Source organism: Caulobacter sp. GW821-FHT10A10 (assembly GCF_059415745.1).
The window spans coordinates 54,916-170,258 of the sequence record NZ_JBWKNV010000009.1; the positions used below are offsets into that span (position 1 = coordinate 54,916).

Annotated in this window: 85 protein-coding genes and 1 pseudogene (1 of these 86 running past the window's edge); 51 read left to right on the forward strand and 35 right to left on the reverse strand. The window is 68.5% G+C overall.

The features are described from left to right. Positions 1-126 precede the first annotated feature (126 nt). Positions 127-1,158, forward strand: a complete 1,032-nt coding sequence (locus AC07NS_RS22245) for a glycine zipper 2TM domain-containing protein (protein WP_158285912.1) — start codon at positions 127-129, stop codon at positions 1,156-1,158. Between the two features lie 287 nt (positions 1,159-1,445). Here the strand turns inward: AC07NS_RS22245 and AC07NS_RS22250 are convergent, their stop codons facing one another. Beyond that, positions 1,446-1,742: a hypothetical protein gene (locus tag AC07NS_RS22250; protein WP_110117689.1), complete on the reverse strand. Its 297-nt coding sequence runs from the start codon at positions 1,740-1,742 to the stop codon at positions 1,446-1,448. A 239-nt stretch (positions 1,743-1,981) separates the two neighbouring features. On the opposite strand from AC07NS_RS22250, the gene AC07NS_RS22255 reads away from it, so the two are divergent. Beyond that, positions 1,982-3,013 carry a sensor histidine kinase gene (locus AC07NS_RS22255; RefSeq protein WP_494606789.1) on the forward strand — a complete coding sequence of 344 codons (1,032 nt, stop codon included), beginning with the start codon at positions 1,982-1,984 and terminating at the stop codon, positions 3,011-3,013. A 22-nt stretch (positions 3,014-3,035) separates the two neighbouring features. Here the strand turns inward: AC07NS_RS22255 and AC07NS_RS22260 are convergent, their stop codons facing one another. Continuing rightward, positions 3,036-3,419 carry a response regulator gene (locus tag AC07NS_RS22260; protein ID WP_110117687.1) on the reverse strand — a complete coding sequence of 128 codons (384 nt, stop codon included), beginning with the start codon at positions 3,417-3,419 and terminating at the stop codon, positions 3,036-3,038. A gap of 627 nt (positions 3,420-4,046) precedes the next feature. On the opposite strand from AC07NS_RS22260, the pseudogene AC07NS_RS22265 reads away from it, so the two are divergent. From AC07NS_RS22265 to AC07NS_RS22290, 6 genes and pseudogenes are all read left to right on the forward strand, one after another. Then, positions 4,047-4,472: pseudogene (locus AC07NS_RS22265) on the forward strand (methyl-accepting chemotaxis protein); the annotation flags it as partial. Between the two features lie 96 nt (positions 4,473-4,568). Next, the gene (locus tag AC07NS_RS22270; RefSeq protein WP_494607033.1) at positions 4,569-5,687 is read left to right on the forward strand and encodes a methyl-accepting chemotaxis protein; all 1,119 of its coding nucleotides are present in this window, start codon (positions 4,569-4,571) and stop codon (positions 5,685-5,687) included. 1 nt (position 5,688) lies between these two features. Beyond that, complete coding sequence (locus tag AC07NS_RS22275; protein WP_494606791.1) at positions 5,689-7,137, forward strand: chemotaxis protein CheW; 1,449 nt, start codon at positions 5,689-5,691, stop codon at positions 7,135-7,137. Then, positions 7,134-8,222, forward strand: coding sequence for a protein-glutamate methylesterase/protein-glutamine glutaminase (locus AC07NS_RS22280; RefSeq protein ID WP_494606793.1), 1,089 nt, complete (start codon positions 7,134-7,136; stop codon positions 8,220-8,222). The genes AC07NS_RS22275 and AC07NS_RS22280 overlap by 4 nt, the downstream gene beginning before the upstream one ends. Continuing rightward, positions 8,219-9,076 carry a CheR family methyltransferase gene (locus tag AC07NS_RS22285; RefSeq protein ID WP_494606795.1) on the forward strand — a complete coding sequence of 286 codons (858 nt, stop codon included), beginning with the start codon at positions 8,219-8,221 and terminating at the stop codon, positions 9,074-9,076. Before AC07NS_RS22280 ends, AC07NS_RS22285 begins: the two co-directional genes overlap by 4 nt. Then, the gene (locus AC07NS_RS22290; RefSeq protein WP_494606797.1) at positions 9,073-10,986 is read left to right on the forward strand and encodes a chemotaxis protein CheA; all 1,914 of its coding nucleotides are present in this window, start codon (positions 9,073-9,075) and stop codon (positions 10,984-10,986) included. The genes AC07NS_RS22285 and AC07NS_RS22290 overlap by 4 nt, the downstream gene beginning before the upstream one ends. A 77-nt stretch (positions 10,987-11,063) precedes the next feature. On the opposite strand, the gene AC07NS_RS22295 is transcribed toward AC07NS_RS22290, so the two are convergent. Next, entirely contained in the window at positions 11,064-11,291 is a 228-nt protein-coding gene (locus AC07NS_RS22295; protein WP_494606799.1) for a hypothetical protein, read from the reverse strand. Here AC07NS_RS22295 and AC07NS_RS22300 point away from each other — a divergent pair. Genes AC07NS_RS22300 through AC07NS_RS22310 form a run of 3 tightly spaced genes read left to right on the forward strand, consistent with a single transcriptional unit; the run spans position 11,290 to position 15,114 of the window. Beyond that, on the forward strand, positions 11,290-11,673 hold the full coding sequence (locus tag AC07NS_RS22300; protein WP_110118890.1) for a response regulator transcription factor: 384 nt from the start codon (positions 11,290-11,292) through the stop codon (positions 11,671-11,673). The genes AC07NS_RS22295 and AC07NS_RS22300 overlap by 2 nt on opposite strands. Next, positions 11,670-12,305, forward strand: a complete 636-nt coding sequence (locus AC07NS_RS22305) for a chemotaxis protein CheX (protein ID WP_494606801.1) — start codon at positions 11,670-11,672, stop codon at positions 12,303-12,305. The genes AC07NS_RS22300 and AC07NS_RS22305 overlap by 4 nt, the downstream gene beginning before the upstream one ends. 43 nt (positions 12,306-12,348) lie before the next feature. Further along, positions 12,349-15,114, forward strand: coding sequence for a PAS domain-containing protein (locus tag AC07NS_RS22310; RefSeq protein WP_494606803.1), 2,766 nt, complete (start codon positions 12,349-12,351; stop codon positions 15,112-15,114). A 181-nt stretch (positions 15,115-15,295) separates the two neighbouring features. Here the strand turns inward: AC07NS_RS22310 and AC07NS_RS22315 are convergent, their stop codons facing one another. After that, positions 15,296-15,592 (reverse strand): hypothetical protein, encoded by a 297-nt coding sequence (locus tag AC07NS_RS22315; protein WP_494606805.1) that lies wholly within the window; start codon positions 15,590-15,592, stop codon positions 15,296-15,298. A 149-nt stretch (positions 15,593-15,741) separates the two neighbouring features. Here AC07NS_RS22315 and AC07NS_RS22320 point away from each other — a divergent pair, with 149 nt between their 5' ends. Further along, positions 15,742-16,074, forward strand: coding sequence for a VOC family protein (locus AC07NS_RS22320; RefSeq protein WP_494606806.1), 333 nt, complete (start codon positions 15,742-15,744; stop codon positions 16,072-16,074). A 350-nt stretch (positions 16,075-16,424) separates the two neighbouring features. Further along, positions 16,425-17,564, forward strand: a complete 1,140-nt coding sequence (locus AC07NS_RS22325) for an LLM class flavin-dependent oxidoreductase (RefSeq protein ID WP_494606808.1) — start codon at positions 16,425-16,427, stop codon at positions 17,562-17,564. A gap of 70 nt (positions 17,565-17,634) precedes the next feature. Here AC07NS_RS22325 and AC07NS_RS22330 read toward each other — a convergent pair whose 3' ends face one another. Then, positions 17,635-18,618: an amidohydrolase family protein gene (locus AC07NS_RS22330; protein ID WP_494606810.1), complete on the reverse strand. Its 984-nt coding sequence runs from the start codon at positions 18,616-18,618 to the stop codon at positions 17,635-17,637. Positions 18,619-18,752: 134 nt separating this feature from the next. Beyond that, the gene (locus tag AC07NS_RS22335) at positions 18,753-19,715 is read right to left on the reverse strand and encodes a LysR family transcriptional regulator (RefSeq protein ID WP_494606812.1); all 963 of its coding nucleotides are present in this window, start codon (positions 19,713-19,715) and stop codon (positions 18,753-18,755) included. A gap of 282 nt (positions 19,716-19,997) precedes the next feature. On the opposite strand from AC07NS_RS22335, the gene AC07NS_RS22340 reads away from it, so the two are divergent. The 3 genes from AC07NS_RS22340 to AC07NS_RS22350 all read left to right on the forward strand — a co-directional run bounded on the left by AC07NS_RS22340 (position 19,998) and on the right by AC07NS_RS22350 (position 24,280). Then, positions 19,998-22,328: a TonB-dependent receptor gene (locus tag AC07NS_RS22340; protein ID WP_494606814.1), complete on the forward strand. Its 2,331-nt coding sequence runs from the start codon at positions 19,998-20,000 to the stop codon at positions 22,326-22,328. A gap of 96 nt (positions 22,329-22,424) precedes the next feature. Beyond that, positions 22,425-23,636: an MFS transporter gene (locus AC07NS_RS22345; RefSeq protein ID WP_494606816.1), complete on the forward strand. Its 1,212-nt coding sequence runs from the start codon at positions 22,425-22,427 to the stop codon at positions 23,634-23,636. Positions 23,637-23,776: 140 nt separating this feature from the next. After that, on the forward strand, positions 23,777-24,280 hold the full coding sequence (locus tag AC07NS_RS22350) for a flavin reductase family protein (RefSeq protein ID WP_494606818.1): 504 nt from the start codon (positions 23,777-23,779) through the stop codon (positions 24,278-24,280). Positions 24,281-24,299: 19 nt separating this feature from the next. On the opposite strand, the gene AC07NS_RS22355 is transcribed toward AC07NS_RS22350, so the two are convergent. After that, positions 24,300-25,484, reverse strand: a complete 1,185-nt coding sequence (locus AC07NS_RS22355; protein ID WP_494606819.1) for an FAD-dependent oxidoreductase — start codon at positions 25,482-25,484, stop codon at positions 24,300-24,302. Positions 25,485-25,597: 113 nt separating this feature from the next. Here AC07NS_RS22355 and AC07NS_RS22360 point away from each other — a divergent pair, with 113 nt between their 5' ends. The 9 genes from AC07NS_RS22360 to AC07NS_RS22400 all read left to right on the forward strand — a co-directional run bounded on the left by AC07NS_RS22360 (position 25,598) and on the right by AC07NS_RS22400 (position 34,903). Continuing rightward, positions 25,598-26,203: a TetR/AcrR family transcriptional regulator gene (locus AC07NS_RS22360; RefSeq protein WP_494606821.1), complete on the forward strand. Its 606-nt coding sequence runs from the start codon at positions 25,598-25,600 to the stop codon at positions 26,201-26,203. 125 nt (positions 26,204-26,328) lie between these two features. After that, complete coding sequence (locus AC07NS_RS22365; protein WP_494606823.1) at positions 26,329-28,581, forward strand: TonB-dependent receptor; 2,253 nt, start codon at positions 26,329-26,331, stop codon at positions 28,579-28,581. A 2-nt stretch (positions 28,582-28,583) separates the two neighbouring features. Then, a complete protein-coding gene (locus AC07NS_RS22370; protein WP_494606824.1) occupies positions 28,584-29,033 on the forward strand; it encodes a hypothetical protein in 450 nt (149 codons plus the stop codon). A 130-nt stretch (positions 29,034-29,163) separates the two neighbouring features. Next, entirely contained in the window at positions 29,164-30,279 is a 1,116-nt protein-coding gene (locus AC07NS_RS22375; RefSeq protein ID WP_494606826.1) for an FAD-dependent oxidoreductase, read from the forward strand. 36 nt (positions 30,280-30,315) lie between these two features. Continuing rightward, positions 30,316-31,230 (forward strand): VOC family protein, encoded by a 915-nt coding sequence (locus AC07NS_RS22380; RefSeq protein ID WP_494606828.1) that lies wholly within the window; start codon positions 30,316-30,318, stop codon positions 31,228-31,230. A 9-nt stretch (positions 31,231-31,239) separates the two neighbouring features. Then, complete coding sequence (locus AC07NS_RS22385) at positions 31,240-32,391, forward strand: alpha/beta hydrolase family protein (protein WP_494606830.1); 1,152 nt, start codon at positions 31,240-31,242, stop codon at positions 32,389-32,391. Further along, complete coding sequence (locus AC07NS_RS22390) at positions 32,388-32,936, forward strand: cupin domain-containing protein (RefSeq protein WP_494606833.1); 549 nt, start codon at positions 32,388-32,390, stop codon at positions 32,934-32,936. The genes AC07NS_RS22385 and AC07NS_RS22390 overlap by 4 nt, the downstream gene beginning before the upstream one ends. Then, complete coding sequence (locus AC07NS_RS22395; protein WP_494606836.1) at positions 32,933-33,907, forward strand: fumarylacetoacetate hydrolase family protein; 975 nt, start codon at positions 32,933-32,935, stop codon at positions 33,905-33,907. The genes AC07NS_RS22390 and AC07NS_RS22395 overlap by 4 nt, the downstream gene beginning before the upstream one ends. Before the next feature lie 84 nt (positions 33,908-33,991). Further along, on the forward strand, positions 33,992-34,903 hold the full coding sequence (locus tag AC07NS_RS22400) for a LysR family transcriptional regulator (protein WP_494606837.1): 912 nt from the start codon (positions 33,992-33,994) through the stop codon (positions 34,901-34,903). Positions 34,904-35,114: 211 nt separating this feature from the next. Here AC07NS_RS22400 and AC07NS_RS22405 read toward each other — a convergent pair whose 3' ends face one another. Next, complete coding sequence (locus AC07NS_RS22405; protein ID WP_494606839.1) at positions 35,115-37,904, reverse strand: TonB-dependent receptor; 2,790 nt, start codon at positions 37,902-37,904, stop codon at positions 35,115-35,117. Between the two features lie 336 nt (positions 37,905-38,240). On the opposite strand from AC07NS_RS22405, the gene AC07NS_RS22410 reads away from it, so the two are divergent. Both AC07NS_RS22410 and AC07NS_RS22415 read left to right on the forward strand, forming a co-directional pair. Further along, complete coding sequence (locus AC07NS_RS22410; protein ID WP_494606841.1) at positions 38,241-39,557, forward strand: MFS transporter; 1,317 nt, start codon at positions 38,241-38,243, stop codon at positions 39,555-39,557. Between the two features lie 3 nt (positions 39,558-39,560). Beyond that, on the forward strand, positions 39,561-41,411 hold the full coding sequence (locus AC07NS_RS22415; protein WP_494606842.1) for a DUF8034 domain-containing protein: 1,851 nt from the start codon (positions 39,561-39,563) through the stop codon (positions 41,409-41,411). A 21-nt stretch (positions 41,412-41,432) separates the two neighbouring features. Here the strand turns inward: AC07NS_RS22415 and AC07NS_RS22420 are convergent, their stop codons facing one another. From AC07NS_RS22420 to kdgD, 3 genes are all read right to left on the reverse strand, one after another. Continuing rightward, entirely contained in the window at positions 41,433-43,022 is a 1,590-nt protein-coding gene (locus AC07NS_RS22420) for a carboxylesterase/lipase family protein (RefSeq protein WP_494606844.1), read from the reverse strand. Between the two features lie 58 nt (positions 43,023-43,080). Further along, positions 43,081-43,989, reverse strand: coding sequence for a LysR substrate-binding domain-containing protein (locus tag AC07NS_RS22425; protein ID WP_494606846.1), 909 nt, complete (start codon positions 43,987-43,989; stop codon positions 43,081-43,083). 123 nt (positions 43,990-44,112) lie between these two features. Continuing rightward, positions 44,113-45,030 carry a 5-dehydro-4-deoxyglucarate dehydratase gene (kdgD, locus tag AC07NS_RS22430; RefSeq protein WP_494606847.1) on the reverse strand — a complete coding sequence of 306 codons (918 nt, stop codon included), beginning with the start codon at positions 45,028-45,030 and terminating at the stop codon, positions 44,113-44,115. 276 nt (positions 45,031-45,306) lie between these two features. Here kdgD and AC07NS_RS22435 point away from each other — a divergent pair, with 276 nt between their 5' ends. The 8 genes from AC07NS_RS22435 to AC07NS_RS22470 all read left to right on the forward strand — a co-directional run bounded on the left by AC07NS_RS22435 (position 45,307) and on the right by AC07NS_RS22470 (position 56,605). Then, complete coding sequence (locus tag AC07NS_RS22435) at positions 45,307-45,852, forward strand: RNA polymerase sigma factor (protein WP_494606849.1); 546 nt, start codon at positions 45,307-45,309, stop codon at positions 45,850-45,852. Between the two features lie 64 nt (positions 45,853-45,916). Next, the gene (locus tag AC07NS_RS22440) at positions 45,917-46,906 is read left to right on the forward strand and encodes a FecR family protein (protein WP_494606851.1); all 990 of its coding nucleotides are present in this window, start codon (positions 45,917-45,919) and stop codon (positions 46,904-46,906) included. Between the two features lie 137 nt (positions 46,907-47,043). Continuing rightward, positions 47,044-50,034, forward strand: coding sequence for a TonB-dependent receptor (locus tag AC07NS_RS22445; RefSeq protein ID WP_494606853.1), 2,991 nt, complete (start codon positions 47,044-47,046; stop codon positions 50,032-50,034). 110 nt (positions 50,035-50,144) lie between these two features. Then, a complete protein-coding gene (locus tag AC07NS_RS22450) occupies positions 50,145-50,912 on the forward strand; it encodes a Slam-dependent surface lipoprotein (protein WP_494606854.1) in 768 nt (255 codons plus the stop codon). Between the two features lie 66 nt (positions 50,913-50,978). Continuing rightward, positions 50,979-52,469 (forward strand): surface lipoprotein assembly modifier, encoded by a 1,491-nt coding sequence (locus tag AC07NS_RS22455; RefSeq protein WP_494606856.1) that lies wholly within the window; start codon positions 50,979-50,981, stop codon positions 52,467-52,469. Further along, positions 52,469-53,251, forward strand: coding sequence for an energy transducer TonB (locus tag AC07NS_RS22460; RefSeq protein ID WP_494606858.1), 783 nt, complete (start codon positions 52,469-52,471; stop codon positions 53,249-53,251). Before AC07NS_RS22455 ends, AC07NS_RS22460 begins: the two co-directional genes overlap by 1 nt. Positions 53,252-53,468: 217 nt before the next feature. Then, entirely contained in the window at positions 53,469-55,781 is a 2,313-nt protein-coding gene (locus AC07NS_RS22465) for a TonB-dependent receptor (protein WP_494606859.1), read from the forward strand. Between the two features lie 71 nt (positions 55,782-55,852). Then, positions 55,853-56,605 (forward strand): tetratricopeptide repeat protein, encoded by a 753-nt coding sequence (locus AC07NS_RS22470; protein ID WP_494606860.1) that lies wholly within the window; start codon positions 55,853-55,855, stop codon positions 56,603-56,605. On the opposite strand, the gene AC07NS_RS22475 is transcribed toward AC07NS_RS22470, so the two are convergent. Beyond that, on the reverse strand, positions 56,602-57,003 hold the full coding sequence (locus tag AC07NS_RS22475; protein WP_494606861.1) for a hypothetical protein: 402 nt from the start codon (positions 57,001-57,003) through the stop codon (positions 56,602-56,604). The two genes, AC07NS_RS22470 and AC07NS_RS22475, sit on opposite strands and share 4 nt — an antisense overlap. A gap of 177 nt (positions 57,004-57,180) precedes the next feature. On the opposite strand from AC07NS_RS22475, the gene AC07NS_RS22480 reads away from it, so the two are divergent. After that, entirely contained in the window at positions 57,181-57,858 is a 678-nt protein-coding gene (locus tag AC07NS_RS22480) for a response regulator transcription factor (RefSeq protein ID WP_494606862.1), read from the forward strand. Continuing rightward, entirely contained in the window at positions 57,851-59,236 is a 1,386-nt protein-coding gene (locus tag AC07NS_RS22485; RefSeq protein ID WP_494606863.1) for a sensor histidine kinase, read from the forward strand. The genes AC07NS_RS22480 and AC07NS_RS22485 overlap by 8 nt, the downstream gene beginning before the upstream one ends. Before the next feature lie 25 nt (positions 59,237-59,261). Here the strand turns inward: AC07NS_RS22485 and AC07NS_RS22490 are convergent, their stop codons facing one another. The 7 genes from AC07NS_RS22490 to AC07NS_RS22520 form a co-directional block, all read right to left on the reverse strand. Next, the gene (locus tag AC07NS_RS22490; protein WP_494606865.1) at positions 59,262-60,398 is read right to left on the reverse strand and encodes a hybrid sensor histidine kinase/response regulator; all 1,137 of its coding nucleotides are present in this window, start codon (positions 60,396-60,398) and stop codon (positions 59,262-59,264) included. After that, the gene (locus tag AC07NS_RS22495) at positions 60,395-60,973 is read right to left on the reverse strand and encodes a chemotaxis protein CheB (protein ID WP_494606867.1); all 579 of its coding nucleotides are present in this window, start codon (positions 60,971-60,973) and stop codon (positions 60,395-60,397) included. The genes AC07NS_RS22490 and AC07NS_RS22495 overlap by 4 nt, the downstream gene beginning before the upstream one ends. Further along, positions 60,970-61,794, reverse strand: coding sequence for a CheR family methyltransferase (locus AC07NS_RS22500; protein WP_494606868.1), 825 nt, complete (start codon positions 61,792-61,794; stop codon positions 60,970-60,972). Before AC07NS_RS22500 ends, AC07NS_RS22495 begins: the two co-directional genes overlap by 4 nt. 9 nt (positions 61,795-61,803) lie before the next feature. Next, positions 61,804-65,220 carry a response regulator gene (locus tag AC07NS_RS22505; protein ID WP_494606870.1) on the reverse strand — a complete coding sequence of 1,139 codons (3,417 nt, stop codon included), beginning with the start codon at positions 65,218-65,220 and terminating at the stop codon, positions 61,804-61,806. A gap of 509 nt (positions 65,221-65,729) precedes the next feature. Next, positions 65,730-66,599 carry a TauD/TfdA dioxygenase family protein gene (locus AC07NS_RS22510; protein WP_494606871.1) on the reverse strand — a complete coding sequence of 290 codons (870 nt, stop codon included), beginning with the start codon at positions 66,597-66,599 and terminating at the stop codon, positions 65,730-65,732. A gap of 229 nt (positions 66,600-66,828) precedes the next feature. Next, positions 66,829-68,184, reverse strand: coding sequence for a sigma-54-dependent transcriptional regulator (locus tag AC07NS_RS22515; RefSeq protein WP_494606873.1), 1,356 nt, complete (start codon positions 68,182-68,184; stop codon positions 66,829-66,831). Continuing rightward, positions 68,181-69,947, reverse strand: coding sequence for a sensor histidine kinase (locus AC07NS_RS22520; protein WP_494606875.1), 1,767 nt, complete (start codon positions 69,945-69,947; stop codon positions 68,181-68,183). Before AC07NS_RS22520 ends, AC07NS_RS22515 begins: the two co-directional genes overlap by 4 nt. Positions 69,948-70,229: 282 nt before the next feature. Here AC07NS_RS22520 and AC07NS_RS22525 point away from each other — a divergent pair, with 282 nt between their 5' ends. Next, positions 70,230-71,561, forward strand: coding sequence for a dicarboxylate/amino acid:cation symporter (locus tag AC07NS_RS22525; RefSeq protein WP_494606877.1), 1,332 nt, complete (start codon positions 70,230-70,232; stop codon positions 71,559-71,561). 90 nt (positions 71,562-71,651) lie between these two features. Next, positions 71,652-73,094: an OprO/OprP family phosphate-selective porin gene (locus AC07NS_RS22530; protein WP_494606878.1), complete on the forward strand. Its 1,443-nt coding sequence runs from the start codon at positions 71,652-71,654 to the stop codon at positions 73,092-73,094. Positions 73,095-73,147: 53 nt separating this feature from the next. Here AC07NS_RS22530 and iolG read toward each other — a convergent pair whose 3' ends face one another. Then, positions 73,148-74,134 (reverse strand): inositol 2-dehydrogenase, encoded by a 987-nt coding sequence (gene iolG, locus AC07NS_RS22535; RefSeq protein ID WP_494606880.1) that lies wholly within the window; start codon positions 74,132-74,134, stop codon positions 73,148-73,150. A gap of 253 nt (positions 74,135-74,387) precedes the next feature. Here iolG and AC07NS_RS22540 point away from each other — a divergent pair, with 253 nt between their 5' ends. The 6 genes from AC07NS_RS22540 (at position 74,388) to AC07NS_RS22565 (ending at position 82,553) form a co-directional block, all read left to right on the forward strand. Next, entirely contained in the window at positions 74,388-75,263 is an 876-nt protein-coding gene (locus AC07NS_RS22540; RefSeq protein ID WP_494606882.1) for a MurR/RpiR family transcriptional regulator, read from the forward strand. 119 nt (positions 75,264-75,382) lie between these two features. Beyond that, entirely contained in the window at positions 75,383-77,314 is a 1,932-nt protein-coding gene (locus AC07NS_RS22545; RefSeq protein ID WP_494606884.1) for a bifunctional 5-dehydro-2-deoxygluconokinase/5-dehydro-2-deoxyphosphogluconate aldolase, read from the forward strand. After that, positions 77,315-79,159 carry a 3D-(3,5/4)-trihydroxycyclohexane-1,2-dione acylhydrolase (decyclizing) gene (iolD, locus tag AC07NS_RS22550; RefSeq protein ID WP_494606886.1) on the forward strand — a complete coding sequence of 615 codons (1,845 nt, stop codon included), beginning with the start codon at positions 77,315-77,317 and terminating at the stop codon, positions 79,157-79,159. A gap of 4 nt (positions 79,160-79,163) precedes the next feature. Further along, positions 79,164-80,063, forward strand: a complete 900-nt coding sequence (iolE, locus tag AC07NS_RS22555) for a myo-inosose-2 dehydratase (RefSeq protein WP_494606888.1) — start codon at positions 79,164-79,166, stop codon at positions 80,061-80,063. Between the two features lie 151 nt (positions 80,064-80,214). After that, positions 80,215-81,024 (forward strand): 5-deoxy-glucuronate isomerase, encoded by an 810-nt coding sequence (gene iolB / locus AC07NS_RS22560; protein WP_494606890.1) that lies wholly within the window; start codon positions 80,215-80,217, stop codon positions 81,022-81,024. Between the two features lie 26 nt (positions 81,025-81,050). Further along, a complete protein-coding gene (locus tag AC07NS_RS22565; RefSeq protein WP_494607035.1) occupies positions 81,051-82,553 on the forward strand; it encodes a CoA-acylating methylmalonate-semialdehyde dehydrogenase in 1,503 nt (500 codons plus the stop codon). Positions 82,554-82,628: 75 nt separating this feature from the next. Here AC07NS_RS22565 and AC07NS_RS22570 read toward each other — a convergent pair whose 3' ends face one another. The 3 genes from AC07NS_RS22570 to AC07NS_RS22580 are packed head-to-tail and all read right to left on the reverse strand — an operon-like array spanning position 82,629 to position 87,842. Beyond that, positions 82,629-83,651 (reverse strand): glycoside hydrolase family protein, encoded by a 1,023-nt coding sequence (locus AC07NS_RS22570; RefSeq protein ID WP_494606893.1) that lies wholly within the window; start codon positions 83,649-83,651, stop codon positions 82,629-82,631. 4 nt (positions 83,652-83,655) lie between these two features. Further along, complete coding sequence (locus tag AC07NS_RS22575; RefSeq protein ID WP_494606895.1) at positions 83,656-84,594, reverse strand: family 43 glycosylhydrolase; 939 nt, start codon at positions 84,592-84,594, stop codon at positions 83,656-83,658. 38 nt (positions 84,595-84,632) lie between these two features. Further along, the gene (locus AC07NS_RS22580; protein ID WP_494606897.1) at positions 84,633-87,842 is read right to left on the reverse strand and encodes a glycoside hydrolase family 2 TIM barrel-domain containing protein; all 3,210 of its coding nucleotides are present in this window, start codon (positions 87,840-87,842) and stop codon (positions 84,633-84,635) included. A gap of 385 nt (positions 87,843-88,227) precedes the next feature. On the opposite strand from AC07NS_RS22580, the gene AC07NS_RS22585 reads away from it, so the two are divergent. The 3 genes from AC07NS_RS22585 (at position 88,228) to AC07NS_RS22595 (ending at position 96,534) form a co-directional block, all read left to right on the forward strand. Beyond that, a complete protein-coding gene (locus tag AC07NS_RS22585) occupies positions 88,228-91,260 on the forward strand; it encodes a TonB-dependent receptor (RefSeq protein WP_494607037.1) in 3,033 nt (1,010 codons plus the stop codon). Positions 91,261-91,375: 115 nt separating this feature from the next. Then, complete coding sequence (locus tag AC07NS_RS22590) at positions 91,376-93,946, forward strand: GH92 family glycosyl hydrolase (RefSeq protein WP_494606898.1); 2,571 nt, start codon at positions 91,376-91,378, stop codon at positions 93,944-93,946. 65 nt (positions 93,947-94,011) lie between these two features. Next, positions 94,012-96,534, forward strand: a complete 2,523-nt coding sequence (locus AC07NS_RS22595; protein ID WP_494606900.1) for a glycosyl hydrolase 115 family protein — start codon at positions 94,012-94,014, stop codon at positions 96,532-96,534. Positions 96,535-96,682: 148 nt separating this feature from the next. Here the strand turns inward: AC07NS_RS22595 and AC07NS_RS22600 are convergent, their stop codons facing one another. The 10 genes from AC07NS_RS22600 to AC07NS_RS22645 form a co-directional block, all read right to left on the reverse strand. Continuing rightward, positions 96,683-98,986, reverse strand: a complete 2,304-nt coding sequence (locus tag AC07NS_RS22600; protein WP_494606902.1) for a GH92 family glycosyl hydrolase — start codon at positions 98,984-98,986, stop codon at positions 96,683-96,685. 23 nt (positions 98,987-99,009) lie between these two features. Beyond that, the gene (locus AC07NS_RS22605) at positions 99,010-100,029 is read right to left on the reverse strand and encodes an ABC transporter permease (RefSeq protein ID WP_494606904.1); all 1,020 of its coding nucleotides are present in this window, start codon (positions 100,027-100,029) and stop codon (positions 99,010-99,012) included. Beyond that, positions 100,026-101,570 (reverse strand): sugar ABC transporter ATP-binding protein, encoded by a 1,545-nt coding sequence (locus tag AC07NS_RS22610; RefSeq protein ID WP_494606906.1) that lies wholly within the window; start codon positions 101,568-101,570, stop codon positions 100,026-100,028. Before AC07NS_RS22610 ends, AC07NS_RS22605 begins: the two co-directional genes overlap by 4 nt. Positions 101,571-101,576: 6 nt before the next feature. After that, entirely contained in the window at positions 101,577-102,557 is a 981-nt protein-coding gene (locus AC07NS_RS22615; RefSeq protein ID WP_494606907.1) for a sugar ABC transporter substrate-binding protein, read from the reverse strand. Between the two features lie 353 nt (positions 102,558-102,910). Then, on the reverse strand, positions 102,911-104,317 hold the full coding sequence (locus tag AC07NS_RS22620; RefSeq protein ID WP_494606908.1) for an AcvB/VirJ family lysyl-phosphatidylglycerol hydrolase: 1,407 nt from the start codon (positions 104,315-104,317) through the stop codon (positions 102,911-102,913). 70 nt (positions 104,318-104,387) lie between these two features. Then, positions 104,388-106,979 (reverse strand): bifunctional lysylphosphatidylglycerol flippase/synthetase MprF, encoded by a 2,592-nt coding sequence (gene mprF, locus AC07NS_RS22625; RefSeq protein WP_494606910.1) that lies wholly within the window; start codon positions 106,977-106,979, stop codon positions 104,388-104,390. Beyond that, on the reverse strand, positions 106,972-107,550 hold the full coding sequence (locus tag AC07NS_RS22630) for a DUF1003 domain-containing protein (RefSeq protein WP_494606912.1): 579 nt from the start codon (positions 107,548-107,550) through the stop codon (positions 106,972-106,974). The genes mprF and AC07NS_RS22630 overlap by 8 nt, the downstream gene beginning before the upstream one ends. Positions 107,551-107,643: 93 nt before the next feature. Continuing rightward, on the reverse strand, positions 107,644-109,005 hold the full coding sequence (locus AC07NS_RS22635) for a sensor histidine kinase (RefSeq protein ID WP_494606913.1): 1,362 nt from the start codon (positions 109,003-109,005) through the stop codon (positions 107,644-107,646). After that, on the reverse strand, positions 109,002-109,685 hold the full coding sequence (locus AC07NS_RS22640; RefSeq protein WP_487290890.1) for a response regulator transcription factor: 684 nt from the start codon (positions 109,683-109,685) through the stop codon (positions 109,002-109,004). Before AC07NS_RS22640 ends, AC07NS_RS22635 begins: the two co-directional genes overlap by 4 nt. A gap of 49 nt (positions 109,686-109,734) precedes the next feature. After that, positions 109,735-109,947: a hypothetical protein gene (locus tag AC07NS_RS22645; RefSeq protein ID WP_494606916.1), complete on the reverse strand. Its 213-nt coding sequence runs from the start codon at positions 109,945-109,947 to the stop codon at positions 109,735-109,737. A 217-nt stretch (positions 109,948-110,164) separates the two neighbouring features. Here AC07NS_RS22645 and AC07NS_RS22650 point away from each other — a divergent pair, with 217 nt between their 5' ends. Continuing rightward, positions 110,165-110,398 carry a hypothetical protein gene (locus AC07NS_RS22650; protein ID WP_494606917.1) on the forward strand — a complete coding sequence of 78 codons (234 nt, stop codon included), beginning with the start codon at positions 110,165-110,167 and terminating at the stop codon, positions 110,396-110,398. Positions 110,399-110,528: 130 nt separating this feature from the next. Then, the gene (locus AC07NS_RS22655; protein WP_494606919.1) at positions 110,529-111,284 is read left to right on the forward strand and encodes a thioesterase domain-containing protein; all 756 of its coding nucleotides are present in this window, start codon (positions 110,529-110,531) and stop codon (positions 111,282-111,284) included. A gap of 82 nt (positions 111,285-111,366) precedes the next feature. Here AC07NS_RS22655 and AC07NS_RS22660 read toward each other — a convergent pair whose 3' ends face one another. Together AC07NS_RS22660 and AC07NS_RS22665 are read right to left on the reverse strand one after the other, a co-directional pair. After that, entirely contained in the window at positions 111,367-112,482 is a 1,116-nt protein-coding gene (locus AC07NS_RS22660) for a tyrosine-protein phosphatase (protein ID WP_494606921.1), read from the reverse strand. A gap of 4 nt (positions 112,483-112,486) precedes the next feature. Further along, the gene (locus tag AC07NS_RS22665; protein ID WP_494606923.1) at positions 112,487-114,790 is read right to left on the reverse strand and encodes a TonB-dependent receptor; all 2,304 of its coding nucleotides are present in this window, start codon (positions 114,788-114,790) and stop codon (positions 112,487-112,489) included. A gap of 246 nt (positions 114,791-115,036) precedes the next feature. On the opposite strand from AC07NS_RS22665, the gene AC07NS_RS22670 reads away from it, so the two are divergent. Then, a protein-coding gene (locus AC07NS_RS22670; protein WP_494606925.1) for a TetR family transcriptional regulator crosses the window boundary here: on the forward strand, positions 115,037-115,343 show its 5' end (the start). The gene runs 848 nt beyond the window's last position; the window shows 307 of its 1,155 coding nt (coding positions 1-307); the start codon lies at positions 115,037-115,039; its stop codon lies off the right edge, out of view.

Here is a 115,343-nt window from a genome sequence, read left to right on the forward strand (position 1 = left end):
CGTTCGACGAATATATATTCGCGCCAATTATTATCATATATTCTCTGTTGTCATTGAATATATGGATTGAAGCGCCATATGTCGACTGCCGGGAAGAGTATGTCTCCTCCCAAGGAATCCCACAAAATGCGCATCCAAGTCCTGGTCGCCGGCGTCTGCGCCGCGGCCTTCATTCCAGCCGTGGCGCTTGCGCAACAGACCTGCGAGCAGCGACAGAACAACCGCGTGGCCGGAACCATCGTCGGCGCCGGTGTCGGCGCGGTCGCGGGCGGAGCCGTGGCGGGCCGCGACGATCGCGGCAAGGGGGCCGTGATCGGCGGCGTCGCCGGCGCGCTGATCGGCAATCAAGTCGCCAAGGGGCAGGCGGCCAAGGGGCGGGAGGACTGCGCCCGCGCCTACGGCTTCTACGACAACCAGGGTTCCTGGCACGCCAACGCCGTCTCGCGCGGCGAGGCCTCCGGCTACTTCGACCGCAACGGCGAGTGGGTGGACGGCGCTCCGCGCGGCCACTACGGCGCCGACGGCCGCTGGATGCAGACGAGCACGGACGCAGGCGCGTCCGGCTACTATGCGAACGGTCTCTGGGTGCCGGCGTCCGCCGCCGGCTACTACGCCCAGGACGGCCGTTGGATGGAGGTGACGTCGGGTCACTACGACAGCTCCGGGCGCTGGATCGCGGGCGCCGCCACCGGCCGCTACGACGCCGATGGACGCTGGATGCCTGGCCAGGCAGCCGGGCGCCGCGCCGCCGACGGAACGTGGATCTCCGATCCGCAGCCGGGTTACTATGACAATGGACGCTGGGTGCGCGGCGAGACGGTCGGCTACTACGATGCTCGTGGAAGCTGGGTTTCGACGGACGCGCGCCGCTCGCGCGCCGATTACGTCAATGGGCAGTATCCGGATGGTCGCGGCATGCTCAGCATCGACGATCGTCAGGCGCAACTGGCCGAGCGGATCAACCGCGGCGCCAGCAGCGGCAGGCTGAGCCGGGCCGAAGCCGGCCAGGCGACCCGAACCCTGGCCGCGATCGAACGCCAGGAGCGATCCCTGCGTAATCGCCAGGGAAATCTCGGCCCCAAGGGGCGGGCGATCATCACCGCTCGTCTCGATCGACTGAGCGACAGCGTCAGCGGGGACATTCGCAACGATCGCTGAGATCGCCGCGCGCGATTGCAGTGACTTTCAGTACGCCGGGCGACCCGTTCGACGGTCGCCCGGACCCGCATCGCTTCGCCGGCTGCCTCGCGACTATGCGGTCGGGGAACATTCAGCCGGCGTATCGGAGACGATCCATGCCTTATCTCTTCGTTTTCGCCTCGGCCTGCGCCGCCCTGGCGCTTGCGCTTCCCTTCGTCTTTCGGGTTCTGCCGACGCCAGGCCTGGCAAGGTCGCTTCGTGTCCGCCCGCTCCGCGCCGACAGTCGAAAGGGCAAGTGAGCGACGTCACCCCGGTTTCATCCGAAGGTCCATGCCGAGCGTCGGCCCGATGCCGTCGGGGTGTTCGCCGAAAGGGTTTTGCGGACGGCGGCGATGGGCGACCGCTTCGAGCCGCGCGCGCAGATCGTCGTCGATAACGGCGGCCTGCTCCAAGCCGTCTTCGTCGTTCTGACCGTCTCGGGACAAGGTGAGAACCTCGTGCAAGGCGGCCAGGAAGGCCTCGTCCTCAGGCGTTCCTTCGAACGGCGGGTTGTCGAGGTGGCGAAGAACGACTTCCAGGGCGTCTTCGAAGGTCGGGAACATGGCGAGCCCTTTCAAAACCCCTGTCGCGGAGCGCCGCAAAGGCGCTTCATGAAAACGTGCCGGCTCGGCTATGGTTCGCGGCGCCGCTGCGGAGTTTCATTTGCTGCTTCGTGCGCTTTGGCGGGTAAATCCGGAGCTAGAACCTTGGCGTTTGCGCCGCGTTGAGAGTCCGGCGCACGCGCCGATCTTTCGCCTGGAAAGGCTTGCGTTCCGCGAGTCTTCGGGTTGCGGGTTCCAACATGCTCGACGAGGCGCGCCCCGTTCCGTTGACTATCGACGTCCTGGCCCATGCGCTGGTGGGCGCGTCGGATGCGCCCATACTGCTGCTCGATGGCGACTTCAGGATCGTTGCGGCGAGTCAGTCCTTCGCCGAGGCCTTCGACATCGACGCTGAACGCGCGGTGGGCCTGTCGGCGTTCGCCCTCGGCGCGGGTGAATGGAACGCCCCGCAGTTGCGTGATCTCCTTGACGCGGCGCTGCGCGGCGGTGTCACGGTCGAGGCTGGCGAGATGGACCTGGTCCGAGCCGGCCAGGAGGCCAGACGGCTGGTCATTCGAGTGCGGGGGCTCGACTACGGCGATCCTTCCAGCCCGTTACTGCTTCTGACCGTCTTCGATGTGACGGTTGCGCGCCTCGCGGATCGCGCCAAGGACGACTTGGTGCGCGAGAAGGGCATGCTGTTCGACGAGCTGCAGCACAGGATCGCCAATAGCCTGCAGATCATCGCCAGTATCCTGATGCAGTCGGCTCGCAAGGCGCCGTCCACCGAGATCCGCGCCCATGTCATCGACGCCCACAGCAGAGTGATGTCGGTCGCCGCCCTGCAGCGTCAACTCGTGGAGTCGGGCGCCGGGCAAGTCGAGCTCAAAGCCTATTTCGGGGCCCTGTGCGACGGCGTCACCGCTTCGATGGTTTCCAACCCGGATCAGTTGAAGCTTTCCGTCGTCAGCGCCGAACAGTGGGTGGCCGCGGAGGTCGCCGTGAGCATGGGGTTGATCGTCACCGAGTTGATCATCAACGCTCTGAAGCACGCGTTTCCAGGGCGCGAAGGCGGGCATATCTGGGTGGAATACAGCACTTCAAAAGACGACTGGACGCTGTCGGTCGCCGACGATGGCGTGGGGATGCCGACGGCAAGCGGTCCCACCAGGGTCGGCCTCGGCTCGAGCATAGTCCAGGCTCTGGCCAGGCAGTTGCAGGCAAAGGTGGGACTGAATGCTTCGGGGGGCGGAACCCGCGTCGCCATAGTTCACTCGGCTGCGCCAAGCTGAAGGGGCAACTGGGCGGCGGCCGTCAATCGCCCCGCTTTGCGGCCTCATCGACGGCCCTGATCAACTGGTCGATGCTGTAGGGCTTGGCCATGAAGCGCCCGTCGTCGGGAAGCGGCGTGGTCAGACCGCGGCCCGACGTGATGACCAACTGGATGGCGGGCCAGCGCTCGTGGACGCATTCGGCCAGATCCAGGCCGTCCAGCGGGCCCGGCATGTTGACATCAGTGAACAGCACGGTCACCGCCGCGCCGGCGTCGAGGATTTCGAGCGCGGTTTTGGCGTCGTCCGCTTCGATGACCTCGAAGCCGGCGTCCTCAAGGCCCTGTCGGGCGACCATGCGAAGCACGGGTTCGTCATCAACCAGCAAAACGACAATGGGATTGGAAACGAGGGGGGATCCGGCCATGGATCACCAACCGGCGGCGATGTGCGCGGTTCCTGAGGCTCCGGCCAATAAGAAATTGATATTATTGCTGAAACTTACCCGGTGGTGTCGGGGTTACGCGCGCGACGCGGCAGCCATCTCTCCTTTGTGGCTGAAGGCTATGGACCTCTGGCGTGGAACAAACCGCGCCGTTTCGAGTTTGCTGCATGCTCAAGCTTGCTTGGCCTGATCGACCAAGCTTGCCTTGGTTCCGCATTGGGCGTCTTGGTTGTGCTGTGCTCGGGGCCGCCGGTCTGTACCGGCGCGGTTCGACGGTGTTGTGTAACGGCGGCCTTGGTCGCCCGGGAGTGGGGCGGCATGGCGCTGGTGAAGAAATCGACCTTGGCTTCGCGCGCGAAGTCGCGAGCGCCGTCCGAGAACGCCGCCGAGCCGTCAAATCCCGCCGCTGCGCGTCCACCGCTCCGAAAGGCGGCGTCTCGTCGTCAGAACGCCAGCGAGCGCATCGGGGCGGCGAGCCTGGAGCTGGGGGGCGGGCTCGCCGAGGCGTCCGGCGCGGTGGAGGAACTGCGGCGAGCCTTGACTCAGATCGCCAGCGGCGCTGAGGAGGCCGCCGGAGCGGCCCATGAGTCCCTCGCGGCGGTCACCGCCATGAGCGCCAGCTTCGGCCAGGCTCGCGAGCGGGCCGAGACGTCGCGGCAGCGCACCGAAGCGCTCCAGATCCTTCTGACGGAATCCGGCGCGGCCATCGACGCCTCGGTCAAGGCCGTCGGCTTCAACGCCCAGCGGCAGTTGGCCAGCGTGGCCGTGATCGAGGCCCTGGAGCGTCATGCGGCGCGGATCGGCGAGATCACCAAAAGCGTCGCCGATATCGCCGATCAGACCAATCTGCTGGCGCTGAACGCAGCGATCGAGGCCGCCCGCGCGGGAGATGATGGTCGCGGCTTCGCGGTCGTGGCCGACGAGGTCAGGGCCCTGGCCGAAACCTCCGAGAAGCGCTCGCTGGACGTACAGGGGCTGGCCGAGCGTATCGGCGGTTCGGTGCGTGACGCGGCGAACCGGCTGCGCCGGGCCGCGACCACCGCCGAGGCCGAGGCGGCGGCCGGCGCCCAGGTCGGCGAAATCCTCGCCGCCGTGCGTCGCGAGATGACGACCCTGGGTGAAGACAGCCAGATGATCCTGATCGCCGCCGTCGAGGCCGCTGGCGCCGCCAACGAGGCGCGGCGCGGCGCCGAGAGCGTGTCGAGCGCGGCCGAGGAACAGGCCGCCGCCGCCGCCGAGGCCCAGCGCTCCGTGCAGCAGCAAGGGCAATCGCTGGAGCAGAGCCAGACGGCGTCAGAGGCCCTGGCCGAGATGATCGAGATGCTGGTCGGCGGTGAAGGCGCCTCGGCTGCGGCTGAAGAGGCTTCGGCCGCCGCCGAAGAGCTGTCGGCCACTGTGCAGGAACTGTCGGGCGCGGCCGGTGAGATTCTCGTGGCCATTGACCAGATCAGCCGCGGCGCTCAAATCCAGGCGGCCGCGACCCAGCAGGCCGGCTCGGCCATGGAGGAGATCGAAAAGGCCGCCCGTGCGTCCAGCGCCAATGCGATCGCCGGAGCCGAGCGCGTCGCGGCCATGCAAACCATGCTGACGGAGGGCCAGGCGGCCGTCGCGCGTCTGGCGAAGGGCGTCGCCACGTCCGTCGACGAGAACGGCGCCGTCCTGGAGACCGTCGAGGAGTTGGAGGAACTGGCCGGCTCGATCGGCAAGATCGTCGATGGACTGGGTCTGGTCGCGGTGCAGATCACGATGCTGGCGACGAGCGGCGCGGTCGAAGCGGCTCGAGCCGGCGATGCGGGCAGGGGCTTCGCGGTCGTGTCGGGCGACATACGCACGCTGGCGCGCGACGCCTCGCACAACGCCGACGCGGTCAAGGACTTGGTGTCCGCCATCGCCGCGCAGATCGCCAAGGTCCGGCGAGAAGTCGATCAGATCAACGCCTTGGCCACCGCCGAGCTCGACAAGAACCGAGCCATCGAGGCTCGGCTCGCGCAGATCGCCGTCGACACCGCCGGGCTCAAGACCGGCTCGGACGACATCGCGCGGGGCGCGCAGGACGTCCTGGCCGCCAGCGCCCAGGTGCTGTCGGGGATCAGCCAGATCGCTTCGGCGGCAGAGGAGGCCAGCAGCGCGGCGGCCCAGGCCGCCGCCGCCGCCCGACAGCAGTCGCAGAGCGCCGAGGAACTGGCCGCCGCGATCGAGGAGATCGCGCTTCTGGCAAGCGAACTGCAGCAGCAAGCCGCGGCGGGCTAGGGTGGCGTCGAACGAGACCCACCAGAGGCTGACGGTTCGCGCCGGCGGCGCGCGCGTGGCCATGGCCGCCGACGGTGTAGCCGAGGTGATCCGCACGCCTCGCATCACGCGCATGCCGCATGGCCCGCCCGGCCTGCTGGGCGTCACGCACCTGCGTGGTCTGGTGCTGCCGGTGGTGTCGCTGGGCGCTTTGCTGGGCGACGAAGTTCTCGAGGAGGCTCGCGCGGAGGCCTCGCGCGTCGTTGTGCTGCGCCGCGATCCGCCTATAGGCTTGGCGGTCGAGGCCATCGAGGCCCTGAAGTCTTCGGAGACGGACGGCGCCGAGGCGGGGCACGGCCGGCTCCTGCTCGACGATGGGGACGGTGCGCGCTGGTTCGATCTGGATGCGGCGCTGCAGGACAGGTTCTCGGCCTTCCGCGCCGTGCGTCGCGCGCCCGAGCGCGAGGTCGTCGCGCGATCGACAGCCGCGGCGGCGGAACTGGCGTTCCTCAACTTCGTCTTGGCTGGGCAAGACTATGCCTTGGCCCTAGACGCCGTCGCCGAGGTGATGGCTGTTCCCAATGGCGTCGTCGCCCTTCCACGAACCGAGGCTGTCCTGATCGGCGTCTTCGAACTGCGCGACGAGGTGCTGCCGGTCGTCTCCCTGCGAGCCCTTCTGGGATTGGCGGAGCGGGACGTGCAAGCCCACGACCGCATCGTGGTCGTGCGCATCGGCGACCGTCGCCTGGCGCTGCTGGTCGATCGGATCAGCGTCATCCTGCGGGCGTCTCGCGACGCCGTGGGGCCCGCGCCCAGCCTGTTCAATCGCGCCAGCGGCGAGGCTCGGATCGACTCCGTGCTGCGGCTTCCGGACGGTCGAGGCCTGGTGTCGATTCTGGCCCCCGAGCGCGTGCTTTCCGATGAGCGGGTGGCGCAACTGCTCGCCGAGACCAACGACCAGAAGGATACGGCCATGGCCAGCGCGACCTCTGCGACGGCGCGGGAGCGCTTCCTGGTCATTCGCCTGGGCGATGAAACCTACGGCCTGCCCATCGCCGCCGTCGATGAGGTGGTCCGCCTGCCCGAAACCCTGACCCGCCTGCCGAAGGCGCCGGCCTACGTCCAGGGGGTGATGAGCCTGCGTGGCAGGGTGATCCCCGTGATCGACCAGCGCAAGCGCTTCGCGGTTCGCGGCGAAGCGGCCGGCGAAACGCGCCGCGTCGTCGTGGTAACCGTGGATGGATTGCAGGCCGGGTTCGCGGTCGACGCCGTGTCCAGGATCCTGGAGGTGGAAGCCGGCGATCTGATGCCTGCGCCGGAACTATCGGGCGATGGCGACCGCTTGTTCGACCGCGCCGCGAAGGTGGAGCGCGAGGAGGACGTCATCCTGCTCATCGATGCGCGCGCTTTGCTGGAGCGCGCCGAGACCGACCTGCTGCGCGATCTGACGGCGAGGTCGCCCGCCTCGTGACCCGTCTGCTGATCGTCGACGATTCCGCCCTGATGCGCCGCGTACTGGGCGATGTTTTTCAAGATGCGCCGGGCTTCGAGGTCGCCTTCGCGCGCGACGGGGTCGAGGCTTTGGCGCAGGTTCACGCGTTCAAGCCCGACGTGATCACCCTGGACGTCCAGATGCCGCGCATGGACGGCCTCAGCTGCCTTGACCGGATCATGGTCGAGCGACCCTGTCCGGTGGTGATGGTCTCGTCGCTGACCGCCGAGGGGGCGGACGCCACCCTGGAGGCGCTGGAGCTCGGCGCTGTCGATTTCGTCGTCAAGCCGGACGGGGCGGTGTCGCTGGCCGTCGACGAGTTCGCGCCGATCCTGGTCGAAAAGGTGGTGATGGCTGCGGCGTCGCGCTTGCGCCGATCCCACCGCCTGGCCGAGCGCCTGAGGGCCCGCAATGGCGCCATCGTCTTGCCGCCGGCGCCGCGCGGCAAGGCTGTCGCGGCCTGGAAGCCTCTACCGGCCGGCATGCCGCCGGGGCTGGTCATCATCGGCTCTTCGACGGGCGGTCCGCCGGCCCTTGACGCCGTGCTCGGCGAAATGCCCGCGGACTTCCCCTGGCCGATCCTGGTGGCGCAGCACATGCCGGCGGCGTTCACGGCGTCCCTGGCCCACCGGCTGGACGGCCTTTGCGCCTTGCGGGTGATCGAGGTGGCGCGGCCGACGCCGCTTGCGCCCGGCTGCGTCTATATCGCGCGTGGGGACGCCGACATGACGATCAGCCGGCGCAGCGCCGGTCCGGTGGCGCTGTCGACGCCGTCCAGCGCCGAGCACCGCTGGCATCCTAGCGTCGACCGGCTGGTGAACAGCGCAGCCGCCGTCATGCCGCCCGAGCGACTGGTGGGCGTGCTGATGACCGGCATGGGCGACGATGGCGCGCGCGCCATGACGGCGCTGCGCGCCGCCGGTGGGCGCACGATCGCCCAGTCCGAGGACACCGCCGTCGTATGGGGCATGCCGGGCGAGCTGGTCAAAGCCGGCGGCGCGGACGTCGTGGCGCGCCTGGACGCCATCGCGGGCAAGGTCTGCGACATGGTCGGGGCGGGGTGAGCCAGACCCCGACGCCAGAGCAGGCGCATCTGAGCGCCGGCGACCTGAAAAGGGTCTGCGAGTTCCTGTACCGGCAGACTGGCATGCAGTTCGGCGAGAGCAAGCGCTACTACATCGAGCGGCGCCTGACCGACCGCATCGTCGCGACCCGCTGCCCGGACTTCGCGACCTATTTCGGTCAACTGCGGACAGACCCCGTCGAGCGCGAGACGCTGATCAACGCCTTCACCGTCAATGAGACTTATTTCTATCGCGAAGAGCACCAGCTGGCCTGTCTCAGCAGGTCTCTGCTGCCGGACTTGATTACCTCGCGCCGTCCGGGCGACAAGATCAGGATCTGGTCGGCGCCGTGCTCGACGGGCGAAGAGGCCTATTCGATCGCGATCTGGCTGCTCGAGAACTGGCGCATGGTGGACGCCTACAATGTCGAGATCGTCGGCTCGGATATCGATACGCGCGCCCTGCACGCCGCGCACGAGGGCCTGTACGGCGAACGCGCGCTGTCGAAGCTGCCGCCCGAGGTCGTCGAGGCCTATTTCGAGCCGAGCCGCCGGCATCGTCGCAAGCTGATCAACTACCTGCGGGAGTCGGTGAGCTTCAGCCCGGCCAATCTCGTGGACGGGCCCAGCTTGGCGGGGCAGGGGACGTTCGACATCATCTTCTGCCGCAACGTGCTGATCTATTTCGACGACGCCTCTCGGCTGACGGCCGCCAGGAACCTCTATGACCGGCTGAATCCGGGCGGCTACCTGTGCCTGGGCCACACCGAGTCCATGAGCCGCATCAGCGACCGGTTCCTGGTGCGCCGGTTCGAGGACGCGGTCGTCTTCCAGCGGCCCGGAGAGGCCGCATGACCGACGATCTCATGGTCCAGTTCCTGAGCGAAGGCCGCGAACTGTCCGCCGGCGCCGAACACGACCTCGGCAGGTTGGCGCGCCAGCCTGACGACGCCGGCGCGCTGGACGGCTGCTTTCGGGCGATCCACACGCTGAAGGGCTCGGCGGGCCTGTTCGACCTGCGGCCGATGAGCCTGATGCTGCATGCCGCCGAAGACCTGCTGGCCCTACTGCGGGCAGAGCGCACCGGCGTGGCCGAGGATTTCGAAGCCCTGTTCAGCGTCGTGGACACGATCGATCGCTGGCTGGATGCGCTGGATCATCACGGCGTCCTGCCCGCCAGCGCCGAAGAGACCAGCCAGACGGAAACTGCGCGTCTCCGGGCTCTGGTCGCTTCGGTGAGCGCTCCGGCGGACCTTGCGGTCCGGCCGGCGGCGACGAGTTGGCGCCCGCCCGAAGGCTTCGCCGACAAGGGGCTTACGGCTGTTCGCTACACTCCGCGCGCCGACAGCTATTTTGCGGGCGACGATCCCGTCGCCATCATCGCGGCGACGCCGGGCCTGGCGGACCTCAGGATATCACCGCGCGAGCCCTGGGCGGCGTCCGAGGACTACGATCCCTATGCCTGCAATCTGGTGCTGGAGGCGGTTTCGACACTGGGTCGGGCTGAGGTCGAGGGGGCGTTCCGTTTCGTGGCCGACCAGGTTGAGTTCGTCGACCTGATGACGAGGGAGGCGCGGGGAGCGCCCGAGCACGGCGCGCGCAAGACCCTGCGCATCGACGCCGAGCGCGTAGACCGCCTGGCGGCGCTGGCCGGCGATCTCGTCATCGCCAAGAACGGCCTGGCGGACTTGGCGGCCCAGGCTGAGGCCCTTCCCGGTGGGCAGGCTCTGGGCCAGGCCCTGCGCGCGAGGCAAGCCCAGTTGGACCGGCTGGTCGGCGACCTGCATGTGACGGTGGGCAAGGTTCGCCTGGTGGCGCTCGGCCCACTGTTCGCGCGGTTCCATCGTGTGGCGCGGGAAATCGCCCGCTCGCTGGACAAGGCTGTGTCGCTCGAGGTGGAAGGCGGCGACGTCGAGGTCGACAAGACCATCGTCGATGCTCTGTTCGAGCCCCTGCTGCATGTTCTGCGCAACGCGATAGATCACGGGATCGAGCCGGCCGAGGTTCGCGCGCGCGCCGGCAAGCCGGCCGTCGCTTCGATCAGGTTCACGGCCAGGGCGGTTGCGGACCAGGTGGTGATCGAAGTGCGGGACGACGGCGCGGGGGTCGATCCGGCCAGGATTCGCACCCTGGCGACGGATCGCGGCGTGCTCACGCAAGAGGCGGCCGATCGTCTGGACGACCAGGCGTCGATCGACCTGATCTTCACCCCGGGTTTCTCCTCGGCGAACGAGGTCAGCGCGGTGTCGGGCCGCGGCGTAGGCATGGACGTGGTGCGAGAAGCGGCCCAGAAACTGGGCGGTAAGGTCGAGGTCGATAGCCAGTTGGGCCAGGGCGCGACCGTCCGCTTCCTCCTGCCGGTCACCATGGTCCTGACGAAGGTGATGGTGGTGACCTGCGGTGAGGAACGCTACGGCCTGGCGCTGGACGCCGTGGTCGAGACCGTCCGAGTGGCGGCCGAACGCATCGTACCCGTGCGCGCGGGCAGGGCGTTTCAGCTGCGCGACGCCGTCGTTCCGCTGTTGTCTCTCGGAGATCTAGTGGGCGCCGCTTCCACCGAAACCCGCTCGAGCGAGCGGATCGTCGTGGCGCGAGCGCGAGGCGAGCTCGTCGGTCTGGCGGTGGACGCCATCGTCGACCGGATGGACGCCGCCGTGCGGCCCATGACAGGACTGCTCGCCGGGGCGCCGGGCGTCATGGGCGCCACGCTGCTCGCGGACGGCGCGGTGTTGATGGTCCTGGATCCGGCGGAGCTGCTGACATGACGATTGTGCGGGATGGACCGGTCATTCGCCTACAAGGGATATGTCGGGTAGAAGACGCAGAGCCGTTGACGGCTCTGCTACAAGGCGCTTCGGACTTCACCCTGGACCTCGCGGCGTGCGAAGGTCTGCATGGGTCGGTAATCCAGGCGATACTGGCCTTTCGTCCGAAGATCATTGGTGTTCCCGATGATCCCTTCCTGCGAGACGTACTGTTGCCCGCCCTGATCGGCGAGCAATCGTCCGAAGTTCCAAGGGCGTAGTTTTTTACGCCGCGCCGGTGCGCGGCGGTGCGAGGAGAAGTTCATGGGGACGACCGTTCTCATCGTCGATGACAGCAAGCTGGCGCGGATCGTCCTGGGCAAGACCATCGCGGCCTTGCAGCCCGACTGGACGCGGGTCGAGGCCGGCAATGCGGACGAAGCCATCGCCGCGCTCGACGCCCAGGCGATCGACGTGGCGGTCCTCGACTACAACATGCCCGGGCGGGACGGCCTGGCCTTGGCCGAGGAGCTGCGCGAACGCTTCCCGACCATGCCGATCGCCGTGGCCACCGCCAACGTCCAGGACGAGATCATCAGTCGCGCGCGCGCCGCCAACGCCACCTTCATCGCCAAGCCGGTGACGGAGGAGGGCATGCGCGGCTTCCTGTCGGGCGCCGCGCTGCGGCTGCGATCGGCGGCGCAATGACCGCCCAGTCCATCCTGCTCGACGACTTGGAGCGGGACGCCCTGACCGAACTGGTCAATATCGGAGTCAGCCGCGCCGCCGCCAATCTTCGCAAGATGGTCGGCGAGCAGGTCCTGCTGTCGGTGCCGTCGGTCGAGGTGGTCAGTCGCGAGGGCGCCACCACGCTGATCCGGGAACGCGAAAGCGGCGAGCTCGTCGCCGTCCGTCAGGACTTCGACGGCGTGTTTTCGGGACGAGCCCTGCTGATTTTCCCGCAATCCAACAGCATGGCGCTGGTCCACGCGGTGACCGGCGGCGCCCTGTCGGCCGCCGACGCCGCCGACATGGAAGACGAGGCCCTGGCCGAGACCGGCAACGTGGTTCTCAACAGCTGCCTGGCGACCATGGCCAACATGCTGCAGCGCCCCCTGACGATGTCGTTGCCGCAGGTCGTCCGCGGCGACGGCTCCAAGCTGTTCCACCTCTCACCGGAGGCCTCCGATGGGGGCGTGGTGCTGTTCCTGTACATCAACTTCGCCATCAACGACCGGGACATCCGCGGCTATATCGCGATGCTCATGGACCTGCCGTCGCTGCAGGCGCTGAAGGGCCTGATCGCCGATTTCATCGAGCGCGTGGTCGGCGAAGCGTGACCGTGGTTGAACCTGTTGCCAAGCTTGGCGTTGGGTTTGAACCATGACCGAGGCCGACGCCGCGACACGTCCCCAGGATGACGAGACGAGCCCCGCGCTGGAAGCGCTGCGGGCGCTCGCCGGTCCGTTGTTCGACGCCCTGGTGAAATCGGGCGTCGCGGTCACGGTGACCGATCCTCGACGGGACGATGATCCCATCGTCTACGTGAATGCGGCCTTTGAAAGCCTGACGGGCTATTCGGAGCGCCAAGCTGTCGGGCGCAACTGCCGCTTCCTGCAGGATCCCGACGTCGACCCTAGGACCGTCGCGCTCATCGCCGAGGGCGTGCGGCGCGACGGCGCCGTCACCGCCGATATCCTGAACCGGCGACGCGACGGGGCGCCGTTCTGGAACCGCCTCAACATCACCACCCTTCGAGACGCCGACGGTGCGCCCGCCTATCGTTTCGCGACACAGGCCGACGTCACGGGCGAATATGCAGACGAGGTGGTGGTCGAGCAGCTTCGCGTCAGTCGCCAGCGCCTGGCCGAAGCGCGCGAGCGGCTTCGGGTCGCGCAGGCGATCGCGGGCGCGGCCGGCGCATGGGAATGGGACATCGCCGCCGGCACGCTGGTCGCCGACGTACGCTTCGCCAATCTGTACGGCCTCGACCCGGTGGCGGCCGCCGAAGGTCTTCCGACCTCGTCCTTCTTCGCGCCGGTTCATGCCGACGATCGGTTGCGGCTGAAGATCGCCGTCGCCGGCGCCCTGCACGGCGCCGAGGTCTTCACGCGTGACTATCGCGTGGTGCGAAATGGAGCGGTCTATTGGGTGTCGGCCCGCGGACGCACCTATCTCGACGCCCACGACCGCCCCGTCCGCTTCTCCGGCGTCCTGGCCGACATCACCGACCAGAAGCGGGTCGAGGAACAGCTGCTGGTCGCCCAGACCGCGGGCGGCGTCGGATCATTCGAGTATCTCAGCGGCTACGGGACCGCCGACGTCTCCGAACAGTTCTGCCAGCTTCTGGGCCTGCGGCCGGCGATCAGCCTTCCTGTCCGCACCATCAACGCCCTCGTCCATCGCGATGACCCGCCGATCATCCAGGGGCGGGACGGACAACACGCCTTCGGCCCGGCCTTCCACGAGTTCCGCGTCCGCAGGGCCGACACGGGAGAAGAGCGGTGGCTCGCCTCGCGAGGCGAGTACCGGCCCCATGGAACTGGCGGCGTCAGCTTCATCGGCGTGATCTACGACATCACCTCTACCAAGCGTTCCGAAGAGCAGCTTCGCATGCTCACCGAGACCCTGGAGGTCCGCGTCGCCGCGCGCACTCAGGAGCGCGATCGGGTCTGGAACCTGTCGCGCGACCTTTTGCACGTGATCGGGCCCGATGGACTCTATCGCGCGGCCAACCCCGCCTGGAAGACCTTGCTGGGCTACGACGAAGCCGATCTTGTCGCCATGCCGGCCGGCAGCCTTGTGCACGCCGATGACCACGAGGCCGCCATGGAGCAGTTCGCGTCCCTGTCCCGGGGCGAGCCCATAGGCGATTTCGACTGCCGTATGCGGGCTAAGGACGGGACCTATCTGTGGGTCAACTGGACGGCCATGCCAGAAGGCGACGCCATCTACGGCATCGGGCGCGACGTCACCCAGCGCAAGGCGCTGGAGGACCAGCTGCGCCAAAGCCAGAAGATGGAGGCCGTGGGTCAACTGACCGGCGGCTTGGCGCACGACTTCAACAACATGCTCACGGGCATCCTCGGCGGCATCGACATGGTGCGGCGACGCATCGCCGAAGGGCGGATGGCCGACGTCGATCGTTTCCTGGATGCGGCGACGCAGTCCGGACAGCGCGCGGCGGCGCTCACGCACCGGCTGCTCGCCTTTTCCCGCCGCCAGACCCTCGACAACCGCGCGTTGGACGTGGGGACGCTGGCGGCTTCCATGGAAGACCTTCTGCGCCGAACGCTGGGCGAGCAGGTGTCGCTGCGCATCGACATCTCAGCTGACCTCTGGCCGGCTGTCGCCGACGAGAACCAGCTAGAGAGCGCGATCCTCAACCTCGGCATCAACGCCCGCGACGCCATGCCTGACGGCGGCGAACTGATTATCACCGCGCGCAACGTTCATCTCCTGGACCGAGAACTGGCCGACAGCGATCATGCCGAAGCCGGCGACTACGTCGCCATCAGCGTGACCGACACCGGCACGGGCATGCCGCCCGAAGTGCTCCAGAAGGTCTTCGATCCCTTCTACACGACCAAGCCGCTGGGGCAGGGCACGGGCCTGGGCCTGTCGATGATCTACGGCTTCGTTCAACAATCCCGAGGGCATGTGGTCATCGACAGCGTCGAAGGCCAGGGAACGACCATCCAGCTCTTCCTGCCGCGTCATCAGGGCTTCGTTGAAGCGGCCGTAGCGGTCGACGACGACACCGCGCCCATCGGCGCCGGCGAGACCGTGCTCGTCATCGAGGACGACGCCGCTGTGCGGCTGCTGGTGATGCAGGTGCTGGATGAACTAGGCTATCGCGGCATCGAGACCGCAGATGGCCGTCAGGCCGTGCCGATCCTCGAATCCTCGCGACATATCGATCTGCTCATCAGCGACGTGGGGCTACCGGGCCTCAACGGCCGACAGCTGGCCGAGATCGCCCGCGAGCGGCGTCCCGACCTTCCGATCCTGTTCATGACCGGCTACGCCAAGCAGGCCGCCGACCAGGCCGCCTTCCTCGAAGGCGGGATGGAGATCATCGGCAAGCCGTTCGCCATCGAGCAACTCGGGCGACGCATTGGCGAGATCCTGAAACGCCAGGGCGGCTAAGCGGCCGCTCCTTGTCTCTGGACCGTCGAAGCCCGGCGGCCTCGTTTACGCCCCTTGTCACTCCGCGGGAGCCTCTGGAGTACAATAGCGTATTCGTAGTTATCGGTTTCGTCCGACAGTGGGCGCCAAGCCTGAGCCAGAGCCGCCGAGGCCGCGATTTTCTCGCCGTCGCCTGGATGGGTCAGGTCTTGCGCGATCCGCTCAGGGGCGAGGAGCCCATCGGCGTCGTCACCGTGCCGCTGATGCTGTCGCCGTCGATGACGGCTTCGAACTTCAGGGTCATGGGGAAGGGGATCATCGGCGAAAGCGTCCAGGTCAGCTTGTCGCCGTCCACCGCGCCGTTCTTCAGGAGCGTATCGCCAAACTGGCTTTTCTGACTGCCGGTCAGGGTCTCGCCGTCGGCCTTGAGCGTCAGCACCGACTTCTGCACGCCCATCGGCGTGTCCACGGCGATATCCCACTGGCCAGAAATCGACATAACCAAGTCTCCGTTCGGTTTGGATCCTGGGTACGCCGCGGGCCTTGGCCTTCGGCAATGAATTCCGCCAATGGCCCCATAAGTCCAAGCTATTGGCCGACGGCCTTGGCCTCGATCACCTTGCCGGCCCATCCCAAGCAGGAGGGGTCATGACCGTTCAGAATATCGTTCCCGTGCTGCCGACAACGGACCTGGCCCAGGCCGTGGCGCTGTGGACAGCCCTGTTGGGAGGAGGACCGACCTTCGTCGATGGCGACCGCTGGGCGCAGTTCGACGTCGGCGGCAAGCGCCTGGCCCTGGCCGGGACGGATCGGATGTCCGACACCGTCGGCGTCATGATCAAGGTCGGCGACCTCGAAGCGGCCGTGGCGGCCGCGCGGGCCACCGGCCTGTCGCCGGGGCCGGTCGAGCAGGGGCCGCATGAGCGCCGATGCCTGGTGGCGGTGGAGGGCGCGGCGGTCGTGCTCTACGCCGCGCCGTGATCTTCGCTTATGGGGCCATTGGCGGAATTCATTGGGGCGGGCCGCGTCGAGCGCCCTAACTGGCGACGACGGCGTCGGGGCGCAGGCGAGAACAGCCTCCTCGGCTCGCCGCCCGCCGTCGCGAGCATCGCTCGCCGGATCGATCGATCCGGTTCACTCAGGGGCGCCGTTCGGGTGACGGCGCCCCCTTTTTCCGCACTCGCGGTCTCGCCGCCCGCCTTCGTCCTGGCGAGGCATTGGCCCGGTTTATGGGGCCATGATCCGAAGCAATTTCCGCGCGCCGCCCGCGACCGGTAAGCCCCGAAGGCAAGGGCCATAAGGCCCGGCGAGCGTCCTCGGGGAGGTTTTTGATGTATGTTTCGGTGTTCATGGGGCCGTTCGCGCGCGGTCCCGGCGAGGATATTCCGCTGATCGACCTGTGCCTGGAGCAGGCGGCGCAGGCCGACAAGGCCGGCTTCGCCATGGTCACCTTCGGCGAGCAGCACTTCAACAACTACGAGCCCTACTGCAATCCGTTCATGATGGGCGCGCGCCTGGCCCCTGAACTGAAGCGGGCCTATTTCGGCACGACCATCTGTCCGCTGCCGTTGCAAAACCCGCTGCGCCTGGCCGAGAACGCCAACATTCTCGACGTCCTGACACGCGGGAAGTTCATCCTGGGCCTGTCGGCCGGCCGCGTCGGCTTCACGCCCGACTTCGAGAACTTCGGCCTGGATCCCAAGGATCGCGACCAGATCTTCGCGACCAAGTACGACGCCCTCAAGCGGATCTGGGCGCACAGGTACGGCGACGAGCCGCTGGTCTTCGACACCCCCTGGTTCAAGGGGCAGCTCTTCGGCCGAATGATGCCGATGAGCTTCCGGGCGGGCCGCCCGCTGCACGCCATCGGCACCAACACCGACGCGACGATCCGGCTGATCGCCGCCAGCGGAACGCCGGTATTCCTGGGGCCATGCCAACTGAAGGACGCGGCGCGCAAGTTCGACATCTATCGTCAGGCCGCCGCCGAGGCCGGCCATGACGCGGCGACCATCGAGGACCTGATCAACCGCTCGATCGTGCTGCACCACGTGATCGTCGGGGAGACCGACGACGAGGCCTGGGACCGGGCCGAGATCATGATGGGCATGAACCCGCTGATGAACCGCCGCGACGATGGCCGCACCCTGCGCCAGATGAGCGAGGCCGACGAGACCGATCCCAACCTCAGCGAGGTCGAACGCAAGAACACCGACCACGTGAAGAGCTGGGTCATCGCCGGCTCGCCTGAGACGGTGGCGCGCCAGATCCTGGCCCATGGCGAGGCGGGCGTGCCGCACGTCCACACCCGCTTCACGGTCGGCGCCTACAACCCCGACCACATCCGCGCTTCGTTCGCGCTGTTCAACGAAGAGGTGATGCCGCGCCTGTCGCCCCGGCAGTTCGCGGCGCCGACGGGCGAGGGCGTGCGGGAGGAATATCGCGCAGCGGTCGCGGAGCATGCCGTCTGACGGCCGGCGCCGTGCAAAAGCAAAGGCCCCGCGGTTCCGCGGGGCCTTTTTCGTGTCGATCTCCAGGGTCTCAGAGCGGCTTGAGTTGCAGCAGTTTCTGGGCGTTCTCGTCGAGGATGGCGGTCTTCTCGGCGTCGGTCAGGTAGGGGTCGTTTTTGATATAGGCCACCGCCTCGGTCAGCGAGGCGAAGATCTCGTCCGAACCGAGCACCAGGCGATCGACGCCGTAGCTTTCCTTGACCAGCAGCATGGCGTGCGGAACGTCCTGCACCGAGGTGTCGTACCAGAACTTCTTGTAGGCGCTCATCGGGTCGGCGTGGTCGAGCGGCAGCTTCTTGACCCAGCCGAAGAAGCCCGCGCCGACCGCGTCGGTGGCGGTCATGTCCAGCCCCCGGCGCAGGTTCTTCTCCAGCCGCGACCACATGAACGGCAGGTAGCCGCCGCAGACGGCGAACACGAACCTGATGTTGGGATAGCGAGACTGAACGCCCGAATAGATCAGGCGGGTGGCGGCCGTGGAGGTCTGCAGCGGGCTGCCATAGGCGGTGTGCAGCCCATAGTCCTTCAGGCCGAAGTGGCAGCACGAGTGCTGACCCACCGGATGGACGTAGGCGACGGCCGAGCGCTTGTCGAGTTCCGCCCAGAACGGCTCGAAGTCGGGATCGTCGAGGGGGCGGCCCTGGTAGAAGCAGGGGAAGGCCAGGCCCGCGAACTCCAGCTCGTCCAGGCAGTAGATGGCTTCCTTGATGGCCTCGTCGACATAGGGCAGGGGCAGCCAACCGAACGAGCGGAAGCGGCCGTTGTGCTCGATCTCCAGCGCCTTGTAGCGGTCGTTGATGTAGCGGGCGGCCTTGGCTGCCTTTTCCGGATCGGGGACCTGGGTGTCCAGGCCCACCGCGCTCAGCACCTGGGCGTCGACCTCGTTCTCGTCCAGCGTGGCCAGGCGGCGCGAGACATCGGCGGCCTGGCCGAAGCCGCGCACCGGCAGGCCCAGGTCGGCGAGATAGTCGACATAGTCGGTGGGAAAGAAGTGGGCATGGACGTCGATGCGCATGGTTTCCTCCGGCGCGAACGCCGGAACGTCGCGCCATCACGGTTCTGGTTGGGCGCCTGGCGCGCAGCCAGGAAGCCGAGCCGTTCTAGGAGGGGGAAAAGCGGGCGCCCCAATGAATAAGGAGCATGCCTCCATCAACCGATTTCATCCGCTGGCGCTGGCGGCATGGCCGCCGCGGCGGCCTTGAGCTGGTCGAGCAGCCAGACCAGCGCCGGTTCGCCGGAGCGGTAGGGCTGCCATTGGGCGACGAAGGTCATGACCGGGGTCGGCGCCGGGATCGGGAAGCAGCGTAGCGGCAGCGTCTCGGCGCTGGCGCGGGCGAAACGGGCGGGCATGGTCACCAGCAGGTCGGTGCCGATGATCACCTGCGGCAGGGCCGACAGGGTGCTGGTGCGGACCGTGACCTTGCGCTGGCGGGCGATCTCGCCGAACGCGACCTCCGCCTGGCCGTTGGTGGCCACGTTCATCCGCTGGGTGGCGACGGGACCCATCGAGGCGTGGGAGGCGTGGTTCAGCGAGAAGAACTGCTCGCGGGTGATGGCGTCGGCCTGGCCGACCACCGAGTTCCCCTCCCAGGCCACGCACAGGAAGGTGTCGGAAAACAGCGGCTCGCGCGGGAAGCGGTCCGAGGCGAAGGCCTCGGCGACGATGGCCACGTCGATGTCCTCGCGGAACAGCAGCTCGACGGGCTCGTAGTTGAACGGCTTGACGATCGTGGTCGCCTGAGGAGCGTCGCGGGCGATCCGGCCGAGCACGTCCTTCATGTAGGTCAGTTCGAGGATGTCGGTCGTCACCAGGCGGAAGGTCTGATCCGAGGTGGCGGGGTCGAAAGCCAGGGTCAGCTTCAGCGCGTCGCGGGCCGTCTGGATCACTTCCTTGACCCGCGGCCGCAGGGCCTGGCCCAGCGTGGTCAGGGTCGTCTCGCCGCCGGAATAGACCACCAACTCGTCGTTGTAGTGCTGGCGAAGCTTCTTCAGGGCCACGCTCATCGCCGGCTGGGTCAGATAGACGGACTTGGCCGCGTCGGTGACGCTACGGGCGTTCAGCACCGCATCGAGCGCAACGAACAGGTTGAGGTTGAACCGGTCCAGATGCATCGACGCTACGCTCCCCAACCCCGGTCGAACCGCCGGGCGGCCCAAGGTTTCCCGGATGCTCGCGCTCCGCAAGCGCCCTTGGCGCCTGCGGGGCCGACACTTCGGTTTATGGCCCCATAAAACCGTTTGATTTGTGCGCGGCGACGACTGCTGAAACCTTCCCCAGCAAGCAGTTGCCGTCCGACGCCGCTTTCAGGGGCGCGGTCGAGCAGCCTGACGATCCCTCCGCCGGGGAGGGACGTCACGCCGAAGGGCGCACCAGCTGCACCAGGGGGAGACACCGTGTCGCTTCGTTCCAGAATACTCGTCTGCACGGCCATGGCCGCCGTGATCGCACCCGCCGTCGCCTACGCCCAGGCCGCAGCGTCCAAGCCGGCTGAGCCCGACGTCATCGGCGAGGTGGTGGTCACCGCCCAGAAGCGGGCTGGCCTGGTGCAGGACATCCCGATCGCCATCTCCACCGCCGATGGCGAGACGCTGCAGCGGGCCGGAGTGAGCAACGTCACCCAGATCAACAAGCTGATGCCCAGCGTCCAGATCCAGGACAACGGCGGCGGCGGGGCCAACCTCTACATCCGCGGCGTCGGCGCGGGGGTGCGCAACGCCTTCGGCGATCCGGCCAACGCCTTCAGTCTCGACGGCGTCTACTTCTCGCGGCCGGTCGGCCCCAGCAACGTGCTGTTCGACGTCCAGCGCATCGAGGTGCTCAAAGGCCCGCAGGGCACGCTCTACGGCCGCAACGCCACGGGCGGGGCGTTCAACGTCATCAGCAATCGCCCCGGCCATGAATTCGGCGGCTACCTCTCGGCGGAACTCGGAAACTACGACCTGCGCGAGTTCAACGGCGCGGTGAACCTGCCCATCGCCGACAAGCTCGCCCTGCGCGCGGCCTTCCGCTCGCTGCGCCGCGACGGTTACGCCGACGACGGCTACGACGACGCCAAGGGCGACTCCTTCCGCGTCAGCGCCCTGTTCGAGCCCAGCGAGACGGTCTCGCTGTTCCTTTCGGCCGACTACGCCACCCAGGGCGGGATGGGCTCGTCCAACGTGCCGGTGGGCGTTGGCGACGTGCGCTCCGGACCGTCCAGTCCGGCCAACGTCGCCCTGGTCCAGAGCATCGTCGCGGCCAGGAACACGGCCGCCGGCCTGATCAGCGCGCCGTTCGGCAAACTTTGCACGGCGGTGTCGACCGCCCAGGGCGTCAGCCCGCTGTGCGCCAATCCCTACGGCGTGCCCGGCGTCGGCAAGGACGGCTATGTCGACAACACCGTCAGCGGCGCGGCGGCGACCCTCGACGTCGACCTGGGCTTCGCCGCCTGGACCACCATCACCGGCTATCGCGGCACCGACGCCGATTCGCGCTTCTATCTTGGTCCCGTGTCCCAGACGGCTGCGTCGAAGGCCGACCAGACCTCGATCGAAAGCCGGCTGGCCTCGAAGGGGGAGGGGGCGCTGGAGTGGCTCGTCGGCGGCTTCTATCTCAAGGAAGACCAGAGCTACCGCGGCTATATCGACTCCAACGACCGCGCGCTCGCCGGGTCCTGCCTGTCGCCGGTCGTCGCCGGGACCTGCACGGCCCTGGTGGTCGCCGTGCAGAACAGTTTCGCGATCGACTGGCCCGACGTCAGCGACGAGACCTGGGCGCTGTTCGGCCAGGCCACCTACGCCTTGACCGGGAACTTTCGTACGACGCTGGGCCTGCGCCACACCAACGAAGACAAGTCCAGCCTCGGCGGCACGGTCACCACCAGCCTGACCACGCCCGGCGGACCGACGACCAGCAGTTACGCCTCCGTCGGTTCGGTCAGCCTGAAGTCGACCGACTACCGCGTGGGCCTGGACTACGACGTCGCCAAGGACTCGCTGCTCTACGCCAATGTCAGCACCGGCACGCACGCCGGCGGCCTCAACAGCGGCACGGCCGGGATCATGCCTTCGACCTATCGGCCCGAGAAACTGACGGCCTATGCGCTGGGCTCGAAGAACCGCTTCTTCGACCGCAAGCTGCTGCTGAACGTCGAGGCCTTCTACTGGGACTACATGGACCTTCAGGTTCAGGGGCTGGGCCTGATCAACACCGGTCCGACGACGACCACGATCGCTCTGCGCACCAACAACGCCGGCAAGGCCTACATCGCCGGAGTCGAGGCCGAGTTCGAGTGGCGCGTCGTGCGCGGCGGCTCGCTCGGCGGCACGGTGCTGTGGACCGACAGCGAGTACGAGCAGTTCGACGTGCCGGGCATCACGGGCTCGACCTCGGCGGCCGGCCTGCGCGTGCTGGGCGTGCCCGAATGGACCGTCAATCTCGCCTATCAGCAGACCTGGGACGTCGCCGGCGGCCAGTTGATCGGCGCGATCCGGACCAAGTTCCAGGGCGATACCTGGATGTACTACACGCGCGAACCGGCCAACTTCCAGGAGGCCTACGCCCTGACCGACCTCGACCTGACCTGGCGTTCGCCGAAGGGCTGGAGCGTCACGGGCTACGTGCGAAACATCGAGGACAAGGATGTCCTGCTGCAAGGTTACGGGGCGAGCCAGGAAACGGGCCTCGTCTGGGCGCCGTATCAGCCGCCGCGCACCTATGGCGTGATCCTGCGCGCCCAGTTCTAGTCGTCGTGTGATCGTGGCGCGCGGGTCCAGGACGGCCCGCGCGCCTCAGGCTTATCTGGCGTCCGCCGCGAGCAGGCCGTCGCCGAGGGGGATGCAATGGGTACGAGTATCGATTTGAACGCGGGTCGTCGGCCCGGGACCGCCCAGGGCGTGGCCTTGCTGGCCGCCACCGTCCTGCCCATCATGGGCGTGGTGTCGCTGGCGCCGGTGATGCCGCGCCTGCTCGAGGTGTTCGGCGACCAGCCCAACGTCCATATCCTGGTGCCCGTGGCCCTGACCGCGCCGGGCCTCTGCATCGCCCTGCTGTCGCCTCTGGCCGGCGTGCTGCTGGACTGGCTGGGCCGTCGCGCCCTGCTGCTGGCGGGGCTGGGGCTTTATCTGCTCTGCGGTCTGCTGCCGTTCTTCCTGACGACCTTGCCGCAGCTGATCGCCAGCCGGGTCGGCCTGGGCGTGGCCGAAGCGATCATCATGACCGCCACCACGACCCTGATGAGCGACTACTTCACCGACGGCGAGCGCCAGCGGTGGGTGGCCATCCAGGGCGCGCTGGGTTCGCTGGCCGCCTCGGTGCTGTTCATGGCCGGCGGTGCGCTTGGCGCCATCGGCTGGCGCTGGCCCTTCGCGCTCTATGGCCTGGCTCTGCCGATCATGATCGCCGTCGCCGCCGTGATCTGGGAGCCTGGGCGACGGCAGGTGTTGGAGGTTCGTCCCGACGAGGCCAGGACGCCGTTCCCGGGTGGTCCGATGGCCGTGCTCGCCGTGACCACCGTGCTCTGCGCCGTGGTCTTCTATCTGGCGGTGATCCAACTGGGCCTGGTGCTTCAGAACCTCGGGGTGACCTCGCCGGCGACCATCGGCCTGGTGACGGCGGTGGGGAGCCTCGGCGTGCCGGTCGGCGCCTTCGTCTATAGCCGCCTGACCCGCTGGTCCCTGGGCGGGCTGCTCGCCCTCGCCCTGGCCTGTACGGGCGCCGGTCTGGTGGGGCTCGGCTTTTCCAAAAGCGTGCCGGCGGTCTTCGCTTCGACGGCGCTCAACCAGTTCGGCTGCGGGATCCTGCTGCCGACCCTGATCCTCTGGGCCATGAACACCGCGTCGCTGCGTTGGCGGGGAAGGGTGATCGGCCTGTGGAACGGGTCCTTCTTCATCGGCCAGTTCCTGAGCCCGCTCAGCGCCGCTCTGATCGCCAAGAGCCTGGGCCTGCCGACGACCCTGGCGCTGTTCGGCGGGGCGACCGTCCTGGGCGGGGCGCTGGCCCTGGGTCTGGGCCGGCGGACCGTGATGACCACGGCTCATCCCAAGCCGGTCTGATCCGGAAACATCGGATCTGGCGAGCGGCGGCGTCCTGGTCGGGGCGTCGCCATTTTCGTTTATGCGGTCATCAAGCCTTTGAATTGGCCAGCAAAAAGTCGGTGGGTTCTAAGGAGGGCGAGCTTTGGAGACCGCCTTTCGTGACCATCGATCCCGACCGTTTCAAGCAGGGCATGCGCCAGCTGGGCGCCAGCGTCTGCGTCATCACCACCCGCCAGTCCGACGGCGCGCGGGTGGGCTTCACCGCCACGGCCGTGTGCTCGCTGTCGGCCGAGCCGGCGCTGGTGCTGTGCTGCGCCAACCTCTCCAGTCGGTCGCTCGGCGTGATCCGCCGGACCGGCCTCTTCGCTATCAACGTGCTGGCCGAAAAGGACGAGCGGGTGGCCCGCCAGATGGCGAGCGGCAAGCCCGAGGAGCGCTTTGCGCTGGGGAACTGGGGACGCCTCGCGACTGGGGCTCCGGTCCTCGGCTCGGCGTTGGCCAGTTTCGATTGTCAGCTGGACCAGGTGGTCGAGGCAGGCACCCACGCGATCCTGATCGGCGCGGTGCGCGATCTGGCGGTCTCGGCCTGCGCAGCCGCGCCGCTGCTCTATCATGACGGCCGGTACGGGGCGTTCGCGGCGGCGAAAGCGACGGCGGCCTGAGCCGCCGTCGTCGCCTGCCTCAATCCTCGATCTCGGCGAGCTGGGCGCAGATGTGGCCCGGCATCGCGTCGCCGACCATCCGCTGCAGGAAACCGGTGTGGTCGAACACCAGGTCGCGCACCGGGCGGAGCGGGGCGGGCAGGTGATGGAACATCCGGCCCACGTGATAGGCCTGCTGGCTGACCTCGGCGGTGTGCGGCTTGCGGCGATCCTCGTAGGCCTGGAGCGCGCGCCTGACCGCCGTGGTGTCGGTCATATCGACGGCCGCCAGCTCCCGCGCCAGGAAATAGCCGTCCTCGATCGACATGCCCGCGCCGTAGGCGGCATAGGGCGAGGTCGGGTGGGCGGCGTCGCCGACCAGGGTCGCGCGGCCTTTCGACCATTGCGCCAGCGGCGGGCGGTCGCGAATTTCCCAGCGTTGCAGGTTCTCGCGCGGCGAGGCGGCGATCAGTTCCCGGACCAGGGGAGGGAACGCCTTGGCGCGCGCCTCGCAGAAGCCGTGCAGGTCGGTCGGGATCGGCACGTCGAGGTCGAAAGCCTCAAGCACCCACCATTCGAAACCCCAGCGGCCTTCGTGCCTGATGGGCGTGTAGCTGACCTGGGTCGTCCGATTGTGCGCGATGACGCCTTCGCCGCCAGCGCCGCGCTCGTCGAACAGCCAGCCGCCGACCAGATGCAGTCTTTGGCGGCGGATCGGCTCCTCGCCCCACAGAGTCTTGCGGACGAGGGAGTTGATCCCGTCTGCGCCGACCACGACGTCGGCTATGACCGCGGTTCCATCGTCGAGCGTCAGTCGAGCCCCGTCGCCGACGTCCTCCAGTGCGGTGACGCCGCGACCCAGGCGCAGCACGCCATCGGGCAGGGCGGCCAGCATGCGGTCGTATAGCGCCCGCCGCAGCAGGCCGATGAACCCGCCGCCGTATTCGCGAACCACCTCGTCGGGCAGGCGCACCTCGGCGCGGACCTTGCCGGCGGCGTTGCGGAAGGTGACCCGGCAGGGCGCGCCCAGGTCCTCGGTGTCGACGCCGATCAGCTTCAGCACCTTCTGTGGCGGCGGCCACAGATTGAGGATGTTGCCGGCCGCGCGCACCTCGCCCGCTCGTTCGTAGATCTCGACTTCGAAGCCCACGCGAATGGCGGCCAGGGCGGCGGCCATGCCGCCTGGTCCCGCGCCCACGATCACGATCCGTCCTTTGCGACCCATGACGTTCCTCCTGCTTGTGCTAAGACTCTTGTAAGCGGTGCTTAGTAAGCGTTGCTTACTTTCTCCGGCGGCCGTTGTCACCAGCTTCGGCGGCGAAGAGGCGTGGAGGGGCGATGGCGTCGAAGTCGAACAATCACCGCGAGGACTTGCGGGGCGAGTTGCTGGCCGCCGCCAAGGCGGTGCTGGCCGAGCAGGGCCACGAGGCGATCTCGATCCGCAGCTTGGCGACAGCGGTCGGCGTCTCGTCGGGTGCGCCCTACAAGCACTTTCCGGACCGGCGGGCCTTGCTGGCCGCCCTGGCTCTCGAAGGGTTCGACGCCTTGCTGCGGGCGGCGCGCGAGGCGACGGCGGGGACGGCGTCGCCCACGGAGGTCTTGACGGCCGTGGCCTTCGGGTTCCTGGCGTTCTGCGACGCCGAGCCGAACATGGCGGCCCTGATGTACGACAGCGAACTGACTCGCCCGGTCGATCCTCGCCTCCAACCGGCCTATCAGGCCGCGTTCGCCATGCTGGTGGGCGCGGTTGAGGCCGCGACGGGCTCCAAGGATCAGCAGGCGGTGGTGGGGCGGACGATCGCCTTCTGGTCGACGCTGTTCGGCCTGGCCCGGCTTTCACGCAATCAACTGCTGGACCCTTTCCAGCCCGATCCGCCCGTCGATTGGCGCGGCCTGGTCGTGGAGGAGGCCGTGGCCTCGGTGCTGCGAGGTCGGCCCGCCTAGCGCTGAGCCATCAGCCCGATGGATGGGCGGCCATCAAAACAAGCGATTTCCGCTATGGCGCGCCTGCCCTGACGATACCTGCCGAAACGTCGCCCTCGAGAGCGGCGTCAAACGGGAGGCTGAAAATGAAAGCTTGGCTTTTGGCCACGGCGGCGAGCGCGTGTGCGCTGGGCGCCACGACGGTGCAGGCGCAGGAGGCGGCGCCGTCGGTCGCGCTGGAAGAGGTGGTTGTCACCGCCCAGCGACGCGAGGAGAACCTGCAGAAGGCCGCCGTGGCCGTCAGCGCCGTCGCCGGCGACACCCTGACCAAGGCCAGCGTCACCCAGGCTACCGACCTGACGCGGCTGATCCCGTCGGTGCAGATCGCGCCGGCCGCCTCGTTCACCCAGATCTATCTGCGCGGGGTGGGGACCTTCGGCGCCAACGCCTTCGCAGAGCAGGGCGTGGCCTTCAATCTCGACGGCGTCTACCTGTCGCGCCCCGCCGCGCCCGCCGGCCTGTTCTATGACCTGGAGCGGATCGAGGTGCTGAAGGGCCCGCAGGGCACGCTCTATGGTCGCAACGCCACCGGCGGCGCGGTCAACGTCATCACCGCCAAGCCCAAGCTGGGCTCCACCAGCGGCCAGGTCTCGGCCGAATACGGCAACTACGACGCGGTGAAGGCCTCGGGCGCGGTGAACCTGCCGCTCGGTCAGGACGCGGCGCTACGCATCGCCGGGCAGGTCGCCAAGCACGACGGCTATTTCAGCGACGGCTATGACGACGAGGACACCAAGGCCGTGCGCGCCCAACTGCGCTACGATCCGGCCGGCGGCTTCGACGCGACGTTTTCGCTCGACTACGCCGACGTCGGCGGCATGGGGTCGGGCGGCACGATCATGCCGCTGGTCGGCGGCGACGCCCGGCTGGGGCCCAGCGACCCGCGGGTGATCGCGGCCTATACGGCGCGCAATCCGACCGCGCCGGTTCCGCAGCTGATCGCCAAGAACGACGGCTATCAGAACAACAAATTCTACGGCGCGACGGCGACCATCAACGCCGACCTCGGTTTCGCCCAGCTGACGGTGATCCCGGCTTGGCGCAAGACCGATCTCGACTTCCGCAGCTATGCGTCGAGCTTCCTGATCGACGTGGTCGAGGCGTCCGAGCAGGCGTCTCTGGAAGCCCGCCTGGCCGGCAAGACCGAGCGCCTGACCTGGGTGGTCGGGGCCTACGGCTTCTCGGAGGACGTCGATGCCGACCAGCTGTTCGACCAGGCCAGCAACGCCTCGTACATTCGCTCGAAGCTGAAGACCAAGAGCGTGGCGGTGTTCGGCCAGGCCTCGTGGTCGCTGACCGACCGCTTGCGGGCCACCGGCGGCCTGCGCTGGACCAAGGACGAGAAGCAGCAGGACAGCTACGCCGAAAGCCGGCCGTTCGTCGGCTTCACTCCGACCATGGCGCCGATCATCCTGGTGGTGCCGACCAACGCCAAGACCGACGTCAGCTTCGACAAGGCCACCTGGAAGGCGGGTCTGGACTACGACCTGGCCGAGCGCTCGCTGCTCTATGCGTCGGTGGCCACTGGCTACAAGTCGGGCGTGCTGTTCGCCGCCAGCGGCCAGAACTGGTCGCAGCCCGAGGAACTGACGGCCTATACGGCGGGGGTCAAGAACCGCTTCCTCGACAACCGGCTGCAGCTGAACGTCGAGGGCTTCTACTGGGATTACAAGGACCAGCAGATCTCGCACCTGGGCGCGATCCTGGCGGCGACGACGCCGGCGGGCAACATCTATGCGCCGCTCTTCAAGACCGAGAACGCCGGCAAGGCGACGATCTATGGCGCGGAGATGGAGCTGCTGTTCCAGGCGACGTCGAAGGACCTGATCTCGGCCAACCTGCAGTACCTGCACGCCCAGTACGACGAGCTGCGCTACCAGGCCTATTCGACCACGGGGCCGGCCCCGTCGGTGGGGTGCGCCGTGACCTTGACCAACCTGACGGGCGCCAGCGCGGCGGCGAAGATCTACGACGTCGACTGCTCGGGCAAGCCGGTGGTCAACGCGCCCAGGTGGGTGCTGAATCTGGGCTGGGAGCACAGCTTCCCGCTGGCCAGCGGGGCGAAGGTGATCCTGGGCGCCGACACCCGGCTGGAAAGCTCGCGCTACCTGTCGGTCGATTTCCTGGAGGCGGGTCGGCAGGGCGCCTACGCCATGTCGAACGCCCGTCTGACCTACGAGGCGGTCGATGGGCGCTGGTCGCTGACCGGCTACGTCAACAACATCGAGGACGAGGTGGTGTTCGCCAACTCGCTGCAGAGCCCGGCCAAGGCGGGGGTGATCTACAACCAGGTGCGTCCGCCCCGGACCTATGGCCTGCGCCTGTCGGCGAGGTTCTGACGATGAGCGGCCTGTCGCGGTTCCTGGCGATCGAGGCCGGAGTGAGCGCCGCCATCAACGGGGCGCTGAGCGCGGGCTTCGCGGCGCTGCTGTTCTCGGGGCGGGGAAGCATCCCCGCTTTCGGGAACGGCGGTTTCGCGCCCGACTTTCCGGTCCAGACCTTCATGGTAGCGCTGATGAGCGTGACGGTTCCATCGTTGATCGCCAGGGCGCGTCTGCGTTCCGGCGGATTGGCCGGAGCCGTGGCGGCGCCGGCCGGTCCGCTCTGGCGGCGCGCGCTGGCAACGGCGCTGGCGGCGGCGGTCGGGCTGGGCGGGGCGGCGATGCTGCTGAGCCTGGTGGTTCCGCCGCTGGCCTTCCCGACGCTGCTGGGGATCAAGGTCGCCTATGGCGCGGCCCTGGCGGCGCTGGTCACGCCCTGGGCCCTGAGCCGGGTCGTCGTGTCCGTGTGACCGGATGTTGACCCATCCATGAGGTCGATGGGTCAGGATCAAAACAATGCATTTTTCGAATGACCGTCGGCCCGACTAGGGTCGAAGGCAATCAAGGTTCGCGGCTCGACCCGCGGCAAGGGAGGCGCGTTTGGAACAGGCCAGGATCCTGATCATCGGCGGCGGTATCGGCGGCCTGACCTCGGCCATAGCGCTGCGTTCTAAGGGCTTCGACGTCGAGGTGATCGAGCGTGACCCGTCATGGACCGTCTACGGCGTCGGCATCATCCAGCAGTCCAACGTCGTGCGCGCCGTGGCCCAGCTGGGCATTCTCGACGACTATCTGGACGCCGGTTTCGGCTACGACCACGTCGAGGTCTACCTGCCTGACGGTCGCATGGTCGCCAGGATCCCCACGCCGAAGCTCGCCGACGGCTATCCGGCCAATGTCGGCATCGGCCGGCCGGCCCTGCACAAGGTGCTGGGTGACCGGGCCAAGGCGGCCGGCGCGACGATCCGCCTGGGCGTGACCGCCGAGCGGCTGGACGACGACGGGCAGGGCGTAAACGCGACCTTCTCCGACGGTTCGAGCGGGCGCTACGACCTCGTGATTGGCGCCGACGGCCTCTATTCGACCACCCGCAAGGCGCTGTTCCCGGACGCCCCTGCGCCCGAGCCCACTGGCCAGTCGGTGTGGCGCTACAATTTCGACCGCCCCGACGACGTGGTCAGCCTGCAGGCCTACGAAGGGCCGACGGGCGTCGGGCTGGTGCCGCTGTCGGAGCGGCGGATGTACATGTACGTCACAACGCCTGAGCCGGCCGGCAAGCGCTTCGAGCGCGAGGGTCTGGCGGCGGCGATGCGCGAGCGCCTGGCCAAGGCCCCGCCGCGGATCGCGCAGCTTTCCAGTCAGATCACCGACGACGACGAGGTCGTCTACAAGCCGCTGGAGTGGCTGTTCGTCGAGGGCGACTGGAGCATGGGCCGGATCGTGCTGATCGGCGACGCCGTCCACTCCACCACCCCGCACCTGGGCCAAGGCGCCGGCATGGCCATCGAGGACTCGCTGGTGCTGGCCGAGGAACTGGCCGCCGCCGACACGCCGCAGGCCGCCTTCGCCGCCTTCGAGGCCCGCCGCAAGGACCGCTGCCGCTACATCGTCGAGCGGTCGCGCGCGATCTGCGAGGCCCAGCTGGGCAAGGGGCCGCCGGCCGACACCGCCACCGAGTCCCGTAAGATGTTCGAGGTCACCGCGCAGCCGATCTGAGGATCGCGCCCCGCCGTCTTTCAAGGAGAACCGCCCATGGCCCGCGTCAGCGACGTGCGCTTCATCGCCTACGCCGTCCCCGACCTGGAGCGCGAACGGCGCTTCTATGTCGACACCTGGGGCCTGATCGAGGTCGCCCCAAAGGAAGGGGAAAAGTCGGACGGGGCGGTTTACTTCGCCGCGCCGGGCTCGCCGGAGAAGTTCGTGGTGCGTTTGCGCCAGGCTGAGGTTCGCTCGGTCGAGCTGATGGGCTGGGCGGCCGAAAGCCGAGCGGAGGTCGACGCCCTGCACGCGCACTTGGTCGACATCGGCGCCAAGGTCATCTCGGCGCCGGCCGAACTGACGGGCCTGGGCGGCGGCTACGGCTTCCGGGTCTTCGACCTCGACGGTCACGCCCTGGAGATTTCGGCCGAGGTGGAGCAGGGGCCTTCGCGCGCCCTGACCCGCAACGAGGCCGTGCCCGCCAAGATCAGCCACATCGTGCTGCACACTCCCAAGGTGACCGCCGCCGTCGAATGGTACGAACAGGCGCTGGGTTTCAAGGTCTCCGACTGGCTCGGCGACTTCATGTGCTTCCTGCGCTGCAACAGCTGGCACCATCGCCTGGCCTTCGTGCCGGGGCCGCCGGCCCTGAACCACGTGGCATACGATGTGCCCAGCGTGGATGCGATGATGCGCGGCGTGGCCAAGCTGCGCACCGCCGAGCACGACGTGGTCTGGGGGCCGGGCCGCCACACGGCCGGCGACAACACCTTCTCCTACTTCATCACGCCCGGTCAGTTCGTGGTCGAATACACCTCCGAGCTGGTCGAGGTGGACGAGGCCTGGACGGCGACCGTGCACAAGCCTTCGCTCGAGATCATGGACCAGTGGGGCTACGGCGTGGGCGGTCCCAAGGACATGCCGGCCCCGATCCCCGACGCCCTGCTGTGGCGCGCCCCGGCCTTCTGAGGACTTCCCATGTTCGAGTACTTCAAGAACTACGTCTGGAACCTGTCGGTCGACATCGCCATCGAGAGCGGCGCCCAGATCGGCGAGATCGACGAGATGTGCCGGCCGATGCGCGACGCGGTCGATCGCGGCGACGACGCCGGCACCGGCGAATTCCTCAAGCACTGGGTGGCCATGGCCGACAAGCTGTCGGAGCTGGCGGCCGAGGACGAGGCGCAGGGCCGCAACTTCAGCGCCGGGACCAAGCTGCAGCGCGCCAGCCTCTACTACGTGACCGCCGAGCGCATGCAGGGCCACGGCCATCCGGGCCGCCAGGAGACCTACGCCAAGGCGCGCGCGGCCTTCGACCGCGCCATGGCCCTGGGCCGCGAGAACGCCGAGCGGGTCGAGATCCCCTACGAGGGCGGCGTGATCGCCGGCGTGTTCGTCAAGGCGGCGGGGGAGGGGCCTTCGCCGGTGGTGATCTACGTGAACGGGCTCGATAGCAACAAGGAGCTGCTCTACTGGAGCGGCCTGCCGGCGGCGCTGCTGCGGCGCGGGGTCTCGACCCTGTGCATCGACCAGCCGGGCTCGGGCGAGGCCCTGCGCCTGCACGGTCTGCCCGCCACCCACGAGAGCGAGAAGTGGGCCAGCAAGGTCGTCGACTATCTGGAGACCCGGGCCGACGTCGATCGGGTGCGCATCGGCATGACCGGCATCTCGCTGGGCGGCTACTACACTCCGCGAGCGGTGGCCATGGAGCCGCGCCTGGCCCTGGGCGTCGTCTGGGGCGCCAACCACGACTGGGCCCAGGTGCAGCAGAAGCGCCTGGCGCGCGAGGGCGAGAACCCCGTGCCGCACTATTGGGCGCACGTGCAATGGGTGTTCGGCGCCAAGGACATGGACGACTTCCTGGAGAAGTCGAAGGGCATGACCCTGGACGGCGTGGTCGAGAAGATCGCCGTGCCCTTCCTGGTCACCCACGGCGAACGTGATCGCCAGATCGGCCTGGAATACGCCCATCGCACCTACGACCAGCTGACCAGCAGCCCCAAGCGCGCACTGAAGATCTTCACCGACCGCGAGGGCGGGGTCGAGCATGTCGGCGTCGACAACATGAGCTTCGGCCGAGACTTCATCGCCGACTGGATCGCCGAAACCTTCGGGGAGCAAACCGCATGAGCGTCCGTTCTATCCGCCGCGTCGTCACAGGGCACGACGCCCAGGGCCGCGCCATCATCCAGTCCGACGGCGCGACCGACCGGGTCTATGACAAGCTGGGCCAGGAGGGCCTGGTGTTCCACGAGATCTGGAACACCCAGGAGACCCCGGCCCGCATCGACCGGGCCGGCGGCCAGCCGCCGGAAGAGCGTCTGACCCTGGCCCCGCCCAAGGGCGGGGCGCGCATCCGCGTGCTCGACATCCCGCCGGACAAGCCCGACGACAAGCTGGACGCGGTGTTCGACAACATCGCCGCCAGCGACAACTTCAAGGGCGAGACCAGCGACCGCCACGCCAGCTTCCACCGCACCGAAACGGTCGACTACGGCATCGTGCTTGAGGGCGAACTCGTGCTGATCATGGATGTGGGCGAGACCACGGTGCGGGCCGGCGACATCGTCGTGCAGCGCGGCACCAACCACGGCTGGGCCAACCGCAGCGGCAGGAACTGCCGCATCGCCTTCATCTTGATCGACGGAACCTACGAAGACGGGCTGGAGGCATGAAGCTCGCCACCCTCGACAACGGAACCCGCGACGGCTGGCTGGTGGTGGTGTCGCGCGACCTGCGCACTGCAGTCTCGGCCGGCAAGGCCTTGCCGACCCTGCAGGCGGCCCTGGAAAGCTGGGCCGCCGCGAAGGACGGGCTGGAGACGCTGTACGCCGCGCTGAACGCCGGCCGGGCGGTGGGGGCCTTTCCGTTCGATCCCAAGCAGGCCATGGCTCCGCTGCCGCGCGCCTATCAGTGGCTGGACGCCTCGGCCTTCCCCAGTCACGGGGCGCTGATGTCGAAGGCGTTCGGGATCCCGCACCCGGAGACCGACCGGCCGCTGATGTACCAGGGGCTGTCGCACCGGTTCCTGGGGCCGCACGAAGCCGCGCGTTTCCCCAGCGCGGCCGACGGGATCGACTTCGAGGGCGAGTTCGGGGTGATCACCGACGACGTGCCGATGGGCGTCTCGCCCGAGGCGGCGATGGGGCACGTCAAGCTGCTGGTGCAGATCAACGACTGGTCGCTGCGGGCCATCGCGCCGGTGGAGATGAAAACCGGCTTCGGCTGGATCCGCGCCAAGCCGGCCTGCGCGATGGCGCCGGTGGCCGTCACGCCCGACGAGCTGGGCGAGGCCTGGGCCGACGGCCGGGTGAACCTGCGGCTGGCCGTCGACTGGAACGGCGAGCGGTTCGGCAACGCGCACGGCGGGGCCATGGAGGTGGGCTTCCACGACCTCGTCGCCCACGCCGCCTCGACCCGCGACCTCTGCGCCGGCACCATCCTCGGCTCGGGCACGGTGGCCAACTTCGATCATGCAGAGGTCGGCTCCAGCTGCATCGCCGAGCGGCGCGGATCCGAGATCGTCGAGCATGGCGCGCCGCTCACGCCGTTCATGGCGTTCGGCGACCGCGTTCGGATGGAGGCCGCGGGCATCGACGGCGGGCCGCTGTTCGGGGTGATCGACCAGAAGGCGGTGCAGGGATGATGTCGACGGCGTTTATGCTTTGATGCCTAATCCATCCTTTGCGTTGATGGGCCGTCGCCGGCGCAGATCGGCGCGGAGGAAACCGTGCGCTTCAAGAACCTCGACCTGAACCTGCTGGTGCTGCTTTCGTCGCTGCTGGCGACGCGCAGCGTGTCGGAGAGCGGCCGGCGGCTGCATCTGAGCCAGCCGGCTGTCAGCGCCGGCCTGGCGCGGCTGCGCGCCTACTTCAACGATCCGTTGTTTGTCGGCGCCGGCCGGGGCATGGCGCCGACGGCCTTCGTCCAAAGCCTGGCGCCGATCGTCGCGCGAGCCATGGCCGAGATCGAGATGCTGGCTGGGGCGAAGGCTGAGTTCGATCCCCTGACCTCCGAGCGCGCCTTCCACATCGGCGCGTCGGACTACCTGTCCCTGGTCGCCATCGCGCCCTTGCTGCCGCGCCTGCGGTCCATGGCTCCCGGCGTCACGATCCACACCTTTCCGGCCTCCGAACAGATGTTGCAGGGCGTCGAGACGGGGGAGCTGGACTTCATCATCACGCCCGAGGAATTCCTGTCGGCCGACCATCCTTCATTCCTGTTCTTCGAGGAACGGCACGTGGTCGTAGGCTGGGCTGAAAACCCGATCTTCGCCGAGGGGATCGACGAGCACGGCTTCTTCGAGGCAGGACATGTGGTCGTCGAGATCGGTGGCGGTCGCCGGCGAGCCTTTGCTGAACGACAGCTGGGCCAGATGCCGCATCCGCGCCGGATCGAGGTGACCGCCAACTCGTTCGCCGTCGTGCCCTGGATGCTGGTCGGAACCCACCGGCTGGCGGTTATGCACGAACGGCTGGCTCGGCTTTGCCAGAAGGCGTTGCCGCTCACGATCGCGCCGCTGCCGTTCGAGTTTCCGCTGATGCGCCAGATGGTCCAACTGCACCGTTCGCGGCAAGCCGATCCCGGAGTTGGATGGCTGCTCGGAGCGCTGAAGGACGCCGTTCTGACCTCCGGTCCGTAAAACTTCCGCTCCGTTTTGTCCGACGACGGGCGCCAACTCATGACTACCGCTACGGGGCTGCCTGAGTTCGCCGGTGTATCTGACCTGGTCGGGGTGAAGCTTCGGCCGAGGCCTTCGCGAGCGCTGCCTTCCTTCCCGAAAAGAAAGCCCGCGCCGCCCTGGAAGGAGAGCGACGCGGGCTGCCTAGGCGCCGGGGGGAGGTAGGTCGCGCCTAGAAGTTGTACCGCAGGCCAACCAGGAACTGGCGGCCGCTGTGGGTGTAGACGTTCAGTCGGTTGCTATCGCCGACGTACTGGTCGTTGAACTCGTCGGTCAGGTTCACGCCTTCGAGCGAGAGCTTGAGGTTGTCGCGGATGTTCCAGCTGGCCTGGAGGTCGACGTTGAGGGTCTCGTTGGTGCCCTGGACGGTGTTGCCGTCGCTGCCGGGCACCTGGGTCAGGTAGCCGTCGCGATAGGCCAGCGAGCCGCGCACGCTCCACTTCGGGGTCTCGTAATAGAGGGTCAGGTTGGCGGCGTTCTTCGACAGCCCCACCAGGGTGGCGTTGACGGTCGGGGCGCCGGGCGTGGTCGAGGTCAGGTACTCGATCTGGGAGTCGACATAGGTGTAGTTGGCCACCACGCCGAAGTGCCGCCAGAAGCCGGGCAGGAAGGTGAAGGGTTGCTGGAGATTGATCTCGAAGCCCTTCAGGTCGCCGCCGTCGCTGTTCACCGGCTGGGTGACCTGGAACACTTCCGAAGACGTCGCGCCGGTCCCGGTGAGCAGCGAGTCCGGCAGTCCCAGGGTGTTGTAGACGGCCTCGCGGCGCAGGGTGGCCACGAAGGTGTCGATGCGCTTGTAGAACAGGCCCACCGCCAGCATCGCCCCCTGCGAGGGGTACCATTCCAGCGAGAAGTCCAGATTGTCCGACTTGGTCGGGGTCAGGTACGGGTTGCCCGAGCTGTAGGTGCGGTTGGCGCCCTGCACGGCCACGTCGCCGCCGGGCGACAGCGAGCCGATGCCCGGGCGGGCGATGGTCTGGGCGGCGCTGACCCGGGCCACGATGGTGTCGCTGACGTCGGCGGCCAGGTTGAACGAGGGCAGGGTCAGGTCGTAGTCGCGCTTGACCTCGACGCGCTGGATCGCGCCGCTGACCGCCGCGTAGCCGGCCGACTCCTGCTGGGTGTGCACCCGCCGCACGCCGGCGTCGCCGCGGAACGGCAGGCCGAAGGCGTTGAACTTGAACTCGGCCTGGACGTAGGCGCCGGTGTCCTGCTCCTCGACCGCGCCGTACTGACCGCGGGCGCTGCTGTTGTTGGTGTCGGTCAGGGCGTAGATGCCGCTGTTGCTGTAGATGTTCAGCAGGGCGGCGTACTTGTCGATGTCGGGCACGAGCCAGCTGGTGAAGTTGCCGGCCGGCAGGTCCATGTTGCGGCCAAAGCCGCTGAACACCTTCGAAACCGAGGCCAGCTGCGCCGGCGTCAGCGTCTGGACCACGGTCTCGCTGGTCCGGTACTGGCCGTAGCTGTCGTACTCGAACTTGCGCCAGTCGACGCCGGCCTTGAGGCGAAGATTGTCGTTGAGGTCCCACTCGCCATAGACCTTGGCGGTCGAGAACTGGTTCTCGACGAACTGCGGGCGGATGCGCACCTCCGAGGTGCCGTTGGTCGAGGCCCAGCTGGTCGGGTCGGTCGGATCGAAGCCCAGCAGGATCTGCGGGGCGCGGCCCTTGCGGAAGTCGTAGACGTAGTTCTGGCTGTTGGCCCGGTCGAAGGTGACGATGGTCGAGACCGGCTGGGTGAAGGTCGAGTCCGAATAGCCGGCCAAGCCGCCGATCCGCAGGCGCTCGTTGAAGTCGTGCGTGGCCGACAGCGTGAACTGCTTGAACTCGGTGTTCAGCTCGTCATAGGCCGACTGGGTGCGCAGATCGACATTGTCCATCCGGGCGTAGACCAGGTTGCCGTTCTCGACGACGCCGTCGCGGATGATGGTCTGCGGCTTGCCGGTGTTGGCCCGCGACAGGCCAATCGCCTGTAGCTGGGCCTCCTTCCGGGTGCCGGCCAGGTAGGCGTAGAGGGCGTCGAGCGTGACCTGGGTGTCGGAGGTCGGCTTGTACTGCAGCGAGCCGGCCACGCCGAGGCGCTTGGACTCGATGTCGTAGCTGACATAGGCCGGAATGCGCGGGGCGAAGAGGTTGGCGCTGTTGATCTGGGCCAGGGTGTAGCCAGGCACGGTCGAGGCGCTGTTGAAACCGCCGTTGCTGGCGCCGGTGGCCCAGCGGGTGATGTTGGCGCCTTCCTCCTTCAGGTGGCGCTCCTCGTAGGCGACCGAGATCAGGGCGCCGACCTTGCCGTCGAAGAAAGTGTTGCTGGCCAGGACCGAGACGCGGGGCGTCGTCTTTTCCGACAGGTCGTTGTAGCTGGCGCCGGCTGACAGCACGAGCTGGGGCTTGCGGCTGTCGAAGGCGCGGGCCGTGGTCAGGTCGACCGTGGCCCCCAGGGAGCCTTCCTCGACGTCGGCCGAGGCGGTCTTGCGCACGGCGATGCTGTTGAAGAGATCCGAGGCGAAGACGTTGAAGTCGAAACCTCGGCCGCGGTTGGTGCCGCCGCTGTTGGCCGTGCCGCCGGTGGTGGAGATGGCCTCCATGCCGTTGATGCGCACGCGGGTGTATTCCGAGCCCAGGCCCCGCACGGTGATCTGGCGGCCTTCGCCGTTGATGCGCGAGATCGACACGCCCGGGATGCGCTGCAGCGACTCGGCCAGGTTCAGGTCGGGGAACTGGGCGATGTCCTCGGCCTTGATGGCGTCGACCACGCCGCTTTCGTTGCGCTTGAGATTGATGGCGCTCTGCAGGCTGGCGCGGAAGCCGGTGACGACGATGGCCTCGACCTCGTCGGAGGCCGGCTGGGCCGGAGCCGGGACGGGGGCGTCCTGGGCGGCGGCGTGAGCGGCGGCCAGAAGCGTGAAGGCCGAAGCGCTGGCGCCGAGCACGGCGCGAAGGCGCGGATTCCTGTTGGACGTCATGGTCCCTCCCGATGCCCGTCTTCGCGGGTCGCTTTGGGGAGCGGCGGACCGCTCCTTCGTTGGCTGAACCATCGGACGGGTTCGAGCAGAGGGCCAATCCCAATCGGGTATGAACCTATGCGCGTTCGGCACAGATCGGCGGGGTTCCCCAAGGGCGCTCGGCGAGGCCAGTGCGGCCGGCCCGTTGATTTCCTTGGGTTTCGATGCGTAGCGCGGTTCGATCCATGTCGCTCGTGGATCGGTCCATAGGCGAATTGACTTAGACCTGCGCCGCGACGCCCTCTAGCCTTCCCTGAACGATGCCGACGACAGATCGGCGACCCAGGGAGAGCGTCCATGACCGAATCCACCAGGCGCACGCGCGTGCGCTGGCTGATCATCGCGACGCTCTTCATCATCACGACGATCAACTACGCCGACCGCGCCACCTTCTCGATCGCCGGCCAGTCGGCGTCGAAGGAGCTGGGTCTCGACGCCGTGGCCATGGGCTACATCATGTCGGCCTTCGCCTGGGCCTACGTCTTGGGCCAGATCCCCGGCGGGGCGCTGCTGGACCGGTTCGGCTCGAAGAAGATCTACACCGCCGCCCTCGTGCTCTGGTCTTTCTTCACCCTGCTGCAGGGCTTCGCCGGGATCTTCACCGGCTTCGCGGCCGCCGCGGCCCTGTTCGCCATGCGCTTCCTGGTCGGGCTGGCGGAGTCGCCGTCCTTCCCGGCCAACGCCCGCATCGTCGCCGCCTGGTTCCCGGGCTCCGAGCGCGGCACGGCCTCGGCGATCTTCAACTCGGCCCAGTACTTCTCGCTGGTCGCCTTCGCCCCGCTGATGGGCTGGCTGGCCCACAGTTTCGGCTGGCGCTCGGTGTTTCTGGTCATGGGCGCGGTCGGCATCGTCGCGGCCTTCTTCTTCGTCAAGCTGATCCACAGCCCGGTCGAGCATCCGGCGATCAACAAGGCCGAGTTCGACTACATCGAGGCCGGCGGCGGCCTGGTGCGGATGGAGGACAGGACCGCCAGCGCCGGCGCGGCCTTCACCTGGGCCAACGTCAAGCAGGTGCTGACCAGCCGCATGCTGCTAGGCGTCTATATCGGTCAGTACTGCATCAACGTGCTGACCTACTTCTTCGTCACCTGGTTTCCGATCTACCTGGTCAAGGCGCGCGGGCTGTCGATCCTTCAGGCCGGGTTCACCGCCGCCCTGCCGGCCCTCTGCGGCTTCGCCGGCGGCCTGCTGGGCGGGATGATCTCGGACCACCTGCTCAAGCGCACCGGCAATCTCGACGTCGCCCGCAAGACGCCCCTGCTGCTGGGGATGATCCTCGCCACCTGCATCGTCATCTGCAACTACGTCGAGCAGGAGTGGCTGGTTATCGTGATCATGGCCGCGGCCTTCTTCGGCAAGGGCGTGGCGTCGCTGGGCTGGGCGGTGGTGTCGGACACCTCGCCCAAGGAGATGGCCGGCGTCACCGGCGGGGTGTTCAACACTTTCGGCAATGCGGCCGGCATCGTGACCCCGATCGTCATCGGCTACATCGTCCAGGCCACCGGCTCGTTCGACGGCGCCTTGATCTTCGTCGGCACCCACTGCCTGATCGCCGTGCTGGCCTACTTCCTGATCGTCGGCAAGATCCAGCGCCTGCAACTGAAGGCGGCCTGATCGATGCTCTCACGACGCCATGTCCTGGCCGGCGCCTCGGCCCTCGCCTTCGTCGGCCCTGCCCAAGCCGCCGTCGCTTCCCCGGCCGCGCTCGAGGTCGCGACCCCGATGGCCGCGCCCGAATGGGCCCTGCTGCAACGCGAACTGCTGAAGGCCAACGAAGAGGCCTGCGAGGCCTTCTTCGCCCGCTATTTCGACGATCGCGGCTACCTGCTGGCCTTCGAGCGCTGGGGCGCCAACGACGGCCCGGACGACGCCATCGAGAACGTCAACGACTGGCCGACCCTGCACGCCCTGGGCGCCGGCGACCGGGTGCAGGAGCTGGCCCAGAAGGCCTTCGAGGGCAATGTCCGCCAATATACGGCGGCCAGGACCAAGGACGTGCCGTTCGCCCGCGAGGGCATGTACTACAAGGAATTTCCGGTCATGAGCGACTGGCAGCACCTCTCCGAGGGGCTGTCGGTGTTCAATCTGCTGGGGCTGTCGGCGCCTAATGATCCGCGCTTCCGCGCGCGGGCCAGGCGGTTCTCGGACTTCTACACCGGCGCGGACCCGACCACCCCGAACTATGATCGGAAGCTCAACATCATCCGCAGCATGATCACCGGCAGCCGGGGTCCAATGCTGCGCCAGGCCACGCCGCTGGACTGGGCGGGCGATCCCTTCGACGTGACGCACTTCTACATGGAGCACGGCGAGCGCTCCTATGAGGAGACCCTGCGCCACTACGACGAATACGGCGACGTGGTCGGGGACAGCCCGCTGAACCTGCAGGCCACCAGCCTGGTGATGAACGCCTACATGCTCGACCACGAGCCTCGGTATCGCGACTGGATCCTGACCTATGTCGACGGCTGGATCGCGCGGGCGCGGGCCAATGGCGACGTCATTCCCAGCAAGGTCGGCCTCGATGGCAGGACCGGCGGGCCCAAAGGCCAGTGGTGGAGCGGCGTCTATGGCTGGGGCTTCAGCCCCGTCGTGCCCCAGACCGGCAAGCGCGAGGACCGCAACCGCACGCCCCGCGCCGTCGTCGGCTTCATGAACGCCTATCTGCTGACCGGCGATGACAAATATCTCGACGTCTGGCGCCGGCAGACCGACGTCATCAACGCCCAGAAGAAGGTGGTGGACGGTAAGGTCTCGACCCCGCGCATGCATGGTCCCCAGGGCTGGTATTCCTATGCGCCGGGCGAGCACCAGCTGAACGGGCTGGAGATCTGGTACCTGTCGATGAAGGCGTCCGACCGCGCCCGCGCGGCGGCCCATCCCTGGCTCGACTGGCTGGACGGCAAGGACCCTTCGTTTCCCGCCAAGACCCTGCGCACCGACCTCGAGCGGGTGCGCGCTCGCGCCCAGGCCCGACAGGACGACAAGTCCACCCCCGACACCCGCCTGGCCGACGCGACGCTCGACATCAACCCGGCCAGCGTCACGGCCCTGATCCACCTGATGGAGGGCGGAATCCACATCGCCCGGCCGCCCTGGTCGAAGACCTCGCCGGCCCAGGGTGGGGCGCTGCACTATGTCCGCCTGCGCTACTTCGATCCCGACCGCCGCCGAGCCGGCGTTCCCGAGGACGTGGCCGCCCTGGTGGAGAGGCTGACCGATGACGAGACGGTGGTCACCCTGGTGAACCTGAACCAGGTCGCCGGCCGCCGCGTCACCGTGCAGGGCGGCGCCTATGGCGAGCACCAGATCGTCAGCGCCTCGATCGGCGACGCCGCCGCGGCGCCGGTCGAAGCCTCGGCCTTCACCGTGCGGCTGGCGCCGGGCGCCGGGGCGCGCCTGACCCTGAAGATGCGCCGGCACGTGAACGCTCCGACGCTGAGCTTTCCGTGGGACCGCAAGGCCTGACCCCGCCCGAAGGAGGGGGCGCTATGTCCCTTCCTTCATGAACGGGGCGACGGCGAAGATCTCCCGCTCCTCGCGGCGGGGATCGTCGATCATCGCCGAGGTCTCATTGATCACCAGGGTCGCCCGCTTGGGCAGAGTGTAGGGCGCCCAGGCCGGGATCGCCGCGCAGTTGGGATCGCCCGTCCGCGCGAAGGCTGCGAAGGCGGCGCTCATCTGGTCTCGCACCTTGATCGCCGCCGGCCCCGTTCCGGTCATCGACCCCCCGGCGTCCAGCGTGCCGAAGACCAGCGCGATGTCGTAGCTGTGGTAGGCGCCCATCTTCGGGTCGGTCTGGGCGCCGAAGTCCAGCTGGTACATCCAGGCTGGCGCCCCGATCCTGGCCCGCTGCTCGGCCTGCACCAGGTGGCCCGGCCATGAGCGCCCGGCCGTGGTGATGGCGAAGAACAGGTCCGAGGGGCTGGCGGCCGGATAGAGCGCCCGATAGCGGCCGACCAGATATTCGGGCGACATGTCGAGCACCAGCTCGTTCTCCAGTCTGCCCGGCAGCTCGTCCCAGGTCAGGGCGAAGTTCTTGGGATCGCCGCCGAGGAAGGCCTTGGTCTCGTCGTGGGTGTTGCCGATGATCATCGGGATGTGGCCGCTCTCGCGCGGCGCGTCCGGATAGAACGGATGGCGCGGCAGGACGCCGTGATCCAGCACCGACCAGAAGACGATGGATCCCTTGCGCTCCAGTGGATCGCGCATCTTCAGCGCCTCGACCAACTGGCCGGCGGGCAGGGTCTTGAGCTTGTCGGTTTCGTCCGGCCTCAGGCCCAGCTTCTCCATGAAGGCGCGGGCGCGGATGGTGGCGTGGATCGGCCCCATGGCGGTGACGTGCTGGCCGCTCATGGTCGCGACCTTGTGGTAGAGGCCCGCCGCCCGCGGCATGGCCATCAGGGTGACGCACTTGGCCCCGCCGCCCGACTGGCCGAAGGTCATGACGTTGCCGGGATCACCGCCGAAGCCGCCGATGTTGTCGCGCACCCACTCAAGGGCCAGGATCAGGTCCAGATTGCCGACATTGCCGCTTTCGGCCAGCTCCGCTCCGCCAAGTCGCGCCAGATAGGCGTAGCCGAAGGCGTTGAGGCGATGGTTCACCGTCACCACGACGACGTCGTAGGTCCTGGCCAGCCAGGTCCCGTCATAGAGCGGGCTGGAGCCCGAGCCGTTGGCGTGGGCGCCGCCGTGGACATAGACCATCACCGGCCGCTTGCGTCCGTCGGCCAGGCCCGGGGTCCAGACGTTGAGGAACAGGCAGTCCTCCGAAGTCGGCTCGTCGGCCTTCAACTGCGGCGAGGCCGGACCGTAGGCCAGGGCGTCGGTGATCCCCTTCCAGGGCTGGGCCGCCAGCGCCGGCTGGAAGCGGCGCGGCGCGGTGTCGGCGCCGTAGCGCACGCCCTTGAACACCTTGATCCCGTCGACATCTACGCCGCGCACCCGCCCGGCCGAGGTGGTCGCCACCGGCGCCGCGCGGCCGGCGACGTTGACCTTCAGGGGAACGGCCAGGGACGCAGCCAATGGGGCGGCAAGCGCGGCGGCGGCGCCCAGCACGGCGCGGCGGTCGAGGGTCATGGGTCTTCTCCCGTCTTTTGTCATTGGGCCGAGCGCCCGCGACGGGAAGGAGGGCGCTTCAGCGCTCGCCCGTCTCCGCCGGCGAGGCCTCGGCCAGGCAGAGGTCGATGAAGGTCTGAAGGATCGGGCTCTCGTTGTCCTTGCGCCAGGCCATGTAGAGCTCGACCGGCCGGTCGGGCGTGGTCTCGACCGGGCGGAACTGCACGTCGTCGAAGTGCAGGCTCATGGCCGATTCCGGCACGATCGCCGCCCCCAGGCCCGCATGGACCAGGGCCAGCATCGAGTGGATCTGGGTGACGTGCTGCACATAGTTCGGGGCCACGCCGTGGGCGTCGAACAGGGTGGTCAGCATGTTGTAGAAATAGCCCGCGCCCTCGGGCGAATACATGATCAGCGGGCCGGCGTCGAAGTCGGCCAGGGTCAGGCCGGCCTTGGCCAGGCGAGGATCGCCGTTGGGTAGGGCGGCGACCAGCGGTTCGCTCAGCACCCGGGCGGTGGCGAACTCGGCGCGGTCCATCGGCGGGCGCACCAGGCCGATGTCGATGCGGCCGGTCAGCAGGGCCTCGACCTGCTCGCGGGTGACCATCTCGCGCAGGGTCAGGTCGGCGTTGGGCAGGCGGGCGTTCGACAGGATCACCAGGCGCGGCAGGAAGCTGTAGCCGGAGACCGCCGTGAAGCCGATGGCGATCTGGCCGGCGTCGCCGCTGGCGATGCGGCGCGTGGCCAGGGCCGCGCTCTCGGCCAGGCGCAGGATGCGCCGGGCTTCCAGTAGAAAGGCGCGACCGGCCGGGGTCAGTCGCACCGAACGGCTGGTGCGGTCCAGCAGGACGACGCCGAGGATCCGCTCCAGCAGCTGCACCTGCCGGCTCAGCGGCGGCTGGGTCATGTTCAGCCGCTGGGCGGCGCGGCCGAAATGCAGCTCCTCGGCGGTGGCCACGAAGCAGCGCAGCTGACTGAGTTCGAACATCGGAAAGCGCCCGTCGACAACACCCTGGAGTCGCGAAGCTAGACGCTCGTTGGGGCCGATCGCCAGCGCCTTCTTCCCGGGAAGAAGGGCCGGCGGCCGGAGCGGAGTGAGCGCGTTCAGGATCTAGCCCCGGACGCGGGCGATCAGGGTTTCGAGCTCGGCGAACTCGGCGTCCGTCAGGTCGGTCAGGGGCTGGCGCACCGGACCGGCGTCGCGGCCGACGGCCTTCATGCCCGCCTTGACGATCGAGACCGCGTAGCCCTTTCCGCGATTGCGCAGGGCGATGTAGGGCAGGACGAAGTCGCGCAGGCCGGTCATCACCGTCTCGCGGTCGCGGGCGCGCACGGCCTTGTAGAAGGCCAGGGCCCAGTCGGGCAGGAAGTTGAAGATGGCCGAGGAGTAGGTCGTCACCCCCATCTCCAGATAGGGCAGGGCGAAGGTCTCGGCCGTCGGCAGGCCGCCGATATAGGTCAGGCGGTCGCCCATCCGGGCGTAGACCCGCATCATCAGCTCCAGGTCGCCGACCCCGTCCTTGAACCCCACCAGGTTGGGATTGCGGTCGCACAGCTTCTCGAGGGTGTCCTCGTTGATGATGGCGTTGTCGCGGTTGTAGACGATGACGCCCAGGTCGGTGGCCTTGCAGACCGCCTCGATGTGACCGGCCAGGCCGTCCTGCGTGGCGTTGGTCAGATAGGGCGGCAGCAGCAGCAGACCGTCCGCGCCGGCCGCCTGCGCATCGCGCGCCAGGTCGATGGCGATCGCCGTGCCGTAGCCGCACCCGGCGATGACCGGGATCTTGCCGGCGGTCTCGGCGACCGCCGCCCGCACCACCTGGCCCACCTCGTCCGGACGCAGTGAGAAGAACTCGCCCGTGCCGCCGGCGGCGAACAGGCCGGCCAGTTCGTGGTCCAGCATCCAGGCGCAATGCTCGCGATAGGGCGCTTCCAGGAACTGGTGCTGGTCGTCGAAATGCGTGACAGGGAACGACAGCAGGCCGCCGCCGAGCTGGCGGGCCACGTCCGTCGGCGACATCTGGCTCATGAAGTCCTCTCCGAGCGACGGCCTGGTCCCGCACGCCGGGAGGCCGTTTCTTGAGGGTGACGGTAGTGAGCCGCCGTGTCGGGGTCTAAGCCAAAGGCGCTATCGACCAATACCGGAATTGGCTTGATGGGAATCCTTGGCGAGGCGGGCTTTCGGCGCCGGCGTCCGCGTTGTGCGCCCTACGGGGAACGATGGCCTTTGACGTGCTGCGTGGCCCCCGCTAAACCGACGAAAGTTTCTGAGAATCATTCTCATTGATTTCGGGTGTGTAGGGCCATGCTGACAGGCGAGCGGGGAACGACGCCTGACCTGCCTGGGCTGCTGGAAGTCCACTACGACGAGCTTCGGCGCTTCGCCCTTCGCAAGACGCGTTCGGCCAGCCTGGCCGACGACGTCATGCAGGACGCCTGGCTCAAGCTCTTCGACCTCGTCCGCTCGCCGGACTTCGACGGCCGGGCGGTGCGCAATCCGCTCAGCTACCTGCGCCGGATCATCGCCAACCTCGTCGTCGATCGGCAGCGGCAGGCCTCGGCCCAGGCCCGCCGCATCACGCCCGGCGACCTGCCGCAGGATGCGCGCAGCGAGGCGCCGTCGGCCTTCCAGGTGGTGGCGGGCCGCCAGGAGATCGCCATCGTCCAGGCGGCCATCGCCGAGCTGCCCGACAAGTGCCGCCTGGTGATCCTGCTCTATCGCGGCCAGGACCTGACCATGCAGCAGGTCGGCGACCGGCTGGGGATCTCGCCGCGCACGGTCGAGAACCACCTGGCCAAGGCCATGAGCCACTGTCGGCGTCGCCTGAAGGAAGCGCGCGGCGATGCATGAGCACGAGACTAGGGGAAGGGCGCCTTCCGGTTCGTCCTGTGATCGGGAGGACCCGAAAGTCCACATGAACGACACGGTCAAAGGCGGGGGCAAAGGCAGGGGCGAAGGCGAGGACGAGGCGCTGTTCGAGGCGGCGGCGCGCCGGACGCTGCGGTTGCGCGACGGCGCGGGCGAGGCCGCGCGAGCCGAGCACGCGGCGTGGCTGGCGGAGGGCCAGGGCCGCGCCGAGGCCATGGACGAAGCCGATCGCATCCTTGGCTTGATGGCGCTCGCCGCGGCATCGCCCGCGAGTTCGCCGCGCCGTCAGCGACCGGGGTCTGCGCCGGCGGGTCTGCGCCGCCGCGCCTGGTCCGTCCCCACGGCGATCGCCGCCTGCCTGGTGCTGGCCGCCGCGAGCGGCGTGGCCGTCAGGACGATCGCGCCGCCCAATCCCGATCATCTGACCGCGCCGATCGGCGAGGTGCGCCTGCACGTACTCGCCGACGGCAGCGCGGTGACCCTGAACACCGGCGCGGTGCTCGACGTCCGTTATGGTCCCGAGGGGCGCAGGGTGCGGCTGGTGAAGGGCGAGGCCTTCTTCGACGTCGTCCACGACCCGACCCGGCCGTTCGTGGTCGAGAGCCGGGCCGGCAGCGCCCGGGTGCTGGGCACGGCCTTCGACGTGCGGCTGACCGGCGACAAGGCTAGGGTCAGCGTGCTGCGCGGGGCCGTGCGGGTCCAGCCGGCGCGCGGCGACGGCGCGGCCGTGGTGCGGGCGGGGCAGGGGGCCTGGCTCGACGGCGCGACGCCTCAGGCTCTGGCCCTGGAGGATCCGGCGGCGGTCGACGCCTGGCGGCAGGGTCGCCTCGTCGTCTATCACCGGCCGCTGTCCGATGTAGTCGACGAGATCGGCCGCTATCGGCGCGGCAAGGTGTTCGTGCGGGGGCGGGCCCTGGCGGCCAAGCCTGTGTCGGGCGTCTTCGATGTCGCCGAACCGGACGACGCCATCGGCGCCCTGGCGGCGTCCCTGGGCCTGCGCACGGCCCGACTGGGCGATTTCGTCCTGCTCTACTGAAACAGTTCCGGCGTTCCGCAAAAAATGCACGTGGCGGCTAGGGGATCTCGCGGCCCGGTTTCGTCTCATCAACATTGAGATGCAATTGAGTGTCGCTCGCAACAATGGGCGGCCGCCAGACGAGATCCGCCCACGACATGACGACGCCTGTTTTCCGCCCCGGTCTTCTCCCGCGCCTGCGCCGACTGTCGTTGTGCCTCGCCCTGGCCTCGGCCAGCCCCCTGGCCTTGGCCGCGCTTCCCGCCGCGGCCCAGGAGGCCGCCGTCTACGAGGTGGACATTCCGGCCCAGCCGCTGCCCCAGGCCCTGGCCCAGTTCTCGCTGCAGACCAAGGTGCAGATCGTCTACGCCGTCGAGGCGCCGTACGGCCGCCGCTCGCCCGCCGTGCGCGGCCGCTTCAGCCAGGGCGAGATCCTGTCGCGCCTGCTGGCCGGCAGCGGCGTCGCCTGGCGCGAGGCGAGGCCCGGCGTCGTCACCCTGGACGCCGCGCCGACCGTCCAGGGCGCGTCCAAGGGCGCTGTCGTCACCGACGCCCTGCAGGTCGAGGGCGCCGTAGGGCAAGGCGAGACGCTGAGCGCTCGCGACGCCCTCGGCTATGATGAGATCTACGACCTCGACGGCTCGTCCGCCTATGCCGGCCGGGCGGTGGTCGAGCGCTACAAGGGCGTCAGCCCGGCCGACGTGCTCAAGGGCATGGTCAACGTCTTCAGCGGCGACGCCCGCAACAGCGGCGCGCTCGATCCCAGCGTCCGCGGGATCGAAGGGCCAGGCCGCGTTCCAGTGATCATCGATGGCGGCGAGCAGGCCCTGACGGTCTGGCGCGGCTACAACGGCGCCAACAACCGCAGCTACATCGACCCCAGCCTGATCGGCGGCGTGCAGGTGCTGAAAGGCCCGTCGCTGACGGCCGGCGTCCACACCTCGACCGGCGGGGCGGTGGTTATCAGCACCCTGTCGCCGGGCGATATCCTGCGGGAAGGCGAGCGATACGGCGCCGAGGTTCGCATCGAGGGCGGCGGCAACTCGGTCAAGCCGCGCCTGCCGACCCTGCTGACCGGCCAGGATTATCGCGACGTGCCCGGGTTCCCCGGCTCGACCGGAACCGCCGGCTATCCCAGCAGCCCCTACGCCGACCCCTCCCTGCGGGTGACGCCCAGAACCTCGGACGACAACGACCTCGTGTCGCTCGACGATCGCGCCGCCCGCATGGCGCTGGCCGGCCGCACCGACGACGTCGAATGGCTGGTCGCCTACGCTTGGCGCGAGCGCGGCAACTACTACGCCGGCGAAACCGTGCCCGGCTATTACAGCCAGACCAACCTGCCCACGCCGTCCGGCCCGCAGGATCTGATCAAGCGCTTGGCCTTCAACTACGAACCCGGCAACGAGGTGCCCAACACCTCCAGCGAGATGAGCTCGTGGCTGGGCAAGCTGGCCTGGAAGATCAGCGACGATCAGACCCTGGAGTTCGGGGTGCGCGACAGCGTCTCGACCTATGGCGAGATCATGCCTTCACGCATCGTCTCGTCCGGCGAGAACGGCATGGGCAAGGTGCAGTGGCCGCTGAGCGAGGTTCACGCCACGGCCTACAATCTCGACTACCGCTACAAGCCCGGCGGCCGGTGGATCGACCTGAAGAGCACGCTCTGGCTGACCCGCACCAACAGCCACACCTATTCGGCCGGCGGCTTTCCCAACTGGGCGCAGAGCGCGGCCAGTCCGATCCTCAAGAACACCGCCCTGGCCAACGCCAAGAACGACCGCTACGGCCTTAGTCTCAGCAACAAGACCCGTCTGGCCCAGAGCCTAGACCTCGTCCTGGCCGGCGACTGGCAGCGCGAGAAGCTGACCTCGCCCGACGTCTGGGCCGGCACGTTCGACGGCTGGCGGCAGTACCCCCGCGCCGGCCGTCGCGAGGAATACAATCTCCACGCCAGGGTCGAGTGGCGGCCGGTCAGCGAGATCACCCTGTCGGCCGGCCTGCGGTACTCGCACTTCTGGGCGGTCGACGACTTCCTGGCCGAGCAGATCGGCAAGGGCGTGGTGTTCACCAACTACGTCTTCACCGACGGATCGGTGCTCTATCGCACCCTGGTCAACGGCCGCACGGTCAACAACACCATCGCCTGGCTGCCCGACAGCGAGGGCTGCTACACCCGCGCCACCAACCCTTGCGTCAACGGCTTCCTGACCAGCGTCGCCAACGCCACGGGTTACTGCGTGGCTTCGCGCAACCAGGAAGCGGTGAACCTGACCGCCGAGACCAAGCGCGGCGACGGCCTGACGCCGGTGGTCTTGGCGACCTTCAACTTCACGCCCAATGCGCGGGCCTATGTCCGCTACGCCGAGGCCTATCGCTTTCCCAGCATGTTCGAGAGCACGATCGGCTTCTCGGCCTCGACCGATCCCACCCGTCCGCTGAAGCCGGAACACGCCCGCACCTGGGAGGCGGCCTATGTGCATGACCTTTCGGCCCTGCTCGACCTGCCCGAAGGCCAGCGCGCCGACTTCAAGCTGACCTGGTTCCGCAACGACACCCGCAACGTCATCGAGCGCGGCTCGCAACTGCTGCTGACCAACATCGACAAGCAGTTGATCGAGGGGATCGAGCTGCAGGCCCGCTACGACAATGGCCGGTTCTTCGCGGACCTCGGCGCCTCGCACATGATCAAGAACAAGGTCTGCGACCCCGAAGCCGCGATCATGAAGGCGACCAGCACCGGTATCGTGCCCGACTGCGTCAACTACGGCTTCGTCGGCGGCTACCTGCTGACCCAGGCGACGCCGACCGACACGGTCAACCTCAACCTCGGCGCCCGCTTCCTGCAACGCCGCCTCGAGGTGGGGGTGAGGGGCGTCTACTACAGCGCCTACGACAATCCAGAACTCGACCGCTTCATCGGCGGCGCGCGGGCGACCCGCGTCGACGGCTGGGCGCTGAACACGCCCTACCTGTGGGGCGAGATCGTCACCGTCGACGCCTACGCCAACTTCAAGCTCAACGAGACGATCCGCTTCGAGCTTACCGGCACGAACCTCAACGACCGCTACTACACCGACCCGCTGACCCGCACGGCCCAGCCGGCCCCCGGGCGCACGCTGAAGCTCAGCATGACCGCCCGCTACTGATCCCCCCAATTCACGGTCTTCGCCACGCCGGTCCCCAACGGCGCGGCGGCGGCCGCTGGATGCCCCGGTCTCACCAACGAGACCAACAACCAAGCATCGGAGAAGACGAGATGTCCCGTTCGACCTTCAAGGCGCTGATCCTGGCTCCCATCGCCGCCGTCGCCCTGGCCGGCGTCGCCCAGGCCGCCATCGTGGGCCAGTCGACCGACACCAGCCAGCTGCGCGTCGGCGCCAGCACGATCAACGCCGGTCCGCACACCTCGGGCAAGCCGGGCGTGGCCGTGGCGGCTATCGGCCTGAGCAGCTATGTCGACTTCGCCGGCCTGCAGGCCTCGGTGCCGCCGGTCAACGGCGTGACCACCATCAACAACCCCTCGAGCGCGCCGGGCAGCCACAACGGCATGGGCGTGTTCAACTTCGCCAAGGTCAGCAACGCCGACCTCTATTTCGGCGAATGGTCCGACACGGCCGACGTCGCTGACGGCACCCACACCGTCTACTATGTGGGCGACAACACCGGCACGACCGTCCCGACCACCGGCACGGCCACCTATGCGGTGAAGGGCATCAGCGGCTACAGCAGCAACGGCATCCTGGCCGGTACGTTCAGCGCCAACTTCGGCGCTGGCACGCTGAGCGGCAGCGTCACCAGCGCCTCGACCGGCTACACGGTCGACATCGGTTCGGTGGGCATCTCGGGCGTCAACATCGCCAGCACCACGGCCAACGCCACGGCCACGCAGGGGACCTCGACCCTGGCTTCGGGCGGCTCGGTCAGCGGCCAGTTCTTCGGCGCCAGCGCCGCGGCGCTCGCCGGCCTGGTCACCTTCGGCGGCAACAGCCAGTACGACACCGCCTTCGGCGGCACGAAGAACTAAGGCGCGTAACCGTCGCGCGGGGCGGGGACTTCGGTCCCCGTCCCAAGCGCGTTCGAAGGCATCCGCATGATCCGCAGGTCCGCAAGACTTCTTTCCATCCGCGCCGCCGCCGGCTGCGCGGCTTTCGCCGTTCTGGCGCTGGCCGGCGCCGCCCGGGCCCAGGTCGACGACGACATCCGCCTGCGCCTCGACCAGGACCTGGCCCGCAAGGCCGCCGAGCGCGAGGCCAAGACGCTAGAAGAAGCTTCGCCTTCCGTGCTGGTTATCGACGGCCAGGCCTACACGGTCGGACCCGGCGTCGACGACGTCGGCAAGGCGCTCTACCTGTCGGTCGGCCGTCGCCAATGGGCCGACGCGCGGCGATTCCTGAAAGCCTATCTGGCGCTGCCGGACCACGACCCGATGCTGGCCCTCTACGCCCAGGGCATGCTGGCGCGGCAGGATGGCGACCTGCGCGCCGCCGAGGCAGCGTTCCGCGATCTGCTCTCCAAGCAGCCGGACTTCATGCCGGGCAGGGTCGAGCTGGCGCGGGTGCTGTTCGAGAACCAGCGCGACCGCGAGGCGCGCTCGGCGTTCCAGGCGATCCTGGCCGACCTGCCGCAAGGCGATCCGCGCGCAGCCGGCGTGCGGCGAACCGTCGAGGGCTTCATCACGGCGTTGGACCAGCGGCGCACCTGGCGCGGATCGCTCGCCCTGGGGCCGGGCTACAACAGCAACATCAACCAGGCCTCGGGCAGCTATGCCTGCCTGATCCCCGGCCCAGAGGGGATCTGCTTCTTCGACCGCAAGACGCCGCAGGCCCTGGGCGCGGCGACGGTCAATTTCGAGGGGACGCTGACCCGCCGCCTGCCGCTGCGAGGCTCGGCCGGCCTGTCGCTGCGGGCGATCTCCTATGGCGAGTTCTATCCAGAGGAGCCGCGCTACAATCAGGCGACCCTGTCAGGCCAGTTCGGGTTCGACTACCGCACCGCCCGCTACGCCTTCGGGATCGCGCCGTCCTTCGATGTCTCGACCTTCGGCCCCTCGCGCCTCTACGACGCGCCCGGCGTCCATGCCGAGGCCACTCGGGCGCTCGGCGCCCGGACCCTGGTCAAGCTGGAGGCCGACTACAAGGACATGCGCTATCGCCAGGCCGACTTCGCGCCGCTGGACGGCAGGCTGGTCTCGCTGTTCCTCACCGCCTGGCGCGGGCTGCCGGGCGGCTGGACCGTGTTCGGCGGGGCGGACCTCGGCGACAAGGACGCCGACCTGCCGACCAACGCCTATGGTCAGGTCGGCCTGCGCCTCGGCGCGGCCAGTCCGACCTGGAAGGGCCTGAACGGCAGCCTGTTCGCCTCGGCCCGACGTAAACGCTGGGACGCGATCAACGAGGCCCTGGAGGTGCGCCGCCGCGACGACGAGCAGAGCATCACCGCCATCCTCCGCGCGCCGGGCCTGGCGCGGGCCGGCCTGACGCCCAGCCTGACCCTGCAGTACGCCAGGACCGCCAGCAGCATCGACTGGCTGTTCTCCTACGAGAAGGTCGCGGCCAGCCTGAAGCTGGAGCGGGTGTTCTGATGCTGCAGTCGGTGCTCCCGTCTCCGGCGGTGCTGGAGATTCCCTACGACGGCTCCACGGCGGCCGGCGGCAAGCGGCGGTGGTCGGCGGCGCTCGCCGGGGCGGTGGCGCTGCATGTCGCCCTGGCGCTCGGCGCCTACATCCGCCTGACCTCGCCGTCCGACCTTCCGCCCGCCGCGCCGATCGAAGCGATCGCCGTCGAGTTCGCCGTCGCCCCGATCGCGCCGCCCAAGCCCAAGGACGAGCGACCGCCGGGACCCGAAGCCAAGGCTAGTCCCGCCGCTGCTGCGGCTCCCGATCCACCCCTGATCAAGGCGCGCGAGCCCGACCCGCGCGGCGTGCTGCCGACGTCTCCGCAGCGCCCGACGCCGTCGGCGGACGAGGGAGCGGCCAAGCCTTCGGTCCGCAGCGAAGCCTCAGCGCCGCCGGCCGTGGCGGCTCCGCCCGCGCCCGCGCTGGCCGCGCCGCGCACCTCGGCGGCCACGGACCGCAACGCCGCCGTCACCTGGCGAGGCCTGCTGCTTGGCCGCCTGAAGGCCTATCGCCGCTATCCGCGTCGGGCCCAGAGCCAGGGCCAGGAGGGCGTCGCCCAGGTCGCCTTCACGGTCGACCGGCGCGGCATGGTGCTGAGCGCCAGGATCGCGCGGGGCAGCGGCTATCCGCTACTCGACGAGGAGGCCCTGGCCACCGTTCGCCGCGCCTCGCCGATGCCGATGCCGCCCGACGACGTGCCGGGCGATCCGGTCGAGGTGGTCGTGCCGGTCGATTTCTTCGTGCGCTGAGGTCTCTGCGTTCTCAGTGAAGATGAGTGGGCCCGTCAAGGATCGCCAACCTGTCGGGAGCGGCCGAAGGACTGTGGCGAACATTGGGAATAATCAATGTTTGTTGCGACTGCTTCTCATTGATGTGGCGATAGGTGGAAGTTAAGAGCGCCTCGCATTGTCAGGAATAGAGGCGCTCGGTTGATCCCAGCCGGGCAGGGCTTCGGGGATCGAGATCATGAGAAACACTTCCACCCAGGGTGTCCGCAGCTTGAGCCGGCGCGCCTTGAGCGCCGCCGCCGTCGCGGGCGTCGCCGGCCTGGGCCTGTCGGCCGCCGCCAATGCGGCGCCTGCCGCCGACGAGGCGGTCGCCACCGCCGCTCCGGACAACGGCGACACCACCGAAGTCTCCGGCGTCCAGGTCGACAGCAAGAAGGCCCAGGCGGCCTCGCCGAAGATCACCGCGCCGCTGCGCGATACCCCCAAGTCGATCACCGTCATTCCGCGCGACCTGATCGACCAGACCGGTTCGGTCAGCCTGGTCGAGGCGCTGCGCACCGTGCCCGGTATCACCTTCGGCGCGGGCGAGGGCGGCAACCCGGTCGGCGACCGTCCGTTCCTGCGCGGCTACGACGCCCAGTCGGCCACCTATGTCGACGGCCTGCGCGACATCGGCTCCCAGTCGCGTGAAGTCTTCAACGTCGAGAACGTCGAGGTCGTGAAGGGCGCGACTGGCAGCTACGGCGGCCGAGGCGGCGCCGGCGGCGGCGTCTTCATCAACAACAAGGCCCCGACCCTGAAGGACTCGATCGGCGGCCAGGTCGCTGTCGGCACCGCCGACTACAAGCGCGCCACCCTCGACGTGAACCACGTGGTCGCCGAAGGCGTGGCCGTGCGCCTGAACCTGATGGCCCATGACGCCGGCGTCGATGGCCGCGACGAGGTCCACTACAGCCGCCGGGGCGTGGCGCCGTCGATCGCCTTCGGTCTGGGAACCGACAACCGCGTCGTCGTCAGCTACTACCACATGCAGAGCGACGACATCCCCGACAGCGGGATCCCGTACAACAACCCGACCTTCGTGGCTCGCACCGACGGCCGCGCGCGCGTCTACCAGACCGGCGACGGCCAGCCGCTGCTTGCCGACCGTAGCGCCTGGTACGGCGTTAAGGGCCGCGACTTCCGCCGCGAGCGGGTGGATATGGGCACGGTCCGCTTCGAGCACGATTTCGGCGACAACCTGCACCTGCGCAACACCACCCGTTACGCCGAGACGGGCCAGGACTACATCTGGACCCAGCCCGACGACAGCAAGGGCAACATCTACTACGGCCTCGTTTGGCGCCGTCCCAACAGCCGCGTCAGCGAGGTCAGCACCCTGACCAACCAGACCGACTTCTACGGCAAGTTCCAGACCGGCTCGATCCAGCACAACTTCGCCACTGGCCTGGAGCTGTCGCGCGAGGAAGGCGAGAACGACAGCTACAACGTCTATTACAACGGCGCCCTGGCCTCGACGTTCAGCAGCTGCTCGGCCGCGGCCATCGCGGCCTATGTCTGCACCAACCTGGCCAACCCCAACACCAGCGACCCGTTCACCGGCACGATCTCGCGGGTCAACAACCCCAACAACTCGCGCACGGTCACCAAGTCGATCTACGGCTTCGACACCATCGAATTCGACGAGCACTGGCAGGTGAACCTGGGCCTGCGCTACGACAGCTACGACGCCCGCTACGTCAGCGCCCGGGCGACGACCACGCCGTTCGCCCGCACGACCTACGAGCGCAAGGACGACCTGCTGAACTACCAGGCCGCCGTGGTCTACAAGCCGACGACGGCCGGCGCGATCTACCTGTCCTACGCCACGGCCTCGACCCCGGCCGGCAACGCTCTCAACCAGGGCAGCGACGGCAACGCCCTGTCGAGCACGGTCAACGCCAACCTCAGCCCGGAAGAGAACGCCACCCTCGAGGCCGGCGCCAAGTGGGACGTGTTCGGCGGCAAGCTCAGCCTGACGGGCGCGGCGTTCGAGGTGAAGACCACCAACGCCCGCATCACCCAGACCGACGGCACCGTGGCCATGGCCGGCGAGAAGCGCGTGCGCGGCTACGAGCTGGGCGCGTCCGGCTCGATCACCGACAAGTGGGACGTGTTCGGCGGCTACACCTATCTCGACGCCATCCTGGTCAAGAACGGCGGTTCGGGCGCGGCGGCGGGCCTGACCGACGGCATGCAGTTCCCCAACACGCCCAAGCACAGCTTCGCGGTGCAGACGACGTACGAGGTGCTGCCGAAGCTGAAGGTCGGCCTGGGCGCCAACTACCAGGCCAAGGTCATGGGCAACGCCAGCGCCACCGCGCCCAAGTGGGTGCCGGACTATTGGCGGTTCGACGCCAACGCCACCTACACCATCAACCAGAACCTCTCGGCCAGGCTCAACATCCAGAACCTGACCGACGAGGTCTACTACACCCAGGCCTACGCCTCGCACTACGCGACCATCGCGCCGGGGCGCTCGGCCGTCCTGTCGCTGAACGCCAAGTTCTAAGCGCGGCGACATCCCTGAACCGGCCGCGTCCGCCTTTCGGCGGGCGCGGCCTTTCGCTTTGGTGAGGGTCCATGGACACCGCTTCGGAAAACGTCTCCCCGGACGACATCGCCGCCGCCGTCGCCAAGGTCCTTTCGGGGCCGCCGGAAACCGCACGGGCCTGGCTGACCAATCAGGCCGCCGCTGGCGTCGCCGAGGCCCAGGCCCTCCTGGCGCAGATGCTGCTCGACGGCGCCGGCGGCCCCGCCGATCCGGCCACGGCTCTGACCTGGTTCCTGCGCGCAGCCGGGGCGGGGCATCCGATGGCGCTGAACATGGTGGGCCGCTGCTACGAGAACGGCTGGGGCGTGGCCGCCAATCTCGCCGTCGCGGCGCAGTGGTATCTGCAGGCCGCCGAGGCCGGTTCCGACTGGGGCATGTACAATCTCGCCACCCGGCTGATGCTGGACGAGGGCGTGGGGGCCGATCGCAAGGCCGCCCTGGCCTGGTTTCAGCGGGCGGCCGAGCTGGGCCACGCCAAGTCGATCAATGTGGTGGGCGGCTTCTACGAGGACGGCTGGGAGGTCGAGCAGAATTTCGCCAAGGCCCGCGACTGCTACGCCAGGGCGGCGGCCGGCGGCGACTTTCGCGGCCAGTTCAATTTCGGCCGGGTGCTGGCCGCCGAGGGCGAGATCGCTGGCGCGCTGGCGCAGTTCGAACAGGCGGCGACCACCGCGACGGCCGCGTTCACGGCGAAGATGGTCGCTTTCCTCCGCGGCGCGCCCATCGCGGCTTATCGCGACCTTGCCGATCGCCTGGACGCCTCCCGTCCGGCGGCGGGCTAGGGTTCGACGGTGATGACGATCCTGCCCCGACCAACGGCCAGCCCGCTGCTGGCGGCCACGCGCGCCAGCATCTCGGCCAGGGTCGCGTCATCCACGGGTACGCGACCTTCGGGTGTCTGGACCTGTACATCGACCGGCAGGGGCGGCGCGAAGCGGCGCTGGCGGTCGATCGATCCGATCTCGTTCAGGACCCCCGCCGCCACCAGATCGACGATCAGGCGATGCAGCGTCGATCGGTTGACGCGCTGGCCCCGGTTGTGGGCCGTCCACCAGACCTGTTCCATGTCGAAGGGCGCGTCCATCCCGTCGAGCAGTTCGATCAGCTCGCGGCGCTTGTCGGTGAGCTTGAGGCCGATCCTGGCGCAGCGCTCGGACACGGCCTGTCGAGGCCCGTCCATCGGCGGGCTCTGTTGCGGAGGCTGGGCTTGGGCGTGGATCACGGCGGGAGATATCGACGTAGGTTGGGCGCGCGGATGGTGTGCGGCAAAGCCTTATCGTTTGGCGCTGGCGTGTCGATGCGCTGGAAGCAAGGTTGGGAAAATGTATAGCGCGGCCAACATCACGGTAAGGCGGGCATGAAGGTCTTCCTGCTTGAGGACGATCCCGAGACCGCTGCGTTCATCCAGCGCGGCCTGACCGAGCGTGGCCATGTGGTGGAGGCTGAGGCCGACGGCTCGGTGGCGCTGCGGCGCCTGGCCGAGCGTGATTTCGACGTGCTGGTGCTCGACCGGATGGTGCCTGGCGTCGACGGACTGTCGGTCCTGAAGGCGATCCGCGCGCAGGGGCGGACGACGCCGGTCCTGCTCCTGACGGCCATGTCCCAGATCGCGGACCGGGTCGACGGCCTGGAGGAGGGCGCCGACGACTACCTCGTCAAGCCGTTCGCCTTCGTGGAGTTCGCCGCGCGCGTGGCGGCGCTGGGCCGACGACCGCCGACGGGCGAGTTCGATGCGATCCTGCGCGTGGCGGACATCGAGATGAACCTGCTGCGCCGGGAGGTGCGCCGGGGCGGGCGCTCGATCGACCTGCAGCCCCGGGAGTTCACCTTGCTGGAACAACTGATGCGCAATCCCGGCCGCATCGTCACCCGGACCATGCTGCTCGAAAAGGTCTGGAACTTCGGTTTCGATCCCAAGACCAACATCGTCGAAACCCATATGTCCCGTTTGCGCAGCAAGCTGAACGAAGGCTTCGAGCGCAGCGCCATCCGCACGATCCGAGGCTCCGGCTACATGATGAACGACGATGCGTAGTCGAACGCCCAGGACCGTTCGTGGCCTCAGCCTCGTGGTGGCGGGGATTTCCTGCGTCCTGACGCTGGCGGTCGGGGTGGTGACGTTCAGCATGGTCCACCACGAGATCGAGCGGCAACTCGATCATCGCATCGAGCTGGAAACCCAGTCGCTGCTCGCCACCTACGAGCGGGCCGGATTCGACGTGCTGGTGCGGGCGGTGACCGACCGCGACCGGCGTCCGGCCCGGGGCACGCTGGGTTATCTGGCGGGGCGGTCCGAGGTCGGCAGCCGCATGGGCTATATCGTGCTCGACGCGTCGGGCAGGCGAAGGGCGGGGGACTTCCAGGCCGAGACGCCGCCGCCCGGCTGGAGCGAGTTCATCCGGTTTCGCCGGCCCGACGGCAGCAGCGGCGTCGCCCAGGCCATGAATGCGCCACTGCCTGGCGGCGGTCGACTGGTCGTGGCCGCCGACCGCGCCGACCTGCTCGATATCGACCGGGCCTTGCTGCGCGTGTTCCTGATCAGCGCCGGCCTGGTGGCGACGGTAGGCGTGCTGGCGACCTTCGGCTTCGGCGGGGTCGTGCAGCGGCGTCTCAACGCGATCCACGGCGCCGCCGAAGGGATCATGGCCGGCGACATGCGCCGTCGCATGCCGGTCGACGGCTCGGGCGGCGAGTTCGACCAACTGGCCAGGGTGCTCAATCGCATGCTCGATCGCATCGAGGCCCTGATGAGCAACCTGCGCCAGGTCTCGGGCGACATCGCCCACGACATCCGCACCCCTCTGACCCGCCTGCGCGCGCGCCTTGAGGATATCGAGGCGGAGACAACCGATGGCGCCCGGAAGGCGCGCGTCGAGGGCGCGTTGAACGAGGTCGACGACCTGCAGGGCCTGCTGTCGGGTCTTCTAGCGCTCGCGGAGATCGAAGGTCGTTCCGTGCGGGATCGTTTCGTGGCCCTGGACCTCGTGGCGCTCGTCCACGAACTGGCCGAAGCTTATGGCCCGGCCCTGGAAAGGGCCGACATGGCGCTGTCGCTCGACCTGGAGCCCGCGACCGTTCGCGGCGATCGGCCCTTGCTGTTGCAGGCGCTGTCGAACCTCATGGACAACAGCCTGTTCCACGCAGGCGCTGGGGTTCAGATCCGCATCTCGACGCGGGCGACCGGCGACAGTGTCCGGGTGGTGTTCGGCGATGACGGGCCGGGCGTGCCGCCGGAGGAGCGCGACAGGATCTTCAAGCGCTTCGTGCGTCTCGATCCGTCGCGCACCACGGCGGGCCACGGCCTTGGCCTGGCGACGGTGGCCGCCATCGTCTCCGCTCACGGCGGCGATATCGTCGTGACGCCTGCGACGCGTGGGCTGCAATTCGAGATCAACCTCGTGGCGGGCGACTAAGAGGTCAGGAGCCCTTCAGCGCTCGTCAATCGATGGTCGGCAGCCGCACGATGAAGGTGCTGCCCAGGTGCTCGCCGGCGCTCTCGACCTCGATCGTTCCGCGATGCAGCGCCACCAGTTGCTTGACCAGGGCCAGGCCGATGCCCAGGCCGCCCTGGGCCTTGGTCAAGTGGTCCTCGACCTGGGCGAAGATCTCGAAGATGCGCGACTGCATCGCCGGCGGGATGCCGACCCCGGTGTCGGTGACGCGGATCTCGACCTCGGCGTCCAGGCGTCGCGCCGTCAGCGTGATCTCGCCGCCGGGCGGGGTATATTTGGCGGCGTTGTTGAGCAGGTTGGCGACGATCTGCGCTACGCGCGTGTGGTCGGCGTCGAGCCAGATCGCCTCGTCCGGCAGGTCGGCGTCGAAGCGGTGCGAGCCGGCGTCGATGTTGTGCTGGCTGGCCTCGATCGCCGAACGCAGCGCGTCGCCCAGTTCGATCCGCTCCTTCTTCAGCGAGATCTTGCCCTGGCTGACGCGCGAGACGTCGAGCAGGTCGTCGACCAGATGGGAGAGGTGCGACAGCATCCGGTCCATCCGCACGCGGATGTCCCTGGCTCGTTCGGGCGGGATGTCCTTGTTGAGCAGGTGCAGGCCGCCGCCCAGGGCCGCGACCGGGTTGCGAAGCTCGTGCGCCAGCACGGCCAGGAAGTTGTCCTTGTGGCGGTCGGCCCGGCGCAGGGCCTGGGCGGCCGCCTCCAGTTCGTCGCGCTGGCGTTCGATCTGCTGGCGCTGCTGGTGCAGGTCGAAGAACACGGCGGCCTTGCTGCGCAGGACGTTCGGCTCGATCGGCTTCTGGATGAAATCGACCGCCCCGGCCTCGTAGCCGCGGAAGCGCCGCTGCAGGTTGGCTGCGCCGGCCGTCAGGAAGATGATCGGGATGTGTCGCGCGCGCTCGCTGCCGCGCATGAATTCGGCCAGTTCGAAGCCGTCCATGCCGGGCATCTGCACGTCGAGCAGGGCCAGGGCGACCTCGTGCGTCAGCAGCAACTCCAGCGCCTCTTCGCCCGATCGCGCCTTCAGGCAGGTCAGGCCGTCGCGCTGGAGCAGGGCTTCCAGCGCCAGCAGGTTCTCTTCGAGGTCGTCGACCAGGAGGAAGTTGATCGGCTTGTCGGCGATCATCGCGTGGTTCCCAAACTCGACAGGTACGATGCGATCGCATCGATGGTCATGATGGCGGCTTCCGAGCTCGCTTCGAGGGCGGCGAGCGGCATGGCCCTGGAATGGGCGAAGTTCGGATCCTCGACGATCGCCGTCCCGCCCGCCTGCGTCACGGCCCGCAGGCCCGCCGCGCCGTCGTGATTGGCGCCGGTCAGGACGACGCCGACCAGAGCCTCGCCGAAGGCGTCGGCGGCGCTCTCGAACAGGACGTCGATCGACGGCCGCGAATAGTTCACCGGCTCGTCTGTCGAGATGGCCAGGGTTCCGTCCGTCTCCACGAGGAGGTGGTAGTCGGAAGGCGCGAAGAAGACCGTCCCGCCGACCAGCGGCTCCTTGTCCTCGGCCTCCTTCACCGTCAGCCGGCACTTGGCCTGCAGCAGGGAGACCAGGACGTTGTCGCGGTCCGGCGGCACGTGCACCACCACCAGCACCGGCAGGGCGAAGCTGGCGGGCAGGGCGGGCAGGATGGTCAGCAGCGCCTGGACGGCGCCGGCCGAGGCGCCGATCACGACGGCTTTCGGGGACGCGCTGCTCATGGTTCGCGCCTCTGGTAGATCTTCTCGCCGGGGACGAAGTCCGAGAAGCCGCCGGCATGGGCCGAGAACCGCAGGCTTTCCTTGGAGCCCAGGCCCAGGAAACCCTTGCGAGCCAGGGAGTCGTGAAACAGGCCGATGGCGCGATCCTGCAAGGGGCGATCGAAATAGATCATCACGTTGCGGCACGAGATCAGGTGCATCTCGGCGAAGACGGCGTCGGTGACCAGGCTGTGGTCGGAAAACACCACCCGCTCGCGCAGCGTCTTGTCGAACACGGCCCGGCCGTAGGCGGCGGTGTAGTAGTCCGACAGCGAGGACCGCCCGCCGGACTTCTGGTGGTTCTCGGTGAACTTGCGGATGCGCTCGAGCGGATAGACACCGGCTTCGGCGGCCGCCAGGGCCTCGGGATTGATGTCGGTCGCGTAGAACAGCGTCCGGTCATAGAGGCCCTCCTCGCGGAACAGGATGGCCAGGGAGTAGACCTCCTCGCCAGTGCTGGAGCCCGCGATCCAGACCTTCAGCGACGGATAGGTCTTCAGGTGGGGCAGCACGCTCTCCCGCAGCGCCCGGAAGTAGGACGGGTCGCGGAACATCTCGCTGACCTGGACGGTCAGGTAGTCGAGCAGGCGCGGCAGCATCGACGGGTCGTGTAGCACGCGGTCCTGCATCGCCGAGATGGTCGGGAACGCCAGCTGGTCGCGCGCCTGCACCAGGCGTCGCTTGATCGACGCCCGCGCATAGTGGCGGAAATCGTAGTGGTAGCGCTGGTACAGCGCCTCCAGCAGCAGCTGGATTTCGAGGTCGACGACGGCTTCGGGCACTGGGATCGCCTATCTCGGCATCCAGACCCGGACGAGCGAGAGCAGCTTGTCCACGTCGATGGGCTTGGCCATGTAGTCGTTGGCGCCGGCGGCGATGCAGCGTTCCTGATCGTCGGGCATGGCCTTGGCGGTCAGCATCAGGATCGGCAGCTTGGCCCATTTGGGATCGTTGCGGATTTCGCGGGCGGCGGTCAGGCCGTCCATCACCGGCATCATCACGTCCATCAGCACCAGGTCGACGGCGCGGGCGGGATCCCCGGCCGCGCGGGCCAGGGCGTCGATCGCCTCCTGGCCGTTGCGGGCGATCTCGACGATGGCGCCGCGAGGCTCCAGCACGTTGGTCAGCGAGTAGACGTTGCGGATATCGTCCTCGACGATGAGGATCCGTCGTCCTTCCAGCACCGCGTCGCGATTGCGGGCCTTCTGGATCATCTTCTGCTGCTCGGCCGGCAGTTCCGACACCACTTGGTGCAGGAACAGCGACACCTCGTCGAGCAGGCGTTCGGGCGACTTGGCGCCCTTGATGATGATCGAGCTGGAATAGCGGCGCAGCCGCTGCTCGTCGTCGGCCGACAGGTCGTGGCCGGTATAGACGATCACCGGCGGGAAGGCGCGGTCGCCATCCTGGCTCAGGGTCTCCAGCAGGGTGAAGCCGGAGGCGTCTGGCAGTGACAGGTCCAGCACCATGCAGTCGAAGGTCTGCTGCTTGAGCTGTTCGAGGCATTCGGCGGCGGTGCCGACGCCGACGGTCTCCACATCGCCCGACGACAGCAGCTTGCCGACGGCGTCGCGCTGCACCGGGTCGTCCTCGACGATCAGCACCCGCCGCACCGATCCGGCCAGCTTGGCCTCCAGCCCGCGCAGAACGTCGGCCAGGTCTTCGTGCCGGACCGGTTTGACCAGGTAGCCGATGGCGCCCAGCGACAGGGCGGTCTGGGCGTGGTCGCTGGCCGAGACCACGTGGATCGGGATGTGGCGCGTGGCGTCGTCGCGCTTCAGGCGGTCCAGCACCATCAGGCCGGACTCGTCGGGCAGGCCGACGTCGAGCACCACGGCGCTGGGCTTGAAGCGCTTGGCCAGCTTCAGGGCTTCCTCGGCGGTGCCGGCCACCAGGCACTGGAAGCCGATCTCGCGCGAGAGATCGCGCACGATGCCGGCGAAGACCTCGTCGTCCTCGATGACCAGCAGAACGCGGCGCGAGCCGCCCAGCTGTTCGCGGTCGTCCTCCACGGCCTGAACCGGCCGTGGGGCGCGCTGCGGCGAACCGGTCGGCGCCGGCGCTTCGGCGCGAACCTGGGCTTCGCGCGGCGCGATGCGGGCGGGGTCGTAGGCGACGGGCAGCGTCACGGTGAAGGTGCTGCCCTTGCCGGCCTGGCTTTCCAGGCCGATCACGCCGCCCAGCAGCCGTGACAGCTCGCGCGAGATCGACAGACCAAGGCCGGTGCCGCCGTACCTGCGGCTGATCGTGCCGTCGGCCTGGCGGAAGGCCTCGAAGATGCTTTCCTGCTGTTCGCGGGCGATGCCGATGCCGGTGTCCCGGACCGCGAAGGCGAGGCTGTCGGCGGCCGGCTTGATAGCCAGGGTGACGCCGCCCTTCTCGGTGAACTTGAAGGCGTTGGACAGCAGGTTCTTGAGGATCTGCTCCAGGCGCTGGCGGTCGGTCTCGAAGGCGGCTGGGCAGGCGGGATCGATCTCGATCTCGAAGGCCAGGCGCCGTTCGTCGGCCACCGGCTTGAACAGCTGGCGCAGGTCGCTCACCAGGCGCTGCACGCTCACTGTCTCGGGCCGCACCTCGATGTGGCCGGCCTCGATCTTCGAAAGGTCGAGGATGTCGTTGATCAGGGTCAGCAGGTCGTTGCCCGACGAGGCGATGGTCTGGGCGAACTTCACCTGTTCGCTCGACAGGTTGCCGTCGGGATTGTCGCTCAGCAGCTTGGACAGGATCAGCAGCGAGTTCAGCGGCGTGCGCAGCTCGTGGCTCATATTGGCCAGGAAGTCGGACTTGTACTGGCTGGCCTGTTCCAGCTCGCGCGCCTTCAGGGTGACGGCCGCGGTGCTGCGCTCCAGTTCGTCGCGCTGGGTTTCCAGGGTCTGGGCCTGTTCCTCCAGCTGGCTGTTGGTCTGTTCCAGCTCGACCTGCTGCTGCTCCAGGCGGGTCTGGGATTCCTTGAGGGCGCGGCTCTGCTCCTCGAGCTCCTCGTTGGAGACCCGAAGTTCCTCGCTCTGCACCTGCAGTTCTTCCGACTGGCGCTGGGTTTCCTCCAGGGCGTTCTGCAGTTCGACGCGATAGCGGGCCGAGCGCAGGGCGATGCCGATCGAGCCCGAGGCCTGGTCGAGCAGGTTCAGCACCTGGTCGCCCACCGGGTGCAGGAAGCCCAGTTCCAGGACGGCGTTGACCGTGTCGTCCGCATGGGTCGGCACCAGGACGAGGTGGCGCGGCTTGTCGGCGCCCAGGGCCGAGCCGATGGTCATGTAGCCGTCGGGCACGTCGCGCACGATCGTCGCTCGCCCTTCGGCGGCGACCTTGCCCAGCAGGCCTTCCTTGAGGCTGAACCGCAGGGGCACGTTGGCGTCGCCGGGAATGCCGAGGGCGGCGGCGCGATAGAAGTGGCCGTTCTCGCCCTTGAACAGCGCCCCGGCCTGGAAGCCTAGATAGCCGGCCAGGAACGACAGGATGCCGTCGGACAGTTCTTCGACCGACTTGTCGCCCATCATGGCGTCGGAAAGCCCGACCTGGCCCGATTGCAGCCATTCCTCGCGAGCGCGGGCGGTGGCCGCCCGGCGGACCAGCACGAACACCGCGACGGTCAGCAATGCGCCCAGAAGGCCCGAGAGCACGCCGCTGGCCGTGGCCGTCTTGTAGGCTTCCTGCATCTCGGCGATGCGCAGCGCGCGCAGCCGGTTCTCCTCCTGTCGCATGACGTCAAGCTGGCTGCGGATGGCGTCCATCTCGGTCTTGCCGCGATCGGTGGAAACGACCGCCAGCGCCGCCTGGGCGCCCTGGCTGCGGCGCAGGGTGATGGTCTCGTCCAGTTCGGCCAGCTTGGCGTCGATGTGCTTGCGCAGCTGGCGGGTGTTGGCCAGCTGATCGGCGTTGTCCTGGGTGAGGGAAGCGACGGCCTCTATCCGGGTCGCGGCGGCGGTGACCGCGCTCTGGTAGGGCTCCAGATAGCGGTCGTTGCCGGTCAGCAGGTATCCGCGCTGGCCGGTCTCGGCGTCCTGGGCGGTGGAGAGCAGTTCGTCCAGCGCGATCAGCACCTTGTGGGAGTGCATGATCATCTGGTTGTTGGTCCGCAGCACCTGGATGTTGCGATAGGCGATCGTGCCGCTGATCAGGAAGAAGGCCAGCACGGTCACGAGACCAAGGGTGGTCCACAGGTCCACGTTCGTGCGGGCGGCCTCGCGGGTGGAAGGGGTCAGCGACATGAGAAACTCGAACTGTGGGCGTGGGCCGCGCTTGTCGGGCCGGAACAGGGGAAAAGGGGCGGGCAGGGGTCGATCACGTCGACGTCCATGCCGGTCGGCTGATTGTCGCCGGCCTCGAATTTGAGCTGAAAATCACAAGTCCCCCGATCACGGACATCGCCGTGCAAGGTCCGTGAACGCGGGCCTAAGGCAAAGGTTCAATCCGAAGGCGGCTTTTCGTGCTGGCGTCTGAATATCGCCAGATGAGAGGCGCGGTGCGCCGGCGCCTGCGAGCGGGCGTGCGACCGATCGGGGCTCGTGCTTGTCGAGAAGGTGGCTGATCCGCAGGCAGGCGGTCGCGCGGGCCCTTGAGATGGCGAAGACGCCATGGGGCTGTTCGGGATGGGAACTCTGAGTACGAAACGCGACGCGGGCCTGCGCAGCTGGAAGCCGACGCCTCGGTGTCTGGCGGAGGCGCGCGCGTGGCGGGCCGCTTCCCCCGATGGAGAAGCGGCCAATGTCGGTGTGGGCTAGAGGTCGGTCCAGAGCGGCTCGTCGGCGATCAGCACGCGGTCGAGCAGGCGAGGGAAGTCGCCATAGTTCCGGATGGCGATATGGACGGCGGCGCGGTTGTCCCAGAAGGCCACGGAGCCGGGCCGCCACTTGAAGCGCACCTGGTATTCGGGCTTGCGGTACTGGTCGAGGATCTCGGTCAGCAGGGCGTTGCTCTCCGCGCGGTCCAGCCCGATGACCTGCGGCTTCTGGGTGAAATTGACCCACAGGATCGAGGCGCCGGTCTCCCGATGCTTGCGGACGATCGGGTGGGCCACGATGGGATAGTCGTGACCAGCCGCGAGCAGGGCGTCGCGGAAATCGTGGGTGACGTGCAGGCCTTCCAGCCGCGCCTTGGTCTCGGGCTTCAGGCCTTCATAGGCCGCGCCGGCGTCCACCCAGACGGTGTCGCCGCCGACCTCGGGCAGGTCGATCGCCCGCAGCACCGCGCCCCAGGTCGGCACCAGCCGCCAGCTGGTGTCGCTGTGATAGCCGGCCTGGACCAGCCCCGCGCCGGCCGCCTTGCGGGCCTCGAACAGTTGCAGGTCCGGCGGTTCGATCTTGTGGATCGGCTTGTTGTTGGCGTCCGAGCGGGTGGTGGGGTGGGTGTACAGCGGGCCGAAATTGGCGGCGAAGGCGGCCTGGCTTTCGGCGTCCAGCGCATGCTGGTCGCGAAAGAAGACCACCTTGTAGCGCAGCAGCGCGGCCTTGATGAAATCCCGATCCTCGGGGCTCAGCGGGCGGCTGAGGTCGACGCCCGAGATTTCGGCCCCGATCGTCGGCTCCAGGGGCGAAAGCGTGAGGGCGGCGGTTTTGACCTCAGGGCGTCGCTCAAGCGTGACCGTCATGGATGTTCCTCCGCGCGGTCACTCATCGGCCGCTTGCAGAAGCTATAACGGTAGCTGCCGAATGATCATGCGAGTTTGTAAAATACCGCTGGCGATGTTCGCTAATATAGCTGACGCCGAAGAATTGAATGTCTTTGAAGTGATGCGACCATGAAGTCTTAGCGAGCGCTCTACGGCGAGCATGGCCTGTTCAGGCGAGCGCCTTGGGTGGCGCGGCCGTGGCTTGTCCTTATGGGCGGGAAGGCTTGGCCGGCCGGTAGCGGTCGATGTCGATGCCGTGGCGACGCAGCTTGTCGTAGAAGGTTTTGCGCGGGGTTTGCAGCAGCGTCATGGCCGTGCGGGCGTCGCCGCCGCAGGCCGCTAAGGTCTCGCGGATGACCATCGCCTCGTAGCGGCCGGTGCGTTCGGCCAGGCCCTCGTCGGCGCCCTGGACGGCGCCGTCCTCGCCCAGGGCGGCCGAAGGCAGGCCCAGGGCCACGCGCTCGGCGTAGTGCGCCAGTTCCCGGACGTTGCCGGGCCAGTCGTGGCCCAGCAGATGGTCGCGGATCGTCGCCGTCAGGCGCGGCGCCGGCCGTCGCAGCCTGGCCGCGGCCTCGGCCATGAAGTGGCCGAACAGCGCGGGCACGTCCTCGCGCCGCTCGCGCAGAGGCGGAACCACCAGGGTGACCACGTTCAGGCGGTAATAGAGGTCGGCGCGGAAGGCGCCGTCGCGCACGGCCTCGGCCAGGTCGATCTTGCTCGCTGCGACGATGCGCAGGTCCAGGTGGCGCGGCTCGGACGCGCCGACGGGCCAGATCTCGCGTTCCTCGACCACCCGTAACAGCTTGGCCTGCATGCTGGGCGACAGGCCCTCGATCTCGTCGAGAAACAGCACCCCACGGTCGGCGCGCTCGATGCGGCCGATATTGGGGCGAAGGCCGCCTGCGCCGCCGGCCGCGCCGAACAGTTCGGTCTCGAACACGGCCTCGGGAAGCGCCGCGCAGTTGACCGTGACCATCGGACGGGCGCGGCGCGAGCCGCCGCGATGCAGGGCCTGGGCCACGAGACCCTTGCCGACGCCGGTCTCGCCTTGGATCAGGACGTCGACCTCGGCCTCGGCCAACTGGGCGATGGTGGCGCGCAGGCGCTGCATTACCGGTGTGTCGCCGAGCAGCATCGAACCCCCGGCGTTCTGGGCGGCGGCCTCCAGGCGGCGGTTGTCCAGCACCAGTCTGCGCTTCTCCAACGCGCGCGACAGGGCCGCGGTCAGCCGCTCCATGGGGAAGGGCTTGGAGACGAAGTCGTAGACCCCGTCCTGCAGGGCGGCCACGGCCATGGCGACGTCGCCGTGGCCGGTGATCAGCAGCACCGGGATGTCGGGGTCGATCGCCTGGACGCGCTGGAACAGCGCCAAGCCGTCCATGCCAGGCATGCGCACGTCCGAAACGATGACGCCGTCGAAGTCGCGCGACACGGCCTTCAGCGCCGACGGGGCGTTGTCGAACGCCGCGACGTCGAAGCCGCGCAGGGCCAGGCCCTGGGCGACGGCGACCCGCAGCGCCTCGTCGTCGTCGACGAGCAGGATCTTGCCGGCCGGCGCGCTCATGGAACGGCCTTGCGCAGGGTCAGGATGAAGGTCGCGCCCTGGCCGGGCGACGAGGTCGCCGTCAACTGGCCGCCGAAGTCGACGGCGATGTCGTGGGCGATCACCAGGCCTAGGCCCAGGCCGCGCGGCTTGGTGGTCAGGAACGGGGTGAAGAGGGCGCGTTCCACCTCGGGCGCCAGGCCTGGGCCGTTGTCGCCGACCGCGATCTCGACCGTGTCGGCGTCTTCCCGCACCGTGACGGTGACGACGCCGTCGGCGCGGCTGCCCACCGCCTCGAAGGCGTTCTGCAGCAGGTTGACCAGCACCTGTTCGAGCCGCACCCGCTCGCCCAGTACGCTGAGGCCCGCCGTCTCGCCCCGGCGGACCAGGCGGGCTTCCTGCCGTCGCGAACGGCTGGCGGTCAGCAGCACCGAGCCGTCGATCACCTCGGTGACCAGGGTCGGCTCGACCCGGCCGTCGGCCTTGCGCGAGAAGGCTCGCAGTTCGTCGGTGATCCGGCCGATCCGCTCGGTCATGGCCACGATGGCCGTGAAGGTCTCGCCCGCGGCGTCGGCGAGGCCGCGGCCGATCAGCAGCAGGCCGTTGTCGGCGTTGGCGCGGATCGCCGCCACCGGCTGGTTGATCTCGTGCGCCACGCCGGCGGCGATCTGGCCCAGGGACGCCAGCTTGTTGGCCTGCACCAGGTCGGCCTGCAGCGAACGGAGCCTCGTTTCGGTGCGCTGGCGCTCCTCGACCTCGTGTGACAGGGCGCGGTTGGCCTCGGTCAGTTCGTGGGTGCGCTCCTCGACGCGCCGTTCCAGCTCCAGGCGCGTCTCGCGGTCGCGTAGAGCGGCCAGGTGGATGCGACGGCGCCGCACCCATAGCCACAGCAGGGCCGCGCTCAGCAGGGTCCAGACCAGGGCGGTGATCCAGCGCGCCGCCGCCGCCGCCTGTTCGGCGGGAACGGCCGTGCTGAGCAGGTGCAGCGTCCAGCCTGGAGCGACGTCGGCCAGGCGAGTCTCGATCTGGCGCTCGGCGCGCGGCGTGTCGGTGCGGGCCACGGCGCCGGACTTCTGGCGCAAGGGCAGGGGAGCGAAGGTCGCGCCGCCGTACTGGCCCCCGGCGCGCAGGGCGTCGCGTCTGGCCTGCGGCAGGGGATCACGGGCGAGGAAGCGCCATTCGGGCTGGCTGGTGATCAGCACCAGGCCCTGCCTGTCCACCACGAAGGCCGGCTCGCCGATGGCCCGCCAGGCGGCCTCGACGCCGTCGAACTCCAGCTTGACCACCACGACGCCAAGCGGACCCTTCGGGCCGTCGACGCGGCGGGCGAGATAGAGGCCGGGCTTGCGGCTGACCGTGCCCAGGGCGAACTGCTCGGCGTAGCCGCTGCGCAGGGCCTCAGTGAAATAGGGACGAAAGCCGTAGTCGGAGCCGACGAAGCTGGTCGGCAGCCGCCAGTTGCTGGCGGCCGCGGTGACGCCGTCGGTCGCGATCACATAGACCGCCGCGGCGCGCGCCTGGACGCCCAGCGCCTCCAGCTTGCGCGACAGCGCCTCCAGCTTGGCGGGCGACCGGCTGGCGAGGGCGGCTTCCAGGTCGGCGTCGTCGGCCAGGACCAGGGGCAGGGCCCGCTGTTTGTCGAGCTCGCTGCGCAGCACCGCGGCGTGCAGCGCCGCCGAAGCGCTCGCCCGCGCGCGCAGGGCCGTCATCGCCCGCTGCTCGACCAGGGCCCCGACCGACCAGACCAGCAGGGCGCCGATCGCCGCCGCGATCACGGCGAACACCGCCAGCCGGAATCTCGAAACGACAGGGCCTGACGCGGAGAGCATCTGCGGTGCGATCGAATTGGGTTGTGCCATATTCCACACAATATGGATCGAAGCTGGGCGGACTATGACACGGCGTGTCGCGTCGAAGCGAGCCTGCATCACCACAATCTTTCAATTATTCATGGCTTTAAGGATTTTATCGAGGCTCGACTCCCGCCCGGACCATCCTGCGCCACTCTTGGTTCAAGCGCCCGACCTGCAAGGACGCGCGAGGAAACGAGCCCAGGAGCCCGCCAGATGATCCCGCAAGCCCCGTCCGCCGCGGCCCCGCCGCGTCCCGGTCCCTGGTACACCCATCTCTACATCCAGGTGCTGTTCGCCATCGCCGCCGGCGCCCTGATCGGCCACTTCTGGCCGGGCTTCGGAGAGAGCCTGAAGCCGCTGGGCGACGCCTTCATCAAGCTGGTGAAGATGGTCATCGCCCCGGTGATCTTCCTCACGGTCGTCACCGGCATCGCCGGCATGCGCGACCTGGGCAAGTTCGGTCGCGTAGTGCTCAAGGCCTTCGCCTACTTCCTGACCTTCTCCACCCTGGCCCTGGTGCTGGGCATGGTGGTGGGCAACCTCGTCCATCCGGGCGCGGGCATGAACATCGATCCGGCCACGCTGCACAGCGAGAAGGTCGCCAGCTACGCCGCCAAGGCCCACGAGACGACCATCGTCGGCTTCCTCAGCAACATCATCCCGGCCACGGTCACGGGCGCCTTCGCGGACGGCGACATTCTGCAGGTGCTGTTCTTCTCGATCCTGTTCGGTGTCGCCCTGGTGCTGGTCGGCGACAAGGGCCAGCCGGTGGTCGATCTGCTGGAATCGATCGCCCACGCCTTCTTCCGCCTGGTCGGCATCCTGATGAAGGCCGCGCCGATCGGCGCCTTCGGGGCCTTCGCCTTCACCATCGGCAAGTACGGCATCGGTTCGGTCGTGAACCTCGCCGCCCTGGTCGGCACCTTCTACGCCACCTCGATCATCTTCGTCGTGGTGATCCTGGGCGCGGTGGCCCGGTTCAACGGCTTCTCGATCCTCAAGCTGATCCGCTATCTGAAGAGCGAACTGTTGCTGGTGCTGGGCACCAGCTCGTCGGAATCGGCCCTGCCCAGCCTGATCGACAAGCTGGAACGCGCCGGCTGCGCCAAGCCCGTCGTCGGCCTGGTGGTCCCGACCGGCTATTCGTTCAATCTCGACGGCACCAACATCTACATGACCCTGGCGGCGCTGTTCATCGCCCAGGCCACGGGCGTGCATCTGTCGATCGGCGACCAGCTGCTGCTGCTCTCCGTGGCCATGCTGTCGTCCAAGGGCGCGGCGGGCGTCACCGGCGCGGGCTTCATCACCCTGGCCGCCACCCTCTCGGTGGTGCCCTCGGTGCCGGTGGCGGGCATGGCCCTGATCCTCGGCGTCGACCGGTTCATGAGCGAGTGCCGGGCCCTGACCAACTTCATCGGCAACGCGGTGGCCACCATCGTCGTCAGCCGCTGGGAAAAGGCCCTCGACAAGGACGCCCTCGACGCCGCCCTGGCCGGTCACCCCACGCCGTCCGACGTCGAGCCGGTTCCGGCCGCGGCCGAATAACGGACCCAAAAAGGCAGCCGGGCCGCCGACGCGGCGGCCCTTTCCTTCCTCTTCCTCCCGCGCCTCGCGTGGGAGCAGGAACCCACGCCCATGCGCATTCTCTTCGCCACCACGGCCCTCGTGGCCGTCGGCTTCGCCGGCGCCGCCCGCGCCGAAGACGCCGATCTCGCCGCCCTGAAGGCCCAGATCCAGCTGCTGCAGGCGCGGATCGACGTCCTGGAGCGCCAGTCCGCTGTCACTACCGCTACTCCCACGCCCGCGCCGATCGCGACCCTGCCGACCGCCTCGGCCGCACCGCCGCCGAAGCCTGCCGTCGAGACCGTCCGCTGGGAGAACTCGCCCCGCTTCACCGACGCCTCGGGTTCGACCTTCAAGCTGCGCGGCCGGATCCTGCTAGACGCCGTCGACGCGGTCGCCGAGCGCGACGGCGTTGCCGACTATCACGCCCGCCAGTTCAAGGCCCGGCAGCTGTTCCTCGGCGTCGAGGGCCAGACCGGCCGCTGGGGCTATCGCCTGGAGGGCGGCGCGGTCAGCGGCGGCGCCTGGAGCTGGGACGACGCCATCATCGAGTACAAGCTCGACGCCCAGACCTCGCTACTAGCCGGCAACCAGAAGGCCGCCTCGCTGGAGGGGCTGACCTCGTTCAAGTCGATCACTTTCATGGAGCGCGGCGCCTATGGCGACGTGATCGACGCCGGCTACGCCCTGTCGCTGGAGGCGGTGCGCACGGGTCCGAACTGGTCGCTGTGGGGCGCCTTGCAGGGCGACAACATCAACAAGACCGACGCGACCGGCGGCTACGATCCCAACCAGGCCGTCGAGCGGCTGGGCGCCACCGTCCGCGCCACCTGGTCGCCGCAGCTTTCCGACGCCGACCGCCTGCACCTGGGCGCCTGGGTGCGCCGCCGCGATCGGGGAGGGGAGGTCGGCTTCACCTATTCGGCGGCGGCCAACACCGCTTTCAGGTCCCAGACCTCGTCGGGTGCGACCCTGTTCTCGACAGGCGCGGTCGGCGACGGCGACACCACGCTGGGGATCGAGGCCGCCTGGATCCACCGGGCGCTGTCGCTGCAAGGCGAGGCGGCGCGGATCAAGGTCGACCGCATCGCCACCAATCTCAGCTCGACGCTGGGCGGGCCGGACTTCGACATTGTCACCGCCTACGCCTCGGTCAGCTGGCTCGCGACCGGCGAGACGCGGCCCTACAATCCCAACGGCTCGTTCGGCCGGATCAAGGTCGCCCATCCGCTCGACAAGGGCGGCCTGGGCGCGCTCGAGTTCGCCGCCCGCTACGACTACGCCGATTTCAGCGACATGGCGGCCAACGGCGTCACCACGCTGGCCTCGCAGACCGGTCTTTCGACGGCCGGGACCTACACGGCCGTCACGCTCGGCGCCAACTGGTACCCTTATGCCTATGTGCGCCTGACCGGGAACCTGACGCGGGCGACCATCGACAACCGCCTGATCGCCGGCTCGCAACTGGACGCCGACGTCACGGTCGCCCAGGCCCGCCTGCAGCTGGAGTTCTAGATCCCGACAACCCGCTGACGGGATCATGTCGACCCCGTCAGCGGCTTCGGTCGTTAGAGCTTGACCACCTGGCCAGTGCGGACCGACTGACCGGCCGCTTCGGCCAGGGCCAGGGCCTCGACGCCGTCGGCATAGCCGATCGCCGGCAGGGCTTCGCCGCGGATGATCTGGGCGAAGTGCGCCATCTCCCGGCGATAGGCCTCGGCGTAGCGGTCGAGGAAGAAGTTCTGGAAGGCGTCGCTGGCCGCGCCGGCCTCGCCCCAGACCGAGACCGTGCTCTCGGTGACGTTGTCGGCCCGGACCAGGCCCTTGGAGCCGAAGGCCTCGATGCGCTGGTCGTAGCCGTAGCCGCTGCGGCGGCTGTTGCTGATCATGCAGATCTTGCCCGAGCCAGTACGCAAAAGGATCTTGGCGGTGTCGACGTCGCCCGCCTCGCCGATGGCGGGATCGACCAGGCAGCTGGCGGCGGCGAACACCTCGGTCACCGGCTCGTCCAGCAGCCAGCGGGCCATGTCGAAGTCGTGGATCGCCATGTCCTTGAAGAGGCCGCCCGACACCTTGACGTAGGCGACCGGCGGCGGGGCCGGGTCGTGGCTGGTGATGTGCACCGTCTCCAGCGCGCCGACCGCGCCGCCCGCCAGCCGGGCCTGCAAGGCCTGGAAGCTGGGGTCGAAGCGGCGGTTGAAGCCCAGGAACAGCTTCACGCCCGGCGCGCCCAGTTCGGCGGCGGCCGAGCGGGCGCGGGCTAGATCCTGGTCGATCGGCTTCTCGCAGAACACCGCCTTGCCCGCCGCCACGGCCTTCAGGCTGTAGTCGAGGTGGGTGTCGGTCGAGCTGGCGATGATCACCCCGGCCACCGACGGATCGTTCAGCGCCGTGTCGAGGTCGGAGACCTGGGCGCCGGTCTCGGCCGCCAGCGCTTCGGCAGCCTCGGCGACGGGGTCCACCACATGCTTCAGGCGCAGGCCAGCCTGGCCGGCGACGTTCTTGGCGTGGATGCGGCCGATGCGGCCCGCGCCGAGGATGGCGATGTCGTGCATGGGAACCTTCAAGGTCTCGGTGGATTGAGCGCAGGAGCGGGCGGCGTTCCCGCCGCATGACCGTTCGATCGCGTCGTCTCGACCATGATCGCTCCCTCGTCCGGCTCATGACACGGCCGGGACTTCGTGTTCCTGTAGCCTGGAATAAAAATTCCCTCTACGGGTAAAGTGGAATTCCTGGTCGTGAGTTGAACCCTGGCGTTCACGCGCGGAACGGATATTCTAATTTGACCGATCGGACTGTGGGGCGCGGATGACGGACGAAATCATGGCAGCGAACGCCCCCACCAGCGCGGACGAGCTGCGGGCGGCGATCCTCGAACGCTACGAGACGCTCAGCAAGCGTTTGCAGCAGATCGCCCGCTACGTGCTGGACGAGCCCAACGAGATGGCGCTGGAGACCCTGGCGGTGATCTCCGAGCGATGCGGCGTGCAGCCCTCGGCCATCGTGCGCTTCGCCAAGACCTTCGGCTTCCCCGGCGCCAGCCAGATGCAGCGGCTGTTCCGCGACGGCCTGCTGTCGGGCCACTCGGCCCTGGGCTATGGCGAGCGTGTACGCCACTTCAACGAAGCCGTGGCGCGCAAGCCCGAGAGCGGCGCCGACGTGCTGTCGGAGTTCGTCGAGGGCAACACCCTGGCCCTGCAGAACCTGGGGCAGACGGTTAGCGAGGCCGACATGGCCAAGGCCGTCGCCCTGATCGACAGGGCCGAGACGGTCTATGTGGTGGGCTTCCGCCGCTCGTTTCCAGTGGCCTCGTACCTGGCCTATTCGCTGCAGCAGGTGAACAAGCGCACCCTGTTCATCGACGGCGTGGCGGGCCTGACCAAACAGCAGGTGCAGACCATCGGCCCCAAGGACCTGCTGATCGCCGTCAGCTATCACCCCTATGCCGAAGAGACGGTGCAGGCCGTCGAGATGGCGGTGCAGCGCGACGCCAAGGTGCTGTCGATCAGCGACAGCCTGGTCAGCCCGATCGCCAAACCGGCGGAACTGGTGCTGCACGTCCGCGAGTCCGAGGTGCGGACCTTCCGCTCGCTGGCCGCCTCGATCTGCCTGGCCCAGGCCCTGGTCATCGGCTTCGCCTTCGAGGCCAACAGGGAAAAGGGCAAGAAGCGCAAGGCCGGCTGAACCGTGCGTTCCATTCTCGCTCGAAAATGAAATGAATGTTGCGAGATTTGGAAACTTGGAATATGCGTTACATGGTGCCGACGGGGAGGTCGGTCAGAAAAAAGTAGCGTGGAACCGGAATGGCGCACGACGAAAAGGCCCTTGATCTCATCACCGTCGGCCGTTCTTCCGTCGACCTGTACGGCCAGCAGACCGGCGGCCGGCTGGAGGACATGTCCTCCTTCGCCAAGTATCTGGGCGGCAGCCCGACCAACACCGCCGCGGGCGGCGCGCGTCTGGGCCTGAAGACGGGCCTGCTGACCAGGGTCGGGGCGGATCACATGGGCCGCTTCATCCGCGAGCAGCTGGTGCGCGAGGGCGTCGACGTCGCCGGCGTGCTGTCCGACCCCGACCGCCTGACCGCGCTGGTGATCCTGGGCATCCGCGACCGGGTGAACTTTCCCCTGATCTTCTACCGCGAGAACTGCGCCGACATGGCGCTGCAGCCCTCCGACGTCGACGAGGCCTGGATCGCCAAGGCCGGCGCGGTGCTGATCAACGGCACCCACCTGTCGCAGCCCAATGTCTACGAGACCAGCCTCAAGGCCGCCCGCGCGGTGAAGGCGGCCGGCGGTCGGGTGGTCTTCGACATCGACTATCGCCCCGTGCTCTGGGGCCTGGCCGGCAAGGACGCTGGCGAGAACCGCTTCGTCGAGAACCGCCAGGTCACCGAGAAGCTGCAGGAGGTCGTGGCCCTCTGCGACCTGATCGTCGGCACCGAGGAGGAGATCCACATCCTCGGCGGTTCGACCGACACCATCGCCGCCCTGCGCGCGATCCGCGGCGGGGCCCCTGGCGCGCTGCTGGTCTGCAAGCGCGGACCCGACGGCTGCGTGGCCTTCCCGGGCGCGATCCCGGGCAGCCTGGACGAGGGCGTCAGCGCGCGCGGGTTCAAGGTCGAGGTGTTCAACGTGCTGGGGGCCGGCGACGCCTTCATGGCCGGCTTCCTGCGCGGCTGGCTGCGCGGCGAGAGCGTCGAGACCTGCTGCGAGTGGGGCAACGCCTGCGGGGCCATCGTCGTCTCGCGCCACAGCTGCACGCCGGCCATGCCGACCTGGGTCGAGCTGGAGGCTTTCCTGTCCGATCGGGAGCGGCCGTTCCGCCTGCGCGAGGACGTGGAGCTCGAGCACATTCACTGGGCCACCACCCGCGACCGGGTCTATGACGAACTGACCGTCCTGGCCGTCGACCATCGCAGCCAGTTTCTCGACCTCATCGCCGAGACCGGCGGCGATCCCGAGCGCATTCCGCATTTCAAGACCCTGGCCCTGCGCGCGGTCGAGACCGTGGCCGGCGGCGACGAGAGCCGTTTTGGCCTGCTGCTGGACGGCCGTTTCGGGTTCGACGCCTTGGCCCTGGCCGCCGACCACGACTACTGGATCGCGCGTCCGATCGAGCTTCCCAAGTCGCGGCCGCTGGAGTTCGAAAGCTCGGCCGACGTGGCCACCGAGCTGGTCGAGTGGCCGGCCAACCAGATCGTCAAGTGCCTGGTCTTCTATCACCCCGACGACGAGCTCGAACTGCGCGAGCGCCAGGAGCGGCAGTTGCTCCGGTTGTTCGACGCCTGCCGCAAGACCCGCCACGAACTGCTGCTCGAACTGATCCTGCCGCCGGGCATGCCGAGCGACAGCCGGACCGTAGCGCGCGGCGTGCGGCGGCTCTACGACCTGGGCATCCGTCCCGACTGGTGGAAGCTGGAGCCCCTGACCGACCCGGCTGCGTGGCGCGAGATCGAGATCGCCATCCGCGAGAACGACCCGCTCTGCCGCGGCGTGGTGCTGCTGGGGTTGTCGGCGCCGGAGGCCGAACTGGTCTCCTCGTTCGAGGTCGTCGCGCCGTTCCCGATCGTGAAGGGTTTCGCCGTGGGACGGACGATCTTCTACGACGTGGCCCGCGACTGGCTGGCCGGCCGCATCGACGACGAGGCGGCCGTCGCCGCCCTGGTCAGCAAGTTCAAGGTGCTGGTCGACGCCTGGAAGCGTCTGCGCGGCGCCGCCGAGAAAGCCGCGTAGATGGCCACTATCCGTCTCACCGCCGCTCAGGCGACCGTCCACTGGCTCTCGCAGCAGTATGTCGAGACCGGCGAGGGCGTGCTCCCTTACTTCGCCGGGGTCTGGGCGATCTTCGGCCACGGCAATGTCGCCGGCCTGGGCGAGGCCCTGCACGGCGCCCGCGACGTGATGCCAACCTGGCGCGCCCACAACGAGCAGGGCATGGCCCACGCCGCCATCGCCTTCGCCAAGCAGTCGCGGCGCGAACGGGCCATGGTCTGCACCACCTCGATCGGTCCGGGCGCGACCAACATGGTCACCGCCGCCGCCCTGGCGCATGTGAACCGCCTGCCGGTGCTGTTCTTACCCGGCGACGTCTACGCCAGCCGCCGGCCCGATCCGGTCCTCCAGCAGATCGAGGACTTCGGCGACGCCACGGTCAGCGCCAACGACTGCTTCCGGCCGGTCTCGCGTTATTTCGACCGCATCACCCGCCCCGAACAGATCCTCGACGCCCTGCCGCGCGCCCTGGCGACCATGCTCGACCCAGCGACCTGCGGCCCCGCGACCCTGGCCTTCTGCCAGGACGTGCAGGCCGAGGCCTTCGACTATCCGGAAGGGTTCTTCGCCAGGAAGGTCTGGCGCATTCGCGCGCCGCGTCCCGATCCGCGCGAGCTTGCTGACCTCGTCGCCCTGATCAAGGCCGCCAAGCGGCCGCTGGTCGTGGCCGGTGGCGGGGTGCTCTACGCCCGCGCCGAAGCGGCGCTCGCCGACCTTGTCTCCGGAGCCGGCCTGCCGGTCGCCGAGACGCAGGGCGGGAAGGGGAGCCTGGCCTGGGATCATCCGCTGAACCTCGGCGCGATCGGCGTCACCGGTACGAGCGCCGCCGTCGCCGCCGCCGAGCAGGCCGACCTCGTGATCGGCATCGGCACGCGGCTGCAGGACTTCACCACTGGCTCCCGCGCCCTGTTCGGCGCGCAGGATCGCAAGTTGGTGCAGGTCAACGTCGCCCCGCACGACGCCCACAAGCACGGCGCGGTCAGCGTGGTCGGCGACGCCAAGGCGGTGGTCGAAGCGCTCGCCGAAGCCTTGGGCGACTGGCGCGCGCCGGAGGCCTGGACTGCTGAGGCGACCGGCGGCGTCGCCGGCTGGAACGCGATCTTCGACGCCGCGACGGGCGCCGACGATCGGCCGCTGCCGACCGACGCCCAGGTGCTGGGCGCGGTGTGGCGGGCCTCGTCCGACGACAGCGTCGTGGTCTGCGCCGCCGGCGGCCTGCCGGGCGAGCTGCACAAGCTGTGGCGCACCCGCCGGCCCGGCGGCTACCACATCGAATACGGCTTCTCGTGCATGGGCTACGAGATCGCCGGCGCCGTGGGCGTGAAGATGGCCGCGCCGGACCGCGAGGTCCACGTGATGGTCGGCGACGGCAGCTATCTGATGCTCAACTCCGAACTCGCAACCTCGGTGATGCTGGGCGCCAAGCTGATCGTCACCGTGCTCGACAACCGCGGCTTCGGCTGCATCAACCGCTTGCAGGCCGCCACCGGCGGGGCGGCGTTCAACAACCTGCTGCCCGACACGGTCCACGAGACCTTGCCCGACATCGACTTCGCCGCCCATGCCAAGAGCCTCGGCGCACGGTCGGAGAAGGTGGCCAGCCTGGCCGAACTGAAAGCCGCGCTCCAGCGCGCCAAGGCCAGCGACCGGACCTATGTCGTGGTGATCGACACCGACCCGGCGCCGACCACGCCCGGCGGCGCCTGGTGGGACGTGGCCGTGCCCGAGGTCTCGGTGCGTCCGGCCGTCAACGCGGCCCGCGCCGATTACGAAGACAAGATCAAACAGCAGCGTACGGGGGACTAAGCCCATGACCATCCGTTTCGGCGTGAGCCCCATCGCCTGGATCAACGACGACATGCCCGAACTGGGCGGCGACACCCCGCTGGAAAGCGTGCTGGCCGACTGCCAGGCCATCGGTTTTTCCGGCGTCGAGCTGGGCGGCGTGTTTCCGCGCGATCCCGCGGTGCTGAAGCCGCTGCTCGACCGCTACGGCCTCGACCTCGTCGGCGGCTGGTACAGCGGCAATCTCTTGGTGCAATCCGCCGAGGACGAGATCGCGGCGCTGCAATCGCACCTGTCGCTGCTGAAGGCCATGGGCTGCACCGTCTTCGTCCACGCCGAGACCAGCAACGCCATCCACGGCGACCGCTCCCAGGCCCTGTCGGCCACGCCGCGTCTCGACGCCGAGGGCTGGAAGGAATTCGGCGCGCGCCTGACGCAGGTGGCCGACTACATCCAGGCCCAGGGCCTGAAGTTCGCCTACCACCATCACCTCGGCACCGTCGTCGAGCGTCCCGAGGACCTGGAGGCCTTCCTGGCCAACACCGGCCCGTCGGTCGGCCTGACCGTCGACACCGGCCACGCCGCCCTGGGCGGTCTCGATCCCGTCTCGATGATCCGCAGTCACCCTGAGCGCGTCGCCCACGTCCACTGCAAGGACATCCGGGGCGAGGCCTTCAGCAAGGTGATCTCGCAGGACGGCGGCAGCTTCCTCGAGGGCGTGCTCGCCGGCATGTTCACAGTGCCTGGCGACGGCTCGCTGGACTATGCCGCCGTCATGCAGGCTCTCGCCGAAATCGGCTATTCCGGCTGGATCATCGTCGAGGCCGAGCAGGATCCGGCCATCGCCAATCCCCGCCAGTACGGCGAGATCGGCCTGGCCACCCTGAAACGTGAAGCGGCTTCGGCGGGCTTGAGGGCGGCGTGATCCCTTTTCAATCCCATTCCTCGTCATCCCGGCCGCAGCGCGCAGCGCGGAGAGCCGGGACCCAGGGGCGACCGCAGTGCGCCGGCCCCTGGGTCCCGGATAGCCTCTGCGAGGCTTCCGGGATGACGGGCATTGGGATGTGCGGAGACTGTTGATGTCCAAGTTGCTCGTTCGCCCGCATGCGCCTGACGTGTCGGGCTCCGTCCTGGAGATCACCACCGAGAGCGCCGGCTGGACCCACGTCGGCTTCCAGGTCGTCAAGCTCACCGCTGGCGACACCTTCGACGGCGTCGAGCCCGAGCGCGAGACCTGTGTCGTAATCATGAGCGGGACCGCCGAGGTCAGCGCCGAGGGCGTTGCGTTCGGCCGGATCGGCGGTCGCGCCAGCGTGTTCGAGGACAGGGCGCCGGGCGCGATCTACGTCCCCGCCGGCGCCGCCTACGAGGTCGTCGCCGTCACCGATGTCGAACTGGCCCTGTGCACGGCTCCAGGCAAGGCGGGCGGTCAGGCCCGGTTGATCGCCGAGGCCGACATGCCGCGCGAGGTGCGGGGGCAGGGGACCAACGTCCGCCACGTCCGCAACATCCTGCCCGAGACGGCGCCGGCCGACGGCCTGCTGGTGGTCGAGGTGATCACCCCTGGCGGCCATTGGTCCAGCTACCCGCCGCACAAGCACGACACCGCCAGCGAGGGCGAGGAGACGGCGCTGGAGGAGACCTATTATCACCGCCTGAACCCGCCTCAGGGCTTCGCCTTCCAGCGCGTCTACACCGACGACCGCAGCCTCGATGAGACGCTCTGCGTGCAGGACGGCGACGTGGTCATGGTGCCGCGCGGCTATCACCCGGTCGGGACCCCTCACGGCTACGACCTCTATTATCTCAACGTCATGGCCGGCCCGCACCGGAAGTGGATCTTCCGCAACGACCCGGCCCACGACTGGATCGTGCGCAAGCCATGATCCTCGGCGACATCGACAAGGAGCGCTTGATGCGCAGCATTCCCCACTTCGTCGGCGGCCGCGCCGTCGAGGGCGCCTCCGGCCGTTTCGGTGAGGTCTTCGATCCTAATACCGGCAAGGTGCAGGCCCGCGTCGCCCTTGCTTCCGCCGAAGAGCTGAACGCCGCCATCGCCGACGCCAAGGCCGCCCAGCCAGCCTGGGCCGCGACCAATCCCCAGCGTCGCGCGCGGGTGATGTTCGAGTTCAAGCGACTGCTCGAAATCCACATGGAGGAGCTGGCGCACCTGCTGTCGTCCGAGCACGGCAAGGTCATCGCCGACAGCAAGGGCGACATCCAGCGCGGCCTGGAAGTCATTGAGTTCGCTTGCGGAATTCCTCACCTGCTGAAGGGCGAGTACACGCAGGGCGCCGGCCCCGGCATCGACGTCTATTCGATGCGTCAGCCGCTGGGCGTGGTGGCGGGCATCACGCCGTTCAATTTCCCGGCCATGATCCCGATGTGGATGTTCGGTCCGGCCATTGCCTGTGGCAACGCCTTCATCCTCAAGCCCTCCGAGCGCGATCCGTCCGTGCCGGTGCGCCTGGCCGAGCTGATGATCAAGGCCGGCCTGCCGCCGGGCATCCTCAATGTCGTCCAGGGCGACAAGGACTGTGTCGAGGCCATCCTCGACCATCCGGACATCAAGGCTGTCAGCTTCGTCGGCAGTTCCGACATCGCTCAATCTGTGTTCCACCGCGCCGGCGCGGCGGGCAAGCGCGTCCAGGCCATGGGCGGCGCCAAGAACCACGGCGTGGTCCTGCCCGACGCCGATCTCGACCAGGCTACCGCCGACATCATCGGCGCGGCCTATGGCTCGGCCGGCGAACGCTGCATGGCCTTGCCGGTCGTGGTGCCGGTCGGAGAGAAGACCGCCGTCGCCCTGCGCGAGAAGCTGGTCGCTGCCATCGGTTCCCTGCGGGTTGGGGTCAGCACCGACGCCGAAGCCCACTATGGTCCGGTGGTCAGCGCCGCTCACAAGGCGCGGATCGAGAACTACATCCAACTGGGCGTCGATGAGGGCGCGGAGCTGGTCGTCGATGGTCGCGGCTTCTCGCTGCAAGGCCACGAGGACGGCTTCTTCGTCGGGCCGACCCTGTTCGACCACGTCAAGCCGACCAGCCGCTCCTATCAGGACGAGATCTTCGGCCCGGTGCTGCAGATGGTCCGCGCCGAAAGCCTGGAGGAGGGGATCCAGCTCGCCTCGCGGCACCAGTACGGCAACGGCGTGGCCATCTTCACCCGCAACGGCGACGCCGCCCGCGAGTTCGCCGACCAGGTCGAGGTCGGCATGGTCGGGATCAACGTGCCGATCCCGGTGCCGGTGGCCTATCACAGCTTCGGCGGCTGGAAGCGCTCGGGCTTTGGCGACCTCAACCAGTACGGCCTGGACGGCGTGCGCTTCTACACCCGCACCAAGACCGTCACCCAGCGCTGGCCCAAGGGCGGCGCGGTGCTCGACCAAAGCTTCGTGATCCCGACCATGCGGTGATCTCGGACCAACGTTCCCGACCCTTCTCTCCGAGCATCCCCGCCTCCGCGCGGATGCTCGGATTAGAGGAACGGCCTACCGACGCGGCGGCCGCAGCCGGAACTTCACCGGCGCGTCGCGGTCGACGGTCAGCCGGCCTCCGACCAGCTTCAACTCCGCCACCTGGATGACCGTCCGCTGCTTCCAGTAGGGGTCCGCCTGCGCTTCCGGCTCGGCGCCCTGGTGGACGAAGTAGTAGATGAAGGCCCGTCCGCCGCTGACCACGACGTCGGGGTGCTGGCCGATACCGCGATCCGTGGGCTGCACGCCTGGCGTCTGCAGCAGCCGATCGGCCTGCTCGGTCCAGTGCAGCCCGTCTTTCGACTGCAGCACCAGCAGGCCCTTCCAGACGTCGGCGATCAGCCACCAGCGCCCCTTGAACCAGAAGACCTTCGGGCCTTCGGCGGCGGTCTTGCTGACGTCGCCTTCGGGCGCGGGCGTCCAGGTCTTCAGGTTCTGGCTGTCGACGGCCTTGAGGCGGGTCTTGGGCCGGGAGTCGCGATAATACAGGCGATAGCGGTCCTTCAGCCGCACGACCGAGGCGTCGATGACCAGGTCGGAGCCCAGGTCGAGCGTCTCGCCGCAGGCCCAGGCGGAAAGGTCGGCGCTGGTCAGGTGCACGATCTTCGTCGTCGCGCCGGGCTCGCCCCAGCGGTGGTGGACGCCGGGCACGATGGTGAGCCACAGGTGGTAGACGCCTTGCTCGTAGAACAGCTCCGGCGCCCACAGGGTCACGCCCGTGCAGACCTGCGGGAAGGTCGCGGTTCCCTTGTAGCGCCAGGTCACGCCATCCGCCGAGGTCGCGACGCCGATCGGGGTGGCGTGCACCCAGGCGACGTCCGCCGGATCGGGCAGGCGCAGGGTGGCCCGCCGGTTGGTGTAAAACATCGTCCAGAGGCGGGCCGCGCGGTCCCAGACGATCGACACGTCGGCCGCGCCGTCCAGCACCGGATCGCGGTAGAGCGGCTTGGGGGCGGGCTCTGCCGCCGCCAGGCCGGGCGCGATTGCGCAGGCCAGCAGAAGCGGGAGGGCCCGCCACGTCTTGCGCCAGCAGGCCATGGCGCTACTGGGCCCGTTTCTTCGGATGCACCTCGATGATCGCACCGTCGGGACCATAGGTCAGCGGCTCGATGGCGATCGAGCGGCGGTGGTCGCCGCCGCCGGGCAGCAGGTTGTCGTGGTAGAAGAACCAGGTCCTGCCCTTGTCCTGCAGGATGGCCTGGTGGTTGGTCGAGATCTTCAGGTAGTCGAAGATCACGCCGCGATAGGCGTAGGGACCCAGCGGGGTCTTGGAGGTCGCATAGACGATCTGACCCGGCCAGCCGGTCGAGAAGCTGAAATAGTAGAGGCCCTTGCGCTTGTGCAGGAACGGAGCCTCGCCGTACTTCTTTTTCGGATCGTCGGTCGGGAAGCCGGTGACGGCGATGTCCTGGATCGGGCCGGCCAGGCTCTTCATGTCCTTGCCAAGCTTGACGATCTTCGGCACGCGGGTGCCGAACAGCATGTAGGCTTGGCCGTCGTCGTCGATCAGCACCTGCGGGTCGATCGGCTCGACGCCGGCGTTGGCGTCGCGGGCCTTGTCGACCAGTGGCGCGCCGATCGCGTCGACGAACGGCCCCTCCGGACGGTCAGCCACCGCCACCCCGATCTTGTCGCCGCCGACGGGGGCGTAGAAGTAGTACTTGCCGTCGCGATAGGCCGCCTCGGGCGCCCAGGCCTTGGCGTCGGGCTTGGCCCACTTGAACACCGTGACCCCCAGGAACGCGCCGCCGTCCTTCCAGGTCTTGAGGTCCTTGGAGGTGTAGAGCCGCCAGGTCGTCGAGTCCCAGTACTTGCCCGAGTTGGAAGCATCGTCCGTGGCGTAGAGGTAGTAGCCGCCCTTAAAGGCGTGGGGCGACGGGTCGGCGTTGAAGCGCGGGCTGATCGGTTCGCCGGCCAGGGCGGCGCTGGCAAGGGCCGATCCGGCCAGCAGGACGGCGAGGCAGAGGGCGAGACGCTTCATAGGGAACTCCGTGAACGCGGCGATGGTCATGCGGGCGGCTATTGCGGCGGCGTGGCTTCGGCGGGACGGGCCTTGTCGGGCGTGGTCCCGTCGCCGCTGAACGGCTCGAGGCGGAAGCTGACCCGCGTGGGCTCCAGCCGCGTACGGTACTTCATGTGCGGAAAGCCGAAGCCGTTCCAGGTGGTGTCGCCGCCGATCCCCCATTGGGCGGCGTCGATCAGCAGGGTTCCGTCGCCGTGCGGGACGATGTCGGTGGACTTCCAGGTTCCCGGCGGCCGGCGATAGAGGTCCTCGTAGGGGAAGGCCAGAGCGGTGGTCATCAGCGGCTTGTCGCCGACGACCCGAAGACCCCGGCCGCCGCCGCTCAGCTCCAGCCAGCGGACGTCGATCTTGTTGCCGGTGTCCTGGGGCCGCATGTAGTCGTGGTTCTGGTCGGCGACCGCCCCTCGCCATAGGCCGATCGGCGCCGATGTGTAGCGGTCGACATAGGTCTCGTGCGGGCCGCGGCCCAGCCATTCGACGGTCTTCAGATCCGAGGGCACGGTGAACCACAGGCCCACGCGCACCGGCGGGGGCAGGTCGTCCTTGATCGGGGTCAGGTCGCCGCTCACTGCCACCGTACCGTCGCCGGCCATGCTGTAGGTCGTGATGAACTTCGCCGCGCCGGCCCCCAGTCCGTACTCGACCGTCACCTCGGCGCCTTGAGCCGTCTTGCGCGCGGCCACCGAGCGCAGTTGCCGATCCTTGGTCATCACCTGCCAGGGACGTTGCTGGGTCGAGAGGCCTGTGCCGGCGTCGTTGTCGGTTTCGGCCCGGAAGAAGTTGGGCTGGCCGCCCTTGGCCAGGATGACGCCGTCCTTGGCGTAGGCGGCGACCAGGCCCGTGGTCCGATCGATCTTCAGCGTTGCGCCGTCGGCCGACAAGGTGACGGCGTCCTTGCCGTCGGCGATCGTCACCGCGCCGGAACGGACCACGGCGGGCTTGGGCGTGGCGGAAACGGCGAATTGCTCCCAATCGACGACGAAGCCGGCCTGGGTCATCGGCACGGCGCCGGCCTTGGCCTTGGCGCGGACGGTGACGAAATATTCCACGCCCGGCTTCGTCGCGATGGCCGGCAGCGGCAGGGTGATCGTTTCCACGCCGCGGGCCTTGGTGGTCAAGGCGGGGAGGGCGCCCGAGGCCACCTCGACGCCGTCGGCTTCCAGCACCCAGTCGAAGTCGAAGCCCGACAGGTCGCGGAAGTCGTGGCGGTTCGTCACGCTCACCTTGCCGGTCGCCGGATCGAAGCCGCCGAACTGGATCGGCGAGAGCACCTTGCGCACCTCGTAATAGTGCGGATTGGGCGTGCGATCCGGCTGGATCATGCCGTCGCCGAATTCGATTTCGCCGCCGGGATTGGGTCCGTACTCGCCGCCGTCGCCCCAGTAGCGGCGACCGTCCTTGGTGTAGCGGTACATCGACTGGTCGACCCAGTCCCAGATGAAGCCGCCCTGCAGCTTGTCGTACCTGTAGATGGTGTCCCAGTAGTCCTTCAGGTTGCCGCCCGAATTGCCCTGCATATGGGCATATTCGCATTGGATCATCGGCTGGGTGCGGGTCGGATCGGTCGCCCAGTCCACCATCTTGGTCACGTCGTCGTACATCGGAGCGTAGATGTCGACGTAGGAATTGGGCACGTGCTCCCAGGGACGGGCGCCCCAGCCCAGATACGAGATCAGGCGCGAGGGATCGCGCTTGCGGGCTGCGGCGGCGGCTTTCTCGAAGTTCTGGCCGATGCCGGCCTCGTTGCCCAGCGACCAGAAGATCACCGACGGGTGGTTCTTGTCGCGCTCGACCATGTTCAGCACGCGATCGACATGGGCGCTTTCCCAGGCCGGGTCGAAGCCGATCTGGCGCTTGGCCCGCTGGTCGGGATCGGCGTTGCCCCAGCCCATATAGGCGTGGCTCTCGATATTGGCCTCGTCCATGACGTAGAGGCCGTATTCGTCGGCGAGGGCGTACCACAGCTCTGCGTTGGGATAGTGGGCCGTACGCACGGCGTTGAAATTAGCGCGCTTCATCAGCTCGATGTCGCGGCGCATCGAGGCCTCGGAGATGACGTGGAAGGTCTCCGGGTCGTGCTCGTGGCGATTGACGCCGCGGATGATGATCGGGCGGCCGTTGACCATCACCTTGCCGTCCTTGATCTCGACGGTGCGGAAGCCGATGCGCTGCGGCGTGGCCTGGACGACCTCGCCCTTGGCGTCGATCAGCTCGACCAGCAGGGTGTAGAGGTTGGGGGTCTCGGAGGTCCATTGGCGGACGCCTGGGATGGTGGCGTTCAGCGAAACGGTACGGGCGGCGCCGGCGGCGACCTCGGTCTCGGTCTTGAGGACTTCCTTGTCGCCGTCGAGCAGGGTCATGCGCGCGGTGAGCGGGGCCTTGCGGGCGGTCAGCGACAGTTCGGTGCTCAACACCCCGTCGCGATAGGCCTTGTCGAGGCCGGCGTGGACGAAGACGTCGCTGGTCCGGGCCTGGGGCACGGCCTTCAGATAGACCGAGCGCTCGATGCCCGAGACGCGCCAGAAGTCCTGGTCCTCGAGGTAGGAGCCGTCGGCCCAGCGGTGCACCTGGATGGCGACGAGGTTCTGGCCGGGCTTGACCCACTTGGTCACGTCGAACTCGGCCGGCAGCTTGGAGTCCTCGTAGTAGCCGACCTCCTGGCCATTGACCCAGACGCGGTAGGCCGCCCCGGCCGCGCCGATGTGCAGGATCACGTCCTGGCCGCTCCAGCCGGCCGGCACCTCGAAGGTGCGGCGGTAGGAGCCCACGGGGTTGGTGGCGTGGGGGATCAGCGGGCGGTTGGCGGGGAACGGGTAGGTGATGTTGTTGTAGCGGGCCTGGTCATAGCCCTGGGCCTGCCACATGGCCGGCACCTTGATGTCCTTCCACGACGAGGCGTCGTAGTCCGACTTTTCGAAGCCGGTCGGCACGTCATCGGACGACGGGCTGAAGTGGAAGGCCCACTGGCCGTCGAGCGACAGGTAGCGGGCGGACTTGGTCATGTCGCCCGCCAGGGCGGCGGCGCGGCTTTCGAACGGGAAGTGGCTGGCGCTGGCCGGCATCTTGCCGCGGGCGTTGACCGCCGGGTTCTCCCAGTCGGGGCGGGTGGAATCGATCTGCACCGGATCGACCTTGGGCGCTTCCTCCGCTTGGGCGGCGAGGCCGATCGCCAGCCAGGCCGCGCCCGCCATCATGCTTGCCTTCATTCACTCACTCCCTGACCCGAGCCTCGTTCAGCCCGCGTCGCTTTTCCAGCCCGGCTGCGCTCAACGCTCAGGTGAGGCGCTGTCACCGCTGGTTGCGACCTATCTAATTTGGCCTGACCAATTTGCAATTCCGAAAAATATTTTCTAGATTGTCTCGGGAAAATAATATACAAATCAATTTAACAATACGAAAAAAGCCAGCGATATCAAACTGATCGTCGCTGATTTACGGGCGCGGCGCCGTGTGGGTTCTATCTCCACATTGCCCTGGCCAATCGCAAGATTGCTGGGACCGGTACCGCGAGAGGGGTTGGCTGAAAAGCTGTCACGCAAGACGGCGGGCCATAACGAGGAGGGAACGAAATTGAAGTCCAAGATCAGCTCGATGCGCGTCCTGAAGATCGCGCTTCTGTCCGCAACCGTCATGGGCGGCCTGCCGGCGCTCGCCCTGGCTCAGGAGGCGGCCGCAACCCAGAACGATACGGTCGACACCGTCGTCGTCACGGGTTTCAAGAAAAGCTACGCCGACGCCGTCCGCACCAAGAAGAACGCCGTTGAAATCACCGACGGCATCTCGTCCGACGGCCTGGGCCGCTTCCCCGACCTGAACGTCGGCGAGGCCCTGCAGCGTATCCCCGGCGTCCAGATCAACCGCGAGGCCGAGGGTCGCGACGCCACCATCAACCTGCGCGGCATGCCTGGCGAATACGCCCGCAACACGCTGAACGGCCAGTCGTTCGCCGGCCCCGCGCTGCTGCGCGACAACCAGGGCTCGCCGCTGGGCGCGTTCAACTCCGACATCTTCTCGGCCTTCGTCATCCAGAAGTCGCCGATGGCCAACACCGTCTCGGGCGGCCTCTCGGGCAATGTCGATCTGCAGATCGCGCCGGCGCTGTCGCGCAAGGACGGCGGCTTCATGAAGGCGTCCTACGAGTACAACACCCTGGGCAGCCTGGGCGCGCCGGCCGCGACCATCGGCTACAACAAGCACCTCACCGACGATCTCGCGGTGTTCGGCACCCTGGCCTACAAGAAAGAGAACTTCCGCCGCGATACGATCCGTCTCAACAGCTACGACTATCTGACGTCGGCGATGACGGGCCTTACGCCCACGCAGTTCAACGCCACCTACGGCCAGTACTATTCGGCCACCGCCTGCCCGACCAGCGCGACGTCCTACTGCCGCTCGCTGGGCCAGGCCCTGGGCCTGACCCAGGCTCAGGCAGCGGCCTACACCACCAGCAACACCGGCTCGACCAGCAGCAACGGCGTCTGGGCCAACACCCAGATCCGTCAGTACACCCGCATGAACGTGGGTGAGGTCTGGTCGGGTACGGCTGGTATCGAGTGGCGGCCCAACGACAACACCAAGGTCAGCCTGATCGGCTTCAAGACCGATCGCAACCTGCCCGACACCGTCCAGTACTTCCTGATCAACACCGTCCTGCCGTCGTCGACGGCCGGCGCGGGCACGGTGATCACGCCCACGGGCACGCCGGTGAAGACGAACGACGGTCGCTACCTGTACCAGAGCTACACGTTCGCCAACATGAACGCGCTGTCCTCGACCCGTCTCTATTCGCAGCGCCAGAAGTCGGACGGCCTGCTCGGCACCTTCGACTGGAACAACGAGGACTGGCGCGTCGCCGCCGCCCTGACCCTGTCGTCGGGCTACAACGCCTCGGTCGAGACCGAGGTCGATGTCGCCAACTACACCCGCGCGGGCGGCAACGGCGTCACCGGTTCGCTGACCACCGGCCTCGATGACATCGGCAACTTCATCTACACCACCTCGCCCAACCCGCAGAACTCGATCACGACGGGCCAGACCTGGACCTGGGGCGGAACCTCCGATCCGACGTCGTTCTACAACAACGGCGCCAAGGCCAACTCGACCAACCAGATCCAGATCCAGGGCACCGAGAGCTTCGCCGAAAACGAACTGAACAGCGCCGCCTTCGACGTCGAGCGCTTTACTCAGCTTGGCCCGATCAAGAGCATCCAGGGCGGCGTGCGCCTGGAGCGCGAGAAGTATGTGTCGACCGGCTACCGCGTCTACGCCTACGGCGCCCAGCTGCAGAACATCACCTCGGACATGATGATCACGTCGCCCTTCGTCGACGACTTCATGGGTGGCGAGGGCGGCAACTACAATCGCAACTGGCAGGTGCTGAACATCCGCCAGTTCCTGAACGCCGTCCGTCCGGTCACGGCCTATCAGAGCGGCGGCCTGTCGAGCCAAGGCTTCAACATCCAGTACGCGGACAGCAGCTACTACGACAAGAACTTCACCAACGAGAACGATATCAATCAGTTCTACATCCAGGCGAAGTACGACACCGAGATCTTCGGTCACGGCGTGCGCGGCAACTTCGGCGGCCGCTACGAAGACACCAAGAACACGATCACGACCCTGGACCGCACCACCGCGCCGACCGACTCGATCGGCTCGTCCACGGCCTTCAAGACCGAGAAGTACGTCAACAAGTACGACTACTTCCTGCCGTCGGCGATCTTCGTGGCCGACATCACCGACGACCTGATCCTGCGCGGCGCCTACTACAAGACCTACGTGCGCCCGCACCCGCGCCAGTACTCGCCGTCGACCAAGGTCAGCCCGACCCAGATCCTCAACACCAGCCTGACCTCGGGCAGCGTCAACGTCTACGACGTCTCGGTGCAGATCGGTAACAACAAGCTGAAGCCCTATCTGGCGGAGTCCTTCGACCTGTCGCTGGAGTGGTACAACCGCCCCAACGGCCTGGTTTCGCTGGCCTATTTCCGCAAGAACATCACCGGCCGCATCGCCTCGACCTCGGATCCGGCGATCCTGTGCCCGGCCGACGGTTCGACCTGGGGCTTCGGCGCCCTGTCGTGGGACGGCACCTACTGCACGGCCACGGCGCTCAGCAGCACCACCAAGCAGGTGCACGTCAACGCCAGCGGCGCCTACAACCTCGACAAGCCGACCACCGTCGAGGGCGTCGAGTTCAACATCCAGCAGAACCTCGATTTCCTGCCGGGCTTCTGGAAGAACTTCGGTGGCAGCTTCAACTACGCCTACACGACGTCGAAGAGCCCGGCGATCGCCCCGTTCCCGGGCATCTCCAAGCACAACGTCAACGTCATCGGCTACTACGAGACGCCGAAGTTCGGCGTGCGGATGGTCTACAACTACCGCTCGGCCTACGACCTGAACGCCAACGGCACCTACAGCGGCGGTTCGCGCTCGGTTAAGCCGCGCGGCCAGCTGGACATGTCGGCGTCCTACAACGTCAACGACCAGCTCACCGTCTCGCTGGACGCCTACAACCTGACCGACGCGGTCCGCTTCGAATACGAGAACGACTACCAAGTATCGCGTTGGGTCGACTACGACGGCCGCACCTTCACCTTGACGGCGCGCGCCACCTTCTAAGCTCACTTCCCCCAGTGATCACTCGATAGCCGGTCCCTCCGTGGACCGGCTATATTTTCTCTTCCGCGGGGCCTCCTGGGTGACTCGCTGAAAGCCTGAGACCGGAAGGATTTCGATGCCGGGACTACGCGCTGGATTTTCCACCCTGCTGGCGACCCTCTTGGCCACGACCGCGCTGGCGGCAGGTTCGATCGCCCAGGCCGCCCCCGGCCAGTCCCTCTACAAGCTTCCCGCCCTCGAGGTCGGCCTCGGCAACGACAACGAAGGCGACACCATTCCCGGGCCGACCCTGCCGAACGGCTCGATCCATCCCTCGCCCGAGACGCCCAATCCCAGCAACGCCGGCTATAACGCCGCCGAGCCGATCAGCGGCTTCGCCCAGTTGCATTCGCAAGGGTCGGGCGGGGTCACCACCTACGGCACGTTCCTGCTGTCGCCCCAGGTGGGGCAGCCGCAGTTCGATGAGACCGCCCACCTGTCGCCCAAGGCCGACGAGGTTCTCGCCGCCGACGCCTATTCGGTGCGGCTGAGCCGCTACGATACCAAGGTCGAGGCGACGCCGGCCCACTATTCGGCGATCTATCGCCTGACCTATCCCGACACCGACCAGGCCCAGCTGGTGTTCGACGTCACCCGCAAGGTCGGGGGGCTCGTCGCGTCGGACCAAGCCGACGTGAAGCTCTATCCGGCCGAGGGCAAGATCGTCGGCCACGTGAAGGCCAAGGGCTATTGGAACCCGGCCCTGATCGACATCTGGTTCGTGGCCAAGTTCGACCAGAAGCCCGTCGCCTGGGGCGTCTTCGACAAGGCCGAGCGCCGCGCGGGCGCTACCGAAGGCAAGACCGGTCCGGACGAGCGCCTGGGCGCCTGGCAGACCTTCAAGACGAGCGGCGGCAAGCCGCTGCTGGTCAAGATCGCGGTGTCCTTCACCAGCGCCGAAACGGCCGAGGCCCTGCTGGACCGCGAGATCCCGGACTGGAACTACGACCGCGTGCGCCAGCAGGCCCAGGCGGCGTGGAACGACCGGCTCGGCGAGATCGAGGTCTCGGGCCTGGACGAGGCCCAGACACGCCGCTTCTACACGGCCTTCTACCACGCCTCGACCCATCCCCGGGACCGCAGCCTTGACCAGCCCGCCAAGGAGCTGGGCCGGCCCAACTGGGACGACCACTACACCCTTTGGGATACCTACCGGACGCTGTTTCCGCTGATGTCGGTGCTGCGTCCCAGCGAGTACGCGGCCAATATCAACTCGCTGATCCACACCTTCGACAAGTTCGGCGCCGCCGACACCGCCATCATCGGCGGCCAGAACTATCACGTGGGGCAGGGGGGCGACGAAGTCGACAACGTGCTGGGCGAGGCGGCCCTGCGCGGCGCGGCCGGCGTGAACTGGAGCGACGCCTGGCGGCTGACCCACTTCAACGCCTTCGAGCGCCGTCGCCCGCGCTATCTGGAAAGCGGATATTTCGGCGTCGGCGACCGCAGCCCCGAGCCCAATAATCAGCGCGCCAAGTCGGGCTCTTCGACCTTGGGCTTTGCCCTCAACGACTATTTCGCCGCGCAGGTCGCGGCCAAGGCCGGCCATGCCGACGAGGCCAAGGTGCTGTTCGCGCGCTCGGCCAACTGGCGAAAGATCTGGAACCCCGAGACCGAAAGCGACGGCTTCCAGGGCTTCCTGATGCCGCGCTATCCTGACGGCAAGTTCCAGGACATCGATCCCAAGCTCGGCTGGGACGGCAAGGTCCACAACAATGTCGGCTATTACGAAGGCACGGCCTGGATCTATTCCTACGGCGTGCTGCACGACCTGCCGGGCCTGGTCGAGGCCATGGGCGGCCGGGTGCGCTTCAACGAGCGCTTGAATCACGCCCTGGACGCTGGTCTGATCGACATCACCAACGAGCCGTCCTTCGCCACCCCCTGGCTGTTCCACGCCCTGGGCCGTTCGGACCTGTCGTCCTACTGGTCGGGCGAGGTGTTCAAGCACTTCACCGCCACCGCCTATCCGGGCGACGAGGACGCGGGGGCGATGAGCTCCAACTACGTCTTCAACCGCCTGGGCCTGTTCCCGAAGCTCGGCAGCGACCTCTTCTACCTGCACGGCCCGCGCCATCCGCGCAGCGTGCTGCACCTGGAGGGGGGACGGTCTCTGGAGGTCGTCGCGGCCAATGCCGGGGCCGACCGTCCCTACATCGCCGCGGCCAGCCTGAACGGAAAGCCGCTGGCCGGTCCCTTCATCACCCAGGCGCAGGTGCTGGCCGGCGGCGTGCTGAGCTTCACCATGAGCGACAAGCCCGGCCAGTGGACCTATGACGGCGCGGTGCTGAACAGCGACGCCAGTGTCGGGGTCCTGGCCGACGGCAAGACCTCGACGGTCTGGACCGCCTCGGCCGGCCAGTCAGCGACCCTCACCCGTCCGGCGGCGACCTGCCTGAAGGCCTATACGGTCAGCGTCGGCGCCAAGGCGGCCGACCCGACCGCGTGGCGCTTCAGCGGCTTCGACGGCAAGCGCTGGGTGAAGCTGGACGAGCGGCGCGGCGAGCGCTTCGAGCATCGCCATGCGACCCGGAGCTTCGACCTGAAGTCCGGCAAGGCCTATGCCCGCTATCGCCTGGAGCTGACCGCGGGCAAGGCGGTCGAGGTTTCCGAGGTCGAACTGATCGCCGGAACCGGCTGCCGTTGAGGTTTGGCGCGTCGGCGCCGTCCTATCCAGTACAAGACCCGCCACGCGTAGGGAGGCCCGGGCCTATGAAGATGTCGAAGTCGATCTGGCGCGGCGCCCTGGCGCTCGTGCTTTGCCTCGGCGCGGTCCAGGGCGCCCAAGCCCAAAGGCGCGGCGAGGCCGGCGCGATCTTCACCGACAGCCTCTCGCGCGGCGGCTTCGTGCTGATCGAGGCGGGCAGGGCGCCGACCATCGTGGTCGATCCCGCAGACGCCGCCGTCGTGCGCCACGCCGCCGACGACCTGGCCGACGACCTCAAGACCGTCACCGGCCAGCAGGCGGCCGTATCGGACACCGCGGCTGGCAAGACCGCGATCCTGGTCGGCACGCTGGGCCACAGCAAGGTAATCGACGCCCTGGTCGCGGCCAGGAAGATCGACGTCTCGCGGTTGTCGGGCGCGTGGGAGAGCTTCGTCATCGCCTCGGTCGATCGTCCGGCGCCCGGCGTCGACAAGGCCCTGGTGGTGGTCGGAAGCGACCGGCGCGGGACGGCCTTCGGCGTCTACGAAGTGGCGCAAGGCATGGGCGTGTCGCCCTGGGCCTGGTGGGCCGACGTCACGCCCGCCCATCGTGACAAGCTGTTCGTCGCGGCCGGCGTCCACCGCTTCGGACCGCCATCGGTCCGCTACCGCGGCGTCTTCGTCAACGACGAGGACTGGGGCCTTTATCCGTGGGCCGTGAAGACCTTCGATCCCGAGCGCGGCGACATCGGTCCCAAGACCTATCGCCGGATCTTCACCCTGCTGCTGCGCCTGAAGGCCAACACTCTGTGGCCGGCCATGCACCACACGACCGCGCCGTTCAATTCCGATCCGGAGAACGCCAAGCTGGCGGAGGAGTACGGCATAGTCATGGGCTCGTCCCACGCCGAGGCCATGCTGCGCAACAATGTCGGCGAGTGGAAGGACGACCCGGCCAAGTTCAACTACGCGACCAATCCCGAGGGCGTGAAAGCCTATTGGGAAGAGCGCGCCAAGATCAACGGCCCCTATGAGAGCCTCTGGACCCTGGGCATGCGCGGCATCCACGACACCGGCATGGTCGGCCCCAAGACCATGGAGGAGAAGGTCGCTCTGCTGGACAAGATCATCGCCGATCAGCGCGAGGTCCTGGCCAAGAACGTACCGGGCGACGTCTCCAAGGTTCCGCAGATCTTCGTACCCTACAAGGAGGTGCTGGAGATCTACCGCGCCGGGGTGAAGGTGCCCGACGACGTCACCATCGTCTGGCCCGACGACAATTTCGGCTACATCCGCCAGTTCCCCAGCGCCGAGGAGGCGGGCCGCAAGGGCGGGGCGGGGGTCTATTACCACCTGTCCTATCTGGGCTATCCGCTGTCCTATCTGTGGCTCAGCACGACGCCGCCGGCCCTGGTGCAGGAGGAGATGATCCACGCCTGGGACAAGGGGGCGCGTAGCGTCTGGATCGCCAATATCGGCGACATCAAGCCGGCCGAGATCGGCGCCAGCCACTTCCTGGAAATGGCCTGGGACATCGACCGCTGGCGGGGCAAGAGCCAGCGCCAGTTCCTGGCCGACTGGACCGGCCGCGCCTTCGGACCCGCCCTCGGCGGCAAGGCGGCCGACCTGCTCGACGCCTATTACCGCCTGAACTTCGAGCGCCGGCCCGAGCACCTGGAATGGCAGCCCCAGGCCGAGAACCGGCACCTGTCGAGCTACACCCCCGACGAGGTCAACGACCGCCTGCGCGCTTTCCGCAAGCTGGCGGCCGACACCAAGGCGGCGACCGCCGACGTGCCGCCGCAGCTGGCCGACGCCTGGTTCGAGCTGGTCGAGTTTCCGATCCGCGTCTCGGCGGCCGCCAACATGCGGTTCTTCGCGGCCGAGCGGTACAACGAGCTGATCGACAAGCAGCAGGCCATGGCCCGCTCGGCGGGCGGCGCGGCCGTCGATGCTCAGACCGAGATCACGGCGCTTACCGACCGGTTCAACAACCGGGTCGCCGGTGGCAAGTGGCGCTGGCTGATGCCGGAAGAGCCGGCCGACAGCCAGTGGCGGATCTACCGCGCCCGTCCCGTGCCGATGCCGGGCGGCGGCCTGATCGCCGATCCGGCGCCGTTCCTCGCCGTGGTCGACGGCAATGCGCCGGCCAGTTCACCGGTGATCGAGGCCGAGGCCTTCACCGCCAACAATGGCTGGCGTCTGGTCGAGGGCATGGGCCGTGGGCGCGGCGTCATGCTGACCGACGCGCCGGGCGCGACCCTGACGCTGTCGGTGGACGTCGCCAGCGCCGACGGCCGCCGCGTGCAACTGGGCGTGCTGCCGATCTTTCCCGACGGCCAGGCCCAGGACATCGCCTTCGACGTCAGCATCGACGGCGGCCCCGCCGAGCGCGTGACTCTGCCGCGCAAGGTCGGCTCGCCGGCCTGGGCCGAAGGCGTGCTCGACAACCTGCTGAAGCCCGTCGCGGGGCCGGCGCTGTCGCCTGGGCGGCATACGGTGGTGGTGACGGCGCGCGTGGGCCGCGTGGGTCTGGACCGGGTGCGTCTGGTCGTCCCCGAACAGGTGGCGACGCACGAGAACCACTGAGGGGGCGCTCTCCCTTCCCCCTTGATGGGGGAAGGGCCGGGGATGGGGGTGACCTGCTGAATTGGCGGCGGCGTGCGGCTTCAACCGCCGTAGCCACCCCCACCCCAACCCTCCCCCATCAAGGGGGAGGGAGCTTAGGCGGAGCTCCCTAAAGCCCGTTCGGCGGCGCGGTGAAGGTCGTGGCCCAGGCTGACGGCGCAGGACCCATGGTCAGCTCCAGCACACCGCCCTTGGCCAACTCGTCATGAGTGATCCAGGCGCGGTCGATCGGCTTGCCGTTCAGCCTGGCAGCCGTCACGTAGCGGTTCGTCTCAGAGGCGGCCGGGGCCGACACCGTGAACGTCTTGCCGCCTTCCAGCGCGATGGCGCTGCGCGTGAACACCGGCGAGGCGATGTAGTAGTAGGGTTGGCCCGCGTTCGGGTAGAGGCCGATGGCGTTCCAGACGTACCAGCTCGACATCGCGCCGGCGTCGTCGTTGCCCGGCAGGCCCGTGCGGGTGGCGCGATAGTGCTTGGCCATCAGCTGGCGGGCGATCTCGGCCGTGCGGTCTGGCCGGCCGGCGTGGATGTAGAGGTACGGCGCCAGGATGTCGGGCTCGTTGCCCTGCGAGTAGTGGCCGTCGAACAGGTGGTCGAGCCAGGTGATAAAGCCCTTGACCCCGCCCGTCTTGGCCATCAGCCCGGCCACGTCCTGCGGGACATAGGTCGAGTACTGCAGCGAGTTGCCTTCGTAGAACACCGCGTCCCACCACGGCCCCGAGCGGTCGGGATATTCGTAGGTGCAGCTGTAGTTCTCGACCCACTCGCCGTTGGGATAGCGGGGGCGCACGCAGCCGAGCGTATCGTCCCAGATGTTCTTCCAGTTTCCCGAGCGGGCGATGTAACGCTTGGCGTCCTCGGTCTTGCCCAGGGCCTTGGCCACCACGCCGATGGCGTAGTCGTCATAGGCGTATTCCAGGGTGCGCGAGGCCGAGCGGGTCTCGGTGAAGGGCACGTAGCCGAGCTTCAGGTAGTCCTTCAGCACGCGGCCTTGCAGGAAGGGCTGGTCGCTGTCGACCTCGCCGTTCTTCTTGAGCGCCTCATAGCCCAGGGGCAGGTCGAAGCCGCCCAGCTTCTTGACCACGGCGTCGGCCACCAGGATGTCGCCGTTGGAGCCGCCCTGGGTCATGCCATTGGCGCCGGCGATGCGCGAGTCCGGCATCCAGCCGGTGTGCTTGTAGGTGTCGATCAGCGACCGCAGCATGTCGCGCTGGCGCTGCGGCTGGATCACCGTCATCAGCGGATGCAGCGTCCGGAATGTGTCCCAAAGGGTGTAGAAGTCCTCGTAGTGGGGCTCGTCGGACTTCCACCACACGTTCTCGCCCGACAGGTCGTGGGGCATGGTGTGGGAGCGATAGAGGGCGGAATAGAAGATCCGCTGCTGCTCGTCGCTGCCGCCTTGCACCTGGATTTTGGCCAGGGCCTGCGCCCACTGGGCCTTTGCGGCATCATGATAGGCATCGAAATCCCAGCCGGGCATCTCCTCGGCCAGGTTGGCGCGGGCCTGGTCGGCGCTGACGAATGACACGGCCAATTTCATCTGTACCTGGCGCTCGGTCGTGGTGTCGAAGGTCAGCCAGGCGCCCAGGCGGTTGGAGAACTCGCGCTCGGTGTCGTACTCGATCATCAGGCCCTGGCGGTTGGCGGCGCTCTTGACCTGCGAGCCGCCCTCGGCGCGGCCGACGCCGGGCTTGGCCTCGAACCAGCCCTGGCCGGCCGTCCACGAGCCGAAAGCCTTGGCCGGGCGATCGACGACCGCATGGAAATAGAGGGTGTAGGGCGTGGGGTTCCAGCCGCCCTCGACCGTAACCTCGCCGGCCAGGGTGTGGTCGTCGATCAGTTCCACCTTGGCCAGCCGCACCCGCTGGCCACGGCCGCGCATGGCCACCACGGAGCTGACGTCGAAGATCAGCTGGCTCTCTGCGCCGGCAGGATAGGTCAGGCGCTGGAAGCCGACGCGGCGCGAGGCGGTCAGTTCGACCTTGATGCGCTCGGCCTCGCTGTTGCCCAGGCCCACGGCGTAATAGCCGGGCGAGGCCCGCTCGCCCGTCTTGCCGAAATGCAGGTGGTTCAGCTTCAACGGGCCGACCGTCGGCGTGACCCGGAAGTTTCCGTACTTGCCCGAGCCGCCCGTGCCGCTGACGTGGGTGTAGCTGAAGCCGATGATCGGGCTCTTGGAGTCGTAGCCGTTGGTGTCGGCGTTGGTGGTGTCCGGGCTCAGCGACACGAAGCCGAACGGCACGCCGGCGCCCGGCACGGTGTTGCCGCCGGTCACCCCGCCGCCGTCGACCCCGACGAAGGGATCGACCTTGCTTGTAAGATCCGGCGGCCCCGCCTGCGCTAGGGCCGCCAGCGGGGTCGAGATCATGACCGCGCCCAGCAGAAGGGCTCGAAAGGAACGCATCGTCGCCATCCTGGAAACGGGCCGACGTCGCGTCAGGCCTTGTGGGTGCGGGCGTAGTGGTCGAAGGCGACGGCCGCGACAATGATCAAGCCGATCACCACCTGCTGGAAGTACGAGGTGACGTGCATGATGACCAAGCCGTTGGACAGGACGCCTATCAGCAAGGCGCCCAGGATGGTCCCGCCGACATTGCCCGAGCCGCCCGACAGGCTGGCGCCGCCGATCACCACCGAGGCGATGACCCGCAACTCGTAGCCCGTGCCGGCCACGGCCTCGGCCGAACCCAGGCGCGCCGACAGCAGGAAGCCCGACAGGCCGGCCAGGGCGCCGATCACGGCGTAGACGCTGGTGACGACGAAATCGACATTGACGCCCGACAGCCGCGCGGCCTCGGCGTTGCCGCCCACCGCATAGACCTGGCGGCCGTAGCGGGTGTAGCGCAGCACGATGTGCCCGACGGCCGCCACCAGGGCGAAGACCACGATCGGCACGGGCACGAACAGGATCTGGCCGGTGCCCCACCAGCGATAGGCCGCGTCGAAGCCCGAGATCGGGCCACCGTCGTTGAGCAGCAGCGTGGCCCCGCGCCAGACGGTCATGCCGCCCAGCGTGACGATGAAGGCGGGCACGTGCAGCTTGGTCACCACCTTGCCGTGGACGTAGCCGGCGATCAGGCCAACGGCGCTGGAGATCGCCAGGGCCACGAACCAGGCGGCCGGCGAGCCGCCGATCAGGTTCGTGACCACATAGGCCGCGGCGAGCGAGGCGCAGGCCAGCAGCGAGCCCACCGCCACGTCGATGCCGCCGATGAGGATCACATAGGTCATGCCGACCGCGATGATCCCGTAGATCGACACTTCGCTGAGGATGTTCAGCGCGTTGCGCAGAGTCAGGAAGCGCTCGTTGACCGTCCCGAACACGGCGATCAGCAGCAGCAGGAACAGGATCGTCCGATGCTTGCGCGCGAAGGCCAGCAGGTCGAAGCGGCGGCCGGGCGGCGGCGCGGCGCGGTCGGCGGCCGGGTCGGGGGAGAGGGTGGGGGAGGCGGTCATTGCGGGCGGTGTTCCATTCCTGACGAGACCGGCCGGGCGCCGGTCGCCATGTAGGCCATCAGGCCCTCTTCGGTGGCCGTTTCGGCCTCGAGATCGGCGACGACCGCGCCTTCGCGGAAGACGACGATGCGGTCGCTGACCGCCATCACCTCGGCCAGTTCCGACGAGATGACGACGATCGCCACGCCCTGGGCGGCCAGGTCGCACAGCACTTGGTGCACCTCGGCCTTGGCGCCGATGTCGATGCCGCGCGTGGGTTCATCGACGATCAGCACCCGCGGGGCCAGGGCCATGGAGCGTCCCAGCAGCACCTTCTGCTGGTTGCCGCCCGACAGCTTGCCGATCGCGGTCTCCTGGTCGGCCATCTTGATGCGCAGCTTTTGGCGGTAGGTCTCGACGAGGTCGCGCTCGGCGCTCTCGTCGATCCACTGGCCCATGCGGCTGAGGCCGCCCAGGCTGGGCAGGCTGAGATTGTGGCGGATGGAGTGGTCGAGGAAGCAGCCCTGCTGCTTGCGGTCCTCGGGCACCAGCATGACACCGGCCTTGATGGCGTCGCGCGGCGACTTCAGCTTCAGGGGCTTGTCGTCCAGCTTGATCGAGCCGGACGCGATGGCGTCGGCGCCGAAGATCAGACGGGCCAGGTCCGTACGGCCGGCGCCGACCAGGCCGGCCAAGCCGACGATCTCGCCGGCGCGGACTTCTAGGCGGATGTCCTTCAGATAGTTCGGCGCGGAGATGCGAGGGCGGCGGGGGCTGACGCCTTCCACCTTCAGCACCACCGGGCCGGGCGGACCTTGGCGGACGCGGCGGGTGAACTCGACACTGCGGCCGACCATCAGCCGGACCATGTCGGCGACCTCGACCTCGGCCACGTCGCCGCTGGCCACCCAACGGCCGTCGCGCATCACGGTGTAACGGTCGCACATTGCCTTCACCTCGGCCAGGCGGTGCGAGACGTAGATCACGCTGACGCCGCGGGCCTTCAGGCCGGCGATGATGGCGTGCAGGCGATCAACCTCGCGGCTGGAGAGCGCGGCGGTCGGCTCGTCCATGATGATCAGCCGGGCGTTCAGGGTCATCGCCTTGGCGATCTCGACCATCTGCTGCTCGGCGACCGTCAGGTGGCGGACGACTTCGTTCGGATCGAGCGGCAGACCCAACTCGGCGAGCAGGTCTCGCGCGTCGTCGCGCAGGCGGCTCCAGTCGATCAGCCCAAGCCGCTTGGGCTCTCGCCCGAGATACATGTTCTCGGCGACGCTGAGCTCGGGGAAGAGGTTGAACTCCTGATAGATCGTGGCGATGCCCAGTTGCTGGCGGCGTAGGGGCGCATCGCGCGGGTCCAGCGCATTGCCGTCGAAGGTCACGGTTCCCTCGTCGGCCGCGTGGGCGGCCGACAGGATCTTGATCAGGGTCGACTTGCCCGCGCCGTTCTCGCCCAGCAGGGCGTGGACCTCGCCGCTACCGACCTGCAGCCGCACATGGTCGAGGGCGAGCACGCCGGGGAAGCGCTTGCTGACCTTGCTGACGTCCAGGAGGGTCATGGCGACCTACTTGACCTCGGAGATGCGCGAGGCCTCGGTCAGGTTGGCGCTGGTGATCAGCACCGGGGTGAGGCTGACCGACTTGGGCGCCGCGCCGGTCTTGATCTTGTCGACGGCCTGGCGGAGGGCGGTGCGGATCTGCTGGCCGGGGTTCTGCTCGACCGAGGCGACCATCTCGCCGGCCTTGATGCGGGCCAGGGCCTCGGGAATGGCGTCGAAGCCCAGCACCTTGATCTTGGCCGGACCGAAGCCCGCGGCGCGCACGGCCTCCAGCGCGCCCATGGCCATGTCGTCGTTCAGGCACAGGATCACGTCGGGCGGGCTGTCGTGCATCGAGGTCAGCACGTTCTGGGTGACGGTCAGGGCCTGGTCGCGCTTGGAGTTGGCGGTCTGCTCGGTGACGATCTTGAAGGCCGCGCCGCCGGCGGCCAGGCCCTCGTGCACGCCCTTTACCCGCTCGATCGAGCTGGAGCTGCCGGGGTCGTTGGTGATCACCACCACGCGCGCGCCGGTCGGATAGGTCTTGACCACCCAGTCGGCCATGGCGCGACCGCCGGCGACGTTGTCGGCCCCGACATGGGGCACGGGCGGCGTCGCGCCGGCGATGTTGCGGTCGACCGAGATCACGGCCACGCCCTGCTTGGCCAGTTCGTCGGCGGCGGTGGCCAGCGCCTTGGAATCGGTCGGGGCGACGATCACCACCTTGGCGCCCTGCACGGCGGCGGCCTCCAGGTCGGCGATCTGCTTGGAGGAATTGTTCTGGGCGTCCATGACCTGGACCTTCACGCCCAGCTTGGCCGCCTCGTCTTCCAGTTCGCGGCGCATGGCCACGAAGAAGGGCTGGGAAAGGTCGTTGAAGCTGACCACCACCTCGGCGTCCTGGCCGCCGCGCGAGCAGGCCCCCAGCAATCCGCCCGCCGCCGCCGTCAGCCCGAGTCCGGCTGCCAGACCAAGGAGGCGCCGGCGCGACGTCAGGGGGCGGATCATGGCGTTTCTCTACTCGCTAATGGACTTGATTATCGGGTGCTGAGCACCGCTTTCGTTGGCTGACACAAAAGTGGAAGGCATATTCTATGTCAAGGTCATCTGGGAAAGTGTGTTTCATTTTCGTGCGCGGCGGTGTAGTGGGTGACCGCTGTCGTCGAGGTAGGCCGCGCCACCGAGTCCGGGGGCGGCCGCCGTCGCACTGAAGATTCCGCAACGCCAGGCGCGCGGGCGAGAATGCCTGATCTGGCGTGAAATGGAACGGCCGAGATCGGCCGGTTCATGACGATCTGGGAACAACTGAACGGCGTCTCTTCCCTCAGAGGCGCCGTTCCTTTTTCCTTGATGGAGACTTCCTAGAGGCCGGCCGCCTGGCTGAGGGCGCGACCCACGGCGTCATAGTCGCCGTTGAAGTGGTGGTCGCCGGGCAGGCCGATCTTGCGCACCGTCGCGGGGAAGGTCGGGCAGGCGTCGCCGTGCTCCTCGGAGCCGTAGACGCACACGATCTTCAAATCCTTCAGCGAGGCCAGGACCGGCGCGATCGGGTAGCTGTCCTTGGCGCCGACATCGAGCCAGTCGCCGGGGTGGAACTCCAGTTCGCCGGTGGAATCGGTTCCCAGCAGAGCGACGACGCGGACCTGGCCTCGCAGGTCGGCCGGCAGGTGCTGGACGATGATCGGCAGGGCGTCGGCGCCGAAGGAATAGCCCGCCAGGATCACCCGCTTCTTGCCCCAGGCCGCCTGGTAGTGGCGGATCACGGCGGCCAGGTCGTCGGCCGCGGCCTGCGGCGTGCGTCGGCTCCAGAAGTAGCGCAGCGAATCGTAGCCGACGACCGGCACGCCCGCCTTCACGAAGCCTTCGGCCAGGCCCCGGTCGATGCCCGCCCAACCGCCGTCGCCGGAATAGAACACCGCCAGGGTGTCGCCGTTCGACGCTGTCGGAACCTCGACCAGCGGCAGGCCGGCCAGCCGGGCGGCGGCGGCCTGCGGCGCGGCGACGACGACGGGAGCGATCGTGGCCAGGGCCCGCGGCAGGTCAGGGGCGACGCGGCCTTGCGGCAGCCGGGAGGCGAAAGCGTGGGCTGGCGCCGCGTCCTGGCCGACGATGACGAACGGCGTGCTCAGCTTCGGGTTCGGCGCGTAGGCGAACCCGCCTTGCAGCGCCGTCGTGTGGACCAGGCCGCCGTCACCGGCGATGAGCGGACGGACGGTCGCGAGGTCGGGGCGGAAGTCGAGGCCGGCGCCGCCCTGGAAGATGCCGACGGGCGATTGCGCCAGCGTCCCATAGGCCAGCGCCGCGCCGGCGCCCTGGCCGATCAGGATCGGGCGGTGATAGCCCGAGAACTTCAGGGCCTTCTGCGCGGCCTGGGCCAGTTCGGAGAAGTCGCCGGCCGGATAGAGCCCGTGGCTGCCAGCGGCTTGCTCGGCGGCGGGCAGGAAACGGCGCAGGTCCACGCCGACCACGGTGGCGTCCTGCGTCGTCAGGCGATGGGCAAGATCGGTGAGCTCGGGCGTCCATCCGGCCTTGTCGGAGATCAGCACCACGAACCGGCCGGGCTCGGCGGTCCGCCGATAGATCGTCACCGCGCCGAAGGAGCCGAAGCGAAAGGGCGTCTCGGTCAGCGGACCCATCGGGGCGGGCGGGGGCGCAATGACCGTCGCTGCGTCGGCGGTCGCGGCGAGACGGCCGTGCAGGGCGACGAAGCCGCCGGCGCCCAGGACGAGGGCGGCGCCGGCGCCAAGCAGGATCTTGCGGATGGACATGGGGAGGCTCCCTCGACGTGACTGCGAGGCTGTTGTCCCAGGTCCGGCTGTCGCCGCCCTGCCGCCTGCCTTACGGATTTGTGAGGGCGGGCGGTTCGCGGCCGATCAGGCGGGTGGCGTCGATCAGGGCAGGGGCCAGGCCCGAGGGCGGGGCGGCCAGGTAGCGCGGCGTCCAGACCGGATCGAACTTACTCTTGAAGGCTCGCAGGCCCTCGAAGCCGTAATAGGCGCCGCCCCGGCGGGCGATCTGACGGCCGACCTTGTGCCAGAAGGGCGCGAGGCGATGATCGACCAGACCCGACAGCGGGGCCATGCCGAGATTGAACCAGGTGAAGCCCCGGGCCTTGGCCCAGAGGATCAGCTCGACGAACAGGAAGTCCATGACGCCGCGCGGCGCATCGCCGACATGGCGCATCAGGTCGATCGAGGCTTCGACCTCGCCCCCTGTCCAGATGTTGGCGAAGGCGACGATCTCGTCGCCGCGGCGGACGAGCGCGATGGGGTCGTGGCTCAGCACCTCGGCGTCGAAGCGGCCCAGCGAGAAACCCTTCTCGCGGGCTCCATGGTCGAGCAGCCAGGCGTCCGACACCGTCCGCAGGCGCGCCAGCAGGTCGTCGGCGATCGGTGGCTGGACGACCTCGAAGGTCAGACCCTCGCGCTGGCCGCGCGTGTGGCTCTGGCGCAGGTTGCGGCGCGCGCCGCCGGCCAGTTCGAAGTCGGCAAGGGGGACGCGGGCCTCTTCGCCCAGCTTGATGGCCGAGAGTCCAAGGTCGAGATAGTCGGTGATGCGCTCGCCGCTGGCGTGATAGGCGACGGGCCGTGCGTCCTGGCGATCGGCCAGTTCGCGGAACTTCCAGAGCAGGGCCTTGCCGGCCTCGCGGTCGCCGACCGGATCGCCGAGCATGATCAGGCTCGCCCCCTCGGCGCCGTACATCAGGAAGGCCGAGCCGTCCTCGGCGGCCAGGATCGCCTTGTCGCCGGTCAGGGCGAGACGGGCGGTCGTGTCGGGCGAAGCCTCAACGAGAGGGCGGAGCGCCTCCAGCGTCTCGCGCGGCGTAGGGCGGGCCTCGGCATGCGGCAGGCGGGCCAGCCGCCAGATGCCTCCCGCGAAGATCAGCGCGCCCAGGAAGGCGATGCTGCGCATGAAGCGGGCGTGGTCGGCGTGATAGCCGAAGTGGGTCAGCAGTCGCGTCTCGAACGGCGCGCGCTCGTAGATCCAGGCGCCCAGGGCGATCGGCCCGACAAACACTGCCAGCACGCCGGTCGCCAGCCACGGCGCCAGGGCGTCGCGTTCGATCGCGCCGCGCCGGGTGAACAGGCGTCCGGAGGCAAGCAGGGCCGCGGCCAGGGCGAGGGCCACGCAGGCCGGCGCGAAGTCCAGCCCGCGCAGCAGGGCGGTCGAGGCGGCGATCAGGGCGATCGGCATGGCCGCCAGCCGGGCGGTCTGCAGCCGCCGGAACAGGCCCAGCGACAGCACCATCAGCGCCAGGCCCGTGGCCAGCGAGATCAGGTGGCTGGTCTCGACCACGATCAGCGGCACGACCGACTTCAGCAGGCCCAGGCGGTCGGTGGGAATGCGGCCGACGGCGATCAGCACCAGGGCCCCGCCCAACGCGAAGGAGACGGCGGCGATGGCGGTGGGTCCCGTCGCCCGCCAGGCGCGGCGAACGGCCAGGCCCACGCCGCGCGCGCCGGACTCCAGGCTCAGCAGCAGGGCGGCGGCCGCCAGCAGCGGACCGATGTAGTAGAACAGGCGATAGCCGACGAAGGCGGCGGTCAGGGCCGCGCGGTCGAGGTTGGGCAGCAGGGCCAGCATCGCGCCCTCGAACACGCCGACGCCGCCGGGCAGTCCCGAGAACAGGCCCGCTGCGGTCGAAACCGCATAAGCGCTGGCGAAGGCGGGGAAGGGCGGTGCGGCGTCGCCGACCAGCAGCCACACCAGGGCCGAGGTCGCGATGTTGTCGGCCACGCCGATGACCAGTTGCGCCAGTCCCCAGGTCAGCGGCGGCAGGGTGAAGCCGCGTCCGAAGATCCGCAGGGGACCACGCTGGGTGGCGCAAGCGACGAGATAGGCGATGGGAAAGCTCAGCAGAAGAACGCCGACGGCGTGCGCCAGGCCCGGATGCAGGCGCAGCGCCGCGAAGGTCGCCGCCGGTGCGGTCAGCAGGCTGAAGCCGGCCAGGCTCGACAGGCCCAGGGCGAAGGAGACGGCGCAATAGAGCGTGGTGCGCGCCACCTTGCCGACGTCCGCGCCATGACGGCCGTAGAGCCGGGCGCGCACGGCCCCGGCCACGATCGGGGTCAGGCCGATGCTGTTGGCGAAGGCGTAGGCGATGAACGAGCCGGGCAGGCCCACGCGCAGCGGCACCTTGGCGCCGGCCCAGCGCAGGCCCAACTGCTCGTTGACCGCCAGCAGGCTGTAGCTCAGCGCGACCAGCCCGCCGGCCATGGCCAGCCGGGCCGGCCCCCAGTCGTGCATCTCGCGGCCGATCTCGGCCGGCGACAGGTGATGGAGCTCGCGCCAGAGCACGAAGGCCGCCGTCGCCAGCAGGGCGATCGGCAGCAATCTCGAGAGGATCGTCTTCAGCGTGTCCACGCTCATGACGGGCAGGGGAGCGGCTTTTGTCTCCGGGGTAAAGCCGGTTCGCGCGACGTCAGACATTGGCGACCTCTTCGGCCCGGCGGGCGGCTTCGGCGGTCTGCTGGCCAAGCACGATCAGATGGGCGGTCATGTCGGCCAGTTCGCGGGCGCGCAGGGCGTCGAGCTTTTCGTGCAGGGCCATGATCTCTAGCTCGGACTTCAGATTGACCTCGTAGTCGTGCTCGGCGGCGGCGCGGTCCTTCGAGGCCTGGCGGTTCTGGCTCATCATGATGATCGGCGCTTGTACGGCCGCGACCATGGATAGGATCAGGTTGAGGAAGATGAAGGGGTAGGGGTCGAACGGGCGTAGGCCCAGGCGCGGCAGGACGCCCGCGTTCAGTCCCGCCCACAGGATCAGGAAGAAGGCGAAGCTGATGATGAAGCCCCAGGAGCCGCCGATCTCGGCCACGCGGTCGGCCAGGCGCTGACCGAACGACATCTCTTCGTCCGTCTCGTCGGCGATGTTGCGGGAGATGGCGGCGCGGCGGACGATTTGCAGGATCACCCGGCGCTCCTCGGATTCCAGTTCGCGAAAGCCGTGGCCCAGCAGGCGACGGGCTTCGGCGTCGAGTTTCTGGATGGCGTCGCGCATGGTCTCGGCCCCTCTGCTGTCGTTGACGACGAGGGGCTTGATCGCGCCGGCGTCTCACCGGGGCTTGGCGTGAACCTGGATTTTCTGTGAGGTTCAGTCGATCGGCGCGGCGGGCAGGTCGAGCACCACCCGCAGGCCCGGACGATTGTCGCCCAGGGTCAGGCGACCGCCATGCAGCTTGGCGCAGGCCGCGGCGATGGCCAGGCCGAGCCCCGAGCCGGGCGTCGCGCGGGTTTCGTCCATTCGCACGAACCGTTCCAGCACGCGGCCGCGTTGGGCCGCTGGCACGCCGGGCCCGGTGTCGGCGACGACGAGGCGCGGCCCGCCGTCCTCTCCGGTTTCCAGCGACAGGGCGACGCGGGCGCCGTCGCCGGCGTAGCGGGCGGCGTTGTGCAGCAGGTTGCCCAGCGCTTGGCGCAGGATCAGTTCGTGGCCGACGAACGCGACTGGAGCGTCGGGGGCTGTCACGACCAGCGCCTGGCCGGCGTCCTCGATCACCGGCTCGAAGAGGTCGCCGATGTCGCGCACCAACTCAGCCAGGTCGAGCGGGGCCATCAGGTCGCGCGACAGGCCCGACTCCGCCCGGGCGATGTCGAGCAGGGCGCTGAAGGTGGCCAGCACCTGATCGCATTCGGCTTCGGCCTCGGCGATCAGGGCCAGGCGATCGGTCTGGGCGAGGTCTTCGTCCAGGGCGCGGTTGAGCGCGCCGCGCAGGCGGGTGAGCGGCGAGCGCAGGTCGTGCGACAGGCTGTCGGTGACCGTGCGCATGCCGGTCATCAGCTCCTCGATCCGGGTCAGCATGGCGTTGATGGCGACCGCGAGATCGTCGAAGACGTCGCCCGCCCCGGCGATCGGCGCACGGGCGGCGAGATCCCCGCCAGCGATGTCCTCGGCCGCACGGGCGATGCCTTCGGCGCGACGCATCAGCAGGCGGCCCAGGAACAGGGCCGCGCCGGCGACGATAATGAGGCTGATCAGCAGGGTCGTGCCCGCGGCGGTGACGATCGCCCAGTGGAAGGCGCGGCGGTCGGCGAGGTTCTCGTAGATCACCAGCGTGCCGCCCACCGACATCGGCTGGACCAGGATCTCGTAGTCGGCGTCGCCGATTGCGCGGACGCTGTAGCCCGGCGCGGGCAGCTGCTGCGCGGTCAGTAGGGCCGCGCCGCCGACGCGGCGCCCGTCATTGTCGAAGGCGGCGTAGTCGAAGGCCCCGCCCTCGCTGCGCGTGCGGCGGTCGAGCGCCCGGGCCATGGCGGTCAGGCCGTCCTCGTGGGCGAAGGCGACGAAGTAGTCTCGCGCCGTCTCGGCCACCAGATGCTGGCGACGCTCGATCAGCCGCTCGCCGGCGAAACCGACGATGAAGAGGCCGATCGCCAGAGCCAGGGCGACGGCGCCGGCCACCACCAGGGCCAGGGTCGCCGGCCGGGCGCCGCGCACGGGGCGGGGGCGGCTCAAGGCGCTTCCGACAGGCGATAGCCCGAGCCGCGCACGGTGTGCAGCAGGGGCTTGTCGAAGCCCTCGTCGATCTTCTTGCGCAGGCGGCTGATGTGGGTGTCGATCAGGCTGGTGTGCGGGTCGAAGCGATAGTCCCAGACCTCCTCCAGCAGCATGGTGCGGGTCACCACCCGGTCGCGGTGGCGCAGGAAGTATTCCAGCAGCTTCAGCTCGCGTGGCAGCAGTTCCAGCGTCCGCCCGGCCCGGGTCACGCGCCGCGACAGCAGGTCCAGCATCAGGTCGCCGCAGGCCAGGCTGGTCTCGACCGGCTTGGCGCCGCCGCGGCGCATAAGGTTCTCCAGCCGCGCGGCCAGCTCGGCGAAGCCGAAGGGCTTGGTCAGGTAGTCGTCGGCGCCGGCGCGCAGGCCGGTGACCCGCTCGTCCAGGTGGGCCAGGGCGCTGAGGATCAGGATCGGGGTCTGAACGCCCGCCGCGCGCACGGCCTTGGTCACCGACAGTCCGTCCATGCCCGGCAGCATCCGGTCCATGACCACGGCGTCGAAGTCGGAACTGCTGGCCATGTAGAGGCCGTCGCGGCCGTCGGCGACATGCTCGGCGGTGAAGCCCGCCTCGCGCAGGCCCTTGAGGATGTATTCGGCGGTGTCGGCGTCGTCCTCGACCACCAGGATCCGTCGGCTCATCGATACTCCTTGGGCGACAGGTCAGAGTGCCCCGCGTCGCGACGGGGAGCTAGCCCTTGGCGACGCAAGCGGCGACGAAGGCCTGGCGCGAGCCGTGGCGCACCTTCTGGGCGGCCCAGACCTTCTCGCAGGCGGCGCGCTTGGCCAGCTCGGCGCGGGAAGGCGGGGTCTTGCGCGCGGCCGCCGAAGCCAGGGCGGGCGTCATCGACAGGCCAAGGCCGGCGATCAACATGGCGATGGTCGATAATCGGGGGGAGGGCATGGCTGGGCGTTCCTGGGCCGCGCCCACGAGTGTCGGCGCGTGAGCATGAAACCCCACGGCCCTTGCGGGCTTACGGCGCCCGTCTCGCAGATTTGTAAGGTTCGGGGACGGTTCCTGGCGCCGTTGTAAGGTTGGTGAGCGGCAAGCGTCAGGGCGCGGTCTCAGGGTCATCTTCATCGGCGCTTCCCGCCGCAAGACAGCCCCAGGAGAGACCATCGTGACCATCCGCGCCATCCTCGCCGCCGCCGTCCTCTCGACCGCCGGCCTGGCCGTCGCCGCCTCTGCCAGCGCCGCCGTCGCCCCGGCCTCGGCCCCGGCGACCGCCAAGCCGGCCAAGGCCGTGACCAAGGTCGCCACCCCCGCCAAGGCCGCGAAGGCCGCCAAGCCGGCCGTGCACAAGACCGCCGCCAAGAAGAAGGCTCACGCCATGCGCCACGCCAAGCCGGCCTGATCGCCGCGCCCCTCCGTTCCAGACACACCCGAACTTCAAATCCCGTCCTCCAAGAGGCCGCGGCGCTCCGTCCCCCCAGCGTCGCGGCCTTTCCCTGTTCCAAGCCCCCGTTTCAAGCCCGGAGCCCCGAATGTCTCTTGCCGTCGTCGCCATGGCCACCGCCGCGCTCTCGGCGTCCGTTCCCGCCGAGACGGCGAGCTATCCCTATGCGGATCTCGGCGCGGTCCACGTGTTCGCGCCCGCCGGAGCGCCGCATGGCGTGGCGGTGGTCCTGTCGGGCGACGGCGGCTGGAAGCCCTGGGAGGCCAGCGGCCGCATGGTCGAGGCCCTGGCCCAGCGCGGCGTTCTCGCCCTGGGTCTCGACGTCAATCCGACCATGGCCCGCATGGCCAAGGGCAAGGCGCCTTACGACCTCGCCGGCGAGATGCGCGCCGTCGCCGCCGATGGCGCGCGTCGCTATCACGCCGAGGGACCCGTCTATTTCGGCGGCTATTCGGCCGGAGCGACCCTGGCCTACGCGGCCGCCGCCCAGGCCAGGCCGGGCGATGTGGCGGGCCTGGTCACCGCCGGCTTCTGCCCCGACCAGAACACGGTCAATCCCGTCGGCGACGCCGAGGGGCATACGATGGGCTTCCGGATGAAATACGTGCCCGGCTGGGTCTACCGCCCTGTCGATTTCAAGGCACCCTGGGGATTGGTCGAGGGCGGCAGGGAGCACGGCTGCGCCGGCGGCGCGGTCGAGGCGTTCGTGGCCCAGGCGCCCTCGGCGCGGCTGTTCGTCGCCAATGGCGTACGTCATTCCTTCATGCCGCCGGCGGCGTGGAAGGGCGAACTCGACAGGGCGCTGGACCTGGCGCTGGGCGGCGCCGCAGCGGCCGCTCGATAACGCGGTCAAGAAAGCGATCAGGAAATGCCGCGCCGCTCCCAAAGGAGGCGGCGCGGCACCCTTGCCAAGGCCCCGACCGGCCTTAGACGAGATAGGTCGCCTTCAGCTTGGCGACGCCGGCGTCGGTCAGGCCGAAGCGGGCCTTGGCCAGGGCGGTCGGGCCGCCGAACCTGGCGTCGATCTGAGCCAGGGCGCGGCGCATGACTTCCGGATCCGAGCCCATGATCACGTCCAGAACCTCGGGCGGCATGGCCGCGAAGGCCTTCATCTGCTCGACCGTCATGCCGCCGGTCGCGCCGGCGCCGGCCTTGGCCATCTGCGCCTTGTACATCGACGGCGGGGTGTAGACCTGGGTCAGGGCGTAGTCGGCCAGCACCGTCTCGCGCGGCACGCCCAGGATCGACAGGATCAGGGCCGCGGCCGTGCCGGTGCGGTCCTTGCCGGCCGAGCAATTGAACGCCAGCGGCGCCTCGCCGGCCACGAGCCGGGCGAACATGTCGGTGAAGTGCGGTTGCAGGGTGTCGAGGAAGGCGACATAGGCCGCGGCGAAGGCGTCGACGGCCTGGTCGCGGGTCTTCAGGCCCGCCAGCATGCTCATCGAGGCGTTCATGTCGTAGTCGAAGGCCGCGACCTTGGCGCCGGCGACCTTCAGGAAGGCGCTGGGCTCGGCGGCGCGTTCCTGCGGATTGCGCAGGTCGCAGATCACCGAGACGCCCAGCTTGCCCAGATAGTCGAGGTCGCCATCGGTCAGGGCGCTGGTCACGCCCGAGCGATAGAGCTTGCCCCACTTCACCTGGCGGCCGTCGGCGGCGTACCAGCCGCCCAGGTCGCGGAAGTTGCGGCCGCCTTGCAGCGGCAGCAGGCGCTCGGCCACGCGGGTGGCGCGGCCGTCGGCGGCGGCGACCAGGAAGTACGGACGCGGCGAGACGGGAGCCTCGACATCGGCCGAACCACCGGCGACGGCGACCTTGGCCGGACGCATGGCGGCGCGCTTGGCGTCGGGGTCGCTGGAGGCGAACACCGAGGCGGCGGCCGCGCCCGTCCAGGTCAGGCGCAAGGCGTCCGGGCCGGCGCGTTCGGCCTTGGCCTCGAGGCGCGGGGCGGCGGCCAGCGAGGCGGCGGGAGAGGCGGCGATCATCGCGCCGCCGCCCAGCGTCGCGGCCATGAAGCCGCGACGGTCGATCTGTTGGTTTTTCATGGGTTTAGAACTTCACGTTGGCTTCGATGCCGAAGGTGCGCGGCTCGTTGTAGATGGCGTAGGTGCCCAGCGCGGCGTTGGTGTTGCGCATGAAGGCGTGGGACTCGTCGAGCAAGTTGCGCGACCACAGCGACAGCTGCAGGTCGGGCTGGTTGTCGCCCATGACGATGTCGGCCAGGGTCAGGCGGCCGTTGACGATAAACGACTTGTCGCTGAGCGTCGGGTCGGTGGTCGAGGTGTACTGGCCGTCCGACCAAGCGCCGTCCAGGTGAGCCTTCAGCGTCGCGCCGAGGAACGGGCGGTGGTAGTCGGCCGCCACGCTGCCGGCGTTCTTGGGGCTGTACAGCGGGTAGATGGTCGACATCGCGCCGGTGAAGGGGTTGTAGGCCTTCGACAGCTTGATGTCGGTGTAGGCATAGCCGCCCGAGAGCGTCAGGCCTTCGGTGACCTTCAGCGCGAAGTCGAGCTCGACGCCTTTGGTCTTGCCGGTGGCGGCGTTGGTGGTTTCCAGCGTGCCGCGGTTGTTGTTGAGGATCGTGACGTTGAAGTCGACCTGGGCGTCCTTGATGTCGCCGCTATAGGCGGCGACGTTCACGCGGGCGCGGTTGTCCCAGAACTCGGTCTTGGCGCCGACCTCGTACATCTCGACCTTCTCGGGATTGAAGGTGCGATAGGTCAGCGAGCGCGAGTTGGCCCCGCCGGCCTTATAGCCCGTGCTCCAGCGGCCGTAGACATTGACGTCCGGCGTCACGTCGAAGGCGACGCTGACCAGCGGGTCGAAGTGGTTCCATTTGCCGTCGAACGGGATGATCCCGGTGACCGTCGCGCCCACGCTGTTGACGTAGCTGGGCAGGGCGCCGTTGACGATGTCGAGTGTGCCGCTCTTCTTGTCGGTGGTGAAGCGGCCGCCGGCGGTGACGTGCAGGCGGTCGTCGAGCACGGCCGGCGTCCACACGGCCTGGCCGAAGGCGCCGTAGCTGGTGGTCTTGGCGTGGCTGGCCCGGTCCAGGCTGATCGTGTTGAAGTCCAGCGACAGGTAGCTGTAGGCCGTGCCCGTCGAATTCCACTGCAGGGAGTTCGGCGTCTGGGCGTTGTCGCGCACGTTCTCACGGAAATAGAAGGCGCCGAACACGTAGTCGATGCGGTCGGTCTTGCCGACCAGTTGCAGCTCCTCGCTGGCCTGGTCTTGCCAGAAGCGGGCGACGCTGTAGCGGGCGAACGTCCCGCCCGGCGAATAGACCGACAGCATTTCCGAGCCGTTGTCGAACTGGTTCTGCTGCAGCTTGCGGTACGAGCTGATCGACTTCAGTTCGAGGTTCTCGCCCAGCTTCCAGTTCAGGTTCAGGCGGTGGCCCCAGGTGTCGCCGTCGCTCACTTGCAGCGGCACGCCGACATTGGCGCTTTCGGCGCGGTCGGACTGCGTCTTCAGCATCGGGGCCAGAGCGTAGAGGCCCTTCTTCTCCAGCTGCACGTAGTAGGGCGTCGAGCCGTCGTACGAGGAGTCGAAGGCGTAGTCGGCGCTGAAGTTGTCGTTCGGACGCCACAGGGCTTCGACGCTCACGCCGCGCTTGTCGTAGCTGTTGAAGTCCGGCTGGCCCGAGGTGGTGGGGTTGGTGACGGTGCCGTCGCGCTTGCTGAGCAGGGCGTCGATCTTGATGCTGACGTCGTGGATTTCGGGCAGGTCGATGTGGGTCTCGGCCTTGTAGGCGTTGTAGTTGCCGTAGCCGAGCGTGGTGTTCATGCCGAACTGGCCGGTCGGGGCCTTGGTGATGATGCTGACCGCGCCGCCTTCGGTGTTGCGGCCGAACAGCGTGCCTTGCGGGCCCTTCAGCACCTCGATGCGCTCGACGTCGTAGAGCGCCGAGCCCAGGCCCTGGGCGCGGCCCATGTAGACGCCGTTGACGTAGACCCCGACGGCCTGGTCGCGGGCCGGCTGGTTGGCGTCGCCCAGGGCGCCGATGCCGCGCATACCGATTGTCAGGGCCGACTTGCGCGAGAAGAACGGAGCCACGCGCAGCGACGGGATCGAGCCGTCGCCCAGGTCCTCGACCGACTGGACGTTACGGGCCTTCAGGGCTTCGGCGTCCATGGCCGAGATCGCGATCGGGGTGTCCTGCAGGTTGGTCTTGCGCTTCTGGGCGGTGACCACGACCTCGTCGAGGCTGATGGCGGCGGAGTCGCCGCCCGGAGCGGCCGCGGTGTCGGCGGCTGGCAGGTCGGCGGCGTGCGCCTGGGCGGCGATGGCCAGGGCCGCGGCGCTCGCCAGAAGGGCGGCGCGCAGTGCGGCGCGGTCGGAAGTCTGTCGCATGTCTCTATCCCCTGAAGCGCGACGTCTTGGCGTCTGCGATGCGGGGCGAGTAGCCAGCCTCCATGAACTTGGAACGAACGTTATGTATCGTATTCGTGAAGGTCGTCGTTCGGTGAGCGCAAGGCTTGCGCCGACAGGGGCGGCTGGGGATCATGGGGCATGACCGTATCGCCGCCATCCGCGACCTTCGCGCTGGAACCTCAATCAATGCGGGATTCGAGCGAGAGCGCCGATCGGGCTTCGCGCTTGGTCCAAGCCGCCGCGCGGCTTGTGGCGCAGGAGGGAATCGCCGCCGCGACCGCCCGGGCCGTGGCCTCGGCGGCCGGCGTTTCGCCCAGCGCCATCAACTACAACCTGGGCGGAATGGAACGGTTGTTATCGTCAGCCTTCGCCCTCGGGGCGCAGGAGGCGAGCGACTGGCTGGCGGCGCGGGCGCGTGAGGTCGCCATGCTTCCACCCGGACCCGACGGCGCGGCGCGGGCGCTGGAGCACGTGCTGATCGAATGGACGGGACCGGCCCGTCCCTTGGCGCTGCTCTACCAGGAAGCCGTCG

Bases quoted from the DNA above. Each gene is read 5' to 3' on its own strand.
- AC07NS_RS22250 (WP_110117689.1), bottom strand. From the start codon at position 1,742: ATGTTCCCGACCTTCGAAGACGCCCTGGAAGTCGTTCTTCGCCACCTC.
- AC07NS_RS22575 (WP_494606895.1), bottom strand. From the start codon at position 84,594: ATGAAGCGTCTCGCCCTCTGCCTCGCCGTCCTGCTGGCCGGATCGGCC.
- mprF (WP_494606910.1), bottom strand. From the start codon at position 106,979: ATGTCTGACGTCGCGCGAACCGGCTTTACCCCGGAGACAAAAGCCGCT.
- AC07NS_RS22630 (WP_494606912.1), bottom strand. From the start codon at position 107,550: ATGCGCGACGCCATCCAGAAACTCGACGCCGAAGCCCGTCGCCTGCTG.
- AC07NS_RS22335 (WP_494606812.1), bottom strand. From the start codon at position 19,715: ATGCATCTGGACCGGTTCAACCTCAACCTGTTCGTTGCGCTCGATGCG.
- AC07NS_RS22525 (WP_494606877.1), top strand. From the start codon at position 70,230: ATGATCCCGCAAGCCCCGTCCGCCGCGGCCCCGCCGCGTCCCGGTCCC.
- AC07NS_RS22305 (WP_494606801.1), top strand. From the start codon at position 11,670: ATGACCGCCCAGTCCATCCTGCTCGACGACTTGGAGCGGGACGCCCTG.
- AC07NS_RS22540 (WP_494606882.1), top strand. From the start codon at position 74,388: ATGACGGACGAAATCATGGCAGCGAACGCCCCCACCAGCGCGGACGAG.
- AC07NS_RS22260 (WP_110117687.1), bottom strand. From the start codon at position 3,419: ATGGCCGGATCCCCCCTCGTTTCCAATCCCATTGTCGTTTTGCTGGTT.
- AC07NS_RS22415 (WP_494606842.1), top strand. From the start codon at position 39,561: ATGCTCTCACGACGCCATGTCCTGGCCGGCGCCTCGGCCCTCGCCTTC.
- AC07NS_RS22245 (WP_158285912.1), top strand. From the start codon at position 127: ATGCGCATCCAAGTCCTGGTCGCCGGCGTCTGCGCCGCGGCCTTCATT.
- AC07NS_RS22295 (WP_494606799.1), bottom strand. From the start codon at position 11,291: ATGAACTTCTCCTCGCACCGCCGCGCACCGGCGCGGCGTAAAAAACTA.
- AC07NS_RS22380 (WP_494606828.1), top strand. From the start codon at position 30,316: ATGGCCCGCGTCAGCGACGTGCGCTTCATCGCCTACGCCGTCCCCGAC.
- AC07NS_RS22605 (WP_494606904.1), bottom strand. From the start codon at position 100,029: ATGACCGCCTCCCCCACCCTCTCCCCCGACCCGGCCGCCGACCGCGCC.
- AC07NS_RS22255 (WP_494606789.1), top strand. From the start codon at position 1,982: ATGCTCGACGAGGCGCGCCCCGTTCCGTTGACTATCGACGTCCTGGCC.
- AC07NS_RS22440 (WP_494606851.1), top strand. From the start codon at position 45,917: ATGAACGACACGGTCAAAGGCGGGGGCAAAGGCAGGGGCGAAGGCGAG.
- kdgD (WP_494606847.1), bottom strand. From the start codon at position 45,030: ATGAGCCAGATGTCGCCGACGGACGTGGCCCGCCAGCTCGGCGGCGGC.
- AC07NS_RS22320 (WP_494606806.1), top strand. From the start codon at position 15,742: ATGACCGTTCAGAATATCGTTCCCGTGCTGCCGACAACGGACCTGGCC.
- AC07NS_RS22600 (WP_494606902.1), bottom strand. From the start codon at position 98,986: ATGGCGACGATGCGTTCCTTTCGAGCCCTTCTGCTGGGCGCGGTCATG.
- AC07NS_RS22665 (WP_494606923.1), bottom strand. From the start codon at position 114,790: ATGCGACAGACTTCCGACCGCGCCGCACTGCGCGCCGCCCTTCTGGCG.
- AC07NS_RS22475 (WP_494606861.1), bottom strand. From the start codon at position 57,003: ATGGACGGGCCTCGACAGGCCGTGTCCGAGCGCTGCGCCAGGATCGGC.
- AC07NS_RS22390 (WP_494606833.1), top strand. From the start codon at position 32,388: ATGAGCGTCCGTTCTATCCGCCGCGTCGTCACAGGGCACGACGCCCAG.
- AC07NS_RS22405 (WP_494606839.1), bottom strand. From the start codon at position 37,904: ATGACGTCCAACAGGAATCCGCGCCTTCGCGCCGTGCTCGGCGCCAGC.
- AC07NS_RS22660 (WP_494606921.1), bottom strand. From the start codon at position 112,482: ATGAAAAACCAACAGATCGACCGTCGCGGCTTCATGGCCGCGACGCTG.
- AC07NS_RS22515 (WP_494606873.1), bottom strand. From the start codon at position 68,184: ATGAGCGCGCCGGCCGGCAAGATCCTGCTCGTCGACGACGACGAGGCG.
- AC07NS_RS22480 (WP_494606862.1), top strand. From the start codon at position 57,181: ATGAAGGTCTTCCTGCTTGAGGACGATCCCGAGACCGCTGCGTTCATC.
- AC07NS_RS22290 (WP_494606797.1), top strand. From the start codon at position 9,073: ATGACCGACGATCTCATGGTCCAGTTCCTGAGCGAAGGCCGCGAACTG.
- AC07NS_RS22645 (WP_494606916.1), bottom strand. From the start codon at position 109,947: ATGCCCTCCCCCCGATTATCGACCATCGCCATGTTGATCGCCGGCCTT.
- AC07NS_RS22365 (WP_494606823.1), top strand. From the start codon at position 26,329: ATGAAAGCTTGGCTTTTGGCCACGGCGGCGAGCGCGTGTGCGCTGGGC.
- AC07NS_RS22510 (WP_494606871.1), bottom strand. From the start codon at position 66,599: ATGACGGTCACGCTTGAGCGACGCCCTGAGGTCAAAACCGCCGCCCTC.
- AC07NS_RS22360 (WP_494606821.1), top strand. From the start codon at position 25,598: ATGGCGTCGAAGTCGAACAATCACCGCGAGGACTTGCGGGGCGAGTTG.
- AC07NS_RS22425 (WP_494606846.1), bottom strand. From the start codon at position 43,989: ATGTTCGAACTCAGTCAGCTGCGCTGCTTCGTGGCCACCGCCGAGGAG.
- AC07NS_RS22570 (WP_494606893.1), bottom strand. From the start codon at position 83,651: ATGGCCTGCTGGCGCAAGACGTGGCGGGCCCTCCCGCTTCTGCTGGCC.
- iolE (WP_494606888.1), top strand. From the start codon at position 79,164: ATGACCATCCGTTTCGGCGTGAGCCCCATCGCCTGGATCAACGACGAC.
- AC07NS_RS22485 (WP_494606863.1), top strand. From the start codon at position 57,851: ATGCGTAGTCGAACGCCCAGGACCGTTCGTGGCCTCAGCCTCGTGGTG.
- iolD (WP_494606886.1), top strand. From the start codon at position 77,315: ATGGCCACTATCCGTCTCACCGCCGCTCAGGCGACCGTCCACTGGCTC.
- AC07NS_RS22610 (WP_494606906.1), bottom strand. From the start codon at position 101,570: ATGACCCTCCTGGACGTCAGCAAGGTCAGCAAGCGCTTCCCCGGCGTG.
- AC07NS_RS22460 (WP_494606858.1), top strand. From the start codon at position 52,469: ATGCTGCAGTCGGTGCTCCCGTCTCCGGCGGTGCTGGAGATTCCCTAC.
- AC07NS_RS22545 (WP_494606884.1), top strand. From the start codon at position 75,383: ATGGCGCACGACGAAAAGGCCCTTGATCTCATCACCGTCGGCCGTTCT.
- AC07NS_RS22465 (WP_494606859.1), top strand. From the start codon at position 53,469: ATGAGAAACACTTCCACCCAGGGTGTCCGCAGCTTGAGCCGGCGCGCC.
- AC07NS_RS22385 (WP_494606830.1), top strand. From the start codon at position 31,240: ATGTTCGAGTACTTCAAGAACTACGTCTGGAACCTGTCGGTCGACATC.
- AC07NS_RS22450 (WP_494606854.1), top strand. From the start codon at position 50,145: ATGTCCCGTTCGACCTTCAAGGCGCTGATCCTGGCTCCCATCGCCGCC.
- AC07NS_RS22655 (WP_494606919.1), top strand. From the start codon at position 110,529: ATGTCTCTTGCCGTCGTCGCCATGGCCACCGCCGCGCTCTCGGCGTCC.
- iolG (WP_494606880.1), bottom strand. From the start codon at position 74,134: ATGCACGACATCGCCATCCTCGGCGCGGGCCGCATCGGCCGCATCCAC.
- AC07NS_RS22330 (WP_494606810.1), bottom strand. From the start codon at position 18,618: ATGCGCATCGACGTCCATGCCCACTTCTTTCCCACCGACTATGTCGAC.
- AC07NS_RS22345 (WP_494606816.1), top strand. From the start codon at position 22,425: ATGGGTACGAGTATCGATTTGAACGCGGGTCGTCGGCCCGGGACCGCC.
- AC07NS_RS22325 (WP_494606808.1), top strand. From the start codon at position 16,425: ATGTATGTTTCGGTGTTCATGGGGCCGTTCGCGCGCGGTCCCGGCGAG.
- AC07NS_RS22595 (WP_494606900.1), top strand. From the start codon at position 94,012: ATGAAGATGTCGAAGTCGATCTGGCGCGGCGCCCTGGCGCTCGTGCTT.
- AC07NS_RS22370 (WP_494606824.1), top strand. From the start codon at position 28,584: ATGAGCGGCCTGTCGCGGTTCCTGGCGATCGAGGCCGGAGTGAGCGCC.
- AC07NS_RS22620 (WP_494606908.1), bottom strand. From the start codon at position 104,317: ATGTCCATCCGCAAGATCCTGCTTGGCGCCGGCGCCGCCCTCGTCCTG.
- AC07NS_RS22410 (WP_494606841.1), top strand. From the start codon at position 38,241: ATGACCGAATCCACCAGGCGCACGCGCGTGCGCTGGCTGATCATCGCG.
- AC07NS_RS22315 (WP_494606805.1), bottom strand. From the start codon at position 15,592: ATGTCGATTTCTGGCCAGTGGGATATCGCCGTGGACACGCCGATGGGC.
- AC07NS_RS22470 (WP_494606860.1), top strand. From the start codon at position 55,853: ATGGACACCGCTTCGGAAAACGTCTCCCCGGACGACATCGCCGCCGCC.
- AC07NS_RS22640 (WP_487290890.1), bottom strand. From the start codon at position 109,685: ATGAGCCGACGGATCCTGGTGGTCGAGGACGACGCCGACACCGCCGAA.
- AC07NS_RS22505 (WP_494606870.1), bottom strand. From the start codon at position 65,220: ATGTCGCTGACCCCTTCCACCCGCGAGGCCGCCCGCACGAACGTGGAC.
- AC07NS_RS22420 (WP_494606844.1), bottom strand. From the start codon at position 43,022: ATGACCCTCGACCGCCGCGCCGTGCTGGGCGCCGCCGCCGCGCTTGCC.
- AC07NS_RS22435 (WP_494606849.1), top strand. From the start codon at position 45,307: ATGCTGACAGGCGAGCGGGGAACGACGCCTGACCTGCCTGGGCTGCTG.
- AC07NS_RS22310 (WP_494606803.1), top strand. From the start codon at position 12,349: ATGACCGAGGCCGACGCCGCGACACGTCCCCAGGATGACGAGACGAGC.
- AC07NS_RS22300 (WP_110118890.1), top strand. From the start codon at position 11,290: ATGGGGACGACCGTTCTCATCGTCGATGACAGCAAGCTGGCGCGGATC.
- AC07NS_RS22590 (WP_494606898.1), top strand. From the start codon at position 91,376: ATGCCGGGACTACGCGCTGGATTTTCCACCCTGCTGGCGACCCTCTTG.
- AC07NS_RS22455 (WP_494606856.1), top strand. From the start codon at position 50,979: ATGATCCGCAGGTCCGCAAGACTTCTTTCCATCCGCGCCGCCGCCGGC.
- AC07NS_RS22580 (WP_494606897.1), bottom strand. From the start codon at position 87,842: ATGAAGGCAAGCATGATGGCGGGCGCGGCCTGGCTGGCGATCGGCCTC.
- AC07NS_RS22395 (WP_494606836.1), top strand. From the start codon at position 32,933: ATGAAGCTCGCCACCCTCGACAACGGAACCCGCGACGGCTGGCTGGTG.
- AC07NS_RS22495 (WP_494606867.1), bottom strand. From the start codon at position 60,973: ATGAGCAGCGCGTCCCCGAAAGCCGTCGTGATCGGCGCCTCGGCCGGC.
- AC07NS_RS22615 (WP_494606907.1), bottom strand. From the start codon at position 102,557: ATGATCCGCCCCCTGACGTCGCGCCGGCGCCTCCTTGGTCTGGCAGCC.
- AC07NS_RS22585 (WP_494607037.1), top strand. From the start codon at position 88,228: ATGCGCGTCCTGAAGATCGCGCTTCTGTCCGCAACCGTCATGGGCGGC.
- AC07NS_RS22490 (WP_494606865.1), bottom strand. From the start codon at position 60,398: ATGATCGCCGACAAGCCGATCAACTTCCTCCTGGTCGACGACCTCGAA.
- AC07NS_RS22355 (WP_494606819.1), bottom strand. From the start codon at position 25,484: ATGGGTCGCAAAGGACGGATCGTGATCGTGGGCGCGGGACCAGGCGGC.
- AC07NS_RS22445 (WP_494606853.1), top strand. From the start codon at position 47,044: ATGACGACGCCTGTTTTCCGCCCCGGTCTTCTCCCGCGCCTGCGCCGA.
- AC07NS_RS22270 (WP_494607033.1), top strand. From the start codon at position 4,569: ATGATCCTGATCGCCGCCGTCGAGGCCGCTGGCGCCGCCAACGAGGCG.
- AC07NS_RS22530 (WP_494606878.1), top strand. From the start codon at position 71,652: ATGCGCATTCTCTTCGCCACCACGGCCCTCGTGGCCGTCGGCTTCGCC.